The 115,343-nt window shown below is 38.4% G+C and carries 117 protein-coding genes, 6 tRNA genes and 2 pseudogenes (2 of these 125 running past the window's edge); 77 read left to right on the top strand and 48 right to left on the bottom strand.

All coding sequences use genetic code 11. From position 1 onward, the window contains the following. From J2S78_RS14155 to J2S78_RS14130, 6 genes and pseudogenes are all read left to right on the top strand, one after another. Nucleotides 1–402 carry the 3' portion of a GNAT family N-acetyltransferase gene (locus J2S78_RS14155; protein ID WP_306899571.1) on the top strand. It extends 183 nt beyond the left edge of the window, so the window shows 402 of its 585 coding nt (coding positions 184–585); its start codon lies beyond the left edge, outside the window; its stop codon occupies nucleotides 400–402. Nucleotides 403–870: 468 nt separating this feature from the next. Then, nucleotides 871–1,248 (top strand): annotated as a pseudogene (locus J2S78_RS14150) (IS3 family transposase); the annotation flags it as partial. Between the two features lie 97 nt (nucleotides 1,249–1,345). Then, on the top strand, nucleotides 1,346–2,266 hold the full coding sequence (locus tag J2S78_RS14145) for a LysR family transcriptional regulator (protein ID WP_306899570.1): 921 nt from the start codon (nucleotides 1,346–1,348) through the stop codon (nucleotides 2,264–2,266). Nucleotides 2,267–2,360: 94 nt separating this feature from the next. After that, nucleotides 2,361–3,413, top strand: coding sequence for a homocysteine S-methyltransferase family protein (locus J2S78_RS14140; protein ID WP_306899568.1), 1,053 nt, complete (start codon nucleotides 2,361–2,363; stop codon nucleotides 3,411–3,413). Nucleotides 3,414–3,500: 87 nt separating this feature from the next. Next, nucleotides 3,501–3,689, top strand: coding sequence for a hypothetical protein (locus J2S78_RS14135; protein WP_306899567.1), 189 nt, complete (start codon nucleotides 3,501–3,503; stop codon nucleotides 3,687–3,689). A 250-nt stretch (nucleotides 3,690–3,939) separates the two neighbouring features. Then, nucleotides 3,940–4,443 (top strand): DUF5412 family protein, encoded by a 504-nt coding sequence (locus tag J2S78_RS14130; RefSeq protein ID WP_125563682.1) that lies wholly within the window; start codon nucleotides 3,940–3,942, stop codon nucleotides 4,441–4,443. Nucleotides 4,444–4,684: 241 nt separating this feature from the next. On the opposite strand, the gene J2S78_RS14125 is transcribed toward J2S78_RS14130, so the two are convergent. The 4 genes from J2S78_RS14125 to J2S78_RS14110 form a co-directional block, all read right to left on the bottom strand. Then, nucleotides 4,685–5,158 (bottom strand): DMT family transporter, encoded by a 474-nt coding sequence (locus tag J2S78_RS14125; protein WP_306899565.1) that lies wholly within the window; start codon nucleotides 5,156–5,158, stop codon nucleotides 4,685–4,687. 11 nt (nucleotides 5,159–5,169) lie between these two features. Further along, on the bottom strand, nucleotides 5,170–5,598 hold the full coding sequence (locus J2S78_RS14120) for a DMT family transporter (protein ID WP_306899564.1): 429 nt from the start codon (nucleotides 5,596–5,598) through the stop codon (nucleotides 5,170–5,172). Nucleotides 5,599–5,683: 85 nt separating this feature from the next. Further along, a complete protein-coding gene (locus tag J2S78_RS14115) occupies nucleotides 5,684–5,998 on the bottom strand; it encodes an ArsR/SmtB family transcription factor (protein ID WP_125563750.1) in 315 nt (104 codons plus the stop codon). Between the two features lie 158 nt (nucleotides 5,999–6,156). Next, a complete protein-coding gene (locus J2S78_RS14110) occupies nucleotides 6,157–6,522 on the bottom strand; it encodes a winged helix-turn-helix transcriptional regulator (protein WP_306899561.1) in 366 nt (121 codons plus the stop codon). 158 nt (nucleotides 6,523–6,680) lie between these two features. Here J2S78_RS14110 and J2S78_RS14105 point away from each other — a divergent pair, with 158 nt between their 5' ends. The 13 genes from J2S78_RS14105 (at nucleotide 6,681) to J2S78_RS14045 (ending at nucleotide 24,274) form a co-directional block, all read left to right on the top strand. Then, complete coding sequence (locus J2S78_RS14105; protein WP_306899560.1) at nucleotides 6,681–7,784, top strand: Gfo/Idh/MocA family protein; 1,104 nt, start codon at nucleotides 6,681–6,683, stop codon at nucleotides 7,782–7,784. A gap of 107 nt (nucleotides 7,785–7,891) precedes the next feature. Next, nucleotides 7,892–8,632, top strand: a complete 741-nt coding sequence (nfsA, locus tag J2S78_RS14100; RefSeq protein WP_306899558.1) for an oxygen-insensitive NADPH nitroreductase — start codon at nucleotides 7,892–7,894, stop codon at nucleotides 8,630–8,632. 1,693 nt (nucleotides 8,633–10,325) lie between these two features. Further along, on the top strand, nucleotides 10,326–10,517 hold the full coding sequence (locus tag J2S78_RS14095) for a hypothetical protein (RefSeq protein ID WP_306899556.1): 192 nt from the start codon (nucleotides 10,326–10,328) through the stop codon (nucleotides 10,515–10,517). 17 nt (nucleotides 10,518–10,534) lie between these two features. Then, nucleotides 10,535–10,618: a hypothetical protein gene (locus tag J2S78_RS17110; protein WP_370871572.1), complete on the top strand. Its 84-nt coding sequence runs from the start codon at nucleotides 10,535–10,537 to the stop codon at nucleotides 10,616–10,618. A gap of 192 nt (nucleotides 10,619–10,810) precedes the next feature. Further along, complete coding sequence (locus J2S78_RS14090; RefSeq protein ID WP_306899554.1) at nucleotides 10,811–12,373, top strand: BCCT family transporter; 1,563 nt, start codon at nucleotides 10,811–10,813, stop codon at nucleotides 12,371–12,373. Between the two features lie 122 nt (nucleotides 12,374–12,495). Next, a complete protein-coding gene (locus J2S78_RS14085; RefSeq protein WP_370871570.1) occupies nucleotides 12,496–12,669 on the top strand; it encodes an aldehyde dehydrogenase family protein in 174 nt (57 codons plus the stop codon). Nucleotides 12,670–13,595: 926 nt separating this feature from the next. Beyond that, nucleotides 13,596–14,168, top strand: a complete 573-nt coding sequence (locus J2S78_RS14080) for a hypothetical protein (protein ID WP_306899553.1) — start codon at nucleotides 13,596–13,598, stop codon at nucleotides 14,166–14,168. Nucleotides 14,169–14,470: 302 nt separating this feature from the next. Further along, nucleotides 14,471–14,818, top strand: a complete 348-nt coding sequence (locus J2S78_RS14075) for a DUF4260 domain-containing protein (protein WP_306899551.1) — start codon at nucleotides 14,471–14,473, stop codon at nucleotides 14,816–14,818. Nucleotides 14,819–15,392: 574 nt separating this feature from the next. Next, entirely contained in the window at nucleotides 15,393–15,836 is a 444-nt protein-coding gene (locus J2S78_RS14070) for a VOC family protein (RefSeq protein ID WP_306899550.1), read from the top strand. 786 nt (nucleotides 15,837–16,622) lie between these two features. Further along, nucleotides 16,623–16,805 carry a type A2 lanthipeptide gene (locus J2S78_RS14060; protein WP_306899622.1) on the top strand — a complete coding sequence of 61 codons (183 nt, stop codon included), beginning with the start codon at nucleotides 16,623–16,625 and terminating at the stop codon, nucleotides 16,803–16,805. A 96-nt stretch (nucleotides 16,806–16,901) separates the two neighbouring features. Then, the gene (locus J2S78_RS14055; RefSeq protein WP_306899548.1) at nucleotides 16,902–20,153 is read left to right on the top strand and encodes a type 2 lanthipeptide synthetase LanM family protein; all 3,252 of its coding nucleotides are present in this window, start codon (nucleotides 16,902–16,904) and stop codon (nucleotides 20,151–20,153) included. Then, on the top strand, nucleotides 20,146–22,377 hold the full coding sequence (locus tag J2S78_RS14050) for a peptidase domain-containing ABC transporter (protein WP_306899546.1): 2,232 nt from the start codon (nucleotides 20,146–20,148) through the stop codon (nucleotides 22,375–22,377). Before J2S78_RS14055 ends, J2S78_RS14050 begins: the two co-directional genes overlap by 8 nt. 145 nt (nucleotides 22,378–22,522) lie before the next feature. Further along, nucleotides 22,523–24,274: an ABC transporter ATP-binding protein gene (locus J2S78_RS14045; protein WP_306899544.1), complete on the top strand. Its 1,752-nt coding sequence runs from the start codon at nucleotides 22,523–22,525 to the stop codon at nucleotides 24,272–24,274. A 131-nt stretch (nucleotides 24,275–24,405) separates the two neighbouring features. On the opposite strand, the gene J2S78_RS14040 is transcribed toward J2S78_RS14045, so the two are convergent. From J2S78_RS14040 to J2S78_RS14015, 6 genes are all read right to left on the bottom strand, one after another. Continuing rightward, nucleotides 24,406–25,794, bottom strand: coding sequence for a sensor histidine kinase (locus J2S78_RS14040; RefSeq protein ID WP_306899542.1), 1,389 nt, complete (start codon nucleotides 25,792–25,794; stop codon nucleotides 24,406–24,408). Next, nucleotides 25,795–26,508 (bottom strand): response regulator transcription factor, encoded by a 714-nt coding sequence (locus J2S78_RS14035; protein WP_306899540.1) that lies wholly within the window; start codon nucleotides 26,506–26,508, stop codon nucleotides 25,795–25,797. It lies immediately after the preceding gene. A 177-nt stretch (nucleotides 26,509–26,685) separates the two neighbouring features. Further along, on the bottom strand, nucleotides 26,686–27,036 hold the full coding sequence (locus J2S78_RS14030) for a YxeA family protein (protein ID WP_306899620.1): 351 nt from the start codon (nucleotides 27,034–27,036) through the stop codon (nucleotides 26,686–26,688). Nucleotides 27,037–27,058: 22 nt separating this feature from the next. Further along, nucleotides 27,059–27,790, bottom strand: a complete 732-nt coding sequence (locus tag J2S78_RS14025) for an ABC transporter permease (RefSeq protein ID WP_306899538.1) — start codon at nucleotides 27,788–27,790, stop codon at nucleotides 27,059–27,061. Between the two features lie 15 nt (nucleotides 27,791–27,805). Next, nucleotides 27,806–28,558, bottom strand: coding sequence for an ABC transporter permease (locus J2S78_RS14020; RefSeq protein ID WP_306899536.1), 753 nt, complete (start codon nucleotides 28,556–28,558; stop codon nucleotides 27,806–27,808). Continuing rightward, nucleotides 28,555–29,472, bottom strand: coding sequence for an ABC transporter ATP-binding protein (locus J2S78_RS14015; RefSeq protein ID WP_306899534.1), 918 nt, complete (start codon nucleotides 29,470–29,472; stop codon nucleotides 28,555–28,557). Before J2S78_RS14015 ends, J2S78_RS14020 begins: the two co-directional genes overlap by 4 nt. Nucleotides 29,473–29,892: 420 nt before the next feature. Here J2S78_RS14015 and J2S78_RS14010 point away from each other — a divergent pair, with 420 nt between their 5' ends. Continuing rightward, nucleotides 29,893–30,771 (top strand): DMT family transporter, encoded by an 879-nt coding sequence (locus J2S78_RS14010; protein ID WP_306899532.1) that lies wholly within the window; start codon nucleotides 29,893–29,895, stop codon nucleotides 30,769–30,771. A gap of 96 nt (nucleotides 30,772–30,867) precedes the next feature. Here the strand turns inward: J2S78_RS14010 and J2S78_RS14005 are convergent, their stop codons facing one another. The 5 genes from J2S78_RS14005 to J2S78_RS13985 form a co-directional block, all read right to left on the bottom strand. Beyond that, on the bottom strand, nucleotides 30,868–31,317 hold the full coding sequence (locus tag J2S78_RS14005; RefSeq protein WP_306899530.1) for a hypothetical protein: 450 nt from the start codon (nucleotides 31,315–31,317) through the stop codon (nucleotides 30,868–30,870). 722 nt (nucleotides 31,318–32,039) lie between these two features. Beyond that, nucleotides 32,040–32,663 (bottom strand): SOS response-associated peptidase, encoded by a 624-nt coding sequence (locus J2S78_RS14000; protein ID WP_306899529.1) that lies wholly within the window; start codon nucleotides 32,661–32,663, stop codon nucleotides 32,040–32,042. 310 nt (nucleotides 32,664–32,973) lie between these two features. Beyond that, nucleotides 32,974–33,096 (bottom strand): YjcZ family sporulation protein, encoded by a 123-nt coding sequence (locus J2S78_RS13995; protein WP_306899528.1) that lies wholly within the window; start codon nucleotides 33,094–33,096, stop codon nucleotides 32,974–32,976. 220 nt (nucleotides 33,097–33,316) lie between these two features. After that, nucleotides 33,317–33,838 (bottom strand): hypothetical protein, encoded by a 522-nt coding sequence (locus tag J2S78_RS13990; RefSeq protein ID WP_125561260.1) that lies wholly within the window; start codon nucleotides 33,836–33,838, stop codon nucleotides 33,317–33,319. 3 nt (nucleotides 33,839–33,841) lie between these two features. Continuing rightward, nucleotides 33,842–34,186, bottom strand: coding sequence for a PadR family transcriptional regulator (locus J2S78_RS13985; RefSeq protein ID WP_125561262.1), 345 nt, complete (start codon nucleotides 34,184–34,186; stop codon nucleotides 33,842–33,844). Nucleotides 34,187–34,315: 129 nt separating this feature from the next. Here J2S78_RS13985 and J2S78_RS13980 point away from each other — a divergent pair, with 129 nt between their 5' ends. The 4 genes from J2S78_RS13980 (at nucleotide 34,316) to J2S78_RS13965 (ending at nucleotide 39,474) form a co-directional block, all read left to right on the top strand. Then, complete coding sequence (locus J2S78_RS13980; protein ID WP_306899524.1) at nucleotides 34,316–37,315, top strand: efflux RND transporter permease subunit; 3,000 nt, start codon at nucleotides 34,316–34,318, stop codon at nucleotides 37,313–37,315. A 317-nt stretch (nucleotides 37,316–37,632) separates the two neighbouring features. Further along, the gene (locus tag J2S78_RS13975; RefSeq protein ID WP_125561266.1) at nucleotides 37,633–38,004 is read left to right on the top strand and encodes a GntR family transcriptional regulator; all 372 of its coding nucleotides are present in this window, start codon (nucleotides 37,633–37,635) and stop codon (nucleotides 38,002–38,004) included. Between the two features lie 5 nt (nucleotides 38,005–38,009). After that, nucleotides 38,010–38,876 (top strand): ABC transporter ATP-binding protein, encoded by an 867-nt coding sequence (locus tag J2S78_RS13970; protein ID WP_306899521.1) that lies wholly within the window; start codon nucleotides 38,010–38,012, stop codon nucleotides 38,874–38,876. Next, nucleotides 38,869–39,474: an ABC-2 transporter permease gene (locus J2S78_RS13965; RefSeq protein WP_306899519.1), complete on the top strand. Its 606-nt coding sequence runs from the start codon at nucleotides 38,869–38,871 to the stop codon at nucleotides 39,472–39,474. Before J2S78_RS13970 ends, J2S78_RS13965 begins: the two co-directional genes overlap by 8 nt. 188 nt (nucleotides 39,475–39,662) lie before the next feature. Here J2S78_RS13965 and J2S78_RS13960 read toward each other — a convergent pair whose 3' ends face one another. Beyond that, nucleotides 39,663–40,343 (bottom strand): DUF2569 family protein, encoded by a 681-nt coding sequence (locus J2S78_RS13960; RefSeq protein WP_306899518.1) that lies wholly within the window; start codon nucleotides 40,341–40,343, stop codon nucleotides 39,663–39,665. 270 nt (nucleotides 40,344–40,613) lie between these two features. Between J2S78_RS13960 and J2S78_RS13955 the strand changes: the two genes are divergently transcribed. The 15 genes from J2S78_RS13955 (at nucleotide 40,614) to J2S78_RS13885 (ending at nucleotide 57,192) form a co-directional block, all read left to right on the top strand. Further along, nucleotides 40,614–41,555: a DUF6612 family protein gene (locus tag J2S78_RS13955; RefSeq protein ID WP_306899516.1), complete on the top strand. Its 942-nt coding sequence runs from the start codon at nucleotides 40,614–40,616 to the stop codon at nucleotides 41,553–41,555. Between the two features lie 346 nt (nucleotides 41,556–41,901). Further along, complete coding sequence (locus tag J2S78_RS13950) at nucleotides 41,902–43,668, top strand: sigma-54-dependent Fis family transcriptional regulator (protein ID WP_306899515.1); 1,767 nt, start codon at nucleotides 41,902–41,904, stop codon at nucleotides 43,666–43,668. A gap of 215 nt (nucleotides 43,669–43,883) precedes the next feature. Then, on the top strand, nucleotides 43,884–44,759 hold the full coding sequence (dapA, locus tag J2S78_RS13945) for a 4-hydroxy-tetrahydrodipicolinate synthase (protein ID WP_306899513.1): 876 nt from the start codon (nucleotides 43,884–43,886) through the stop codon (nucleotides 44,757–44,759). Nucleotides 44,760–44,786: 27 nt separating this feature from the next. Then, complete coding sequence (locus J2S78_RS13940; RefSeq protein WP_306899511.1) at nucleotides 44,787–45,953, top strand: iron-containing alcohol dehydrogenase; 1,167 nt, start codon at nucleotides 44,787–44,789, stop codon at nucleotides 45,951–45,953. 12 nt (nucleotides 45,954–45,965) lie between these two features. After that, on the top strand, nucleotides 45,966–47,243 hold the full coding sequence (locus tag J2S78_RS13935; protein ID WP_306899510.1) for a four-carbon acid sugar kinase family protein: 1,278 nt from the start codon (nucleotides 45,966–45,968) through the stop codon (nucleotides 47,241–47,243). Between the two features lie 55 nt (nucleotides 47,244–47,298). Beyond that, on the top strand, nucleotides 47,299–48,045 hold the full coding sequence (locus J2S78_RS13930; RefSeq protein ID WP_306899508.1) for an SDR family NAD(P)-dependent oxidoreductase: 747 nt from the start codon (nucleotides 47,299–47,301) through the stop codon (nucleotides 48,043–48,045). 91 nt (nucleotides 48,046–48,136) lie between these two features. Further along, the gene (locus J2S78_RS13925; RefSeq protein WP_306899506.1) at nucleotides 48,137–49,228 is read left to right on the top strand and encodes a sialidase family protein; all 1,092 of its coding nucleotides are present in this window, start codon (nucleotides 48,137–48,139) and stop codon (nucleotides 49,226–49,228) included. 33 nt (nucleotides 49,229–49,261) lie between these two features. Further along, complete coding sequence (locus J2S78_RS13920) at nucleotides 49,262–50,335, top strand: TRAP transporter substrate-binding protein (RefSeq protein ID WP_306899503.1); 1,074 nt, start codon at nucleotides 49,262–49,264, stop codon at nucleotides 50,333–50,335. Nucleotides 50,336–50,396: 61 nt separating this feature from the next. Further along, nucleotides 50,397–50,903 carry a TRAP transporter small permease gene (locus J2S78_RS13915; protein WP_306899502.1) on the top strand — a complete coding sequence of 169 codons (507 nt, stop codon included), beginning with the start codon at nucleotides 50,397–50,399 and terminating at the stop codon, nucleotides 50,901–50,903. Then, the gene (locus J2S78_RS13910) at nucleotides 50,900–52,201 is read left to right on the top strand and encodes a TRAP transporter large permease (protein WP_306899501.1); all 1,302 of its coding nucleotides are present in this window, start codon (nucleotides 50,900–50,902) and stop codon (nucleotides 52,199–52,201) included. Before J2S78_RS13915 ends, J2S78_RS13910 begins: the two co-directional genes overlap by 4 nt. A 28-nt stretch (nucleotides 52,202–52,229) precedes the next feature. Then, complete coding sequence (gene pdxA / locus J2S78_RS13905; RefSeq protein ID WP_306899500.1) at nucleotides 52,230–53,228, top strand: 4-hydroxythreonine-4-phosphate dehydrogenase PdxA; 999 nt, start codon at nucleotides 52,230–52,232, stop codon at nucleotides 53,226–53,228. A 393-nt stretch (nucleotides 53,229–53,621) separates the two neighbouring features. After that, a complete protein-coding gene (locus tag J2S78_RS13900) occupies nucleotides 53,622–54,626 on the top strand; it encodes a permease (protein WP_306899498.1) in 1,005 nt (334 codons plus the stop codon). A gap of 12 nt (nucleotides 54,627–54,638) precedes the next feature. Then, nucleotides 54,639–55,511, top strand: coding sequence for a TIGR03943 family putative permease subunit (locus J2S78_RS13895; protein WP_306899497.1), 873 nt, complete (start codon nucleotides 54,639–54,641; stop codon nucleotides 55,509–55,511). A gap of 254 nt (nucleotides 55,512–55,765) precedes the next feature. Then, entirely contained in the window at nucleotides 55,766–56,791 is a 1,026-nt protein-coding gene (locus tag J2S78_RS13890) for a zinc-dependent alcohol dehydrogenase family protein (RefSeq protein ID WP_306899495.1), read from the top strand. A 143-nt stretch (nucleotides 56,792–56,934) separates the two neighbouring features. Continuing rightward, nucleotides 56,935–57,192, top strand: coding sequence for a ComEA family DNA-binding protein (locus tag J2S78_RS13885; RefSeq protein ID WP_370871569.1), 258 nt, complete (start codon nucleotides 56,935–56,937; stop codon nucleotides 57,190–57,192). A 176-nt stretch (nucleotides 57,193–57,368) separates the two neighbouring features. Here J2S78_RS13885 and mobA read toward each other — a convergent pair whose 3' ends face one another. Then, complete coding sequence (gene mobA, locus J2S78_RS13880) at nucleotides 57,369–57,896, bottom strand: molybdenum cofactor guanylyltransferase (protein WP_306899493.1); 528 nt, start codon at nucleotides 57,894–57,896, stop codon at nucleotides 57,369–57,371. 155 nt (nucleotides 57,897–58,051) lie between these two features. On the opposite strand from mobA, the gene J2S78_RS13875 reads away from it, so the two are divergent. Continuing rightward, nucleotides 58,052–58,777 carry a Crp/Fnr family transcriptional regulator gene (locus tag J2S78_RS13875; RefSeq protein ID WP_306899492.1) on the top strand — a complete coding sequence of 242 codons (726 nt, stop codon included), beginning with the start codon at nucleotides 58,052–58,054 and terminating at the stop codon, nucleotides 58,775–58,777. Here the strand turns inward: J2S78_RS13875 and J2S78_RS13870 are convergent. The 11 genes from J2S78_RS13870 to J2S78_RS13820 form a co-directional block, all read right to left on the bottom strand. Continuing rightward, complete coding sequence (locus J2S78_RS13870; protein ID WP_306899490.1) at nucleotides 58,738–59,916, bottom strand: MFS transporter; 1,179 nt, start codon at nucleotides 59,914–59,916, stop codon at nucleotides 58,738–58,740. The two genes, J2S78_RS13875 and J2S78_RS13870, sit on opposite strands and share 40 nt — an antisense overlap. 112 nt (nucleotides 59,917–60,028) lie before the next feature. Then, nucleotides 60,029–60,484, bottom strand: coding sequence for a hemerythrin domain-containing protein (locus tag J2S78_RS13865; protein ID WP_306899488.1), 456 nt, complete (start codon nucleotides 60,482–60,484; stop codon nucleotides 60,029–60,031). Between the two features lie 5 nt (nucleotides 60,485–60,489). Then, the gene (gene narI, locus J2S78_RS13860; protein ID WP_306899486.1) at nucleotides 60,490–61,182 is read right to left on the bottom strand and encodes a respiratory nitrate reductase subunit gamma; all 693 of its coding nucleotides are present in this window, start codon (nucleotides 61,180–61,182) and stop codon (nucleotides 60,490–60,492) included. Between the two features lie 39 nt (nucleotides 61,183–61,221). Continuing rightward, nucleotides 61,222–61,824, bottom strand: a complete 603-nt coding sequence (gene narJ / locus J2S78_RS13855) for a nitrate reductase molybdenum cofactor assembly chaperone (protein WP_306899484.1) — start codon at nucleotides 61,822–61,824, stop codon at nucleotides 61,222–61,224. A gap of 2 nt (nucleotides 61,825–61,826) precedes the next feature. Further along, on the bottom strand, nucleotides 61,827–63,320 hold the full coding sequence (narH, locus tag J2S78_RS13850; RefSeq protein WP_306899482.1) for a nitrate reductase subunit beta: 1,494 nt from the start codon (nucleotides 63,318–63,320) through the stop codon (nucleotides 61,827–61,829). Continuing rightward, nucleotides 63,310–66,990, bottom strand: coding sequence for a nitrate reductase subunit alpha (locus tag J2S78_RS13845; protein ID WP_306899481.1), 3,681 nt, complete (start codon nucleotides 66,988–66,990; stop codon nucleotides 63,310–63,312). The genes narH and J2S78_RS13845 overlap by 11 nt, the downstream gene beginning before the upstream one ends. Nucleotides 66,991–67,061: 71 nt before the next feature. Continuing rightward, nucleotides 67,062–67,268, bottom strand: a complete 207-nt coding sequence (locus J2S78_RS13840; RefSeq protein ID WP_306899479.1) for a hypothetical protein — start codon at nucleotides 67,266–67,268, stop codon at nucleotides 67,062–67,064. A gap of 21 nt (nucleotides 67,269–67,289) precedes the next feature. Beyond that, complete coding sequence (locus tag J2S78_RS13835) at nucleotides 67,290–67,601, bottom strand: hypothetical protein (protein ID WP_306899477.1); 312 nt, start codon at nucleotides 67,599–67,601, stop codon at nucleotides 67,290–67,292. A gap of 24 nt (nucleotides 67,602–67,625) precedes the next feature. Continuing rightward, nucleotides 67,626–68,042 carry a hemerythrin domain-containing protein gene (locus tag J2S78_RS13830; RefSeq protein ID WP_306899476.1) on the bottom strand — a complete coding sequence of 139 codons (417 nt, stop codon included), beginning with the start codon at nucleotides 68,040–68,042 and terminating at the stop codon, nucleotides 67,626–67,628. A gap of 1 nt (nucleotide 68,043) precedes the next feature. Next, nucleotides 68,044–68,208 (bottom strand): hypothetical protein, encoded by a 165-nt coding sequence (locus tag J2S78_RS13825; RefSeq protein WP_306899474.1) that lies wholly within the window; start codon nucleotides 68,206–68,208, stop codon nucleotides 68,044–68,046. A gap of 318 nt (nucleotides 68,209–68,526) precedes the next feature. After that, nucleotides 68,527–68,685, bottom strand: coding sequence for a hypothetical protein (locus J2S78_RS13820; RefSeq protein WP_306899472.1), 159 nt, complete (start codon nucleotides 68,683–68,685; stop codon nucleotides 68,527–68,529). A 138-nt stretch (nucleotides 68,686–68,823) separates the two neighbouring features. On the opposite strand from J2S78_RS13820, the gene J2S78_RS13815 reads away from it, so the two are divergent. Beyond that, the gene (locus tag J2S78_RS13815) at nucleotides 68,824–69,249 is read left to right on the top strand and encodes a pyridoxamine 5'-phosphate oxidase family protein (protein WP_306899470.1); all 426 of its coding nucleotides are present in this window, start codon (nucleotides 68,824–68,826) and stop codon (nucleotides 69,247–69,249) included. A 47-nt stretch (nucleotides 69,250–69,296) separates the two neighbouring features. Here J2S78_RS13815 and J2S78_RS13810 read toward each other — a convergent pair whose 3' ends face one another. The 4 genes and pseudogenes from J2S78_RS13810 to J2S78_RS17135 form a co-directional block, all read right to left on the bottom strand. After that, nucleotides 69,297–70,763, bottom strand: a complete 1,467-nt coding sequence (locus tag J2S78_RS13810) for an aldehyde dehydrogenase family protein (RefSeq protein WP_306899469.1) — start codon at nucleotides 70,761–70,763, stop codon at nucleotides 69,297–69,299. Nucleotides 70,764–70,765: 2 nt separating this feature from the next. Continuing rightward, a complete protein-coding gene (locus tag J2S78_RS13805) occupies nucleotides 70,766–71,635 on the bottom strand; it encodes a methyl-accepting chemotaxis protein (RefSeq protein ID WP_306899467.1) in 870 nt (289 codons plus the stop codon). A 147-nt stretch (nucleotides 71,636–71,782) separates the two neighbouring features. Beyond that, nucleotides 71,783–72,778 (bottom strand): acyltransferase family protein, encoded by a 996-nt coding sequence (locus J2S78_RS13800; protein ID WP_306899465.1) that lies wholly within the window; start codon nucleotides 72,776–72,778, stop codon nucleotides 71,783–71,785. 82 nt (nucleotides 72,779–72,860) lie between these two features. Continuing rightward, a pseudogene (locus J2S78_RS17135) lies at nucleotides 72,861–73,049 on the bottom strand (sunset domain-containing protein); the annotation flags it as partial. A gap of 124 nt (nucleotides 73,050–73,173) precedes the next feature. On the opposite strand from J2S78_RS17135, the gene J2S78_RS13795 reads away from it, so the two are divergent. From J2S78_RS13795 to J2S78_RS13785, 3 genes are all read left to right on the top strand, one after another. Further along, nucleotides 73,174–73,995 (top strand): MBL fold metallo-hydrolase, encoded by an 822-nt coding sequence (locus J2S78_RS13795; protein WP_306899462.1) that lies wholly within the window; start codon nucleotides 73,174–73,176, stop codon nucleotides 73,993–73,995. Nucleotides 73,996–74,019: 24 nt separating this feature from the next. Continuing rightward, nucleotides 74,020–75,090 carry an ethanolamine utilization protein EutH gene (locus tag J2S78_RS13790; protein ID WP_306899460.1) on the top strand — a complete coding sequence of 357 codons (1,071 nt, stop codon included), beginning with the start codon at nucleotides 74,020–74,022 and terminating at the stop codon, nucleotides 75,088–75,090. An 83-nt stretch (nucleotides 75,091–75,173) separates the two neighbouring features. Further along, a complete protein-coding gene (locus J2S78_RS13785; RefSeq protein ID WP_306899458.1) occupies nucleotides 75,174–76,004 on the top strand; it encodes a M15 family metallopeptidase in 831 nt (276 codons plus the stop codon). A 166-nt stretch (nucleotides 76,005–76,170) separates the two neighbouring features. On the opposite strand, the gene cydS is transcribed toward J2S78_RS13785, so the two are convergent. The 3 genes from cydS to J2S78_RS13775 are packed head-to-tail and all read right to left on the bottom strand — an operon-like array spanning nucleotide 76,171 to nucleotide 78,668. Continuing rightward, nucleotides 76,171–76,287, bottom strand: a complete 117-nt coding sequence (gene cydS, locus J2S78_RS17105) for a cytochrome bd oxidase small subunit CydS family protein (RefSeq protein WP_370871568.1) — start codon at nucleotides 76,285–76,287, stop codon at nucleotides 76,171–76,173. An 18-nt stretch (nucleotides 76,288–76,305) separates the two neighbouring features. Then, nucleotides 76,306–77,319: a cytochrome d ubiquinol oxidase subunit II gene (locus J2S78_RS13780; protein ID WP_306899455.1), complete on the bottom strand. Its 1,014-nt coding sequence runs from the start codon at nucleotides 77,317–77,319 to the stop codon at nucleotides 76,306–76,308. Further along, nucleotides 77,316–78,668, bottom strand: a complete 1,353-nt coding sequence (locus tag J2S78_RS13775) for a cytochrome ubiquinol oxidase subunit I (protein WP_306899453.1) — start codon at nucleotides 78,666–78,668, stop codon at nucleotides 77,316–77,318. Before J2S78_RS13775 ends, J2S78_RS13780 begins: the two co-directional genes overlap by 4 nt. Nucleotides 78,669–78,947: 279 nt before the next feature. Here J2S78_RS13775 and J2S78_RS13770 point away from each other — a divergent pair, with 279 nt between their 5' ends. The 17 genes from J2S78_RS13770 to J2S78_RS13690 all read left to right on the top strand — a co-directional run bounded on the left by J2S78_RS13770 (nucleotide 78,948) and on the right by J2S78_RS13690 (nucleotide 92,512). After that, entirely contained in the window at nucleotides 78,948–79,724 is a 777-nt protein-coding gene (locus tag J2S78_RS13770; RefSeq protein WP_306899451.1) for an alpha/beta fold hydrolase, read from the top strand. Beyond that, nucleotides 79,721–81,307, top strand: coding sequence for a UDP-N-acetylmuramoyl-tripeptide--D-alanyl-D-alanine ligase (locus J2S78_RS13765; protein WP_306899448.1), 1,587 nt, complete (start codon nucleotides 79,721–79,723; stop codon nucleotides 81,305–81,307). The genes J2S78_RS13770 and J2S78_RS13765 overlap by 4 nt, the downstream gene beginning before the upstream one ends. 20 nt (nucleotides 81,308–81,327) lie before the next feature. Then, nucleotides 81,328–82,533, top strand: coding sequence for a D-alanine--D-alanine ligase family protein (locus J2S78_RS13760; RefSeq protein ID WP_306899447.1), 1,206 nt, complete (start codon nucleotides 81,328–81,330; stop codon nucleotides 82,531–82,533). 87 nt (nucleotides 82,534–82,620) lie between these two features. Then, nucleotides 82,621–83,049, top strand: coding sequence for a hypothetical protein (locus J2S78_RS13755; protein WP_306899446.1), 429 nt, complete (start codon nucleotides 82,621–82,623; stop codon nucleotides 83,047–83,049). A 112-nt stretch (nucleotides 83,050–83,161) separates the two neighbouring features. Next, nucleotides 83,162–83,236, top strand: a tRNA-Glu gene (locus J2S78_RS13750). Nucleotides 83,237–83,314: 78 nt separating this feature from the next. Further along, a tRNA-Tyr gene (locus J2S78_RS13745) sits at nucleotides 83,315–83,399 on the top strand. A gap of 107 nt (nucleotides 83,400–83,506) precedes the next feature. After that, nucleotides 83,507–83,582 (top strand) — tRNA-Lys (locus J2S78_RS13740). A gap of 22 nt (nucleotides 83,583–83,604) precedes the next feature. Then, a tRNA-Gly gene (locus J2S78_RS13735) sits at nucleotides 83,605–83,679 on the top strand. Nucleotides 83,680–83,682: 3 nt separating this feature from the next. Further along, nucleotides 83,683–83,756: transfer RNA gene (locus tag J2S78_RS13730), tRNA-Gly, on the top strand. A gap of 13 nt (nucleotides 83,757–83,769) precedes the next feature. Continuing rightward, nucleotides 83,770–83,845, top strand: a tRNA-Ala gene (locus J2S78_RS13725). 384 nt (nucleotides 83,846–84,229) lie between these two features. Further along, nucleotides 84,230–84,796: an RNA polymerase sigma factor SigW gene (gene sigW, locus J2S78_RS13720; protein ID WP_306899445.1), complete on the top strand. Its 567-nt coding sequence runs from the start codon at nucleotides 84,230–84,232 to the stop codon at nucleotides 84,794–84,796. A 16-nt stretch (nucleotides 84,797–84,812) separates the two neighbouring features. Then, on the top strand, nucleotides 84,813–85,457 hold the full coding sequence (locus J2S78_RS13715) for an anti-sigma factor family protein (protein WP_306899444.1): 645 nt from the start codon (nucleotides 84,813–84,815) through the stop codon (nucleotides 85,455–85,457). A 220-nt stretch (nucleotides 85,458–85,677) separates the two neighbouring features. Beyond that, complete coding sequence (gene cdaA, locus J2S78_RS13710) at nucleotides 85,678–86,499, top strand: diadenylate cyclase CdaA (protein WP_306899443.1); 822 nt, start codon at nucleotides 85,678–85,680, stop codon at nucleotides 86,497–86,499. Beyond that, entirely contained in the window at nucleotides 86,492–87,763 is a 1,272-nt protein-coding gene (locus J2S78_RS13705) for a CdaR family protein (RefSeq protein WP_306899442.1), read from the top strand. The genes cdaA and J2S78_RS13705 overlap by 8 nt, the downstream gene beginning before the upstream one ends. An 87-nt stretch (nucleotides 87,764–87,850) precedes the next feature. Beyond that, nucleotides 87,851–89,203, top strand: coding sequence for a phosphoglucosamine mutase (glmM, locus tag J2S78_RS13700; protein ID WP_306899441.1), 1,353 nt, complete (start codon nucleotides 87,851–87,853; stop codon nucleotides 89,201–89,203). 455 nt (nucleotides 89,204–89,658) lie between these two features. Beyond that, the gene (gene glmS / locus J2S78_RS13695) at nucleotides 89,659–91,461 is read left to right on the top strand and encodes a glutamine--fructose-6-phosphate transaminase (isomerizing) (protein ID WP_306899440.1); all 1,803 of its coding nucleotides are present in this window, start codon (nucleotides 89,659–89,661) and stop codon (nucleotides 91,459–91,461) included. Between the two features lie 268 nt (nucleotides 91,462–91,729). Further along, nucleotides 91,730–92,512, top strand: a complete 783-nt coding sequence (locus J2S78_RS13690) for a carbon-nitrogen hydrolase family protein (protein WP_306899439.1) — start codon at nucleotides 91,730–91,732, stop codon at nucleotides 92,510–92,512. 286 nt (nucleotides 92,513–92,798) lie between these two features. Here the strand turns inward: J2S78_RS13690 and J2S78_RS13685 are convergent, their stop codons facing one another. Beyond that, a complete protein-coding gene (locus J2S78_RS13685) occupies nucleotides 92,799–93,140 on the bottom strand; it encodes a hypothetical protein (protein WP_306899438.1) in 342 nt (113 codons plus the stop codon). Nucleotides 93,141–93,541: 401 nt separating this feature from the next. Here J2S78_RS13685 and J2S78_RS13680 point away from each other — a divergent pair, with 401 nt between their 5' ends. After that, complete coding sequence (locus J2S78_RS13680) at nucleotides 93,542–93,748, top strand: hypothetical protein (protein WP_306899436.1); 207 nt, start codon at nucleotides 93,542–93,544, stop codon at nucleotides 93,746–93,748. Between the two features lie 245 nt (nucleotides 93,749–93,993). Here J2S78_RS13680 and J2S78_RS13675 read toward each other — a convergent pair whose 3' ends face one another. From J2S78_RS13675 to J2S78_RS13665, 3 genes are read right to left on the bottom strand one after another with little or no spacing between them, the layout of a single operon-like run. Then, entirely contained in the window at nucleotides 93,994–94,533 is a 540-nt protein-coding gene (locus J2S78_RS13675; protein ID WP_306899434.1) for an N-acetylmuramoyl-L-alanine amidase, read from the bottom strand. Between the two features lie 37 nt (nucleotides 94,534–94,570). After that, nucleotides 94,571–94,801, bottom strand: a complete 231-nt coding sequence (locus J2S78_RS13670) for a hypothetical protein (RefSeq protein WP_306899433.1) — start codon at nucleotides 94,799–94,801, stop codon at nucleotides 94,571–94,573. Then, the gene (locus J2S78_RS13665) at nucleotides 94,791–95,405 is read right to left on the bottom strand and encodes a sigma-70 family RNA polymerase sigma factor (protein ID WP_306899431.1); all 615 of its coding nucleotides are present in this window, start codon (nucleotides 95,403–95,405) and stop codon (nucleotides 94,791–94,793) included. Before J2S78_RS13665 ends, J2S78_RS13670 begins: the two co-directional genes overlap by 11 nt. Before the next feature lie 168 nt (nucleotides 95,406–95,573). On the opposite strand from J2S78_RS13665, the gene J2S78_RS13660 reads away from it, so the two are divergent. From J2S78_RS13660 to J2S78_RS13625, 8 genes are all read left to right on the top strand, one after another. Next, a complete protein-coding gene (locus J2S78_RS13660; protein WP_306899430.1) occupies nucleotides 95,574–95,735 on the top strand; it encodes a YvrJ family protein in 162 nt (53 codons plus the stop codon). Between the two features lie 305 nt (nucleotides 95,736–96,040). After that, entirely contained in the window at nucleotides 96,041–96,619 is a 579-nt protein-coding gene (locus tag J2S78_RS13655; protein ID WP_306899427.1) for a hypothetical protein, read from the top strand. Nucleotides 96,620–96,651: 32 nt separating this feature from the next. After that, nucleotides 96,652–96,849, top strand: a complete 198-nt coding sequence (locus J2S78_RS13650) for a hypothetical protein (protein ID WP_306899424.1) — start codon at nucleotides 96,652–96,654, stop codon at nucleotides 96,847–96,849. A 99-nt stretch (nucleotides 96,850–96,948) separates the two neighbouring features. Next, on the top strand, nucleotides 96,949–97,503 hold the full coding sequence (locus tag J2S78_RS13645) for a hypothetical protein (protein WP_306899422.1): 555 nt from the start codon (nucleotides 96,949–96,951) through the stop codon (nucleotides 97,501–97,503). 433 nt (nucleotides 97,504–97,936) lie between these two features. Continuing rightward, nucleotides 97,937–98,593 (top strand): hypothetical protein, encoded by a 657-nt coding sequence (locus J2S78_RS13640; protein ID WP_306899420.1) that lies wholly within the window; start codon nucleotides 97,937–97,939, stop codon nucleotides 98,591–98,593. Between the two features lie 196 nt (nucleotides 98,594–98,789). Then, entirely contained in the window at nucleotides 98,790–99,143 is a 354-nt protein-coding gene (locus J2S78_RS13635) for an Lrp/AsnC family transcriptional regulator (protein ID WP_306899418.1), read from the top strand. Nucleotides 99,144–99,372: 229 nt separating this feature from the next. Then, nucleotides 99,373–99,795, top strand: coding sequence for a MarR family winged helix-turn-helix transcriptional regulator (locus tag J2S78_RS13630; protein WP_306899417.1), 423 nt, complete (start codon nucleotides 99,373–99,375; stop codon nucleotides 99,793–99,795). A gap of 142 nt (nucleotides 99,796–99,937) precedes the next feature. Next, complete coding sequence (locus J2S78_RS13625) at nucleotides 99,938–101,071, top strand: NADH-dependent flavin oxidoreductase (protein ID WP_306899415.1); 1,134 nt, start codon at nucleotides 99,938–99,940, stop codon at nucleotides 101,069–101,071. A 439-nt stretch (nucleotides 101,072–101,510) separates the two neighbouring features. On the opposite strand, the gene J2S78_RS13620 is transcribed toward J2S78_RS13625, so the two are convergent. The 3 genes from J2S78_RS13620 to J2S78_RS13610 form a co-directional block, all read right to left on the bottom strand. After that, nucleotides 101,511–101,867 (bottom strand): DUF2178 domain-containing protein, encoded by a 357-nt coding sequence (locus J2S78_RS13620; protein WP_370871567.1) that lies wholly within the window; start codon nucleotides 101,865–101,867, stop codon nucleotides 101,511–101,513. Beyond that, nucleotides 101,860–102,087 (bottom strand): helix-turn-helix transcriptional regulator, encoded by a 228-nt coding sequence (locus J2S78_RS13615; RefSeq protein WP_125554882.1) that lies wholly within the window; start codon nucleotides 102,085–102,087, stop codon nucleotides 101,860–101,862. The genes J2S78_RS13620 and J2S78_RS13615 overlap by 8 nt, the downstream gene beginning before the upstream one ends. Nucleotides 102,088–102,483: 396 nt before the next feature. Beyond that, entirely contained in the window at nucleotides 102,484–103,335 is an 852-nt protein-coding gene (locus tag J2S78_RS13610; RefSeq protein ID WP_306899412.1) for a LysR family transcriptional regulator, read from the bottom strand. A 255-nt stretch (nucleotides 103,336–103,590) separates the two neighbouring features. Between J2S78_RS13610 and J2S78_RS13605 the strand changes: the two genes are divergently transcribed. After that, nucleotides 103,591–104,409 carry an alpha/beta fold hydrolase gene (locus J2S78_RS13605; protein WP_306899409.1) on the top strand — a complete coding sequence of 273 codons (819 nt, stop codon included), beginning with the start codon at nucleotides 103,591–103,593 and terminating at the stop codon, nucleotides 104,407–104,409. Between the two features lie 361 nt (nucleotides 104,410–104,770). Here the strand turns inward: J2S78_RS13605 and J2S78_RS13600 are convergent, their stop codons facing one another. Further along, nucleotides 104,771–106,222: an NADP-dependent glyceraldehyde-3-phosphate dehydrogenase gene (locus J2S78_RS13600; protein ID WP_306899408.1), complete on the bottom strand. Its 1,452-nt coding sequence runs from the start codon at nucleotides 106,220–106,222 to the stop codon at nucleotides 104,771–104,773. A gap of 605 nt (nucleotides 106,223–106,827) precedes the next feature. Here J2S78_RS13600 and J2S78_RS13595 point away from each other — a divergent pair. The 3 genes from J2S78_RS13595 (at nucleotide 106,828) to J2S78_RS13585 (ending at nucleotide 108,164) form a co-directional block, all read left to right on the top strand. Next, nucleotides 106,828–107,010 (top strand): hypothetical protein, encoded by a 183-nt coding sequence (locus J2S78_RS13595; protein ID WP_306899406.1) that lies wholly within the window; start codon nucleotides 106,828–106,830, stop codon nucleotides 107,008–107,010. Between the two features lie 112 nt (nucleotides 107,011–107,122). Then, complete coding sequence (locus J2S78_RS13590) at nucleotides 107,123–107,329, top strand: hypothetical protein (RefSeq protein WP_306899405.1); 207 nt, start codon at nucleotides 107,123–107,125, stop codon at nucleotides 107,327–107,329. A gap of 208 nt (nucleotides 107,330–107,537) precedes the next feature. Then, nucleotides 107,538–108,164, top strand: a complete 627-nt coding sequence (locus J2S78_RS13585) for a DJ-1/PfpI family protein (RefSeq protein WP_306899403.1) — start codon at nucleotides 107,538–107,540, stop codon at nucleotides 108,162–108,164. Nucleotides 108,165–108,285: 121 nt separating this feature from the next. Here J2S78_RS13585 and J2S78_RS13580 read toward each other — a convergent pair whose 3' ends face one another. Further along, nucleotides 108,286–109,431 carry an MFS transporter gene (locus tag J2S78_RS13580; protein WP_306899400.1) on the bottom strand — a complete coding sequence of 382 codons (1,146 nt, stop codon included), beginning with the start codon at nucleotides 109,429–109,431 and terminating at the stop codon, nucleotides 108,286–108,288. A gap of 478 nt (nucleotides 109,432–109,909) precedes the next feature. Then, on the bottom strand, nucleotides 109,910–110,386 hold the full coding sequence (locus tag J2S78_RS13575) for a hypothetical protein (RefSeq protein ID WP_306899398.1): 477 nt from the start codon (nucleotides 110,384–110,386) through the stop codon (nucleotides 109,910–109,912). Between the two features lie 87 nt (nucleotides 110,387–110,473). Between J2S78_RS13575 and J2S78_RS13570 the strand changes: the two genes are divergently transcribed. The 3 genes from J2S78_RS13570 (at nucleotide 110,474) to J2S78_RS13560 (ending at nucleotide 113,005) form a co-directional block, all read left to right on the top strand. Then, nucleotides 110,474–111,070: a TetR/AcrR family transcriptional regulator gene (locus J2S78_RS13570; protein WP_306899396.1), complete on the top strand. Its 597-nt coding sequence runs from the start codon at nucleotides 110,474–110,476 to the stop codon at nucleotides 111,068–111,070. A gap of 118 nt (nucleotides 111,071–111,188) precedes the next feature. Beyond that, on the top strand, nucleotides 111,189–111,746 hold the full coding sequence (locus tag J2S78_RS13565; protein WP_306899394.1) for a TetR/AcrR family transcriptional regulator: 558 nt from the start codon (nucleotides 111,189–111,191) through the stop codon (nucleotides 111,744–111,746). Between the two features lie 344 nt (nucleotides 111,747–112,090). After that, nucleotides 112,091–113,005: a VOC family protein gene (locus J2S78_RS13560; protein WP_306899392.1), complete on the top strand. Its 915-nt coding sequence runs from the start codon at nucleotides 112,091–112,093 to the stop codon at nucleotides 113,003–113,005. Nucleotides 113,006–113,118: 113 nt separating this feature from the next. Here J2S78_RS13560 and J2S78_RS13555 read toward each other — a convergent pair whose 3' ends face one another. The 3 genes in view from J2S78_RS13555 to J2S78_RS13545 are tightly spaced (each overlapping or abutting the next) and all read right to left on the bottom strand, a layout consistent with a single transcriptional unit that may run on beyond the window. Further along, nucleotides 113,119–113,922, bottom strand: a complete 804-nt coding sequence (locus J2S78_RS13555; RefSeq protein ID WP_306899390.1) for an ABC transporter ATP-binding protein — start codon at nucleotides 113,920–113,922, stop codon at nucleotides 113,119–113,121. Further along, on the bottom strand, nucleotides 113,922–114,953 hold the full coding sequence (locus J2S78_RS13550) for a FecCD family ABC transporter permease (protein WP_306899389.1): 1,032 nt from the start codon (nucleotides 114,951–114,953) through the stop codon (nucleotides 113,922–113,924). The genes J2S78_RS13555 and J2S78_RS13550 overlap by 1 nt, the downstream gene beginning before the upstream one ends. Next, nucleotides 114,950–115,343, bottom strand: the 3' end of a protein-coding gene (locus tag J2S78_RS13545) for a FecCD family ABC transporter permease (protein WP_306899388.1). It continues 650 nt past the right edge of the window; the window shows 394 of its 1,044 coding nt (coding positions 651–1,044); its start codon lies off the right edge, out of view — the gene reads right to left on this strand; the stop codon is at nucleotides 114,950–114,952. Before J2S78_RS13545 ends, J2S78_RS13550 begins: the two co-directional genes overlap by 4 nt.

Below are 115,343 nucleotides of genomic sequence, written 5' to 3'. Positions count from 1 at the left end.
AAAGGATTAGAATTACTATTTGTTATTTTAGATAAAAATGGTAAAGTTCTAGGCAGTTCAAGGTTTCTAGATATTTCTAGTGAAAATAAGAGTTTAGAAATAGGTTGGACATGGTTAACTCCGAATGTTTGGGGAACTAAAATTAATACTGAATGTAAATACTTATTATTAAAATATTGTTTCGAAAGTCTAGAATTAATTCGTGTTCAATTTAAAACAGATGAGAAAAATATTCGTTCACAAAAAGCTATAGAACGAATTGGTGGAGTAAAAGAAGGGATTCTTAGAAACCATATGATTTGTAAAGATGGTACTTTTAGAAATTCTGTATTTTATAGTATTATAAAAAGTGATTGGGAATCAGTAAAAAGTAAATTGAAAAAGAATATTTATTATTCCTGAAAAAATTAACCAGATTGTCCCATGATTCCAATGATATTTTTATTGATGGTTAGGTATCCATGCGAGAACGTTTTGGTGTGCAACAAGAAAATAATGAGGAAGAGAGCGACGCTTTCTTGTAGAAAACCCATTTTTCAAGATTGATAAAAGGCATCGCAAGAGGTGGTACATTTATCCGCAAACGGTGGTAAAAAAGATGGCATAAGTGGTAAAAGTCGTCCGCCGTACTCACATGAATACTGCACTTAATTTGTCCCAGCCCTGCAATCTTTGTACCACTCCTTGCGGAGCTTTTTACCACCTTATGCAGAGTCGTTTACCAACCTCCTGTATACTGAATGAGCGTGCCCCTTTTTGGCATGACATTTGTTTACAGGAGGTTTTTTATGTTCCCATACCGCTACATGGATGGATTACACTTAGTTGGACAGATTCGTTAAGGTTATATAGACTTAAATCAAATAAACGCATTATGAAGCTCAAATCCGTGATGACCAGGATGAAGAATTGGCAGCACGGATCGTCGAAATCTTTAAAAACAACCGGAACATTTATGGCCAGAGAAAGATAAAAAAAGAGCTAGAAAAGCTGGGATGGACTGTCTCTCGCCGTCGTATTGGACGAATCATGAAAGTGCAAGATCTTGTGTCAAAATATACGGTTGCTCCATACAAACCGACGAGAACGCCCAGTAACGAATCAGAAGTCGGAAATACATTTAATCGAGAGTTTGATCAAGACCAGGAATGGAAAGTGATTGTGAGCGATTTAACCTATGTTCGAGTGCAGCAGAAGTGGCACTACATCTGCGTCTTAGTGGATTTATATAATCGCGAGATCATCGGCTAAAGCGCAGGTCTTCATAAAAGAGTGCTGCATTAGTTCAACGTTGAGAAGAGCGAAATCTACGCACCATCTCAAAACAAAGGTAGGAGGAGTTTAAGTGACATTGCAACAATTGAGATATGTGATTGAAGTGGCGAAACAACGATCGATTAGTAAAGCTGCGCATCAATTGTTTATTAGTCAGCCGAGTCTGTCGAATGCGATTAGAGAATTGGAGAATGAACTGGGGATTGCGATTTTTTCTCGTACGAATAAGGGGATTGTTATTACGTCAGAGGGTTCGGAGTTTTTAGGTTACGCCAGGCAGGTGATTGAACAGACAGACTTGCTTGAAAACCGCTATGCCAATACGGCTCAACCCCCGCAGCAGCATTTCTCTGTATCTGCCCAGCATTATGCCTTTGCGGTCAGTGCGTTTGTGAAGCTGTTGAAAAATTATAATCGGGATGAATATGAGTTTACGTTACGAGAGACGAAGACGTATGAAATCATTGATGATGTAAAAAACCTTCGTAGTGAAATTGGGATTTTGTATGTAAATGATTTTAACCAACAGGTCATTCGGAAGTTTCTGAGAGAAGGAAATTTAACGTTTCATGAGCTATTTCAGGCCAAGCCGCATGTGTTCATCAGTTCAACTAATCCACTCGCGGCTCAGAAGTATGTTACCTTAGCTGATTTGGATCCTTATCCGTATTTGTCATTTGAACAAGGGGACTATAATTCGTTTCATTTCTCCGAGGAGATATTAAGCACCATCTCAAGGCGCAAAAATATTCGTGTCAGTGACCGGGCCACGTTGTTTAACCTGCTGATAGGATTGAATGGATACACGATTTCCACAGGGGTAATCAGTTATGACATCAACGACGATGATATTGTGGCGGTGCCGCTTAAGGTGGATGAGAGCATTACAGTCGGATATATTCAACATAAGAATGTGGCAAACAGCCCGCTGGCAACGATTTATATCGATTTCTTAAAGGAAACGATTGCCGAAGAACTAACTTTGCTATAGGTTAAAGCTATAACAAAGCATAGAATTTACGTGTTATGCTATACCATTTTTCAATGCTACACTGACCCTAGATTACTAAAGGAGAGGGTTAGCAGTGGGGAAAAGAAGTTTAGAACAAAGATTAAACGAAGGCACAGTCGTTGTAGCCGAAGGATATTTATTTGAAATGGAGCGCAGAGGTTATTTACAGGCAGGATCGTTTGTACCAGAAGTAGCGCTGGAGCACCCGGAGGTTTTAAAGCAAGTATATCGAGATTACATGAATGCCGGTTCAGATGTGGTTTTAGCTTTCACCTATAATGCCCACCGTGAAAAAATGAGAATTATAGGTAAAGAACATTTACATGAGCCGTTAAACCGGAGTGCGATTCGTTTGGCGAAGGAAGTAGCGAAAGAACATCCTACAGAAGAAGCGTTAGTTGCAGGCAACATTTCGAATACGAATATTTTTGATCCGGAAGATGCTGATTCTGCGGAAGAAGTAAGAAGTATATTTGCAGAAATGGCCACGTGGTGCAAAGAAGAAGGCGTCGATTTTATAAATGGGGAAACTTTTTATTACCATGAAGAGGCCGTTATTGCGCTAGAGGAAATTCAAAAACAAGGTCTGCCGGCAGTCGTTACATTAGGGCTGATGGGCGAAAATATACTGCGGGATGGTTATACCGTTGAAGAATCCTGTAAAATTCTTTCTGAAAAAGGTGCGTTAGTGGTTGGGATGAACTGTTTCCGCGGACCAAATACGATGCAGCCATACCTGAAGGGAATTAGAAATGAGGTAGAAGGATATGTCGGTGGATTGCCCATTCCATACCGCACGACAGAAGAACACCCGACGTTCTTCAACTTGCCCGATGGAGGATGCAGTTGTTCCTTGCCAACCGAAACCACGTTCCCGACATCCTTAGACCCGCTTTATCACAATCGGTACGAAATAGCGGGATGGGCGAAAGAAGCAAAAGATATTGGTATTAATTATATTGGTCTTTGCTGCGGGGCCTCACCTGCGATGATCAGAGCAGTAGCAGAAGCGATAGAATACGAAACCATTAATTCCAAATATTCACCGGATATGGAGAAACACTTCTTATTCGGGAAAGATAAAACGCTAAAGGGTCATAATCTAAACTACAGTAAAAAAGCATAAGTCATAAGGTGATCATTGAAAGAGGGTAAGCAGGAAAGCGATAATAAATATGGCTTTACTCGGGCGCTTCTTATTTGAACAAGATGGATGCATTCTTCATTAACTGAAGCTGCATCCATTTTTAAGACTGGTAAGGTCTCCGCAAAAGCTGGTACAAAAGAAGAAGTTATTAACTCCGTTAATGAATATATGAAAGAAGGTAAAGATCTTTCAATTGAAACAATATTTGGTGGAAAATCTACACTGAGGGAAAAAAGTTCAAGCTACTATGAATGAATTAATAAAGGGAAGAACAACCATTATAATTGCACATAGATTATCAAGCCTGGTTAAATTTCCTCTTTAACTATATAAGGGATTATAGAATTTTGAGATGACCAAAAAAGAGCTTCCGACAATCCATTTAACAAAGCAATTATTGCAAATCCAGGGGTAACCCAGTATAGGGAACGATTTTAGGATCATCGTTTTTATCTCTTACACAAACTATTCTATGTCATCCTTAAATGGAGGTATATCATTTATAATGTATAATAAACTGTCTTTTTATTTAGCTATAATTTGTTTGTCTATATGTTTATATTCGATTTATTCAATTATGAATAATACTTGGAGGATATCACCACCTGTTTACATTTTACTATGCTTGGCAGTTTTAATAACAATTTTGGGAGCCATCGGATTTAAAGAGAAGAATAAACCGGCAAGATTCAGGAGTTGGTTTACCGTTATTTTATCGTCATCATTAACGATCTTACTTTTTATTTTACTTTCATTCTCCACATTTTTTTCAGTGGAAAAAGAGTTTATTAAGGAAATTCATTCTCCTGATAAAAATTACAAGATTGATTTCTACCAAACAGATGCAGGAGCTGCAGGTTCGTTTGGAATAATAGGAGAATTAAATGGCCCTCTATGGTTTAAAAAGAGAATTTACTTTCAAGATGATACAAAAACCGTCGAAATTGAATGGGAAAACAATCATATAATAATAATTAACGATGACAGACTAAATTTAAAGACGACATAAAATGAATCGAAATGTTATCGGTGCGTTTAATAATTACTTTTACTGTACGACACTGAACCGTAGAATTTTTCTTAAAAACAACGATGAATATTCACAGCCATGTGCTGCGATCCACCGATCAAGAGGTGTTGAAAATTTCACGAATGTTAAAGGTTTATTGAATAATATTGCTGAGAAATTATTAGTTCTACTCATTAAAAAACGCTGCAAGCTTATTTAGGTTTGCAGCGTTTTAGGTTCATTAAAAATGTTGCGAATTGGTTTCCTCATTAGAGCGTTTATTTCCTTTATAGATGAAGTAAAGGGCAATAATCATAAACAGTAGGGCAACAGAACGTTTCCAGTCTAAAGGTATTACTAAACTATTGAACCAGCCGAAATTGTCAATTACAACACCAATTACAAGCTGACCAATGATAACAGTAATATTGGTCGCAATGACCCCAATTCTAGGCACAGCCGTGACAATAAAGAGTAAAAACAACACACCTAAAAATACGGCGCTTAATTGCCATTTAGGTACCTCCAAAATGGCAAGCAAATTACCTTGTCCAAAAAAAAGAATTAAAATAGCTAGAAACATGGACCCTGTTAAAAAGGTTAAAAGTGTCGTTTCAAATGTGCCTGCTTTACGACTAAATGTACCATTAACAGCTGATTGTGCACTTAACGTAATACCACCAAATAAAGTAAATAGAATCATTAATATATCCATTTTCAGACCTCCTAGTTAACTAAGATAAGCGCTATAATCATAGAAATAACGGCAAATATTTTTTCTTTATTGATTCTTGATCTCTTGCTTCCAAGCCAACCATAATGTTCTATAATCATACTCATTACTAATTGTCCAATAATTACGGCAACCATTGTTATTCCGACACCAACAAATGGAACACTAATTACAATAGATGTTAAATAAAGTACTCCTAAGACACCTCCGAGTAGAGTCCATTTAGGCGCTTCTACAGTATATGAAAGTTCACCTTTCCCAAAGAAAAGCCATAATAATCCAATTATTATGGAACCCATAAAGAAGTTATAAAAACTAGTTTCTAACTGTCCTATTGTTTTTCCTAGTTCACCGTAGATTGCTCCTTCCAAGCTAAGCGCTGCCCCTGCTAATAGCGCTAGGATATATGATAAGTAACGCATTAGATAAAAGACCTCCTTTATATTTATATAACTAGATATCTAGAATAATCGATATAATGTGTTAAAAAAAACAGAAATAATTAGCTTAAATTTCTGTTTTAAAATATTCAGCTAACTGAAGAATAAATTCTTCATTCCGCCTGTAATAGGTCCATTGGCCATAACGAACAGATTCGAGCAGACCAGCTTTCTGCATCATATTTAAGTATTGGGATACCGTAGATTGAGAAGCATCAGCTTTTTCTTGAATATCCCCTACACATACTCCCCCTTTAATACTTACCTCCTTTGGTAGATGAGCGCCCTGTTTAGGGAAATGCTTCTCTGGTTCCTTCAACCACTGTAAAATGTTAAGGCGTGTTTCGTTGGATAATGCTTTAAATACATCGATTGGTTCCATATTTAGCATTATATATCGATTTTTTTCGATATGTCAATGTAGAAAATTAAAATTCATGATTATAATTCAGTTTTGTTACTTAAAAGTAACGGAAAGAGTAGCGCATAATCCCTCACAACATCATACATTTCTCTGTTATTGGGATATGTTGGTCTTATTTATTTTGAATCTATTTGCTCCCCAAACTTCTTTCCGAATTCTTCCATTAAATCAATGATTGGAATGAATTCTTCCCCTTTTGAAGTTAATGAATATTCAACACGAGGAGGCACCTCTGGAAAAACTTTACGTTTAATTAAACCATCTGTTTCTAGTTCTCGAAGTTGTTTTGTAAGAGAACCTTGTGAAATATCACCTAAAAAAGCTTTAATTTCACTATAACGCCGCTCTGTGGACTTTAAAAACCAAAGAATAAGATATTTCCAACGACCGGAAAGAATGTTCTGGGTATAGGCAATACCATAAACTTCTCTTTGTTCATTTATACACTCTTGCTCAAACCCATCCTTACATATTCTAGACACTTGTTCACCTGCTTTCTACGGTTAAGTACAAAAAAACGTACTATGTCCATTTTTATTGCCTTCTTCAAGAATAAGAGTAATCACTTTATTCTAGTATAAGTAACAGATATTCAATACACAAATTAATAGTTTAGATTATATGAAGGGAGTTGTCTAACTTGAGCAAAAAAGTACGAGCAGGTATTATAGGTGGATCCATTAATAACGGATGGGCTAGAGGGACACATATACCAGCAATGGAGCACCTGAGTGAGCTTGAACTTACAGCAGTTGGAACCAGCAATATGGAGAGTGCCAAGAAAAGCGCGGATGTCTTTAACGCAACTCATGCTTTTGATAAAGTGGAGGATTTGGCTCAACATTCCGACGTGGATATGACTGTCGTTAGCATCAACGTAAAGGACCATTATGATGCAGTAAAAGCGATTGTTCCTGCTGGAAAACCGATTTATTGTGAATGGCCTCTTGGCTCGAATACAAGTGAAGCGGTCGACATGCAGGAATGGGTGGAGTCTAGACAATTGCAAAATGCGATTGGACTGCAGGCGCGACAGGCCCCAGCTATCAATTATGTGAAAGATTTATTGGCGGAAGGTTATGTTGGAAACGTTTTGTCAGCCAATTTAAAGATCTCTATTGATGCAATGGGAGGCGTGGGTGACAAGGCCACGGCGTACTTATTTGATCGGAAGGTAGGAGGGAACTTGCTCACGATTGTAGGCGGACATAATCTTGATGCATTTACCTACATGCTTGGAGAGTTTAAAGAACTTTCAGCCGTTACAGCGCAACAGTTCCCTAAAGTTGAATTGGTGAATACCGGAGAAGTCATTGAAAAAACGACAGACGATCAATTACTGATTACAGGAAAATTGACCAACGGCGCAGCTGCTAGCGTTCATATACAAGGGGGAGTGAAGCACCAAACAGGACTTACTCTTGAAATTTTCGGAGACAAGGGAACGATCGTCCTCAATGCGCCTGCTTCCATTCAATTTGGATCAAATCAGTTACGGGGAGCAGGTTCTAATGATGAAGAGCTTCAGGAATTAACAATTCCAGATGCGTATTACTGGGTACCAAATTCTCTTAAAAACGATGCAGGGCTTGTTCTGAATGTCGCTCAGGCGCACAGTAAATTTGCTAAGGATATACAAGAAGGAACGTCCGAAACACCAAGTTTTGCAGATGCAGTAAAACTTCATCAGCTTCTTGATACGGTGGAAAGAGCAGCACAAACGGGAGAACGCCAGTATTTATAAAACCTTAGGATCTGTGCGTTGAAACAAACAAAGCGGTCCTACGGAGGTTCTTAACAATACGTAAGTGCTAAATATTGCAATAATTAACAGAGGAGGAAGGGATTCAAATGAATAATACCGTTAAATTGCTTCAAAATCATACATCCGTTCGTTCTTATACAAACAACCCACTGACAGAGGAACAACGAGATGCAATTTTTAAGGCAGCTAATCAAACTTCATCTTTCAGCCTTTTACAGGCTGTTTCTATCATTAGAATTACAGATCAAGAGCTCCGAAAAAAAGTGATGCAACTCTCTGTCAATCAACCTTATATTGAAGAGGCAGCAGAATTTTGGATTTTTTGTGCCGATTTTAACCGGGATCATCAAATTGCTCCCAATGTAGACCTTGAGTATACTGAATACCTTTTAATAGGTTCATTCGATGCTGGGCTAATGGCTCAAAATGCGTTAACCGCAGCAGAATCAATGGGACTCGGTGGTGTATATATCGGTGCAGTAAGAAGTAATATTGAAGAATTAACTGAGGTATTACATTTACCAAAGTATGTGATCCCTTTAGTAGGGTTATGCATCGGCCACCCTGCTGAAGAGAAACCTGGAATAAAGCCACGTTTACCTCAATCGATGGTAATGTTTGATAATCAGTATCAGCCATTAGATGAAGAAAAATTAGCAACTTATGACCAACAGATGCGGGAATATTACCAAGATCGCCCTGTTAAAGCTCCTTTCACTGTAAAGAACGTAAAGGGATGGAAAGATCATATTGAGGATCATCTTGAGAGAAGCAGAATGCCCTTCATGCTCGAGTATTTAAACAAACAAGGATTTGCTAAAAAATAGATAGTTATTTTCCAAGTTGGCACCTATGCGGATTTATGCTGAGTTTCCAAAATCGTTTAGGCACTATATATGCTGATGGCAAAAGCAGCCTTAGTTGATGAACTTATGATTGGCGGATTTTCACCCTAGTCATGAGAGCAGAATAAAAAGGATACCAACTAATTGCGCAAAAGTTGAATAATGGACCGTATAAGTACAGTCTAATAGTTTTTTTGATTGATTCTTTTGTTCCAGGAGTGGCTGTCTAAAACGGAACTACCGGTAATAAACAGATACTTCCTTTCCGGTTTGAAAGCGCTGGTATATCAGGGGGGAACATTAAAACAGGTGAACAGGTAGTGATTGAAAATAAAACATCTAAAAGCAAATAACACTTTAACACATTAACTCAATAACCAAGACTAGAAAGTCAGTAGTGGGATTTATGTTGTTTTAGGTTTTTTCAGCCAAGTTACAGTGGTAATCTAAAAAACATTTACGTTAACCAGGTAAATTGCTTAATACTTTAATAATTAATTATCCCTATCCTTAAGGATAGTTGTAGCTTAAGCAAATGAGTATTGTTAAGGGTAAGAAAACATGTAATTGCTAGTTGAATTTTAAAGTGTACATTTTAGGTAATAGTAACGTGGTGGCGATAAAAGTGCGAATGTTAATTTTTTCGGATATCAAGGGTTAGAATGTAATGTGAACATGTGGAAGTATTGATTTGGGTGGTGAGTTTCAATAATTAAATTGAAATTATGATTTATAGAACTATAAGCTGTTGCGTGAATATTATTTTATGGGGGCGAATTGGGGGAGGATTTGAGCATATGTCACCCAAATAGAAAAAATACAGCAATTGCTTCATATCAAAAACCCTATAAAACAGGGGTTAAACGTATGTGTTCTGTTATAATCCTACGAACATACTTTCTATGGTAAGGATGAGGTCACCAGTTCGAGTCCGGTAGGAAGCTCCATAGTTACACGGAGCCTTATGTGGCAGTAATTCTAGCGTTCGTTTTTTCGGAGCAATAGCGTATGAACAACGTAAAAGAATCCGGTCACGTAAGAAAAATAGACCGATTAAGCCACGCTCTCTTTACCGTTTTAATGAACGGTAGAGAGGGCGTTTTTTGTTATGTCGAAAAAAGGGAGGAGACCGGCTAAACGGTATCGTACGAAATATGATTCGATTAGCCAGGGTGTCCGTTTCTCGTTTTCAAACCTTTGCGGCATTTATTTGAACGCGAAACAAGCCTAGGGGTTATAGTGTGAAGTTTCATTATCATTGTTATCATCAATTCCCAAACTAAATCGAGAAAATGACCTTTTTTCGTAATTTATTGCTGGTTATGTAAAAATGACTCTACATCTTCATCTGGAGGTTTCTTAACATGTACAAAAAATTACCCGATATTAAAGAGGCAAACCATGATGCAAACCATGTTTTTTGCTCAGCTATCTCGTTATAATTTGACAACACTTTCCTTAGAGAGACTAAATCTACTAAGGTGAGAACATTTGTGAATTCGATAATAATACCCTGATAGAAAAGTAATAATATAACCATTGATAAGAAAAAATGTCTTTTAGTCTTAAATAACTTGCATGGTACATGCAACATGTAAGTTTACATCATCGAACGAAACAATGTGCCGGCTCTCTTTTTATTCATCTAATTCAAGGAGAGAAGGGTGGCAGATCAATGAAACTGCTCGGTATTTCAGGAACCATCACCAGCTCAAAAACGGAAATTTCGGTACGACAAACGTTGGATATGGTGAAACGTCATGATCCGAACATCGAGGTGGTATGTATGAACCTGAAAGATGATGATCTTCAGTTCTGCGATGGACGTGATCCCTGGATTTTCAGGGATCGTTTACCGGGGCACTGAAAAATTTGTTTGACCTGGTGCCTATAAGCACACTCCGCCACAAGGTGATAGGATTTATCGCGACAGGGGATCCTCTCACCACTATCTTGTGTTGTCATTGAAAATCAGTTAAAATCAATTCCGGCTATTTTCGGGCGTATGTGGTGCCTGGGTACGTCTTTGTGCATGATTTCCATTTTAATGAAAAAAAGGAGCTAGTAGATGAAGACATTCTAAACCGCTTAAGAGTAGAAAATGTATCTTCGTGTTAAAGGTCGATTCGAAACTAATTTGAAATAAAGGAGGCGGAAACGATGAGCAATAACTTTTGGCAGGATGTCAAAGAACGGATAGACTGGACGGTACTCACGATAAGCGGGGGTCTGTTAACAGTGTTTGTCCTAGTCGCCTTCATTAATGTGGATGCAGTGGCGCAATTTGTATCATCCGGGTTTAATTTTTCTGTTAATTATTTTGGTGCGTACTGGCAGATCTTGTTGTTGGCCACATTTTTCGTTGGAGTGTTTTTGGCAATTTCCAAATACGGCAAAGTGAAACTGGGGAACAGGAATACTCCGGAAATGAGCGGGTTTAAATGGACGTCCATCATTGTCGTATCGGGGTTGGGGGCCGGCGGTGTATTCTGGGCGGCGGCCGAGCCTATGTATTATTTTATGGAAGTTCCGCCGATGTACAGCGGTATTGAGGCGAAGACAGCGGATGCGATTGCGCCGGCGCTTGCCCAGAGTTATATGTCCTGGGGCTTTACGGCATGGGCCTTATACGGTGCGGTCAGTGCATTGATCATTATGTATGCGCATTACAACAAAGGTATGTCCTTGAAACCAAGAACGATGCTGTATCCGATCTTTGGAAGCAAGCTTGAAACGAGCAGGTGGGGATCGGTGATTGATGCGTTCTGTATCATTGCAGCTGCTGCCGGAACCATCGGCCCGATCGGATTTTTGGGACTTCAGGTCAGTTACGGTCTGAATGAGCTCTACGGAATTCCGGATGTTTTTACGACACAGATGGTAGTCATTGGTGCGCTGATTACCATTGTCATTATTTCAGCGGTAACAGGGATTCATAAAGGAATTCAGCGGCTGAGCCGCCTGAATGTATGGACGGCTATAATCGTCGCAGGCTTTCTTCTCGTGTTTGGAGCCGGGGGATTTATCATTAATTCGTTTGTTTCGTCTTACGGCACTTACTTGACCGAATTCATGAATATCCACACTCACCGTCAGGACCAGGGCTGGCTCGGCTTCTGGATGTTGTTTTTCTTTGGTTGGTTTATCGGGTTCGGGCCGCTTGTTGCGATTCTGGTAGCACGAATTTCAAGAGGAAGAACGATCCGTCAGGTGTTTGTAGCCGTATCTATATTGACGGCACTTACATCTAACTTTTGGTTTACAGTTGTCGGCGGATCCGGTATTCATTACGAAATGGAAAGCCCTGGTTCTGTCAGCGGTCCGTTGAATGAAGCCGGACTTCCTGCCGCCATGATTGCTGTTACCCAGCAGATGCCGTTGTCATGGCTGATGCCGACCGTATTTCTGATTATGACGATTCTATTTGTCGTCACCACGGCTGACTCCATGTCTTACTCGATGTCCATAGGGGTAACCGGCGAAGAGAATCCGCCCAAGTCGGTCCGTGTTTTCTGGGCTCTTATTATGGGATTGATAGCGGCCATTCTGATTAATATTGGAGAAGGCGGAATTGATGCTCTGCAGTCCTTTGTGGTGATCGCAGCGATCCCGGTATCCATCATCATGCTGCCCGTGCTGTGGCTTGCTCCCCGCGTGGCGAGACAGATGGCGGTGGAACAGGGAATTGAAGTGCCGGAAGAAAAAAAAGAAAGCGGAACCTGAAGCCGAGGTATCCAAATACCTTAACAGGAGAGGGGAACATGGCTAATCATCATACACTGTGGACAGGCTCCAACTAGTAGTCAATCTGGTAACCGGCTCATCTCCATATAGCTGAAGAATTAATGGGCAACCCCCTTGTTAGAAAAGTAACATTCACCGATTCCACAGAAGTCGGAAAACAACTTATGAAACAAGGGGGAGATCAACTGAAAAAGTTATCCCTCGAACTTGGAGGGGGCATGTCCTCATTCTTGTCATGGATGATGCTGATCTGGATCAGGCGGTCGATGGCGTGATGGCATCGAAGTTCAGGAATGCTGGCCATATAAACTTACGGGGGGTTAGTTTAAATAGAATGGAGCTTATAAATCTTCTGCAATCGGGCGCTTATCCGGAACAAGGAAAGCATCTTTTTCATGAAGTGAAGAATTGAATTAATGGCCCTATTTTGAAATAATTTACTATTGATTGGTTATCAGCAATATTAGTTTATTTCCTGTTTTTCTTGGACCGGTTGCTATTTGTATGGGAATTGTTTGAGGAGAGATTATGAGACTGATAAACAAGGCTTGGTCTTGATTGTGATAGGAATTATTGGTCTTATTGTTGGTGTGGGATTGGGCACTTTTCTACCTATATAATTCTTATACTAGACCAATGCAAACACCATATTGGGTGCGATTGTGGGATCCTTCCCATCATCTTAAACGACTTTATTGTCACGTCTATGGGCTGTTATTCAGCAATTGACCAAAAACATCGTCCATATTTTCGGACGATGTATTTTTCAGCTTCAAAAGTAAACAACTTCATTACCATTACACACCACACGCCCGAAGTCCTACCTTTAGCCCTTGGTAACAGAAGATTACCGTTATATATTTAAAACGGTGAAACGTGTTTTAAATCCATACTTTTTGCTAACATCGGCGTTAAGTCACTCTTAATTCTTCTACAAATTTCGTTTTTTTATTATTTTTTCCTTCCCATTGTTTTGTCGGACGAGAACGCTTATGCTGCCGATATTACTCCCAAACCACAAAGCCTGCAAATAATATAAGAAAGGCTATGGAGAACTTTCAAGAAGCATAAGATCCCTTTTTTTTATCCTTTCTGGGATTGTGAACTAAAGTGGCAGAATTGTTAAATAAGAATAAGTTTCTCTGTTATCCACAAAATATTTAAGATGATTTTAAAAAAGAATCGCTTAGGAGGTCATCTTGTGGAGTACAAAGAGTATTGGATGCAGATATATGAAAAAAGTGAGGAGTTAAATTCCTTAACATCTTCTTACTGGAATGATTATTCAAACATTTGGACTTGGCAGTTCTGGGTAGTTGTTTTCTTACTGGTGTTTCCTCTGATCCTGCTTTACTTTATAGTTGACCGGAAAAGAGTTTTTGAGCTGTTCTTTTTCGGATATACAGTACATGTCCTTTGGACATACACCGATATCATCCTTGAAGGATTTAGGTATTTCGTTCATACATATTTTCTAACTCCTTTATTGCCGTTAGCGTTAAATATGACTGCATCAGCACTTCCAGTAGGTTTCTTGCTTTTATATCAATATTGTACTAATAACGAGAAGAATTTTTATTTGTACACTTTATTGTTAAGTGGTGTATTTGCATTTGGTTTTGCGACTATTGAAGAATATTTAGGGTTATTAGAGTTCGAAAAAGGTATGAATCAATTGTACATTTTTCTCATCGACATAGCGATTGCTTACATTGCTTATTGGGGAACAAAGTTAATCCTAAAATTCAGAGTAAGAGACGAAAAGTATTATTGATAAATTATTGCGTAACAGGTACGTTAGGACAACAAAGGAAACCGACCATTGGCGGCTTCCTTTAACTAAACCAGCTAATAGAAACTTTTCTAATCTTCCATTATAGGGCGCTTTTCTGGAGCAAACCCGTGACCAATTCAGTGTAACTTTAAGCAAGCGGAAATACTGGTGCCGTGCGCAAAACTGGAATAATGATTGCGCCCTTGCTTGGTGTAAAGGGTGATTTTCCTAAGTAAAAAAGATAAAATGAAACTTGCTGGATTCTTTTCCGTATAATGAGTAACCATGAAGGGGGTTAGTTATTGAGCAAACTATTATTACATATTGAAGGGTCTATTGTATTTATGACTTCGCTTTACTTCTATGCTCAAGTGGGAGTTAGCTGGTGGATATTCTTCCTTTTTTTGTTGATACCAGATTTGTCTATGCTTGGCTATATAGTGGATAATAAAATCGGATCAATTATCTATAACATTTTTCACTCATATATCCTACCGTTACTATTAATCATAATAAGTGTGATTATTGGACAAGATGCAATGCTAGCAATAGGCATCATTTGGGTCGCACATATTGGCATGGATCGAACGATTGGTTACGGATTAAAGTACCCAAGTCATTTTAAAGATACTCATCTACAGAAAGTATAGGATTGTATAAGGAGCACTAGAAACAGACCTTGGTGGCAAGGCGATATGAGCTTTCCAAAAATCTCATTTATCGATGGACGAAAGATCTTTTTTATCAGAAATAAATCCAAATATAAAGTATAAAGAGATTAATTTCATATTCTCTATTAGTCACTTTTCTCTTGAAATTCCTTTCAATTAATTTAGAAATAGATTCCAAAAAGAACATACTATATGGAGATGGACCTGGTTTAGAATATAAACCTATAAAACTCAATGTATTTTGGTAATGATTATTTATTTTTACACCACATGAATTATATTCTCTTAATTTAGGACATACATGAAGGCATAATAACTTTTGAGGCTTGATTGGGCGCTGCCTTTATGGGAACAAGCTCAAAAGGAACCATGATAACCAGAACCGATTTTCTACTTCCGGAAAATCAGTTTTTTGCATTTGGTTGCCGTCAACTTACCTATAAAGCTTTTATTCTCATCTTACTGTTGAGTAATACAAAAGAAAGTTAGTATCTTAAAAAAGGGAAGTTTATTAGTTTGCCGAAACCAATACTTTGAAGGAGTTGATGTCTGTATGAACAGAATTAATCTCATTACGTTAGGTGTAAGAGATATTGGAAAATCGCTTAAATTTTATCGCGACATCGGTTTTGAAGCATCCGTCACAGGAGACGAAGAAAACCCTGTCATTGTATTCTTTAAAAATGAAGGATCAAAGTTAGAGTTATTTCCACTTGAAGAATTGGCAAAGGATATCAATGAAGAAAATCCTCCTGAATTGTCAAAAGGAGGGTTCCCGGGTGTCACCCTCGCTTATAATGCAAAGTCTGAAACGGAGGTTGATGATATTCTTCAATCAGTCAAAAATGTCGGTGCCCAAGTAGTTAAAGAGCCACAAATATTATCATGGGGTGGGTATGGAGGTTATTTCATTGACCCTGATGGTTATTACTGGGAAGTTGCGTACGGCTCAAACTGGGAATTTGATGACTCAAACATGTTGATTATTAAAGATTAGATTAAAAAAATACACATTTATTCAACAGCTAATGGAAGGCACCTATCTACAACGGGAATACGAATCTTCAATTATGCCAGCAATATTAGAAAAAACTATTCAGAAACGGTCGCGTTGTTATAACAGGAGTGCCGTCCTAATTATAAGTTCATCTATGTTTACAGAGGCCGACTTGCAAGTAGAGTTGATTGAATATTGTGACGATAAGGGCGATTTTTATTGTAAGGAGGAATGGGATGGAAAAAAAGGTGTGATATTTTGATCAAAGCAATATGATCCCAGAAATCAAGGAGCAGAATTAGTATTTCCTTCCCTTATAGTAGATGCGATCAAATAGGAAAGAGAAATGCTGAGATGAGACGCATAAAGAGGAGAAGAGTTATGATGTGATTTATGAAGGCGGGTATGGGTTTTTAGTTGGTAAGAAAGCCTGTTGAGGGGAGATAACATCTCATGTTTACTATGAAAATAGATAATGAAACATACTTACAATTATTAGAAGAGAGACATGCAGAACAGCTATTTTCATTGATTAACTAATCGAAAGACCTTTAAAGGAATGGTGTGGTACTTTTTATTTTCTCTAACTAAGTGTAAAAATTTGCTGTTATTTGTCGCAAAATTCTTAAAATTTTAAATATACTTTTCTTTTTTACTGTGATAGTATAGAAATAGATTATACTTACAATATTATCTATCACAGTTAGGTTCTGACATAAATTAATTTGATGTACCGCTTTAATAGCTGTGCATAGATAGGTCAAAAATCTAGGAGGTGAATCTGTGATGGAAATTTTTAATAAGGAAGCATTGAAGGCTATTGAGGACATCAGTGATGAGGAACTTATGATGGTTACAGGAGCGGCAGGAAATCAACTAGCTGACGACAGTGGAGGGGTATTTTGTACTGTATCCCATGAATGTCATTATAACTCTGTTTCTCCATCTGGGTGGGCGACTTGCTGCTAATCTTGTAAAAGTTCGGCCAAAATCAGTTGAGCACATAGCTGTTTATCAGTATATGTGCTCAATCTGTAAATATGCCAATATAGGGGTGGAAAAGTAATGAATGTAAATAGTCTCTTGGTTGATAACCGGTGGAGTAATGCGTTATATCTAACAGAGAGGTATGAACAATTTAATCTAAGTAGTAACCAAGAAGGTTTAAATCAAAATGATGATGATATCATTAAGGATTGGTTAAACAATCTGTCTGATGATCGTGACTTACTAAAACGTCGCCTCAACGCCGAAAACATGGAATTTTACAAATTTAAGTCGTTGCTTTTAGAAAAACAATATCAATATAATGTATCTGATTACGAATGGTATCAAGAACTTGTCTCTGTATTTAAAAATAATGGCGGACAGGAAATAGGTGAATATACTCATTTTAATGCGGAAGAGATTCCATTTTTTGAGTTTTACATCCCTTTTTTAAAACGAACAGTTCAAATTATGGAAGAATGGCTGGAGGACACAGGAGCATGGATAGGCAAACGACGAGTTATTGGAGTAGTATTGCAACTAGTAGCAGACAAGATATTTCAGCTTTCCGTAAAAACTTTAATATATGAGTTGAATAAATCTAGAGTAAATGAAGAATTGGAGGGAAATGACCCAAAGCAAAGGTATCAAAGTTTTGTTAATACTAAAATTAAAGATCCAGCAGATATATTAAAGTTATTACTTGATTATCCTGTATTGGCTAGAATGATTGCTGAAAACGTAAAACAGATTAATAAAAACATTTTGGTTGTATTAGATAGACTAATTAACGATAAAAGTAAAATTGAGAAATTTTTTAACGTTAACTTGGAAAACTTGCAAGAAATTGATTTCTTGGGTGACTCTCATAATGATGGTGCCAGCGTACTTCGTTTAAAGTTTAAAGATACGAGCATTATGTATAAACCAAGAGATCTTGAAATTGATATTGCATTTGCAAATCTCTTGAAATGGTTTAATAAAAAAGATATTAATAATCAATTTAAAATTGCAAAAACCTTAAATAAAGGAGAATACGGATGGCAGGAATTTATTCCTTATAAGGAATGTAATCAAATAGGAGGTGTAGAAAAATATTTTGAACGGCAAGGGCAGTATATGGCGATTTTATACGCCATAAATGCAACAGATATGCATATGGAAAATATTATTGCCCATGGGGAGCATCCCTTTTTTGTTGACTTGGAATCCTTGTTTCATAATAGACCATTTACATATTTGGAAGAAAAGGATGGGTATACTGCCCGCGAGAAAGCTTCACTTATTTTGGATGACTCAGTGCTGAAAACAAGTATGTTACCTACTTTAGACCCTAATTCTTTATATCATAGTGATCTTAGCGGATTGGCAGGAGATACTGTACAAGTAATGAACACTTACGAAATATTCCAAAAAAATACAGATGAAATGAAAATTAAACGGAATAAAATTAAAGTAGATAAATATTATCACTTACCTTCATATAAAGAACAGCCCATCACCCCGGAAAATTACCAAGATAAAATTAAAAATGGGTTCTTTCAAAGTTATCAACTAATAATGCAGCATCGTGACGAATTCATTAACTTGTTTTATAAACTGTTTGAGGGTTGTGTTGTTCGTACTATTATCAGGCCTACCATTAGCTATTTTTCATTACTGGAAGCAAGTTCTCACCCGAAGTATTTGAAAGATGGATTAGATAAAATAAAACTAATTGATATTATGTGGTCAATTATTCAGCATGATTCTAGCCGAGAGGAATCAGTGAAATATGAATGCTACGACCTTATCCGTGGAGATGTACCACTGTTCAGAACTGTTATTGGACAAAAGAATTTAATGCATCATAGAGATTCCCCTCCTATAAAAAAAGCCTATTATCAAGATATTATAACTATAACAAAAAGAAAAATATTACAAATGAATGAAGAGGATTTAGAAACACAATGGGAATTCATCGAACGTACAGTTCAAACAAAATATTTATTAGAAAAAACTCATACTATGGAGAAGATTACAGATAGTGTTAATTTAGATATGTTGGAAAAAGAATCGATCAGACCTAACAATAATGACCGTGCTTTAAGGGAAGCTATACGAATTGGTGATTACATTAAAAGTATTGTTGTTCAGGGAGACGACGGTCAGACCGTGTCATGGATTGGTATGGGTATGGATGCGGATGAAAAACTTGTCTATAAGCCTACAGATGTGGGGCTATACAATGGTGTTACAGGGATAGCTTATTTTTTCATGTACCTAGGCAAGGAAACTGGTAATAAGGAATATGTTGAAATTGCCAACCAATGCATCAATACAGCTTGGGAGATGGTAAGAAATAACATTGACCGTAATATTTCTGTATTTACTGGTTATGGTTCATTACTGTATGTGCTACTACATCGATCCAAATTATTTGAACAACATTTGATCAACGATGAGGTTATTGAATTAATGGACATCTTAGAGGAGATGATCGAAGCAGATGATAAGTTAGATATAATTTCCGGTTGTGCCGGAACTCTGATTACATGTTTAGATATATATGACTTATATAAATCCCCTAAAGCACTTGAGATAGCACAAAAGTGCGGAGAACATCTTCTAAAAAAATCACAACCTAGGGATACGGGGATTGCCTGGGTAACATCAACTATTAATAAGGCCCCACTTAGTGGAATTGCACATGGGAATGCTGGTATTTGTCTTAGCCTAGCACGTTTATATGATACAACTGATGATTATCGATATTTAGATGCTTGTTTGGCAGGAATTGAGTATGAGAACAGTTTATATTCTCCAACTGAGAATAACTGGAAGGATCTAAGATTTTCAGATGGTCAAGTACCAGACGATCATTTTGTTATGTACTGGTGTAATGGAGCACCCGGACTCGGCATTGCTCGTATAGGAAAAGCACGTTATATTGAATCAAAGATGTTAGATAGTGATATCGATAAAACATTGGAGAAAACAATGAGGGATGGATTTACAGAGGTTAGTTATTCTCTATGCCATGGCGATATGGGGAATCTTGAATTAATTTTGTTGGGTGCGGATCATCTTAATAGTGACCAATTAAATACCTTTGTTTCACAAATGACTAATCGTATTCTAAATGAGGTAGAAAAAATTGGAAACCATTGGAAGTGCGGCATACCAGGCAGGCAGCAAATTCCTGGATTAATGCTTGGTCTTTCTGGTATTGGTTACCAATTGTTGCGTATATTCAATCGTCATTTACCTTCAGTATTATTATTGGAAGGACCTAATGATATAGCTTCCTTCCAGAAACAGGGTATTAAGGCAGATCGCTATTATGTCTAAATGGGCTGGACTGTTAAATATATTCAAGGTTCGAAAGAAAGTTCCTGTAAAAATTCAGATGAACCAATATGACTGTGGTCCTAGCTGTTTGCATATGTTGCTGGGGTTTTATGGATATGAGGCTGATTTTTCTAATTTAAAAGAACGTTTTGCAACAGTTGGAAACATGCGTGAAGGAATTTCAATGCTAAAGATGAAGGATGTCGCCCAGATTTATCAAATGCAGGCTATCCCCAAGAAAGCCCCATATGATGCTCTTAGTAATGAGATGGTACCATCTATTTTATTTTGGGAAAACAAACATTTTGTTGTGTTAGAAAGCGTCAAACCAAACAAACAGTATGTTGTGATTGATCCAGCGATTGGAAGGCTAGAGTTGGATGAAAATGAATTTGCAAAGAAGTACTCTAATATTTTTTTAATGGCATATCCTGACGAGGGTTTCCAGACTCGCAAAGAGAAAAAGTATAGTAAACTGGCTTTCTTTAAAAATTTAATCTTTAATAATAAAAAGTTTTTCTTTTTAGCTGTATTACTTGCATTTGGTCTACAAATTGTTTCTGTATCGTTTCCGTTGCTAATGCAATTTTCAGTGGACTCTGCGGTACAAGATAGAGGTTATTCATTATTTCCTTTTCTTATCGCAGGTATTATTGTTCTAATCTTGTTACAATTTTGTTTTTCTTATTTTAAGGATATATGTATTGTAAAATTGCAACAACATTTGGATGCTCAACTTACAAATAGTTTTATCTCCCACATGATGTATTTGCCATACCAATATTTTGAGGGTCGTTCACGTGGGGATATGATGTTACGTATTAATAGTAATGTCACTATTCGGGAAATAGTATCCCAAAAATTCATTTCAACCATAATTAATATCTTTTTAGTAATAGTTACTTTTGCCGTTATTTTGATACAGTCAAAAGTCGTTGCTTTCACACTTTTATCATTAGGAACTCTGCAATTCCTTGTATTTTTATATACAAGAAGTAAATTTAAAAAACTAACACAAACTCAAATTGCTGCTCAGAGTTTGGCAGGCTCATTTATGACAGAGATCTTGGAAGGTATATCCACTATCAAGTCTCTGGGAATTGAAGGTGAAGCAGATAAAGGGTGGAAAAGTTTATTTGCTCAGCAATTAAAAGCAATGAAAGATAAAGGCTATTATCAGGCAAAAGTGAACACAGTGAGCAATGGTCTTAACTTCATGACACCGATGATAATTTTATTAGTGGGTCTATTTCAGATGCAACAAGGAAATATCACTATTGGTATGTTAATTTCATTTATGTCATTATCGACACTTTTCCTTAGTCCCTTGAACTCTCTAGCCATGTTAATAGTTGATTTAGTTATGGTAGATTCTCTGTTAGATCGTATATATGATGTTATGAAAGAGGATAAACAATCAGAGAGTGGATCTGATAAGGATAAACTAAATGATAATACCCAAACTTTAAGTTTGAGTGGAAATATATCTATTGATCATGTCAATTTCAAGTATAGTGACTTTGGAGAAAATATATTAAAAGATATCCATATGACGGTTAAGCCAGGTGAAAGGATTGCTTTAGTAGGACGATCAGGGTCGGGAAAGAGTACACTTGCAAATCTACTTGTTGGATTGTACAAGCCTACAGAGGGTTCAATTTATTTCAATGATGTCAGCATGAAAGAGGTTGAGAGGAAAACCTTACGAAGTCAAATAAGTATAGTTCTGCAAGATAATTTTGTGTTTAATCGCACAATATATGAGAATATCACCATTCATACACCTGAAGCGTCCATGGAAGACGTCATTTGGGCGGCACGCCTTGTTGATATTCATTCTGATATTGAAAGTATGCCCATGGGTTATAATACACTGATATCGGAATCTGGTACTAATTTATCGGGAGGTCAGAAACAAAGAATCGCTTTAGCACGGGCGTTGGTCAATCGTCCTAAAATACTGTTGCTAGACGAGGCGACTAGTTCTTTGGACACTGTAACGGAGTCAGTAATAACAGAAAACCTTAAAACATTAAATTGTACTCAGATTGTGATTGCACATCGACTAAGTACAATCATAAGCTCCAATATGATTTATGTATTGGATAAGGGGCAGGTTGTTGATCGTGGAACCCATGAACAATTAATAGAAAACAGTAAATACTATAAGAAACTTGTGTCCGCGCAGATCACAGATCCATGGACTCTGGAGATAAGTAAATAATTGAGCGTATTTTGACATGCTTATTGTATCTATCAAAGTTTCATCCTACTTAACAGTAGGGAAACTAAACAAAACCTCCTATATCCACATGAGTGTTTAAAGTATACTATATCGACTAACGATTTCATGGATGGAAGGTGATAATATGTCAAATACAGAGGGTAATAAATATAAATGGACTGAATTTTTCAGGTTAATTCACTTTACGAATCCGAGATATCTTCTTTTTATAGTTACTTGTATTGTTGGATCTATTGGTGCTGTAATTTCAACATTTATTCCGAACACATTAAGAATTATAGTAGATTCATATACTCAAACGGACAGCCTAGAAACAAGTGCACTAGCAATATTAGCATTATTATTTATTACTGGTGCAATTACTAGAGCCTTTTCCGGTTATTTATTAAGTGTTGTCGGATTAAATATAGTTGCTAATTTAAGGTCATTATTATGGAATAAGGTTGTGACGTTACCAACTGATTTCTTTGATATTAATCAGTCAGGAGACATAGCGAGTAGGATAGTGAATGATACTAATGTTATATATAGTTTAGTGAGTAATTCTTTTTCAAAGTTTATTAACTCCATATTTATCATAATATTTTGTAGTTTCTGGTTATTTTATTACGATTGGCAATTAACATTAGTAATTGCTCTCTCTGTACCAATATTTCTAATTTTTTTTGTACCATTGGGCAAGATTTTATCTAAAATCTCTAAAAGGATGCAAGAATCGACCGCAACTCTTAATGTAAATGCACATGAAATGATTACAGAGAATAAATTAGTTAAATCATTTACGGCTGAAAACTATCAAATAGACAAGGGTAAGAAAAGTATTGCAGCATTAAAAAGTATAGGTATAAAACAATCAAAATGGTCTTCTATTATAGATCCAGTAGTGAATTTAATTATGATGTTTATAATTGTTTCAATCGTTGGATATGGTGGGGTTAAATTATCCACCGGTGATTTGTCAGCGGGAACGTTTATTGCTTTTTTAACATTGTTATTTTATATAATGGGACCTATTTTGAGTTTCGGATCTTTTTTTTCTCAACTACAGAATACTAAAGGAGCTACAGAAAGGATTTCTCAGCTACTCAATGAAGTTAGTGAAGAATTGGATAAAGGGCTGGTCTTAGATATTGGTAATAAGGATATAGAGATAAAAAATTTATCTTTTAAGTACACAACCACAGATAATTCTTCTTTTTGTTTGAATAATATTAACCTAATTATTGAGGGAGGCAAGACATACGCTTTGGTAGGCCCAAGCGGTAGTGGAAAAACTACACTAATATCCTTATTGGAAAGGTATTATAAACCGACTAACGGCTCTATATATTTCGATGGGGTAAATATTGAAAATTACTCTTTATCATCATGGCGTATGCAGATTGGTTATGTGTCACAGGAACATAGCCTAATTACTGGGTCTGTAAAAGATAATATAGTCTTTGGCCTTGATGAAAATACAATTAGTGAGTTAAAAATAATTGAAGCCTGTAAGATGGCTTATGTTTGGGATTTAATAAAAAAATTACCTAACGGAATAAATACACATATTGGAGAGAAAGGATTTAATCTATCTGGGGGGGAAAGACAAAGAATAGCAATTGCCAGAATGTTTTTGAAAGATCCTCAAATAATATTATTGGATGAAGCAACTTCACATTTAGATAGTCAATCGGAAGAAAAAGTTCAAGCTGCTATGAATGAATTAATAAAGGGAAGAACAACCATTATAATTGCACATAGATTATCAAGCATTAAGGATTTAGAAAAAATAATCTTCATTGAAAACGGTAAAATAACTGGGCTGGGTACACATTTAGAATTGCAAAGTAATCACGAATTATATAATCAGTTTTGTGAACATCAATTGATATGAATTAACTAGTGTGAAATGGAAACCTTATTTGATAACGGGCAGGAGCAAGTGTAATCAAATATAGTAAATTTAAAACGCGCCCTCCTAAATCTTTCTATCTCAGGAGGGCGCTTCGAGTTTACAACTTAATTTTATTTTAAAACTGGAAGTTCCATAATGACTATCAAACCTTTTTGATCCACATCGCTTGAAAGAATGAGGCGACCGTGATGCGCCTGTATGATCCTTTCCACCATCGGAAGTCCTAAACCACCGTGCCCTTGTTGAACAGTCTGCTTTCTTTTTGATGAATAAGGCAACTCGGTAATTTTCTTTAATTGCTCCTTAGGAATTCCCCGCCCATTATCTCTTACGATAAAGTAATATTGAGAGGAGTCTTCGGATAGAAAAGTTTCCAAGACGATTTTGCAGCCCTGAGGGTTATGGCGCACACTATTACGGACAAGATTATTGATTGCCCGAAGCAATAATTTTTCGTCCCCATTGATTTTAACTGCTTCGTCAGCTAGGTTCAGCTCAATGTCATACCGGTCATCTAATCCGTTATTTAAAAAATCCGCAACAACCTGTCTTGCCAAAACCGATAATCGGATACTCTTCCATTGCAAAGGCTGCATTTCATATTCTAGCATCGAGACCAGATTCAAGTCGTTTATAAGTGAGCGTAGCTTCTCCCCCTGCCGTCTAATGATACCGGCCTCATACCTCTGTTCCTTCGGCAACTCTGAATTATCCTCCATTTCACTTGCGTAGCCTAGTATCATCGAGAGTGGCGTCCGGATATCATGAGAAATTCCGGCAATCCAGTTGGATCGAGCTTCATCCCTTGACTTTAATGCCGTTGTTTTTTTCTGAAGTATAACCGATGCGGAATTAATGCTGCGGGCCAAATCACCGAATATACCTTTGGAATCCATTTGTACTTCTTCTTCCCTAGCAATACTGTGGATTCCCGCCACAAGAGGTCGTATCCTTTTAATTAGGCGTGAGCCAATTACGACAGAGATTAGTAGTGCAAGTACCACATTAAATAGCAGCAACAATACTAGACGTTGAGGCAGCGATTCTACCCAGTTGGAATGAGAATCAATTTGATACTTCCAGTGACTATTCTTAGGATATCCCAGCACAACAATGCCATTTTTATGCTCCCAAACATAAACCGGGTACTCCTCAAGGTAATAACGGGAAAACTTAGCTACCTCGACTAGATTGTATGATCTCGGAACATCATTAGGCAAATGATAGTCCCATTCCACATGACCATCATCCGTTACAAGCATTGCCCAAGTCTTATTTTGCTGAAGAAGATTGGCGGTATTCTCATCCAAACGATAGTTGTCGCCCTGTTTGTTAAGCCCTTGGGCCACTTGCTTAACTACACCTTCCGGAGACGGGTTCGGGTTATTATTGTTGAACACTAGCACGCCCAGTAGTACGAAATTAAAAATAAGTAAAAATATTGAAATCAAGATAGTTGCGGTGACAAACTGGCGTAATATCCGAGTAATTCCTTCCACTCAGCGTATCTCCTTTACCAGCAGTTTATACCCCAACCCTTTGGCGGTTAGAAGATAGATGGGTTTAGAGGGATTGGGCTCGACTTTTTCGCGCAACCGCCTAATATGGACCATCAACGTATTTTCATACCCGTAGCTGTCATCTCCCCATACAGCCAAGCATAGGGCATCGTTTGTGACAATGCGGTTACGATTCTCGTATAATTTCACAAGGATGGCATGCTCCTTTGCAGTTAATGGCAGTTCTTTATGATTCTTATGCACGACTGCGCTATCTAGATCAATAGTCTGTTCTTCCAGTCGAAAGACATAATGATCGTCCGTCATAGGAGATGAGTAGACACGTTTTAGAATTGCCATAAGTCGTAATGATAGCTCGCGTGGTAGGAAAGGCTTCACAACGTAATCATCTGCCCCCAGACCCAGCCCGAGCAATCGGTCTTCATCTTCGCCGCGGGCAGAGAGAAAAAGAACCGGTGTGTCCGAAAATTGTTTGATGGAAGAAAGAAGCGAGAACCCGTCTCCATCGGGCAACATAATATCAAGAATTGCAATATCTGGTTTGTTTGTGCGGCAGATTGACAAAGCTGAATCACAGTCTGCAGCCGTGTAAATGCGGAAAAAGCCCTCTTTTCTTAAAAACCTTTCTATCATTATTCTGATTTCCGATTCATCGTCTACAACTAATATTTTCTTCTCTTTTAAGTTCTCCATGCTCATCACCTAATTTTATTATACATGAACAAGAGGAATTATTTATCCATAAAAACACCATTTTACTTTTTGGCAGAAAATGTGGTTAGACAACATTTAATAGGGATGGTTATTTTTGTCGATTATATCACGTTCTTAACTTTATATAAGCGGACTTCCTCTTCCTTTGTAAGATCCCTATTGTTGATAATGTTCTTGAACCGCGTCAGGCATTTCCTCAAAGGTAACTTCTTCCCAGTGTGTTATACCCCTAATCAATGCGTGGTACAGCTGGATATAAGCACCTTCTCTCAATTGCTTTCCAGCTGAAAAACTAAGATTTTTTTCTTCCCCTTTCTCATCATAGGCAGTTAATTCATAGTTATAACGTCCGCTCTCACCTTGACTTCCGGCTCCAGTTATCTCTGTATAGTAAATAGTTTTTCCAGCGGGATTTTCAGGTTCAAGCTTATCCGGATTGTAGAAGATCATCGACAAGCATACCCCAGCTACGATGATTAACCCTGGTATCAGTAATATCTTTTTCACCATACATTCCTCCTAAGCATAATCAGGATGAAACAACATCTTTGCTTTTTAATCGACGAATAGATAACGATGCAAAGATAATAACGAAAACCATATTGATTACCCAAAATTGAATGTTCTGTGCGTGTGTTAACTTATCTTGAGACAGCACACCCATCCCAATGGTTAACAGCGAAAACGGGAAAAAGATGCCTAACTTAGCAATATACATGGCAAGACCAACAAACACCCCGCACAGACTAATTCCGATAGGTGTAGCAAAGCTGCGAATCCGAAGCGACAGTCCCAATTGCAAAGCGATAATGGACAGAGATGCATACCATCCCCTTAAAGTCCACCCTATAGTCTCTACAGGGAAAGGACCGGTTAAAGAGAGCAGGGTACCTGCAATCCAGTAGAGTCCCATGAACAATGCTTGAACGAATAAGATTAAAATACTAACAACAATTAATTTGGCCAGATACACACTTGCCACCGAAACAGGAGAGGACATAGTCATATTCCAATTCTGGTTTAGATGTTCTAACCTGCAAATATAGGCACAGCAGATGGCAATCAGTATGGGCAGGAAAAACTCCCCGTAAAATAGGCTGACCTGGCTCCATAGGCTATACCAGCCATTTTGTAGGGCATTTTGATTAAAATAATAATTCGCACATCCAATCAGCAAGCTTAAAATAGGAAGCACGGCGAGTACTAGACCAATTTTGGAATGCCGTAATTTTAGCAATTCTGCGGAAATACTTCGTTTCATTACATTTCCTCCTAGTCAGATTTCCTTTAGGGTAATATGGATTCTTCCAGCAACATAGAATATCACGGTCATAATAAGCGCGGCCACTACGAGACCAGAGCCTACCGTCTGTGTTATATAGGAACTCGAATGCTCGTCGTACAGAAAAGTAACCGGGCTGAGATCCATATAATAAGACCAGATGAAAATATGTCTGACAGCAGCTGGGAATAGCCCAATGGTCATTCCTATGAATCCACCTAACATGCCCAGGCATAGCGCAAAAGCTTGGTTTTTAATGGCTAGAGAAATCCATTGCTGAAGTGCGGTAACAGCGAGAGTAGTCAGAAGGGTGCCTCCAATGAACTGAATCAGTAATTCGAAAGGGGGCGCTCCAGGAAATCCTTTTATCAGCCCGAACACGACCATAAGTAAGGTTTGTGCAAGGATGCTATAAAGCAGCAGGCTATTAGCGCATATATACTTGGCTGAGTAAATTTGACCGCGCCCCACATTGGTGGTAACAAGCATTTTCCAGGTTGACCCCTTATGCTCCATATCGCAAATCCGAGAAACAATGATGGCCGAAAGAATTGGAATAAAAAGTCCATTCATGGAGGCTATAGTGTGAATGACAGATTCCCAGATGGCTTGGTCTGGGTTACTAGCAATAGACCGGTTGATGGATATGAAGGCCCATAGCATCTCGACACCAAGAAATAGCATAATCATGATCCATATTTTTTTGCGGCGAATTTTGAAATATTCCAGGCCTAATGTTTTAATCACAAGCTCCGCTCCTTTCCTGTCAGTTCTAAGAAAATATCCTCCAGACTTTTTTTCTGCTCTTCGATCCGGGTGACAGGAATGTTGTTTTCAACAAGTAATTTATTCATTTCCGCCACATTCGCATCCCCAAGATTGTTGAACCCTAGCCGGCTCTCGCTTTGAGCTGGACTGTAGCCTTGAGTGAGAAGCAATTGTTCCGCTTTGGGATTGTCACCGGTTTTTAGATAGATGGTGGTACTTCCTTTTTCTCGAAGACTTGTCATACTGCCTTGGAATAACAAACTTCCTTCACTGATAATGCCTACTGAGGTAGCTAACTGATCAACTTCAGACAGCAGGTGGCTGGAGAGCAAAACAGTTATTCCATAGCGTGCAGGTAGTGATTTAATGAGCTCCCTGATTTCACCAATACCTGCTGGATCAAGGCCATTTGTCGGCTCATCGAGGATCAACAGTTTGGGGAAGGCGAGAAGTGCCATTGCGATCCCCAACCGTTGCTTCATTCCTAGCGAATATTGGTCAGCTTTTTTGTTTTTCTGGTTTTCTAGCCTTACGATACGAAGCGCCTCATCTACGTTTTTATCTGGCACATTGCGTAGACGCTGCATGATCTTCATATTTTCTAGCCCTGTCAGGTGCCCGTAGTAGGAGGGAGATTCAATGAGTGATCCAGTACGTTGTAGAATAGATAGTCGGTGTTTATTCAGGCTTTCTCCGAATATTTTAACTGTCCCTTCAGAAGGCTTAATGAGTCCGAGCAACATTTTTAGTGTCGTTGTTTTCCCCGCCCCGTTTGGACCCAGAAACCCGTAGATTTCTCCTTCCTGAACACGGAGATCTACTTTATTAACAGGATTAAGACCGCTATATGTTTTGGATAATTTTTGAGTTTGAACTATAGCCGAAGTCGTCATTTGAAACGTCATCTCCATTCATGTCTTTTTTAGAGAATTCTATCTCTATTTCAACTGTAATGAACCCGCCTTTCCCCAGTCTGAAGAGAACCTTACAATAACCTTAAAAAGGTTTGAATCTGTGTTATGAAAATTTGCATATAGGGTCGCGCCAACAAGAAGCACTGATTAAAAAATAAAAAACATGTATGAATAAGAAAATAACTATCCAGAATCTATGTATTTAGCATTTCATTTGTCTACTCATAATGGAAAAGATAAACAGAAACAATGAATGGAACAAGTCTCTTCAAAAAAATATAGAGTATTCAGTCAAACAAATTACTTTCCATTATTGGGATTTTATATTAATATAGTCTGTCGGTGGTTTTAATAGGTCTCCTATATAGAGCTGGTTTAGAGGAATTGGAGGAACGACTGATGTCTGATCGTAATAAAGGAATTTGGTTATTATTGGTTTCTGCATTGGGTTTTTCGCTTATGGGGGCTTTTGTGAAGCTTTCCGGGGATTTGCCGACGATGCAGAAGGCGTTTTTTCGTAATATTATAGCGGCTATTATAACATTAGGCTTTGTACTGCACCATAAAGAGCGGATTTTTGGGAAAAAGGAAAATCAGAAACTACTGTTGTACCGTTCCGCCCTTGGAGCGGTTGGAATCGTCCTGAATTTTTATGCGATTGATCATCTTGTATTGTCAGATGCGGAAATGCTCAACAAACTCAGCCCGTTTATTCTCATTATATTTTCGGCGGTTTTTTTGAAAGAAAGCGCCCGGCGGTATCAGATTTTTGCGGTGCTTATTGCTTTTGCCGGTACTTTATTCATTATTCAGCCGGAATTTTCTGTGGAAGTTTTTCCTTATATAGTCGGGGTGCTTGGGGCTGTGTTCGCAGCAGGGGCCTATACCCTTCTTCGTGTTCTCGGCAGCCGGGAAAAGCATTATACCGTGGTCTTTTATTTTTCGTTCTTTACAACGCTTGTTCTTCTGCCGTTCACGATTATGTTTTATGAACCTATGAGCTGGCAGCAATGGGCATTACTGCTTTTGGCCGGGGTTTGTGCGACGGTCGGTCAATTTGGTATTACGCTTGCTTACAAGTTTGCCCCGGCGAGCGAGATTTCCATTTTCTTTTATTCCACCGTTGTTTACTCGGCGCTGCTGAGCATTATACTGTTCGGCCAGATTCCAACATTACTCAGCGTTGCAGGCTACGTTATCATATTTGGGGCATCCTTCTACATGTTCCTGAAAAATAACGGAATGGATAAGTCAGAAGCAGCAAGAAAGGCGAGTTAAAAAAAAACTATCCTGAATATCATTCATATGATGTTTGGGATAGTTTTTAATTTATGTTGCACCCTGTGCATTTTTTATAGTTCGACGTGGTTAATTTTAAATCATTACAGTATCCTGCCATTTTTGAAATCCATAAATCAAAATTGCGATCACCGTAGTTAATAAATAAACCCCAACAGAATTAATATTTATTAACTTGTAAATACCTAAATGTTCATACCATTTACTTATCCCAAAAGAAAGAAAACCATCGATAATAAGGTTAGTTAACAAATAAAACAGAAAATGGTGATAGGTAAAATACAGGATGATAATGGTACCAACAAAAAACAAGCCATAAACAAAAGGTGTGGTATTTGTAAGCAAGATAATATTTTCTTCTATCTCCCACCAATTAAATTTATCTGCAACTTGGAAAACAAAGGTTAGAATGAGCGCGCCAAACAATGCTGCCGGGATAAACTTTTTAACATCCGTTTTATTTAAGGGGATAAGTGCAAACCAAGGAATAATAAAGGTGGACCATAAAAGCAATTGATTGAACAAAAAAATCTCCGTCCTTTTAACAGTCTTTTCTTTTTTCATTTATTTTTTTATCATGCCCAATAAGTAAACCTACAATCAGCTAAATTGATGAGACATAATGTCTTTAATAACCCAAGATTTGAAGATTCTTATATCGTTTTCGGAGTAGTGGGGGAGAAGAAAACGAGGAACTGCGGAAGTCTTTGACAGGAATCTGTTTGGCTCAAAAAAGGGCGAGTCTGTCCGTTCCAGCGCTGTTTAGATATTACGGGTTGGGGGAGTGTGAAGAAATAAAGTGTGTCTGTAACGAGAATTTGAAATGGAACGAAGAAACCGGGACCAGTACCGAAGGACGCTGGCAATTAGATTTTTATGCGTTTCGTACGCTATATAAATAGATCAAAGAGGCGTGGCAATCGATTTGTAAGGCGTGTTGTCAGGATTTTGAGAAACAAAAAAGGGCAGCAGGTTGCTAAATACCGCTACAGGTTCCTAAAACGCCGGAAAAAACTAACCCAAATCCAATCAAACTTAAAATAGATACATGAAGTATCGACGGAAGTAAACAGTCCACGGAACGATTACAAAGAGCTGGTAAATCCACTTTAATTTTTATAGAACTTGCTTTTTTCGAATTGAACGGTATAGTATTTAAAGAAAACGCAAACATGGGTTAGGAACTCACCCTTATACCACAGGAAAGCTGATGTGATCTGTGTCGGCGAAGAATTAACACGGCAAGCTTATTCTTGCCGTGTTAAAAGAGCGGTCATTGCATTGGAATCAATCGGCTGCAGCAATTGCACTACATCCTCTGGATCTTGGTTAGCCGGATCCATCCATTGTTGATGGTGTTTTTTATGGAGTATGACAGGCATTCGATTATGGATTTCTGACATAAAGTCATTCGCCTGTGTCGTTATGATCGTGCAGCTGAATATATTCTGATCGTTTTCATCTCTCCACTTTTCCCACAGCCCTGCAAATTCAAAAACATCTTGTTCTTTCAAATAAATACGATACGGTTGCTTTTTACCGTCGACCTTTTTCCACTCATAAAAGGAGTCGGCCGGAATAATACAACGGCGTTTTTTCAACGCATGCTTAAAACTTCCTTTTTCAGCAACTGTTTCAGCGCGTGCATTAATCATTTTGTACCCGATGTTTTTGTCATTCGCCCAAAATGGTATTAATCCCCAGCGCAATTTACCCATACGGTTATTTTCTCCATCATTAATTACGGCAAGTATGTTCTGAGAAGGGGCGATGTTGTAGCTTGCTTTATAATCCTCTAAGTTTATCTCCTCCACGTCTAACTGCTCTTGAATTTTCTCCAGATTCACTGTCAAGGTAAAACGGCCGCACATAACGTATCCTCCGATCAAGATTAGTTTCTACCATTATAGTCTATTCTGGATATCAGTAATCTGATCAAATGGGATACAATTCATGTCGTCCTCGCAACTCTTGACGTAAAATTTCTTAGTAGTAAGGAAAAAGATCCGGAACATATTCGCCTGGATCCTTTCTATTGTCCCTTGACAGTCTTTTTAATGATTCCTTGTCACAAGTGTGCCGCGAGGACTCCATTTAAAACAATTTATGTTTGTCTAGATAAAACGAAAAAAGGGCAGACCACTATAACGATCTGCCGTATAAATACTGAGGTTATTATATTTAGTAACCTCCTCCGCCAAAACCACCAAAGCCGCCACTAGTGTAACTAGTGCCAACAATTATTAAAAGGATAAATAGAACAACGAGTAAAGCAAAATTTGATCCATATCCACCTGCGCTCATTAGAAAACCCCCTTTTAGTTAAGTTAAGGTCATTGTATGTAAACAATAAAGTTTTGCGTTAGTCACCGGTCTCGATTACATTGGGAGGAACAAAAGATACGGGTAACGGATTAAGAGAAGCGGGGATTACGGCGATAATCTGGAACGGTTGTGGCAACATGATGAACGTAATTAAAACGCACGTATAAAGGGGAGGAAGGCTTATAAGCTCTTCCTCCTTTTAAAATAGGCGGTAACGCTTGCTTAACAGGTACATAGTCACAGTACTTAACACCAAGGCGATGCCAACGTTAATGGCTGTGACAAGGATATTCCACCAGAGGAAATCTGAGATGACAAACAGATGAAAAGCTGTTCCATAACCTGGTGCAAGAACCGGTGTGAAAATTAAGACTGTTGAGAATTGAAGAACCAAATAGAAGATGCCTGTCAAAACCAAAAAAAACAAAGGTCCCTTTAATGAAAAAACTCGTTTTGATTGATGCTTGGCTTCTTTAATATTCATTTTAGTGACTGCCTGTTCTTCTCGTGTGACAGCTGTATCCATAAAATGTAGTGCAAAGTGTTCTGGTGTACCGAGAATTTCTTTGAAGTCCTCATTGTTCAGTCGTGCTTCATGAATATGTTCAACTAACTGTTCTTTTGCATCTTCCCGGTACGAGGATTTCACTTCACTTGATTTGAGTATGTCCATAATCTCATTAACATATCGTCTTTCGTATGGCAGTAATTCCTCTTTCATTTTTTAATTATCCTCCTTAAGATCCTTAGCATGATAAGTCATTAGGGAGTCTATGTCATGTTGAAGAGCGTACCATTCTTGCATTTCATTTTTTAAAAATGCAATTCCCTTTTCGTTTATCTCATAATAGATACGGGGTCTTTCATCTTCAGCGAACTCTTTTCTTACATTGACAAGTTGTTTTTCTTTAATCCTCGTAAGGATGGGGTAGATGCTGCCTACTCCTTTCAATTTAATATTGAATTTCTCAAGTTCTTTCATAATTTCATAACCGTAACTGCGTTTTTTATAAAGAATACTGAGTACACAAACCTCTAAACTGCCTTTGATTGCTGTCATTCTGTCCATAGCTGTATAGTACCACGAATATATATTTCAATCAAATATATATTTTTTTAAAAAATATAATTGTATTAAGTAATGCCCCTCATGTAAAATGTTTACATTGATTAAAATATTTCTGAAAGAAGGGGAAATATGAATTGGATCAAGGGATTGTTGAGGAGGAAGTTTATTGTCGTCTACGCCACCATTGGAATGATTGTTGTAAGTATGATGTTCATGGACACATTGGAAAATCAGTTTTATCCAGAGGTAACTTATGACACGGTGACGGTCTCAGCTGAAGCTTCCAATGTACCTGCTTCAGATATGGAAGAAAATGTAACATACCCTATTGAAGAGGCGCTTTCAAATGTAGAAGGCATTCAAGGATATGAATCTGTTTCAACTGATGACTTAAGCTCTATTACAGTTACCCTTCAAGAAGAGGTTGGGGATGAAGCTTATGAGCAGCTAAAGAATGCGGTAGGCGAAGTGGAAGGAAGTATCTCGACTGTTCATGATATAGAAATTTCTCGTAATACATCTGCACAGCGCTATGAATTTTATATGGATATACATGATGGAGATATAGGAACCATGACTACTTTTGCAGAAACGACGTTAAAACCGCGATTGGAATCTCTCCAGGAAGTTAAAGAAGTGAGAGTGGTTGGTCAAATGGAAAGGACCGTCATGGTTCAACTAGAGCCTGAACAGATGAATCAGGCGGGTGTAACGTATGATGAAGTAGAGAATGTGTTACAGCAGCAAAATGACAATGTTTCGATTGGTCGGTCCAATGAAGAAGATACCCCTGTATTAACATGGAATTCAAGTTTACAAGATATGGAGGAAATAGAAAATCTTTTTATTCCTGCTGAGAACGGTGTTGTGCTTCTAAGCACCATTGCAGATATTAAGGTGGAAGAAAGCAGAAATAATCAAGAACTATGGCGTGATGGAGATAACAATTATGTGTGGGTGTCTGTAGGTAGAACAAATGAAGCCACGCAAGCGGAGTTGACTCAAGCTGTCAGATCTGAATTAAAAGTAATTGAACAAGAAGGAAATATAGATGGGTTTGTATTGGATGAAACAATCGTTCAATCAGAGTTTGTAGAAAATTCCATTGGCAATTTGCAAACAAATGTCCTGATTGGAGGTTTCCTAGTTGTTCTTGTCCTCTTTTTGTTTCTGAGAAATGTGGCAGCAACGGTCATTATGGCTATCTCTATCCCTGTGACGGTTCTCATGACGTTTTTGCTGATGGCTTTGTTTGATTTTAGTATCAACTTAATCAGCTTGCTTGGTATTGGAATTGGATTAGGTATGGTTGTTGACTCTTCTATCGTCATTATGGAGTCCATCTATAAGAAAAAGGAAAGAGGACTTGATGATAGGGAAGCGACCATACAAGGGACTAAAGAAGTTTTTACTCCAGTCATTGCTTCAACCCTCACAACGATTATGGTTTTTTTACCTATCGGCCTCATCAGCGGACAGGTGGGGGAGTTTGCAAAGGTAATTGCCGCGGTTATTGTCTTTAGTCAGCTCTCTGCACTCATTATGTGCTTTACGTTTATTCCTGTTATGTCTGAAAAATGGTTGAAAGTCAAACAAAAAAAGGAATCTTCTAAGCCATCTGCCTTTTTTGCAAAGATCGATCGCTACATTGACTGGATGGGTCAAAAGACAAGGAGAAAAGTGGGAATCGTGCTGCTGTTTTTTCTGGTATTTCTAGCCTCTCTGTCTTTGACATTTTTTACGCCTGTCACTGTCTTACCTGATTTTTATGACCGTCAAGCCGAATTTTATGTTGGTCTTGAACAACAAACAACCCCTGAAGATCGTGAGAGGGTAGCGGAAAGCATGTCTCAATTCCTTTCGGAAACGGAAGATATTGAAGGGTACAACATCCGTAACTTTGGACAAAACCAAATGTATTTTTATGTCAAGATGACGCCTGAAGAAGAAGCAACGGTTTCACAAAACGAAATAAATTCAGTAATTCATGACGAGTTACAAGAGATGTCTAAAGATCACCCTATTACTGCTTCTGGATCTGTGACATATCCCATTCAAATATCAATTAAGGGTGATGATTTGGATGAACTTCGGGGGTTGGCAGATGGTTTGGATGCTGAATTGGCTGATATTTCTGGGATACAAGGTATTACTAGTACTTTTGAAAACAGTCGTGATGAACAACGGATTGTTGTTGATCGTTCAAATGCCGCTATGGATGGGTTGACTCCTACGGATATTAAAGACGAATTAACCCTTTTGTCCACAATAAGAGAAACGGGCACCATCAAGGCAGAAGGCTTTTCAATACCTGTTATGCTGTCTTATGGAAAAGAAATTCAAGACGCTACTTCCCTTGAAGAAGTCGAAATCAACACAAATAATGGGGAAAAGCCGCTAAGTGATTACATTACATTCGAAGAAGCACTTTCGCCAAATGAGATATCCCATGAAGATGGAGAAAGAGTCATTCAACTACTTGGGGATGTGGATGGTCGAGACCTCAGTGAGGTTAGTGACGATATTTATCAAGTTGTTAACAATTATATGGTTGAACCAGGGTACTCCGTAGAAGTTGGTGGACAAATTGCCGATCAGGAGACAACTTCACACGAAATGTATCTAGTGTTACTATCAGCGATACTCCTTGTCTTTGCGATTATGTCTATCCAGTTTAATAGCTTGATCCACCCGTTCGTTGTCATGAGTGTGATTCCGTTAACACTCACTGGGGTATTAGCTGGTCTATTTATTACTCAAACAGATCTTAACCTGCTCTCAGCAATGGGAATGTTGATCTTGATCGGAATTGTCGTAAATAATGGAATTTTGCTTATCGACCGAATGAAACAGCTTCGCATTGCTGGAATGGAACGATATGATGCGATGAAAAAAGCGTGTAAGGAAAGGTACCGGCCTATCTTTATCACGTTTATTACTACGGTTTCGGCAACGATTCCATTGGCGATTACAACAGGTCACGCTGGACAGTATCAACAGCCGATGGCCATTGCGCTTATTTTTGGTCTTTCATTCTCCATGTTTATTACGTTAATGTTTTTACCTGTTACTTATGTTTTATTTGAAGATATCGCACAAAAAATGAAGGATCGGTTTTACAAAAGATAAAATTAATTTAACTTAAATGCTGTAACGCGCCACCTTGGTTTAAAAAACGAATGTGAATTACATTAATAAATTTATTATCCAAATAAAAATAATACTGAACAAGAAGCCATGTTTATCAATCTTTTGAAAATGGCTTCTTTTTATTTGGAAAAAATATGGTCTTGCAAGTTGTTTTTGATCAAACTTTTTTCAAAGCTATAGGCATAAGCAAAATTTCCTTTCTTTTCAAATAAAATGGTTGCATGATACTTCAGGGGTGTATATAATGTATATAAAGTACATATACATTATACAAAAATGACGAAGAAGGGGTTAGCATGCAAATAATTATCTCCAACAGTTCAAAGGAGCCGATATATGAACAAATTACCAATCAAATTAAATCATCTATCTTAGCAGGTGATCTGCAGGAGGGAACAGCACTACCTTCCATACGTCAGCTGGCAAAGGATTTACAAATTAGTGTTATAACGACGAAACGCGCCTATGAGGAATTGGAGAAGGCGGACTTTATCTATTCCATTGTCGGAAAAGGTTCTTTTGTCGCAGAACAAAATTTGGAGGTCATTAGAGAGAAGAAGCTGAAGGTCATTGAGGAACAGCTGAGTGCGGTTATAACAAATAGCAGAGAAATAGGACTGTCACTTGATGAACTTCAACAATTATTGAAGATTTTATATGAGGAGTGAAATAAATGGAGAATGTGATTGAATTAAAAAATGTAACGAAAAAATTCAAAGGTTTTTCCATTAAAAATATAGATTTACAAGTTAAGCAAGGGTTTATAACAGGATTCATTGGAGCAAATGGTGCCGGCAAGTCGACAATGATAAAAATGATGATGAATCTATTAAAACCAGAGACTGGTGAAGTTAAGATTTTCGGGTTGGACTACAAGACACATGAAAAGGCAATCAAGGAGCGCATTGGTTTTGTATATGATGGCAATGTATTTTTTGAAGGGATGAACTTAAAAGATATAAAGCGCATAGTGGGACCAGCCTATAAACACTGGGATGATGACCTGTTTTATCAATACGTTGAACAATTCGAATTACCACTTAATAAAGCGATGAAAACTTTTTCTAAAGGGATGCAAATGAAGGCTTCCTTAGCTATAGCACTGTCCCATCACGCAGAGCTGATCATTATGGATGAGCCCACAGCAGGTTTAGACCCTATTTTTAGAAGAGAGCTGCTGGATATCTTACAAGAATTAATGATCGATGGTAGTCGCACCATTTTTTTCTCTACCCATGTTACAACCGACTTAAATCGTATCGCAGATTATATTGCTCTTATACAGAGTGGGGAACTAGTATTTAATCAGTCCATTCATGACATAGCTGAAAACTATGCCCTCGTTAAAGGAGGAACGGAACTCCTGGATAGAGACACAGAAAAGGACTTTGTTCATGTTCATCGTGGACCAACAGGTTTTGAGGCATTAACGGATAATGTAAAAGCAGTGAAAGATACTTTCGGAGATACAGTTTTTATTGAACGGGCTTCTCTGGAAGATATTATGTATTATTTGAAAGGAGGCCTCCAGTATGTTTAATTTAATCAGACGTGACGTCATACTACAGAAAAGGTTGTTATTAACCTTTATTCCTTTTATCGCATTCTTTATCATCATGGACGCACATCCAGCTTTGACTTTTCTGGTTGCCAGTATTTTTATGCCCATTAATGCTTTTGCTTACGATGAAAAAGCAGAGACGAATATTTTGTTGAATTCCTTACCTTACACACGTAAGGAAGTTATCGCTTCACGCTATCTTGGTGCCATCGTTTATATGGTCTCAGCCATTGGAGTGACAAGTTTGGCATTTTTTGTTTTCAATAAACCTTTTGCGATTACTGATATTGCAATTGCCAGTGGCTTATTCTTAGTATTTTCCGCGCTTACCTTCCCATTATTTTATATATTTAAACGAGGCTATGTTTCACCAGTTGTTCTCTTTAGCTTTCTCTTTTTAGCATTGATAAGGAAACCTGTGGTATCGTTTATATCTGAACACTTAACAGTAATAAATAATTTTGTTGCCAGTTTATCTATCACGACTTTATATGCGGGAGCGGCAGTTGTTATTATGACATTCTATGCTGTTTCTTGGGGAATAACCACTATCATTTATCAACGAAAAGTATTCTAATTGCTGCTCTTTACAAAAGCTGAAAAATTAAAATGTGGAAAGAAGTCGGTATTAGGTTGACTTTTTTCGACTATATTCCGTGCTATACGTTACGCTTCTGTTAATCTCGGAGAACTGCTTTTTCATTGGCTGAACGTAGAACATGCTATGCATTCGAGTTTCACGCAACTTTGTCTATCTTTTTCATATTATTTGACGAAGGTATTTTTAACTCTTTTAGATACGAAAAAATAAGGTACCCAAATGGCACAACCTATTATTGCTCCTAAAAGGGAAGAATACAAGGCGGTTTTTAGTTCGTTCATTTCATAATAAGGAATAGATGTTAACACGTTATAGGTAGCAAAAGCTAAAATTGTCTCAATAATGAAGTGGCTTAACAGAAATATTATCATTAGTGGGGGAAATATCTTTTTTTTCATAGACAGTAGTATTAATAGAACAATAATGAATACGATCAAAATGATGTTAAAAATCAATTCAAAAATGATAAGAGGTCCATTAAGTGGATGGTATAATAATCCATCAGGCTGTGATATTTCTTGCCACGTTTCAGGAATCAAAATAGTTATCCCATCAGTAATGGCTATAAAGAATGAGTATATTAGACCAATGCCTAAGACTATAATTACTATTATTAACCAACCACCAATTCCTTTCACCTCACTCTTTGTCGCAGCAACTTCTCCATCTTTAGAGGATTCTATTTCATCATCTTTACGTTTCTTTGAAGAATTAATAACCTTAAAAACGATATATCCTATTAATGAAATAAACGGAAAAAGATAAAAAATCTCATGTAACGATGTAAGGTAATCTACTAAGAAATACCCGCCTATAAACGAGACTAGAATGTATACGTAATTCATAATCCCACTCCTTTCAACAAATGTTATAGTACTACACATAAATTATAAAAAAAGAATTTTTTGGATGAAATTATATGTACCTTTTATCATGTAATTTTAAAGTAATAAAGTTTTTGGATAATATAGGTCCATCATCTCGGAACTTTTGTCGGATTTACAAGGTTTGTGTGGAAGGATAGAATCAGTTTTGGATAATTTTTCATGATCGTACCGTTATTTACATAACAAATAAAAACAAAAATGGTACACATATGTTTAGGGGGAATAGTGATGAAAAAGTTAAAGTGGGTTTTAGCAGCATGCGCTTGTACATGGGTATTAGCCGCTTGCGGGGAAGATGAAACAGAAGAGAATGCAGGGGCAGAGCAGGCTGAAGAAACAGAGGAAACAGAGGAATCTGATTCTGAAAATGAAACCAATGAAGAGGAAGAAGAAGCTCCGGAAGAAGAGTTGTCTGTTGATGAGATTATTACGAAGTCGACTGATGCGATGGACGACATGAATAGTTATCACATGGAAGGGAATATGGAACAAACGATCACAGCTGGGGAAGAAGAAATTCCAATGGATTTCGAAGTATCTTCGGATATAAGTGAAGATCCATACAAGATTTATCAAGACGTAAATGCTCCAAATCCAATGGGAGTTGGAAGAATGAGCATGGAACAATATGTAGATGAAGATGGAACATTTTATATGTATATGGCTGAAGAGGATCAATGGTTAAAAGCTGGGGCAGACTATACAGGAATAGACCAATTAACACAAACGACGGAAGTGTCAACGGAAGAACAGTTGGAATTAATGAAACAGAGCGCAGAAAACATTTCAGTGGAAGAGGAAGAAGATCGTTACGTGTTGAGCGTAGACGGTTCTGGAGATGATTTGTTAGAGATAGGAAAAGAGTTTGCAACAATGGGAACAAACACGGAGGCACAAGCAAGCGAAGTCGAGCAAATGATGGATGCCATGAATATTGAAACGTTGGATTATGTATTATCTATAAACAAAGACACTTTCTTTACGGAAGACATGAGCATCGACATTGACATGGATGTGGAAGAAGGAGGAGAGACAATGAGCTTCTCTCAATCTGCTTCCTTTACCCTTTCTCAATTTAATGACATTGATGATATAGAAATTCCTCAAGAGGCGATTGATAATGCTATTGACATGAGTGAATTAGAAGAGGATATGGGAACGCTCGAATAAGCAACTATAATATAGTACTTTGTAAAGATGTGTAGAATGAGTGAGGCGCAATCATGAAGAGATTGCGTCTTTTTTCATGAAATAGGAGGAAGGCCTAGGGAATCTAGATTCATTGTGCGACTATAAAAACGAGAATAGTAAATAGCTATAGGTGGTTTCTGTCGATTGTTTTCACTCATTGTTCTACAAACTCACTTGCGGTGCTTTACTCATAGAAACTTCTTCAAGAGTACTTCTCCCGATCTGTACTTGGAGTGAAACAAAGTGTTGCACTAAACTTTTTACAAATGAAGGTAACGTTTGATATAGTACATATATGTTTAAATTTGCAACGAAGGAGGATGGCATGAAAGTTCTTGCTATAGCTCCATATCCAGGACTAAAAGAGTTGTTATCAGATATAGGTAGCGAACAACCATTTGAATTAAGAGTTGAAACAGGGGATTTGAACGCTGGTTTACAGTATGCCCAAGAGGCTGAAAAGAACGGCACTGATGTGATAGTAAGCCGTGGGGGGACAGCCGAACTTATTCAAGAAAAGGTTTCTATACCTGTCATTGATATAGAAGTATCTGGGTATGATATGCTACGGGTTATAACACTTATTAAAGATTTTCCAGGAAAAGCAGCTATTGTAGGGTTTTCAGCAATAGCGGAAGGAGCTTCTGCTGTATGTTCTTTAGTAGATATTGAGGTAAAGACAATAACGATTACAGAAGCTGATGAGGTCTATTCAAAGTTAGAAAGTTTACAGCGTAGTGGTTATCAGGTAATAGTAGGAGATGTTATTACTGTAAAGATTGCCGAGGAGCTTGGGTTAAACGGCATATTACTTACTTCCGGTAAAGAAAGCGTTATCAAAGCATTTAATGAAGCACGTAAATCTTTTAATATTATAGAAAATATGAGAATACAATACGGAATTAGTGATGCTGTATTGCGCAACATGCAACAATATGTCTTAGTATTGGATCAGGATCAAAAGACAATTTATTGCAATGGCCAACAAGCTAATTACTTAAAAGAAATGATTATGAATTATTTTAAGGATTTTGACAACGCTGTTGAACAAGTGAGCGATACTCCATTATTACACTTTTTTTGTGAAAAAGATGGCTTTATCTGGGGTATACAAGCTGAGGGTATTCTGAATAATCAACTTATTGTTTTCTTTATAAACAAAGAGGATAAGTTAAAAGCTATCAATGGTTTAAATATAAAAATAAATCAGCACAGAGTAACAGGTCCATCCACTGTTTTAAAAGGCAGACTTTCAGAAAACTATAAAATGAATAATATGTATGCAAAGGCTCTTCGTTTTACAAAAACAGATAAAAATATCTTAATTGAAGGAGAACGCGGTACGGGGAAAGAGAGGACCGCTGAGCTTATTCACTTAAGTAGTGAAAGACATCAAGAGCCATTTGTTATGGTAGATTGTGAAATGATTAACGAAGAAGATTTAGAATATATTATGAGTTTGTCTTCTTCAAAACTTTTTCCTTTTGTCAATGGAGGTACTTTTTTTCTAAAAAACATTCATTTGCTACCTATTGCTGCTCAAAAAAATCTAATGACAGGGGTAGAAGCATATTCAAATATGCATATAATATCTTCAGCAAGTAAAGAACTTAGCTCTTTAGTTCAAGATGCATTTTTGAGTTCTTTATATGAAAAAGTAGCTGAATTAAGAATATTTATACCTCCTTTAAGAGAACGCAAAGAAGACATTGAAAGTTTAATAAGCCTATTTATTAATGAGTGTAATATACGGTATGGTAAGCAGATTTCGGGCGTTAGAGAAGAAAGTCTATCAATGTTGCAGCACCCAAATTGGTATGGAAATATATCTGAATTATATAAGGTTATTGAAGAGGCCGTTCTTATTTCCGACAATTCTTATTTGGAAGAAGAAGATATTAACGAGGCTCTATTATATGACTGGGAGAAAAAAGAGATTAATCTATCGGGGACATTGAGTGAAATTGAAACAAGAATTATTGAAGAGGTACTAGAACAAGAAAATTTTAACCACTCGCAAACAGCGAAACGATTAGGAATTAACCGGACTACCTTATGGAGAAAGTTAAAACAAAAAAACAATAATGAATAACCTCCGACTTTTAAGGTCGGGGGTTTTTGTTTGTGTCTTCCCAGAATATATGTTGCAAAATTAAACGTAATTCAAATGTGGTAATAATATTTTTGTTTAATTTTTAGAAAAGGGTTGCAATATAAAACTTTATATCTTATATTGAAGTTACATTGATTTTGAAAGCGGAAACAATGTTTAATTTAGAAACATATTTAAGGGAAGGAGGGAAATAGATGCTTAAAGGAATTGTACCAGCGTTATTAACCCCTATGACTGCTGATGATGAAATCAATGAAAAATCTACTCGTGAACTAGTCAATCATTTAATTGAAGCTGGTGTACATGGGATTTTTGCATTAGGAACCAATGGCGAATTCCATACGTTGACTAAAGAGGAAAAATTAAAGGTTGCGACTATAGTAAAAGAAGAAATTAACGGAAGAGTACCTTTAGCTGTAGGAACAGGTGGTAATAGCACTAGTGAAGTGATTGAATTATCGCAGGAGATGGAAAAGATTGGGGTCGATGTATTATCCATTATTACTCCATATTTTGATCCTATATCTCAAGACGAATTAATAGATCATTATAGAAATATTGCTGGTGCAACGAACTTGCCTATCATTTTATATAATATGCCTTCTCGAACAGGTGTATCTTTGCAACCAGACACAGTTGCTACTCTTTCTAAAATTGACAATATCGTCGGAATAAAAGATAGTAGTGGAAATTTTGACAATATACTTAAATATATTGAAAACACAGATGACAATTTTTCCGTTCTATCTGGCAGCGACTCGTTAATTCTTTGGACTTTGATTGCTGGAGGAAATGGGGCTGTAGCTGCTACTGCTAATGTTTTCCCAGAAATAGGGGTTTCTATTTATAACTCTTGGAAGGAAGGTCACATAAAAAAGGCCCAAACGTTTCAAGAAAAGCTACGAACGATTAGAAATGCATCTCAATTAGCTACCGTGCCAGCTGTATATAAAAAAGCAGTAGAATTAAAAGGGATCGCTATAGGTCCACCTCGTCCGCCGGTCAAAGAAGTATCAGCAGACCTAGCAGAAAAGATTCAGGATATACTTAACCAAGACTCAAATAAATAAATCAGAAAGAAAGGAGTAAAGTCGACTATGCAAAATATTTATCAATTTCAAACGGCAGACCTTATTGTGTCTGGCAAAGACTCAGCGGATAAAATGATGGATTATGTCCCTCGTATTAAAAAAAATGTGAGTTCCGTTCTTGTTTTAACGCAACCCGGGATTAAGGATTTGGGCTTACTAGACGGAATTTATAAGCAATTAGACCATGAAACGATTAGTGTGACGACTATTACAGATGTACTTCCAGAGCCTACAGAAGATAATATAGAGGAAATGTACAGAGATATTAAAGACAAAGCATACGATATCATTATCGGTGTAGGCGGTGGAAGTGTATTAGACGCAGCTAAAGTTTTGTCTGTATTAAAAACGAACGATCAAACGGTTAGAGATATGCTAGGAACTAATTTAATAGAACAGCCGGGAATACCTACCATTTTAGTGCCAACTACCGCTGGAACAGGTTCTGAGGTTACACCGAATGCTATCGTGACTTTCCCGGATGAAGAACTAAAAATTGGTATGGTCAGCCCTTATCTATTGCCTGATTTAGTAATATTAGATCCGATGTTGACATTAGGTCTGCCAAAACCTATCACCGCTTCAACGGGAATGGATGCATTTACTCATTCGCTAGAATCGTTTATCTCAAATAAATCTAATTATTTAAGTGATACATTTGCTTTAGATTCGATACGATTGATAAACGATAGCATTGTAGAATCCTATAAAAATGGTAACAACGTGGACGCTAGAGAAAAAATGATAGTAGGTTCTATGTATGGAGGAATGGCTTTAACAAGTGCAGGTACAGCAGCAGTTCATGCCCTAGCTTATCCATTAGGAGGAAAATTCAAAATAGCTCACGGTGTTGCCAATGCTATGTTGTTACCGCACGTAATGGAATTTAATTTAGATGCTGTAACGGAAAGGTTATCTATCGTCGCAAAAGCAATAAAAATTTCTGACGATAACGAAAAAGAGCAGGACGCATCTGAAAAATTAATTGAAAAAATTAAAGAATGGACAAAAATATTAGATATCCCACAAGATTTAAATGAATACGGAGTCACAGAAGATGACATTGAAGACCTTGCTGTAGCAGCTTCTAAAATCACCAGATTACTAGATAATAATCCGAAAGAATTATCAATTGAGGATATGAAAAATATTTATCGTCGATTACTTGGATAAGGTAGTTAAGCGATGAAAATATCAATCTTAGCAGATGATTTGACAGGAGCGAATGACAGCGGGGTACAAATAGTGAAATATGGGTTGACTCCTATAGTGATTATACAAGATACTTTTCAAAAACAGAAAGAAGATATCTACATTTACAATACAGACAGCCGTACGTTAACGGGTGAGAGGTCATACAATAAAATATTTGAATATTGTAATAAAATTGAAGATTCTGATGATAGGGTGATTTACAAAAAAATAGATTCAACAATGAGAGGGAGTATTGGTCAGGAAGTAAATGCATTATATGATTATTTTTGTCCTGATTTCGTAATTATAGCACCTGGACATCCATCAAATGGACGAAAAATTGTAAATAGAATGCTTTATTTAAATAATACTCTGTTACATGAAACGGAAGTGGCTCAAGATCCTAAAACGCCAGTGTTTTATTCGGATATTAATAAAATAATAATGGAACAATCCCAAAGAAAAGTGGCACATATTTATCTGGAAGATTTAAAAAAAGGCAAAGAGAAAATATGGAACATTCTTAAAGATTGTAAAGAAAAAAATATTAACCATATAACTGTTGATTCCATGGAAGACCATCATTTGAAGGAGATCGTAGAACACATAAAAAGTTCGCCATACTCCGTTATTTGGGCAGGATCTGCAGGATTAATTTATCACATTCCTAAAGCTTATGGCTATAAGGAGAATACAAATACTATATCGCCAATACCAGAAAGTGTGAGATCATCGCTTTTTGTGATTGGAAGTATGAGTAGGAATGGTAGAGAACAGTTACAGCAGCTATTACAAAACCCTAAGGTTATAGGGTTAGAAATGCAGTCTACAAAGATTATTGATACGTCTGACATCCGTGAAAAAGAATTCAACAGATTAATAAGTGAATCAAAGTATGCTGTAGAAAATGGCTATCATCTAGCATTGTTTTCTTCTAGTGACGCAGAAAAAGCAGTCGAGAAAGGAAAAGAAATAGGTCTTTCACGTATTGAGGTTAGCGACTTGATATCTTATTATTTAGGGAAAATTGCTGATGATCTTATTATAAAATTTCAAATAGATCGTTTGTTTCTAACGGGAGGAGACACCGCATTTCAAGTTATGAAGAATCTTGGAGTAGAGACATTTCAATTAATGGATGAAATCGAACCTGGTGTTCCAGTAGGATTACTGCAGACAAACAAAACTATCTATACTGTTACTAAGGCAGGTAATTTCGGAGGGGACACAGTGATGAACAAAGCATTGACTAGTTTGAAAGGAGGATGAAAAAAGAGGTAGATATTGATGAGTTAAAAGATCGAAATCTAAAGGAGTAAATACTATGTTGCTGCAAAATAAGGTAGCGGTAGTAACAGGGGCCACAAGAGGAATTGGCAGGGCTATAGCTATAACATTAGCTAACAATGGAGCGTCCTTAATTATTAATGGAACAAATAAAGATCGTCTACAAAAATTAATGTTGGAAATTGAAGAAACCGGTCAAGAATGTCTCATGATAACAGGAGATGTTGCTGACCCAAAAACGGCCGAAGAAGTTATAGAAACAGCTATTAATTACTTTTATAAAATGGATATCCTTGTAAATAATGCAGGCATTAATATGAGAAGTTCAACATTAGAAATGGACTTAGAGGATTGGCATAAAGTATTGGACATTAATTTAAATGGTAGTTTGTATTTTTGTAAAACCGCTTTGCCCTACATGATAAAAAATCGATATGGAAAAATAGTCAATGTAAGTTCAACAGCTGCAAAGACTGCACATAAGAATGCAGCCCCTTCATATGGGGCGTCTAAAGCAGGTGTGGATTATCTTACAAGGCATTTAGCAATAGAAATGTCAGAGCACAATATTAATGTTAACGGAGTGAATCCCGGGCCCGTGGAGACAGATATGAGTTCTCAATGGACAGATGAATATCGACAACAAGTTTTGTCAAAAATCCCTCTTCAAAAATTGGGAACTCCTCAAAACGTGGCCGATACCGTACTTTTTTTAACGTCAGAAATGTCTGATTTCATTACTGGAGAAACGATTAATGTAAACGGTGGAACGTACATGAATTAATTTAATAATTTAAAATATAAAAGCGCTTACTTTTAGTTGTTTGTAATTTTTATATGTATTAATTTTACGAAAAAGGAGCAGTTGGTAGAAAGTGAGTGTTCAACAAGTAGAAAATAAAATACCCACATTATTTCCTCATAATCATGCATCTAATATTGTCTCTTTACGAAACGGGGATTTGATGTGCGTCTGGTTCGGTGGATCCAGAGAAGGAAAGTCAGATATTTCTATTCTTTGTTCACGCTTAAAAAAAGGAGGAAATACATGGAGTGAACCTGTTATTTTATCCTCTGATTCTACAAGATCGGAACAAAACCCTATACTGTTTGAAAATCCTAACGGGGAGTTGTGGTTAGTATTTACGGCTCAAGATTCTATACACCAGGATTCGGCTGTCGTAAGATATAGAACTTCAAGTGACGGCGGAATGACATGGAGTGACGAAAAAACGTTGTTCGATACACCGGGTTCTTTTGTACGACATCCTCCAATAATCTTGGAAACTGGAGAAATCATTTTACCTGCTTACTATAGTATTAAATCAGATACTGGCTTTTTAGGGAAAGATTACAGTGTTGTAAAAATTTCAAATGATAATGGGGAAAGTTGGAACGAATATCCTGTGAATAATAGTAAATCTCTTGTGCACATGAGCATTGTAGAAGGGTCTAATAACAAGCTCATTGGTTTTTTCAGAAGTAGAAAGGCGGACAATATATACGTAAGTATATCAGAAGATTACGGGAAAAACTGGAGTACACCAGAAAAAACAAGTCTGTTAAACAACAATTCCTCCATTCAATGTAAAAAATTGAATAATGGAAATCTCGCGATGGTGTTTAATAATATTAATGCTGATTTAGCTCCTCCAGAGGTGAATAGTCCGCCGTGGTTTGATGAAAAGGATAGACAATCGATTGAAGTTAATCAGCAGAGCGAACAGGAGTCCATTTGGGGTGTTATTCGCTCTCCTTTAACAATAGCGATATCAGAAGATGAGGGGAAAACTTGGTCTTATGTAAAAAATATTGCTACAGCGGACAAGGATAAAAAATCACCTGAATTTTCCTATCCATCCATTTATCAAACAGAAGAAGGCGCTATTCACATTACGTACACGTATTTGCGTCAATGTATAAAGCACACCGTTATCTCTGAAAATTGCGTGAAGAATGAACAATAGTGATTGATTATTAATAAAAGGGGAGAAAGACACATGAAAAAATATTTCTTGAACAGAAAAAGTATGAAAACCGTAATGTTCACATTGCTGCTGGGTGCAGGGTCCATTTTAGTAGCTGGATGTGGTAATGAGGATGCCAATAGTTCATCAGGTGAAGACGGTGCTGCGGAAACGGAGGAAGATGGTTCGCAGGAAACGACGGAATTAGTAGCAGCAACAATTAATCCAGAAGGTTCTTTACTAGCAGAAACATTACAGGCGCTAGCAGATGAAGTGGAAGAACAAAGCGATGGTGCGATTGAATTTCAAGTCTCGACTGGTGGACAGTTAGGAGACGCATCGAGTCTTTATCAATCAGTTATTTCTGGAGATATAGACATGATTTATTCGGATTCAGGTCGGTTTTCAGAACACCATCCTCAATTTGATGTTTTAGGTACAAACTATTTATTTGAAGGACAAGACCATTTTGAATCTGTGGTTAACTCAGAAGGAGAATTGTCATATTTTGAAGACTTGCTTATGGAAGAGCCTGGATTAAAAACGGTTATGTACGCGGGAGGTTTAGAACGAAACATCATTAGTACGTATCCTATTGAATCTATAGATGACATCGAAGGAAAGACAATGCGAAGCAAAAATGAATCTACCGAGATGGAATGGTGGGAGAATCTAGGTGCTAATCCAACTTCGGTTGCTTTTGATGAAGTATACACAGCATTGCAAACTGGGGTAGTTGAAGGATCCCAAAACAGTATGGATGCTATGATTGAACAGCGTTTTGGAGAGGTTGCCGACTATGTAGCTAGAACGCAACATAACCTTACTCTAGGTTTTGTTGTCATGAACAACGAAGAGTTCGAGGCTTTGGATTCTGAATTACAAGAAGTTATTTTAAACGCAGCAAAAGAGGTACAGCCTGAATATATAGAAAAGGCTTTCTCTGAATCTGAAGAGGACGTTGAAACGCTAAAAGAAGAATTTGGAGTAGAATTTACGGACCCAGAACGTGAAAAAATGATTGAAGCTTCTAGAAAACAAATGGAGGAAATAGCTGAAGAGCACGGCATCGAGGAAGAAATGGACGAAATATTTGAGACAGAGTGAGAAAATCTATCCCCCTATACTGATGTATAGGGGGGATTAAAGAAAGGAGGCTATCATAAAATTGAAGCCAACACTTGATAAGATTCAAAGCTTAATTGAAAGTATAAATGCTTTGTTTTTAATAATGCTTTCCGTCACTTTGTTTACAGGGGTTGTTTCCCGCTATATATTTCAATCGTCGATACCCGAAACAGAAATTTTTCAAAAACTATCGATTTCTTGGCTAGTTTTTATGGGCTCAGCTATAGCCGTTAAAGAAAATGAACATCTTCAAATAGATATTTTCAGTGAATATTTGCCTTCAAAACTGCGTCTCTTAAAAAATATAGTAGTCTATATATTATCCTTATTTGCTATATGCATTTTAATTGCAGTGGGATGGAAAGCGTTAGAAGCAGGTTTAAATAGAACAGAATTGGTTGAGATTAGATTCTTGTCCTCTCCGCCGACGTTGACCTACTATTTTAGTTCTATCTTTGGTGGATCTTTACTTATGTTGATTTTTCATTTGTTAAATGTAAAAAAATTTTTTATTAACAAAGAAGAGCCAGGGGGTGATGAAAAGTGATTTTAATAGGGATTGTCTCTATATTTTTCATATGTCTACTTTTGGGTGTGCCTGTAGTTCTCAGTCTTGTATTAGCGTCTAGCATTCCCATTTTATTAGATCCACTAGTCAGTTTGACACAAATGAGTACCATTATGCTTGAGTCCATTCAAAGTTTCACACTACTTGCTATTCCTCTCTTTATTTTTTGCGGCAGACTCATGAATTTAACAGGGGTCACGGAAGATTTGATTTATATATCAAAAGCTTTAGTAGGCAAGGCTAAAGGAAGTTTGGCACACATTAATATTGTAACAAGTATATTTTTTGCGGCGATTTCTGGTTCTTCTGTAGCGGATGTTGCATCGTTAGGAAGGGTTTTAATACCAGCCATGATTAAAGCAGGTTATAGTAGAGAATTTGCTGCAACCATAACAGCGGCATCTTCCACTATTGGTTCAATCATACCGCCTAGTATATTATTAATTGTCTATGGAGCTTTGGCGCAAACGTCTGTAGCGGCTTTATTTATGGGAGGAATTATACCCGGTATATTAATTGGACTAATGCAAATGGGTTACGCGTACTATTATGCATCCAAAAATGATGTTGGAAATGTTAATTTGGATGACATTAATCTAGGGGAGAATGAAAAACTTTCAAAACTTATTGCTATTAGAAAAAGTATTTTTCCGTTATCTTTATTTCTTATTGTGATCGTAGGAATTATGAGCGGAGTGTTTACGGCAACGGAGGCTGCAAGTATTGCAGTGGTCTACGTAGTTATTGTAGCCGTATTTATCAAAAGAACAGGCAACGCTAAACAATATTTAGAAGCAACAAAACGTGCGGCAATGGAATCCTCCATTATTTACATATTAATAGCGGCAGCTGGATTTCTATCTTGGGTGCTTACCTATTACGAAGTAATGGATCCAATCATACAATTTCTTATTAATAGTAATGTTTCCCCAAGTGTTTTCTTACTATTATTAACATTGCTTTATGTAATTTTGGGGACTTTTATGGAACCTACATCAGCGATGCTCATATTCGTTCCGTTATTAATGCCAATTATGGAGTCATTGCAAATTAATCCTGTGGTGGCTGGTATCGTTACCGTTATGGCAATTCGTCTTGGGACCGTAACACCTCCATACGGTTTATCTACACTTATGGCGTCAAAGATAGCAGAAACGAACGTAATCAAGATGCTCAAGCACATTTTACTCTTTGTTGTTGTGTATCTGCTGTCTATTATTATCATCATTTACTTTCAGGATTTGGTCACATTCTTACCTAATTTATTAATAGATTAGTATTTTCTTAGGAAAGGAGAGAGAAGAAATGAGTATGAAACAGCCTATCATTGCAATAACAATGGGGGATCCTTCAGGCGTTGGACCTGAAATTATAGTGAAGTCTTTAGGTAATAAGGAGATCTATACGTATTGTCAACCTTTTGTGGTAGGCGATGCCAAAATTTTAGAAAAAGCCATCGAAGTAACAAAATCAGACCTTACATTAAATATTATTACGAAACCGTCGGAAGCAAAATTTTCTCCTGGTGTGATAGACATATTGAATATAAATGTAGTTTCTAAAGATTTAGCATGGGGGGAAATATCGGAAGAAGCCGGTCATGCGGCCTATACTTTTTTGGAAAAAGCAATTGCTTTAGCAAATAATGGGGATATAAAGGGTGTTTGCACAGCGCCGTTAAATAAGGAGGCGTTGCATAAAGCAGGCCACATTTATCCTGGGCACACCGAAATTTTAGCAGAATTAACGAATACGAAGAAGTTTGCGATGATGTTGTCTGCTCCGGGATTAAAGGTAATACATGTTACAACTCATATCGGATTAATAGACGCTGTAGATAAAATAAATACTAAACGAGAATATGAAGTGATTAAACTTGCTGATGATACATTAAGAACAGCTGGTTTGTCATCTCCTCGCATAGGCGTTTGCGGCATTAACCCACATGCTGGAGAAAATGGTCTTTTTGGAAACGGGGAAGAAGAAGAGAAAATAACTCCTGCAATAGAAAAAGCTCAAGGAGAAGGAATAGAAGTACAGGGACCACTTCCTGCGGATACCTTGTTTTTTAGAGCAAAACGAGGCGACTTTGATATAGTGGTAGCTCAGTATCACGATCAAGGCCATGGTCCAATTAAAGTTCTTGGTTTAGAAGCAGGGGTTAATATTACTGTAGGTCTTCCAATTATTCGCACGAGTGTAGATCATGGAACAGCTTTTGATATAGCTGGAAAAAATATAGCAGATGAACAATCATTAAAAGAAGCACTTTATATGGCTGGGGAACTAGCCCCAAAAGATTAAGTGTTTTTAACTAACGCAGATGAGATTCGAAACAAAAGGACAAATTTAAAGTGACCAATGGCGCCGGCGGAGTATTCCAAGCCCGACGTCATTTTTAATGTTTAAATCATCAGAAAAGCCGTAGCTGTATTTATACGGATTTCCTTCTATTCCCATTTAAGCTTCTTCAGACTCATTGCTCCGAAATGCACTAAATCGATTTTGTCTTAAAAATATTTACAAGCATTTCGCCTGCCTAATTATGCTCGATTTCTTAAATCTCTTAACACATCTTTTCGCTTTTGCCTCCATACATACTTTATTAAAGCAAAACATAGAGTAAAAAAGAAAGATTACGATTTGAAGATGCTAGCTTCATTGTTTTTTTCTAAAAGGGAGAGGAGATAGGAAAGTATGTATCGAGTATTCCGTACATATTCTATGGACGTTACAAGCATTTTCGTAGTTGGGATTGTTGTCTCTTTTATTTGTATTAATGAATGGATTGGAGAAAAATGGCTCATACAATTACCAAATTCCTTTCAACAGTTAAATACGATTTTTCTAAGTATCTTAATAGAGGCTATTCCTTTTGTACTTATTGGTGTTCTTATTGCGGGCTTTATTCAAATTTTCGTTACAGAAGAACATATACAGCGTTTAATTCCAAAGAATAAAGTGTTGGCGGTAGCCGCGAGTTGTATCGTAGGTGGTTTTTTTCCTGCTTGTGAATGTGGGATTGTCCCTATTGTGCGAAGGTTAGTTGCTAAAGGAGTGCCAATCTATGCAGGAGTAGGATTTCTCTTAACAGGCCCGTTAATAAATCCTATAGTCATAATGTCCACTTACATGGCATTTGGAAATGACATTAAGATGGCTAGCTTACGAATGGGAGTTGGTTTTGTCGCAGCCTTATTGATTGCCTTCATTATTAGTCTGATCTATAAATCAAATCAACTAAAGCATTCGGCTGCAGATAGCGCATCATCGGTAAAACAATTAGAACAGAAGACTTTTTTCCATCGGTTAGAAGAAATGGTAAAGCATTCGATAGATGAATTTTTTGATATGGGGAAGTATCTCTTTATTGGTGCATTTATAGCAGCATTTTTGCAAACTTACGTCGCTACATCATCTCTTTTCCTTTTTGGGGATGGATTTATAGAATCAACTATTGTCATGATGGGACTTGCCTATATATTATCACTCTGTTCTGAGGCCGATGCGTTTATTGGAGCCTCATTTAGAAATTTATTTCCTTCTACTTCGATATTAGCGTTCTTAATATACGGACCAATGATTGACTTAAAAAATACAATTATGTTGTTAAGTGTTTTTAAAGCAAGATTTGTAGTAACGTTATTATTCTTCATCACTATTATTGTCTTTATTTGTATTAACTTAATTACTTTTATATGAGGTGGGGAAACGATGCATTTTTCTTTTCAACATTTTTTGCGGGCCAGTATCCTGGGAGCTTTTGCTGCATTTTTTTTATATCAACATTTAACAGGTGACATAACAAACTATATAAATCCTAAATATGGTTTTATGAGTAAAATGGCCGGAGGGTTTTTGGTTTTTCTGTTCTTAATTCAACTCTCGAGAGTATGGAGGAGTAGCACAGGTGGACACGTACATTGCTCTTCTAGTTGCGACCATAATCATGGATATGATGATTCTTTTCTAAAGAAATTTATAAGTTATAGTATCCTTATATATCCTTTAATTATGGGATTTGCATCGGCACCACAGACTTTGGATTCTTCCTTTGCAGAGAACAAAGGAACGATGTTACCTCAAGCTAAAGATAGTGAGGCAGATTCTATCTCTAGCGACGAGATACATGATCAAGAACCCCTCCCCAATAATAATTTTATTCGGGAAGAGGATTATCAAAAGAGAATGCAATATTTAAAAGAATCAAGTGTTATTAACATGGAAAAAGATATTTTTTCTTCCTATTATAATGCCATTCGTAACAATTCTCGTGATTTTGTGGGAAAGCCGATAAAAGTACAAGGGTTTATTTATAGAGAGGAGGGACTTCATTTTAACCAGGTGGTTATTTCTAGGTTTATTATTACACATTGCATTGCCGATGCAGGGGTTATGGGTTTGTTAACAGAATTTGAGCAAGCAGGCTCTTTTGAAGAAGACACCTGGTTAGAAATAGAGGGGGAACTGGATGTTACAGTTTATAATGGAGTAGAGTTGCCAGTTATAAAAGCTAAACGTGGGAGAATAATAGAAGAACCTTCTAATCCATATATATATCCAGTACTTAGAGAAATGACGAATTAGTAATATCGTTTTGTAAGGATATAGCAGTTGACGTTATTCCTTTAAGAGTCTTAGCAAAATTTTTTGACGGCTTGTGCGTCACGATGGTATTAGCAGCTTGCGGAGAAGATGAAACGGAAGAAATTACAGGAGCAGAACTAGTAGAACAAAAAGATTCCGATTAAAAGCTGGAAAGCAGAAAAATAGACATAGGGTATACAGTTATTTAAGATGGCGATAGAAGTAAATTTTTTACTATAAAAGGAGGACACATAATGGCGGACCATCAAGGAACGATGCGTTCTATCCGATTAGAAAAACAGGGAAGCGTAGAACATTTAAAAATGGTGAAAGAAGATGTTCCATCGGTACAACGAGGGGAAGTGCTCGTGAAAGTGAAGGCTTCTTCTTTAAATTATCGTGATCTTGCAATGCTTAATAATCAGTATCCTGGAGAGGTCCATGATAATCTTATTCCTTTATCTGACGGAGCTGGAGAAATTGTAGCCGTCGGTGAAGGGGTTCGTCGTTTTCGAATTGGAGACCGAGTGGCGGGTAACTTTACCCGGGAATGGTTTGGCGGCAAGCGTCCAACCTATATGGAACCGTATGGGTCTCATAGTGACGGGTGGTTGACCGAGTATAAAGTGCTGAATCCAGAATTGCTTGTGTCCATTCCATCTCATCTTTCTTATGAAGAAGCCGCTACCTTACCATGTGCTGCAGTGACAGCTTGGTCCGCGCTGCATGGTCCAAGCCCATTGTCTGCCGGTGACACGGTACTGACACTTGGGAGCGGCGGTGTATCTGTGTTTGCTCTCCAACTGGCAAAGGTGATGGGAGTGAATGTTATTTCCACAACTTCCAGTGATGAAAAAGCGGAGAAGTTAAAAAAACTTGGAGCCGATGAAGTAATTAATTATAGTAAAACACCAAACTGGGGAGAAGTGGCGAAGGAATTAACAGGCGGACGCGGTGTAAATCGTGTCGTAGAAGTGGTTGGTCCTGCAACCTTTCAGCAGTCTCTTCAAGCGATTGCACCTGGTGATGAAATATCTCTTATAGGGGTGCTCAGTCGAACCGGTGATAAAATTGATTACTTTGATTTATTCGGTAAAGCCTCCACTCGAACCATAGGTGTTGGAAGCCGTAACGATTTTGAATCGATGAACCGTGTTATGGAAGATAAAGGATTAATGCCAATCGTTGACAGTGTATTTCCTTTTGAAAAAGCAGCAGAGGCTTATGAATATCTTGAAAGTCAGAAGTTTTTCGGGAAAATTGCCATTACCCATGAATAACGACATGAAAGGCAGCCCATCTCTATTAGAGAATGGGCTGTTTTTTGTGGCGTGGTACTAGTTAGGTAGAGAAGAGGGCGTTTGGCAAGTAACCGGCGGAAAACCTATCAATTTTTGAAAAAACTTTAAATAAAGAGTGTTATGTGGAGCCTTGGGATGGAAATGGTGAGGAAGATGATGAGGCAGAACAAGAAGAACCGGAATCAATCTACCCTGTAAACATTAATACAGCAGGGGATGAAACCTTGCAAGAAATAACAGGTGTCGGGCCGGCTATCGCCGAAAATATAATTGACTATCGTGAAACAAACGGAAGTTTTCAATCCATCGAAGAAATAATGAATGTGAACGGAATTGCTGAAGGACGTTTCGCTGACATGAACGAAGAAATCACTATTTAAAGCCCTTAATCAAACGTTTGTTTGAAAATAAAAAAGCTAAAAACCGTGAGAATAAAGCACGGTTTTTAGGTATGTTCTGCATGCGCATCTCCTATAGGGTTCAAGTTCCCGAACGTTGAAGGCCGTAAATGAGTGCGTTTACCCGGGAAGATCTAAAATAAATACTATGTCATAATTTATTTAAGAAAATTTTCATCGAATTCCTCATAATTAATCTGATTCAAAAAGTCTTGTATCACTACATCTTTTTTTTGAACAAGGCTATCTAAAATAGGGAAATGACATATTCTGTACACACCGTTGGAGGGGAGTTTTTCTCCGTCATAGACAGGGATAATAGCTTCTAACTTTAGTGTCGTCTGAACGTACACAAAAAATTTGGCTGCTTCCGGGGATACAATGAAGTTATTTCCTTCCACTAGCCATACAAACGAACCTTTAGCTAAGGAGAAAGCGGTGTAAATATTTCCGATAAGACCTTTTCCTTTATAAAATTCCGTTATAATTCGAATGGAGTTTCCGATAAGTGGAAGATATATTTCAGGACGATTTGTTATTAAAATAATCTCCGAGCACACTTGTCTCATCTCTGAAACCCGTCTTTCCAGTTTATCTTTTTCTGCTAATGAAAGAATGCTTCTATAGTTACCACGTTTATCTTCTTCCTCATTCTGTTTATCAATAATTACACCTGATAACCCCAATATACTCACCCCCTTTTTTTCATCTATCATATAACGTGATTCTTCAATTAGCTATAACATTTGTCACAGTTTATATAATAATCTGTGACATAAATCACTTTTTAAAATATGTATTTTAGATACAATGAAAGTAACAATGTTTGGGAGGGATTCGGATGCGGACTTCTTCTGTAAACTATAGCAATATTAATTGCTATCACAACACGGCTGGTTTTTCTGCTTACAACCTAGATGCGATAAAAGACATCATGTATATGTACACGATAAAAAAAGACCATTACCTTTTTTTAGAAGACGATACGGCGGATAAACTATTCTTCATTCGAGAAGGAAATGTTAAATTGACGAAAACGACGGCAGATGGAAAAGAGCATATCCTAAGTTTATTTGGCAAAGGCGATATGTTCGGAGAATTAAGCAGTTTCCAAGACTTAGCCCACAGTTATAGTGCTTATACCCTGGAAAATAGTCAAATTGGGATTATCCAGCAAAGAGATATGGAAATTTTACTATGGCAGCATGGAGATTTGGCAATAGAATTTATGCATTGGAATACGCTTATGGACCGTATTACTAAATCCAAACTACGTGATTTAACGTTTCATGGAAAATCGGGGGCACTTGCTTCCACACTTATACGAATGTGCAATTCTTATGGAAAAACCGATGGAAAAAGTATTTTTATACAGAAAAGAATAAAAAACGGAGAGCTCGGCGATTTTATAGGTGCCACGCGCGAAAGCGTGAATCGCCTGCTATCCGATTTAAAAAAACGAGAAATTATTTCTCAGCAAGACGGGTGTATCGTGGTACATGAAGTATCTGCCTTAAAAGAAATGTGCTATTGTGAAGAATGCTCGGTTGAAGTCTGTCGTATGTGATAATAAATCATATTTATAACAAGACAAACAATAGATAGTAATGATAGAAGGATGAAGCCGAGCATATAGCTGCCTGTTGCGTCTTTTATCGTACCGAGTAGAATAGGAGGGAAAAAACCACCCAAGCCGCCGGAAGCACCAACAATACCAGTTACGGCACCTGTGGAAGCCGGGAATAATTCTGGGACAAGTCGAAACACCGCCCCATTCCCTACACCGGTCATAAGTGCAACAAGCAAACACGGAAATGTTAACAGCCATAACGATGATAAACTGGCGCTAATTCCCAAAGAACCTGCTATTATTCCAAGAAATACCCATGTAAGGACACGGCCAGCTCCCCATTTATCTCCAAGATATCCACCTATAGGACGAACTAACGTTGCTAATACCACGAATCCAGCAGATCTTGCACCCGCATCCACGGGCGATACGTTGTAAAGATCCATTAATAGTGTCGGTAGATACATGGTGAACGCCACAAACGCTCCAAATGTCACAAAATAAAATAAAGATAAAATCCAACTATGCTTAAATTTTAATACGGACAATGATCCAGTTACCGTCTTTTTTTCTCCAGTGCGTGGAGTTTCCGGCGTCCAAAACCATAGGAGGACTGCCATAAGGAGTATCGGAAAAATCAATCCTAAAAACGTTGCTTGAATACCAACCATGGCGACTATGGCTGGAAGACTAAACCCAGCTAAAGCATTTCCTATATTCCCTATCCCGTTTATGCCAAGAGCGGTTCCTTGCTTCTCTTTTGGCGTCCATTGTGATACAAATGTGATTGACACGGCAAAAGAGGCACCAGACATTCCTAAAAAAAACGCCCAAAATAAAAGCATCAGGTACGATGTCGAAAAAGAGACCCCGATAAGCGGAACGACTGTAAATAATAAGAGAAGAGTGAAGACTTTCCGTCCGCCAAAACGATCCGCTAGAATACCTAATGGCACTCTCATTACAGATCCAAGAATAACTGGAACGGCCACTAAAATACTCTTTTCTGTAGCCGATAATCCGTAGATTTCCTCAAATTCAGCGGCTAATGGAGATAATGATGCCCAAACGGTAAACGAGAACATCATAGCAATTGTCGTTAAAATTAAGATTCTTACACTTACTTTTTTGTTCATGCTCATCCCGCCTTTATCCTGTTTATTTACTACTCTCACTGTAAAAGGAACAGGATAATTTGGCTGTTAGATTCATCACATTTCATTCAAAAATAAAAAAAGAAATAAGTTCTTAATCGTTCACGTGTAAAAAGTATGATAATTCCTGAAGCTTCTCTTCGGGAAGGGCACGCTCTATCATTGGAAAAATAATGCGCTCTTCTGTTCGAATGTGGTTTTCTAGTAATGCTCCAAGATGCTGCATCTCTTCTACATCGGGCGCTTTTGCATTTGTAACCTTATCCATCATGGTACGAATACGAACATGGTCTATCAGCATTGTCTTGATTTCTGGAATGTCTACAGAAGCAAATTGCGCAAAAGCGGGTAATAGAATCTCTTCTTCTTCTCGAAAATGCTGAATGCCCCCTGGATTCCAAAAGTTTCTTGTATCCTCTAGAACTTTTTCCGCTGTATAACGGGCCTTCTCTGTGTTTACACGTTTCAAATTTAGAGAAAGAAATAATCCGTGATGGTGGTGATGAGATAACGAATACAACGATTCATGCCTCTTTATACTATTGGTCAAGTGAATCACCCTTTCTTTTGATACTGTGATCTCGAACGGTATTGCTGAGGAGCCCGGATTGGATAGGTAACCGGAGCACTGTAAAAATGAATTAAGTGGGTGAATGGTATTGATGCAAACAGTGCAAAAGCAGCTATAATGTGCGTCTGGAAGATGAAGGGGACTTCGAGCATCATCTGATAGTCTGGCTGAAATGTAAATAAACTCCGAAACCACGGTCCAATCGTCGTTCTATATTCATAAGAAACCACGGTCGTATTATAAATAATCGTCATATATGTTCCCATTCCTGACACAATTAACAATGCAAAAACGGAGAAAAAATCTGAAAAGGTCGCATGCACCCGAATTCGATCAATTGTCATCTTACGTATCAGCAGTATAACAAGTCCGGCAACAACCATCAATCCGGCTAACCCTCCGCCATATATTGCCCCCATGTGGTACAATTCGTCCGTTATACCTATAAATTCGTATACTCCTTTTGGAATTACCATTCCCATTATATGACCGGCAAAAGCGAAAATGATGCCCCAATGAAAAAGAGGAGAACCAATGCGGAGCCACTTTTTTTCAAACATTTCCGTAGAAGGTGCGGACCAACTTTTTTGTCTGTACGCATAGCGGTATAGTAAACCGACAAACATGATTGCCAGTGTCATATATGGGAAAATAACCCACCAAAAAATTCCGGCCATTGCTTATTCGCCCTTTCTATCTTTATTTATAGAAACATATTACTCATACATTATAGGGTAAGGCAGTTCTTCTAAATCAGCTTCTTCTCTTTCAAATTTTATATTTTCTATTTCTTCTTGCGTGGGCTCCGGAAAAACGAGATTATTTAAAAGATGCAGTATTGGAGCGTACGGGTTGTCATCAGCAATATGTTCACACATATATTGAAGAGCAACGGCTAATCGTCGTACAAGCCGCTCGTTATCAAATTTGTCCGGACATACTGCGAGAAATTCAAGTAACATCGGGATATAATCTGCCAACTCTCCTTTCTCTCGTTCAAAACCCGCTTCATTAATATTTTTTTGTAATTTAATTAAGGCGGGTCCCCTTTTTGCACTATCTCCGAATTCATGAGCTGTTAAATACAGCCCCAGCTTTGATTTCAAATCAAACGTAGAAACATAGATTTCTTTTCTACCTTTATCCGATAAGGACCGTAAAGGAGCAAGAATAGACTTTCCTTTTTCACGCCAATCTTGTTTTTCCATATTTTCATCGATACATTCCAGTATTTCTTTTTCCAAATTTGGAAAAGAATCCTCTGGATAGTGCAATAGCCTGGAAGCTATTACAAGCACCGTCCGTTCTTGAATATCCATGGTTATTTCCCCTTTCCAATAGAAAAAGTTAAACCTTCTGGCGGTGCTAAGTCTTCAATACTACAGGCGCCTTGCTGGTAGTATTGATCGTCATCCATCTCGCGGCGGCCCGTTGGAATAACGAAACGTTCATTATATTTTGCTACTCCTAACAGCCGATTCATTTCTTCGAGTTCCTCTGTATCGGTGTTTGCTTCGGCCATAAGCTGACTTTTATTGAACTCCTCAATACCACCAACTGTTTCCGCTCTCCGATGTACCCTCATGGCTGTAAGTTTCATAAGTACGTGGCGAATGACTCTCGTGTCCCCTGCGGACAATAGTGATGCTAAATATTCCATCGGGATTCTCATTTGATCTACAGCCGGAATATAGCCATCTGTCGATAATTCTTCTTCATTTGTAATATGATTCATAATAGGACTGAGAGGCGGCACGTACCACACCATTGGCAGTGTTCGGTACTCAGGGTGTAACGGCAAAGCTATCTTCCATTTAATCGCCATTTTATATACTGGTGATTGCTGTGCTGCTTCAATCCAGGAATCATTGATTCCCGCTTTTTTTGCGGCTTCTATCACTTCAGGGTCGAATGGATCCTGAAAAACAGATAACTGCGATTCATATAATTCTTGCGGATCTTCGACGGAAGCTGCATCTTTTACTTTATCAGCATCATATAACACGACGCCGATATAACGGATACGTCCGACACATGTTTCCGAACAAATAGTAGGGAGTCCCGCTTCAGTCCGTGGATAACAAAAATTACATTTCTCTGCTTTATGAGTGTTCCAATTGTAATACACTTTGTGATAAGGACAGCCATTCATGCAAAAACGCCATCCCCGACAGGCATCCTGGTCAACTAGAACAATACCATCTTCGTCTCGTTTATACAGTGCTCCTGAAGGGCAGGATGCCACACATGATGGGTTCAAGCAGTGTTCACAAATTCTAGGCAAATACATCATAAATGTTTTTTCATATTCCATCGAAATGTGTTCCTGCAGTTTTTGAACGTTGGGATCGAGCGGAACGACCTCGCTACCGCCCGCTAAGTCATCATCCCAGTTCGGCCCCCATTCCGGTTTGTCAATATATTTACCGGTGATCATAGATTGGGGCTGGGCCACCGGTATATTTTCTTTTTTAGGGCTGTGAATCAAATGATCATAATCATACGTCCAGGGTTCATAGTAGTCGTCAAGTTCCGGCATTTCTGGATTATAAAAAATATTTGCAAGCTTTGAAATCGGCCCTCCAGCTTTTAACTGTAGTTTGCCGTTTTTATACACCCACCCGCCTTTAAAACGATCTGTATCTTCCCATGCTTTTGGATACCCGGGACCGGGACGGGTTTCTACATTATTGAACCACATATATTCTGCACCCGGGCGATTGGTCCATGTGTTTTTACACGTCACCGAACACGTATGACAGCCAATACACTTATCCAAGTGCATCACCATCGCTGTTTGTGCCTTAATCCTCAAGCCAATCAACCTCCTTCAATTTTCGGATGACTGCAATGGTATCCCGCTGGTGACCAGTTGGGCCGTAATAATTAAATCCATAGCTTAATTGGGAGTAACCACCAATCATGTGCGTAGGTTTGAGTGATATTCTCGTCACACTGTTATGTGTACCACCACGCTTTTTGTTAATAGCTGTTGCTGGCACGCCCAGCGTACGGTCTTGGGCATGATACATATAGGCAGCCCCTCTTGGCATCCGGTATGTCAACACAACTCGTGCGGATATCACGCCATTGCGGTTATACACTTCAATCCAGTCGTTATCTTTCAAATCAATTGATGCTCCGTCCTCTTCATTCATCCATACCGTCTGCCAACCACGGAATAGTTGCGACATATTGGTCGTATCCGTAAACATCGTATGGATCCCCCATTTTTGGTGAGGGGTTAAATATCTTACTGTGATAGATTTTCCGTTATTTTCTACACCTGTTTCATCACTTAGGAAAGGACCGTGAGATAGCGGCGGGATATATAATGGCAAGGCTTCTCCAAAATCAAGCATCATCTCATGATCAAGATAAAAACTTTGCCGTCCTGTTAATGTTCGCCACGGAATCTTATATTCTGTGTTGACGGTAAATGGAGAATAGCGTCTGTTATCCTTTTCCAAACCGCTCCAAACAGGTGTTGAAATCGCATGTTGGGGTTGAGCTGTTAAATCATCCAGCGTAAAGGACTCTTCTTCACGTCCTTGTGCTATACCACCCAAATCTTGCCCTGTTTTCTCTTCTAAGGACTTCCAACCTGCAACCGCCTGTTTTCCATTAGTAGCACCTGACATCGCTAATATCGATTCAATTACTTGTTTGTCTGAATATAAATCTGGATTCCCTTTTCCAAGGCCTTCTCTTTTAGAGGTTCCTAAGCGCGTCTTTAATTCTTCATATACCGGTTCACCGGGGATATGGACACCCTTGCCGCCATAGCCTTTTTTAATATTCGGGCCAACGGTCGTCATTTGTTGAAAAACGTTCGGGTAATCCCGTGTGACAATTTGAAAGTTAGGCATGGTTTTGCCTGGAATCGCTTCTACTTCCCCTTTACGCCAATCTTTAATTTTTCCATGCACTTGCGCTATTTCTCCCGGAGAATCGTGACCGAGCGGGGTCATAACCAGATCTTCTGATTTTGGCAGATGCTTTTCTGCCAGTTCTGAAAACACTTTACTGATTTCTCGAAACGTATTCCAATCGCTTTTGGCTTCCCAAGGCGGAGAAATCGCTGCATTAAATGGATGGACAAAAGGATGCATATCTGTACTGCTTATATCATATTTCTCATACCATGTTGCTGCCGGCAGAACAATGTCCGAAAACAACCCGGAACTAGTCATTCGAAAATCGACACTAACGAGTAAGTCGACCTTACCGGTTGGAGCCTTTCCATCTGAATTCACATCTTTAGGGCGCCACGAATTTTCAGAGTCTGCTAAGACCTGATCTTCGCCTCCAATTAAATGCTTAGCAAAGTATTCATGCCCTTTGCCGCTGTCACCCAATAAATTCGAACGCCAATTGAAGAAAACTCTTGGGAAGTTTCGCGGATCATCTGGATTTTCAATCGCCCAATCTATTTTTTCCTTCCTTATCTGCTCCACCACATCATCAATTACTTCTTTATCATTTGAAGAACCATTTCTCCTGCTGTCAGCTACAAGATCTAGTGAATTTTGAGAAAACTGAGGAAAAGAGGGGAGCCATCCTAACCTTGCTGCCAGCGCATTTATATCTGCTGGATGCATTTCATTATATTTTCCACTCCACCTGGATTGATCTTTATTAATTTCTGATTCATACCGAAACTGATCGGTTGCAAAGTAGAAAAAAGAGGTACCGTTCTGCTGTCTTGGCGGCTTCACCCAATCGTTTGCAAATCCGATTTGCTGCCAGCCTTCGAGCGGACGTACCTTTTCCTGGCCTACATAGTGAGCCCATCCACCGCCGTTTACACCTTGTGCTCCAGTTAGTAAGACGAGGTTTAAAATAGCTCGATAGATTTGGTCACTGTGGTACCAGTGGTTCGTTCCCCCTCCCATGGCAATCATTGATTTGCCATTTGTTTTCTCAGCGGTATCGGCAAATTCCTTTGCTACTTGAACGACATGCTCTTTATTGACACCGGTTATACTTTCCTGCCAAGCTGGTGTAAAAGGTTTAGGATCATCATAATCAATAGGATAATCGCCCGGGAGGCCACGCGGAACCCCGGTATGCGCCATCATTAAATCGTAAACAGTGGTGACCTTGATTGTATTTCCTGCGTCATCCTTTATTTTTTTAACTGGTACGGCACGTGACACTGTTTTATCTTCTTTTTTAGCGAAATCCGGAAATGTTACAAGAGTATTTTCATCCGCTTGGTGAATGAAGCTTAAAAGCGGGTCAATGGAGGTTCCATCTTCTTTTTCCAAGTGAAGATTCCACTTGTTCCCGCCATCCCACCGATGTCCTTGACTACCATTTGGCACTTCCAATGTATCTGTTGTTGCGTCCCATACCACCAACTTCCATTCACCCATGGAATGATCGTCATTAATATCAGTTGTTCTTAAAAATCGACCGGACCTATAATCTCCTGTTTCATCAGTAAGGATTACAAGAAAAGGTAAATCGGTATAAGTTTTTGTGTAGTGTGTAAAATAAGGAGTGTCTTTTTTTACATAAAATTCTTTTAAAATAACATGAGTCATCGCCATTGCCAGGGCACCATCTGTACCGGCTTTGGCAGGAAGCCAAATATCTGCGAATTTTTCATATTCGGCATAATCTGGACTTACCCCGATTACTTTTGTTCCGTTATATTTGGCTTCAATCATGAAATGTGCATCTGGCGTTCTCGTCTGTGGGAGATTGGTTCCCCAAATGATAAAATATTTGGCATTATACCAATCCGCACTTTCCGGCACATCGGTTTGTTCTCCCCATACTTGCGGGGAAGCTGGCGGCAAATCGGCATACCAATCGTAGAAACTTAATATGTTACCTCCAATAAGCGATAAAAACCGAGAGCCAGCAGAATAGCTGACCATTGACATGGCAGGTATCGGACTGAAACCAGCCACGCGGTCCGGGCCGTATTGTTTGATTGTATGAATGGTTGCACTGGCAATGATTTCACACATATCCTGCCAGCCTGCACGGACAAATCCACCTTTCCCGCGAGCGTTCACGTACTTAGCGCGTTTGTCAGGGTCATGCACGATATTTTCCCAAGCTTCAACTGGATCACACCCTTCGTCTCGTTCCGCTCTCCATAGTTCATATAAATCACCACGAATGTAAGGGTATTTCACTCTGATAGGGCTGTATGTATACCAAGAGAAACTAGCTCCTCTAGGACAGCCGCGCGGTTCATATTCAGGAAAATTTTCCCCTGTACTTGGGTAATCCGTTTGTTGTGTTTCAGAAGTTATAATGCCGTCTTTCACGTATACTTTCCAACTACAAGAACCGGTACAATTTACTCCGTGTGTGGAGCGAACCACTTTATCAAATTGCCAGCGCCTGCGATACACTTCTTCTGCACTTCTTGATTTTGGACTTTCTTCGGTCCATTCTTGATTTATTTTTTCTCCGCGTTTTAAATGTTTCAGAGTATCAAATAATTTATTTTGTTTTTTCTTCATCCCGCTCGCCCCCTTTTTCTACTATCCTTCCATTATTGGATTAAATCGTTCTCCTTCTAACGAAAACTTCTTTATCCCGCTTCAAGCTCTTCTAAGAAAATTTTTAAGGTCGAGGCATTCGAGGCAGCCAATATTAACCGCTCCAATGTATCTAATTCTTGAAGTTCATAAATTTTTTCAATCACACCGGGAGCTACCGTTCCGAATCTCATCTGCAAAACCGCGATTAAATCTTCTCTGTCTTGTACAAGGCCAGCTTCATCTTCAAAACCAAACATTGATCCTCATCCCTCGCTATTTTACATTCTCATCATTTTAAAATAATCAGCTACCATCGTTTGTTTAAGAGTTTGGGCTGTTAATTCAATAAACGTCGATAAATCTGCGGTCCAGTCACTCCATTCCTCAAAGGAAGCGAATTTTTTCTCCAGATGCGGGAACTGTTCCCCGTAATAAAGAATAAGCTGAAGTCCGTCTTTGTATTCGATCGCGTTGGCCTGAATATCATACGGTTGAATGTGATAGGTTTCTAATTCCTGAATCAGTTTATTATATATATCCGGTGCTACAACCCGTAACGACTTTTCCTGACGCGCTCCGTTCTTACTCACTCAAGTTCCCCCTTTATCATCTTCCTAATGATGAGGTAAAATTTTCAATTCCTTTTGATTGTGCAGTTCATCGACTAGAATTAGTGATTGAAAACGTTGCAGTACAGATTCATTCATACCATCGGCACTCAACGTTTCTTTGATTTCTTCTGCAAGCAGCCGAAGCAGTTCATGATCACGAGTTAATGCAATAATGTCTTCTTTTAGATTCGGATCATGTTCTGCTAATTCCTTATATAATCCTTCCTCTTCCTCTTTGGCATGACGTAATGTTCTCGTTTCCCAATGCTCTATCAAGACATAGGCTAGTTCTAGAGCTTGTTCCATCCGCCGATTGCGTAATAAACGTTCAAGCATATCGGTTATTTCTACTGCCTCATGTAAAGCAGCTTCATGTATCGAGGAATGGCTGTCGACATGTTTTAATGCCGGTCCTGACATGTTATCCCTCCCGTTCCTTTCCTTTTAGTAAATTCTTAATTTCCGCTTGATTGTCTTGTATTTTCTGCATATCAGACTCTAGGTTTTTCAACTGTTGAAAAACAGGCAACAATGATTCATCTAACATCTTTTGTAATCGTTCGGATTTTTCATTTTGATCATCCATCGAACATACTCCTTTGCTGTTGCAATTTAAGACTGTTTTTATTGTATCGCCCATACAAAAATAAAGATGTGACTCCTATCACATCTTTTTGCTCAAATCTATTTTTTAATCGATTCCTTGTCGAATGGAGAAACTATTACGCTTACCGATACTTACTGGCTTCAGCTAGGATTACAACTATCACGCTTTACTAACATAATTTTATCGTTTCTCTGTTGGAGCTATTCTTAGTGATTGTTGAACAATGTAGGGAAACCATATCGTTGCTAAAACCCGCATCACCAAAGAAGGGATGCGGGTTTTATAAGGCATCAGGTTTTACGAATCCTCGTTTTCTTTATGGCTGACATACTCGTTTGGTATTTCTCCTCCATGAGCACTATTGTTTTTAAATTGACTTAAACGTCCATTACGATGCTCACCATGATTTGCATTTTCCTTAAATTGATGATCTGGATTCTTTTTTTTGTGGCTCATTTATACACCTCATCATAAAAGGATTACAGATAGTATGTGAACGAGAAAGTGTCTTTATTCCCTTTAGGAGAAAATGTTTACTTTTTATCATGCATGGAACACTATACATACTAAAAATGCATTTCAAGGAGGGATCGCTTGAATCAAGCGGAGATGGAAGACAAACTGTTTCAAATGATAGATGAGAACAAAGTAGGCATATTAGCAACAGTAGAAAATAATAAGCCTTATTCTCGGTATATGACATTTTCTCATGAAGGATTCACTCTTTACACACCGACAAATAAAAACACTCATAAAGCCGAAGAGATTGAAAAAAATCCTAACGTTCACATTTTGCTTGGCTATGAAGGGGAAGGTGTAGGAGATACGTATGTGGAAGTTGACGGAACAGCGTCCATTCAAACTGATAAGCAAGTGAAGGAGGACATGTGGGATGCTGGCATGGAACGGTGGTTCGAGGGTCCGGACGATCCAGAATATGTCGTACTAGAAATCGAACCGGAAAGGATTCGTTTAATGAATAAAAAAGGAGAGCCGCCACAGGAAGTTGATGTTCATTAATAAAATAAAAAAGAAGGTGCATCCATGTCGGAACACCTTCTTTTTATTTAAGAATAAGGAAAAGCTCTCTTTGTATGTTGAACGGAAATCCATTTTTGTGTAGTGAAAGCATCCAGGCTGTTCGAGCCATTTAAACGACCGACACCAGACATTTTTTCCCCGCCGAACGCAACGAGAGGCTCGTCATTGATAGTACCGTCGTTCACGTGAATCATTCCGGTCTCCATTCGTTTGGCAAGCTCTGCTCCACGCTCGACATCTGTCGTGTGGACGGCACCGCTAAGACCATAATCCGACGCGTTTGCAACCTCTACTGCTTCTTCGTCTGTTTTAAATGTAAGCACACTAACAACGGGACCAAACAATTCTTGGTTCGCAACAGTCATTTCTGGCTTAACGTCTGTCAGGATGGTTGGAGAAACTACATTGCCATCGACATCTCCTTTTAAATAAGGGGTAGCCCCTTCTTCAATTCCTTTATTCACGACTTCCATTAAGGTATCCACTTGCTTTTTATTAATAAGCGGCCCGATAATGGTGTCGCCATCGCGAGGATCCCCCGTGGTTAAAGAGGAAACAACTTCTTTGTATTTTGTTAAAAAGGTGTCTTTTATCGATTCATGAACAATAATGCGGTTGGCAGACATGCAGATTTGTCCTTGATGGGTGAAGCGGCTGAATACAGCTGCACTTACCGCGTAATCAATATCAGCGTCATCTAACACAATGAGGGCACTGTTTCCTCCCAGTTCAAGCGATGCCTTTTTTAGATATTTTCCAGCCAATTCACCAATCTTACGCCCTACTGTTGTGGAGCCAGTAAAAGAAACGACCTTATTGAGCGGATGAGAAACGAACCGATCGCCAATTTCACTAATCTCTGTGATGACTGCATTAACAAGCCCTAGTGGGAGACCGGATTCTTCAAACAGGTTAACAATCATAGTTCCACCTGTTACAGGTGTATCTTCGTGTGGTTTTATAACGACGCCATTTCCAGCTCCAATAGCTGTCACAACCGATTTCATTGATAAGTAGAAAGGAAAATTAAAGGGACTAATAACTCCGACGACACCAACTGGCATGCGATATACACGATTTTCTTTGCCATCAACAGGAGATGGGAGGATTTGTCCGTCCATGCGTAGTGGATACGTTGCGGCTTCTTTTATCATATCTTTAACAAGGCCTATTTCAAATGCCGCTTTTAAACGTGTTCCACCTAGCTCATCGATAATTAACTCCGTTATTTCCTCTTCTCGTTTTTCTAATAGCTGAGCGGTATGAAGCAGCATATCCCGGCGTTGGTAAGGGTTGATATGTATCCACTCTTTTTGGGCATTATGCGCACTTTCATATGCTTGATCCAAGTCATCTGCTGAGGCTGATTGAACATCCCCTAAAGCTTGAAGAGAATAGGGATTTGTATTTTTCATTCGATTCTTACCGTTTCCGTCGCGCCATGAACCAGCAATCGCCTGTTTATTCAAATCGTTAAACGTATAACTATTCATGATTAGTCAGCCCCTTTGTTTTCATCTAAACGTGTTGTAGCTAAGCTATTCAGCTTTTGAATATCTTTATAGACGCTTTGTACTGTTTCGGACATTTCCTCAATCGCTTTAGCCTGATCTGTAGACTGCTGATTTACATTACTTACCATTTCTTGGAGGGAGTGAATTTGTTCACTTAAAGCATTGGTAGTTAGTCGAATATCATTTGCAAATTGCTTTGTTTGCGCCCCCATATTTTGCACTTCTTTGGAAACAACAGAAAAACCGCGCCCAAATTCGCCGGCACGTGCTGCTTCTATAGAAGCGTTTAAACCAAGAATATGACTTTTTTCTGAAATGCTGGTCACTTCACCAGAAAATGTTTCTATCTCATGAACTCTCGTACCCATGTCGGTGAAAGCTTCATTCGTGTGGTCCAAGTTGTTAGAAAGCTCATCTATGGATGAGGTGATTTCTTCAATAGTGGCGCCCATATTTTCAAACATGTCTGTCAGGTTGTGACTGACGTCTGCCAGCAATTGGTTCTTTTCGATACTGGTTCCAAGGCCAACCCCGCCGATAACGTTGTTATTTTCATCACGCAATGGAATAGCGTTGGCCACAACAGGGACACCAAATACTTCTTTTGGCACGACCATGCTTTCAAATTGGTTGTCCATAATAGCCTTGGCGATGATATCTCCTTCTTGCAAAGGATCTCCTACTTTTACAGGGAGTTGAAAGGTCTCCCCCGGAATATTCAATACTAATTCCTCTGTATTATATATCCCTACTGTTACGTCCTCTTGGGAAAGTTGATTTAAGTATGGTGCGACTTTTACAAACGCATCTAATAGTGACATTTGGTTAAGTGTTTCATTTGTAGTGCTCAATGTATTTCCTCCTTGTTCTTCAAACTACTTATATTTTTTATATCGGCATTTCCATACGAAATGTAAGGTGAATGCTAAAAAATTCCTTCATTATAAAAAAACACCCAAACGTTGTTGGGTGTTTAAGAGGATTTTTGCCATTTGAATTCAGAAACGGTTTCTAGAAAAAAACGCAAATGGTTCGACGACCGGCTTTGTTATTTTTTTCACTATAGAGGTGGATAAAAAATAAGTAAAGGCTGCGGAACCAATAACCAAGAGTAATACCTCGAAAACGGTGTCCATCCCATCGTAAAAATCGGTTTCGCGCAAATAACGGAATAAAAAACCGTGAAGTAAATAGACGTACATGGTGTTTTTAGCATATTTGGATATAGCTATTTTCTGCTTCGGAATGAGAATTAAAAAGCAAATCGATAATAGGACAGAAATAACATAGGCCAGCAATCTGTAGAAGCTGCCTTCCCACGTTTCAAAACCGATTATCTCATATGCTTCGTCTCCAAAGAAAAGATTCCGTGGAATGTCAAAAGCATAAAGATAAAAAACAGCAAACGTCAGTAAAAAGATGATTGCAGCTGCAACCTTCATTCCACGATAATAAATGAAATCAAGGTGGTGTCGTTGTATGAAATAGCCGGTTAGGAAAAAAGGAAAGAACACAGCCGTTCGCGATAAGCTGATAAATGACCCAGGTTCGGCAAATCCTACCGCTACACCAAGCAGTACGGCAACAATGATTAAATAGGGGCTGAATTTGAACAAGTAAATAATGTAGTAAAAAGAAAAAAGTGTTACTAAAAACCATAAAGACCAATGAGGTTCTAAAAATGAAAATTCTAGATCTCGACCATAGACATCATAATAGAAAAAAGAATAAATAAACTGAAAGAGAAGGTAAGGGACGAGCAGTCGTTGAATCGGCTTCAGCCAATCTTTATACTTCACCGCTTTTTTTGCAAAATAGCCGGAAATAAAAAAGAATAATGGCATGTGAAAGGTAAACATAATTAAATATAAAGCTTTGCTGAACTGGTGGTCATACGTTAAAGGAGTAAGGGCATGCGTTAAAACGACAAGCCCGATTAATATAAACTTAGCATTATCCAAAAAGTAGTCACGTGATGTGGAGGTTGTTCCCATATATTTTCACCTGTCTTTCTCCTTTTCCCCAAGACAGTATAGAAATATAGAGTGGAGAGAACAAGTAAAAAAGTATGTAATTTTATTGTTGAGATGGGCGGTAGCCAGCTTCTTGGGCAGCCTCTTCGGTACAAAACACCTCTTCGGCGTCTGTTTGTTCATAATATTGTCCGTCAGGGGTGTGGTAAATAAGGTCGCCGCTAGAACTGTGATTCCCTTTAATTGCAGGGTCTTCACAATTTGAACGATTTTCGGAATGTTCTACAGCCTCTGGGTTGAAGCCGTTTTCATTGGATAGGAGGAAGGAAACCTTGCTTGTAGCAGGAAAATCGTGAAAGGTTTCCGAATATGTATACTATACAATAATTATTACTGCGACAGAAAGGGTGATACAAGTGTCAATACAATATGAAGATAACCAGATCACTGTGTTTCAAAGTGCGTTGCTTCAAACGACATCAACAGTAGCTGTAACAGAGGATATCATTCTTATTGTCGACCCGACTTGGCTGCCTGCAGAGATCGAAGCTATTCAAAACCATGTAAAAGAAAAGGATAACGGCCAGCGTCAGTATGTCCTGTTTACCCACTCCGACTTTGACCACATTCTAGGAGGGAATGCCTTTCCTGAAGCTGTCACGATTGCTTCTCGTGGTTTTGTGGCAAAGTCAGACAAAAAAGAGACGATTCAAGAGATTCAAGATTTCGATGACTATTATTATATTCAACGTCCTTATATTATTGATTACCCGGATATAGATATTATTATAGATTATGACGAACAGACGATAGAGTGCAACAATACATCCATAATGTTTTATCTAGCTCCCGGTCATCAACCGGATGGTGTTTTTGCGGTAATTCAAGAGACAAACACGTTGATTGCAGGAGATTATTTAAGTGATGTTGAGTTTCCTTTTATCCATCATAACAGTGAAGCTTATGAACGCACGATTGATAAACTAGAAAATGTTATATCGGAGAAAAATATTCATCTTCTGATTCCAGGGCATGGACACAGCACCAATGATGTAAAAGAAATGCAGGATCGGATAGGGGATTCACGTTGGTATATTCAAGCTCTTCGGGATGAAATACGGCAAGGCGTCACCTACGACGTGCTCCAAGTTTTTGTGGACAGTTTTTTGTTTTCGCGATATCTTGGAGAAGAACATGAACATAATAAACAACAAATAGAAGCAGAAGAAAAAGGGTAGAGAGAAAGAGAGAAGGTTGCCCGAATGTTTGAATTGCAAAATGTCATACTCGTTATATTAGCCGTTTTTATGTTGATAGGTGCGTTTGATAAAATTCTTGGAAACCGTTATGGATACGGAGAAGCATTTGAACGAGGATTTTCAGCAATGGGTCCGATTGCCATTGTTATGATAGGTATGATTTCGCTTGCCCCCGTACTGGCTGATGTTCTGCGTCCCATCGTCGTTCCTGTGTATCAATGGTTAGGCGCGGATCCTGCCATGTTTGCAACTTCCTTGTTAGCGTTAGATATGGGCGGTTACGCTCTTGCCGGTGAATTGGCAGAAACAAAAGAATCTGCCAGGTTCGCCGGCATTTTGCTTGGAACGACGTTAGGTCCCACTTTGACCTTCACTATCCCTGTTGCCCTATCAATTTTAAAAAAGGACGACCATCCTATTTTCGCCAAAGGAATTCTTGCTGGTATCACGACAATTCCACTTGGACTGTTAGCCGGGGGGATTGCAGCTGGTTTTTCTATCATACCAATGATAGCGAATCTTATACCAATTCTCTTATTTTCCTGCGTTATCATTCTAGGTTTAGTATGGAAACCAAACGTCATGGTCAAGGGATTTCAACAATTTGGAAAAGGAGTTGTCGTCTTTACTACTATGGCAACGGCTGTCGTCGTTTTTGAAGCGTTAAGTGGATGGACGATAATATCTGGTATGGCTCCATCAGAAGAAGGTATTTTAACTTTAGGCTCGATTGCATTTACACTAGCTGGTGCTTTCCCGCTAGTTCATTTTTTACAAAAGCATTGGACGGGAACTGGTATGGGTAAACGTTTTTTTATGGATAACACCGCTATCTCAGGCTGGCTGGCTTCATTAGCTCATATTATTCCAATGTTTGCTATAAAAGGAATGACAGAAGAAGGGAAATGGATGAATTACGCGTTTGCTGTCAGCGGTGCCTTTATATTAGGAGGACATTTAGCTTTTACCGCTGCAGTGGAGAGGGATATGATTGTTCCCATGCTTATAGGAAAAGGGACAGGTGGTCTTTCGGCAATGGTCATAGCCTATTGGATGATTAAAAAACGTCGTTAGTGCTTTTTTCCTTTTCTAAAAAAGTGATATTATAATAGAAGCGAATGAATGTCAACTTAGAAACGAAAGAGGACAGATATAAGATGAACAAAAATGTACTAGGTATTTCTTTTGCCGTATTCCTTTTGATGACAGGGTGTTCGACATCTACTGAACCAGAGGAGGATTCCGAACAATCGGAAGACGTTGCATCTGATGCTGAACAAACTGACAATGAAGAAGAAACAGAGCCCGTTTTTGAAGAAAATGACTCAGAAGAAGCGGGGTCGGATACATCTGATCAATCAGAAGATGCAGCTGAGCAAGCTCCGCCAAAGACAAATGAAAAAGGGGAACTTGAAAACCCAAGCGCTCTCGACGCACTAGTGAACAGAGACTATCTTTTGCCGGGAGATTATAAACCGGAGGATTTAACTGTCCCGGACGTTCCATTTTCTTTTGAGGAAGAACATCCGAAAAGGCAAATTCGAGAACCGGCTGCGGATGCTTTAGAGACTTTATTTGAAGAAGCTGAAGCAGAGGGCATGCAATTGTATGCGATATCTGGATATCGTTCTTATGATCGACAAGAAGCGATATTTGCAGCGAACGCCGCTGAAGATGGGGAAGAAGAAGCGAATAAATATAGTGCCCAAGCGGGAGAAAGCGAACACCAAAGCGGTCTTGCTATGGATGTGAGTTCTGCATCCAATGATTTTGCTTTAACGAATGATTTCGGTGAAACACCGGAAGGCGAGTGGCTGAAGGAACATGCGCAAGAATATGGGTTTGTGATTCGCTATCCAGACGATAAAACCGATATTACCGGATACCAATATGAACCATGGCACCTTCGTTATGTCGGAGAAGGTCTGGCCGAAACCCTTTATGAAGCAGATGATACACTTGAAGAATATTACGGCGTCCATGAATAAATAAGAACACCGTTATGCTTAGCCATAGCAGTGTTTTTATTATTGAGATAGTGTGGGTGATTTTGTGAAGCAACACAAGCCATTCAGCTACTACTTAGAATCAAAAAAAGACGGGATCTGTGGTTTCCAGGTCCCGCTTTTCTTATATGATAAAGTTTTTACAGATTTATTTGTCTTCAAAGAAATCTTTACGCCGTCCGCACCATAGAAAGACGGCAAGTACAGACGCTCCCAACACGAGATGGGGGGCTATCATAATTAATAGAAAATCAAGATCAAACATTTCTAACACCACCTTTTCTTAACGCTTTCCTCGAACATAATCAGCATCAAATAAAAACAGCCTCATTAAAAACACGAGAGATGGAATTAATAAGAGCAACCCCGCAATAAAAGCAAGAATAAGTGCAATAGCCATCGTCTCATTCACAAAGCCGTCATTCACAGTCAGGTGCGGATATAATAAATACGGCAGGTGGGAAGCGCCATACCCAAACCATGCGCTGAAAAACTGCAGCATGACAAGTACAAACGCAAGACCCAGCTGTTTCTTCGAATAAATCAAATATACAGCGCCTAGAAAAAATAATAACGACAATATGAACATCCAGCTCATATCAACCATATTGCTGAAGTGCTCTGGGTTGTGGCGGCTGATAGAAAAGAAAATCAGTATGCTTGCAAGGATGGTAGGGAATGCCCACCATAACGTATAACGCCTAAACAGGGTGTAAGAAGCGTCATCTCCAGCTTTATAAGCGTAGTAGGTAAGAAACGCGGCTGAGATGAACAATACGCTCACGATAGCAAGTACTACAACACTCCAAGAATACGTGCTTGTTAATAGTTCGCCGAGAAGCAGCGTTACATTACCGTCAGAAACATCCAGATATCCGCCTTCTGAGATAGTTAACACGATGGTAAACGATGCGGGAATAAGCAAACCACTCATCCCATACAGAAATGAATATATTTTGCTATCTTTGGATCCATACGTATTAAAGGCATAATAAGAGCCGCGAATGGCGATTAAAACAATGGAAATGCTACCTGGAATAAGCAAAGCAGTCCCGTAATAATAAGCGGTATCTGGAAAGAAACCGATAATCCCAACGAAAAAGAAGACGAGAAACACATTTGTTACTTCCCAGACCGGTGACAAATAACGTTGAATTAGTTTATTAACCTGATAATCCTGGTGAGAGATTTTGTTATAAAAGTGAAAGAACCCAGCCCCGAAGTCAACGGAGGCGACAATCAAATAGCCGTATAGAAAGAACCAAAGTACGCTGATTCCTAGAATTTCATAGCTCATGACTTATTCCCCCGTTCATCTATTCCGCGCTGCTCCATCTCTTGGGCAGCAGGATTATCTTTAAACATTTTTCTCAATACAATCGAGCTCGAAATACCGAGTAATGCGTATAATCCGATAAACAGATATAACATTGCATCTACATGTTCGGATGTCGTTGCCCCTTCAGGCGTTCTCATAATGTCGTATAGAATCCAAGGCTGGCGTCCGATTTCGGCAAATACCCAGCCGAATTCAATCGCCAGGATGGATAATGGACCACCTGCGACAACCCCCCACAACAACAGCTTATGGTGCATCCAGTTTTTCTTTTTCCAGCTGAATAGTAAATAAAGCATGGACACAAATGCAAGATACATTCCTATGAAGACCATACCGTCAAACAAATAGTGAACAAACAGCGGGGCGGTATCTTCCTCTGCAAATTGATCGAGTCCGATAACTTCTGAGTTCGGATCTCCATGTGCGAGAATACTGAGTGCATAAGGAATCTCTAATGCATAATTCACTTCTTCATCGTCTGATAAAAACCCGCCAACGACAAGTGGTGCCGCGTCTTCTGTTTCAAAATGCCACTCTGCTGCGGCTAGTTTTTCCGGCTGATATTCTGCCAAGTATTTTCCAGAAAAATCACCGATAATAACGGTTCCAATGGAAAAAATAAAGGCCGCTGTCATGGTGAGGCGGAGCGCTTTTTTGTGATAAACGTGGCGGTCCCCCTTCAACATTTTAAAGGCACCAATCATTCCAAGGACAAAAGCCGAGGTTAAGTAACATGTAATAATGACGTGCGCCGTTTTCGTCGGTGTTGCTGGATTAAACATAGCTGCAATTGGATTAATGTCAGTAATAACTCCATCAACCAATTCAAATCCTTGAGGAGCATTCATAAAAGCGTTAACGGTTGTTATGAAAAACGCAGAAAAAGAAGCTCCGATGACAACAGGTATTACCAACAAAAAGTGACGGAGTTTGCTTTTAAAACGATCCCAAGTGTATAAATAAATTCCTAAAAATATCGCTTCGAAGAAAAATGCAAATACTTCCATGAAGAGCGGAAGGGATATCGTTTGTCCTGCTAACTGCATAAAATTCGGCCACAATAAATTCAACTGTAGTCCTATAGCCGTTCCTGTAACTACTCCTACTGCAACTGTTACGACAAAGCCGCGGGCCCAACGACGTGCTAACAGCCGGTAATGTTCATCATTCTTACGTATACCCATCCATTCGGCCAATGCAATCATTAAAGGCACACCAACTCCGATGGTTGCAAATATAATATGAAAGCCTAATGTCAGGCCGGTAAGCATTCGGCTGAACATTGCTGGATCGTATTCCATAAACATGAGGCATTCTCCTCTCCCATTACTCCGTTGTATATATCGTACCCTTTTCTTTCATAAGGTAAAATAAAAGTCCCGTATGTGAAATATATCACAAGGATGTCTGCAACAAAAGCAGTAGAATGTGACAAATCAGAGAAATGGCACAAAAGAGACGATTCTCGTTTTCTTTCAGATATGATAAGATATAGTGGTGTCATTGTGTACCATATAAACATATTCAATAAATGAACGAAATAAAATAAAGAAACGTGAAGTTTAATAGAATAGGAGCGTATTTTTGTGGAGATCGATATAGATGGAATAAAAGTACATTATCACGTCTCCGGTGAAGGAACGGATATTATGCTTCTCCATGGCTGGGGGGTTGACATGCAAGCTTTTGCCCCTGTTCATAAAGCACTGGAAAAGCATTTCAGAGTGTGGTCCATCGATTTTCCAGGATTCGGAAAAAGCGAGGAGCCGCTGGAACCGTGGACAGTGGGGAATTACACAGACTTCTTTGGTTTGTTGTTAGAAAAACTCCAGATTGATCAGCCGATTCTGGTTGGTCATTCTTTTGGAGGTCGTGTATCTATTAAGTATGCTTCCGCTCATCCGGTGCGAAAAGTTATACTCGTTGATAGTGCTGGCATTAAGCCAAAAAGAAAACCAAAATATTACGTGAAAGTATATACGTATAAAGCATTTAAAAACTTGTTAAATATCCCTGTTTTAAACCGGTATAAAGACACCATTTTAACAAAAGTAAAAGGAAAGCTCGGTTCCGCAGATTATAAAAATGTCTCAGGAATTATGCAGCAAACGATGGTGAAAGTAGTGAATGAAGACTTGCGCCACCATCTTCCTCACATTAAAGTACCAACATTGCTTGTGTGGGGAGAAAACGATGAGGCAACCCCAGTGGAAGATGGTCGTTTAATGGAACAAATGATACCTGACGGAGGTCTAGTTGTTCTAAATAATGCTGGACATTATTCCTATCTAGATAAATTGAATCAATTTTTGTTGGTAATCGATTCTTTCCTTCAAAAAGATAAGGAGGAGCAAGGGTCATGATTGGTATACTGATAGTTCTATATTTAGCCGCGTGGGGCTTTTACACTGCCAGACTAATTAAAAAAAGCACCCATATGCTGCAGTTGAATTCTTACCGCACAGAACGTTATTGGAAATGGATAGCTTCTCATAAGGATAAAGTATTCCCCGTTCAAAGCGTTGTATCTTTGCTTGCGCTCCTTCCTTTACTTTTTAATAGTGATTTCTTTGCGCTGCTATTTGGAATTGCCATTTTCGGTCTAAGTGCTTATTTTATGGAAGAAGAGCAGGAAAAGAAGAAGCTTGTATTTACCGCTCGAATCAAACGGTTACTCGTAACAACCAGTGTGTTGTTTGTTTTAACTGCGGTTATTGGATTATGGACGGGGGTAGGAGAAGAACGGACGTTTGTTTGGTTTTTCATATTAACGATTGCTTCAACGATTCTCGTTTATTTCTATACACTAGCTGCAAATGTTATAAATTGGCCGATTGAAATGCAAATCAATCAATATTATTTTCACGACGCTGAAAAGGTTATTAAACAAATGCCGAATCTTGAAGTTATTGGTGTAACAGGCAGTTACGGCAAAACGAGTACCAAACATATACTGGAAACTGTTTTGTCTTCTCAGTTCAATGTGCTGATGACACCAGAGAGTTACAATACAAAAATGGGCGTCACGAAAACGGTTCGGACCATGCTTAAACCGTATCATGATATTTTTATAGCAGAGATGGGTGCGAAGCAAGAAAATGATATTCAAGATATTTGCGAGCTTGTTCATCAGAAATATGGAATCCTGACCGCCATCGGAGAACAACATTTAGAAACGTTTAAAACGTTGGATAATATTAAAAAGACGAAATTTGAATTGATTGAGACGCTCCCTCATGAAGGAACGGCGTTTTTAAATAAAGATGATCAAAACATTATGTCGTATCAGCAGCGTAACCAATGTCGGACGATGTATTACGGAATTGACGCGGTGGATTTACACTACCGTGCGGCTGACATCTCGTATTCATCGAAAGGTTCTCAATTCACGGTATACAAATACGATGGCACCTCTGTTCAGATACAGACGAAACTATTAGGACGGCATAATATCTATAATATTCTTGCTGCCGTTGCTATTGCATCAGAGAAAGGTATTCCTTTTGAAAAAATAGCTCGAGCTGTGAAGCAGGTTGCACCAGTGGAACATCGTCTAGAGCTTAAGAAACCATCTGGTAACATTACAATTGTTGATGACAGTTTTAATTCCAACCCTGTTGGAGCTAATATGGCACTTGAAGTCTTAAACGAGATGCCAGAATACAAAATACTCGTCACACCGGGTATGATTGAACTTGGCGAAAAAGAACACGAGTTAAACAAAGCATTTGCCCAGCATGCTGCGAAAGTCTGTGATTTTGTCATTTTAGTAGGGAGAAAACAAACAGCCCCGCTACAAGAAGGGTTAGCTTCAGAAAATTATGAGCAAGACCGCTATTATGTGGCAGAGGACCTACAAGATGCCTTGGATAAAATGCATCAAGTTGCCACACAAAAATCTGTCGTACTCTTAGAAAATGATTTACCGGATACGTTCAATGAGTAAAAAGTGAAGGAGATTTACAGATGAAAACAAGAGTGGGTGTGTTTTTTGGCGGAGTGTCCGTTGAACATGAAGTATCGGTCATTTCTGCGTTACAGGCAATTCAATCAATGAACAGTGAAAAATATGAAGCGATTCCGATATATATTAGCAAGGACCGTGTATGGTACACCGGTGATGAACTGTTGGATATTGAGGCTTATAAAGACCTTACCGAACTGTTAAATACAGCGCAAAAAGTAACGATGAAAACGTCAGAAGAAGGCAATATCGTATTGCAAAAGGATCCCGTGCCAAGATTCGGTAAAAGAATCGAAGCGGAAATCGATGTCGCTTTTCCTATTGTACACGGCACGTTTGGAGAAGACGGTGTTCTGCAAGGATTCTTTGAGCTTCTCAATCTTCCGTATGTCGGCTGTGATGTTTTATCTTCAGCAAGTGGTATGGATAAAGTGACCATGAAGCAGATACTCAGAGATTCCAGCTTGCCAGTTTTAGATTATGTTTGGTTTTACAGCAGTCATTGGGTGGAAGATAGCGCGAATATCCTCTCCATGGTAGGGGAAAAGTTAGAGTATCCAGTCATTGTGAAACCTGCTAACCTTGGTTCTAGTGTCGGAATCAATAAAGCTGAAAATAAAGAAGAACTGGAAGAAGCTGTGGAAGAAGCGATGGAATTTTCATCGAAAATTTTAGTCGAGCAAATGGTTCAGAACATGAAGGAAGTAAACTGTTCTGTGCTAGGAGATTACGAAGAGGTCGAAGCTTCAGTGATAGAAGAGGTACTTAAATCAGAAGAAATACTAAGTTATGAAGATAAATACCAAGGCGGGGGCGGAAAGAACGGCGATGCAACCAAAGGAATGGAAAGTACGGATCGAGTTATTCCAGCGGAGATTGCAGACCATCAAACGTCTGAAGTGCAGGAACTTGCCAAAGACACATTTCAAATTCTCGGTTGTAGCGGTGTCTCTCGTATTGATTTCCTAATAGACCAGGATACAAATGTTGTATATGTCAATGAAATCAATACAATCCCGGGGTCCTTATCGTTTTATCTTTGGGAACCAGCAGGTAAAGCTTACACAACTCTCACAGATCAGTTGATTCAACTCGCTTTAAAACGTAAACGTGAACGTGACAAACTGGTTTTTTCGATTGATTCCAATTTGTTCTCTATGCAAAGTTCGGAAGGAACAAAAGGTAGCAAAAACGGATCAAAAAGATAGACGTAATATTGTAACCAGAGGTTGTCTCCTTTCAAAACGTTGAGACAATCTCTTCTTTTACATTATTTGTACGTTAGGAGTTTGTTGATGTCTGATTATAGAAAAGCACTTATTTGGATACTAGTCCCACTAGTATATGGCTTTTTGGTTAGTAAATTTATGATCATTACACCGTTGCTTAGTCAAATTGTTTTTGGATTGTTCTGGTTTTGGGTAGGCATGACATTAGCAAATTTAAAAATGTCCAATGTTAAAAGCTTTTTATTCGGGAACAGCATTTGGATAGTGTCTATCCTTTTATTTGTATGGCAGTTTTTGCTATTAGATGATTCAAACAGAAATATGTTAATAGCAGCAATATCACAATATTATATGTCATCATTTATTTGGTTTGGGTCTCAACTAAGTTTAGCTTTTTCTAACGTTTTAAATGGTACGACTATTACACTGTTGGCCTATTTTGGGATGTTTTTAGTGTTTTCTTTTGGCTTTATTACTGGAAAAATAAAGAGTTAACAGAGACAATAATTCAATAAAAATTTTTTATAAAAAACATATTGCGTGGACAGGTTAGATTGAGATATAATGTCATATGTCAGCAAGAGAGGTTACTTTTTTGCCGTCATGTGGCCCGTTGGTCAAGAGGTTAAGACACCGCCCTTTCACGGCGGTAACACGGGTTCGAATCCCGTACGGGTCACCATTTATTATTGTTCCTATGCTAACAAACATTGACAAATGCAATTGTATTTGTTTAAATGGAACGGTAACTCTCAGATATGGAGGGGTAGCGAAGTTGGCCAAACGCGGCAGACTGTAAATCTGCTCCTTCGGGTTCGGCGGTTCGAGTCCGTCCCCCTCCACCATTTGTTTTAAAATTTGTATTCTAGGCTAATATAGAGTATAATGTATTTTAGTGATTTTCAGTTTTACATAGTACCGATATGCTAACGTACACTTTTTTATGAAACAAGAGCCATTAGCTCAGTTGGCAGAGCATCTGACTTTTAATCAGAGGGTCGGAGGTTCGAATCCTCCATGGCTCACCACTTTAAGAAAAAGATGGGTTGTGCGGAAGTAGTTCAGTGGTAGAACACCACCTTGCCAAGGTGGGGGTCGCGGGTTCGAATCCCGTCTTCCGCTCCATTTGCGGGTGTAGTTTAGTGGTAAAACCTCAGCCTTCCAAGCTGATGTCGTGGGTTCGATTCCCATCACCCGCTCCATTATATATATCTAGGGGCCTTAGCTCAGCTGGGAGAGCGCCTGCCTTGCACGCAGGAGGTCAGCGGTTCGATCCCGCTAGGCTCCACCAACTTATATTACTAACTTTTCTTAGCTGATAACAGCTAAGGTTTTTTTATGTGTAAAAAAGCTCTTGTTAAAGCAGAATAGAACCAAAAAGATAAGTTCCAAGTTAAAGCTAGAATAATGCGTGTCCTATCAAATAACGCATTCCCTCCCTAAGGTATTCTTTATGCTAATTCCAGAAGTTTGAGAAAACGATAAGATTACATTCAAAAAATTGTCATTTTATCACCTTGATACGGCATAACATGATACAATAATATTTGCTGAAAATGCTATCAATCAATCGTTTGATTAAATAATATTTTTTAAAGATTTATGTAAAAAAGTGAAACCAATCTGGTATAGGAAACGTATTATAGATACCCGTAAAAGGGTGGAGGTTTAAGATATGGATGCGGTAGTAAAACGGCTGATAAAAGAGATAAAAAAAGCAGGGGACCAGGATGCTTTTGCTGACCTAGTAGATTTGTATAAGGATAAAGTCTACCAAATAGCCTACCGCATGACTGGCAACAGTTATGAAGCACAGGACATGGCTCAAGAGGCGTTTTTGAGGGCTTATGCGAATCTAGACAGTTACGATGAAAATAGAAAATTTTCAACCTGGTTATTTAGAATCACAACAAATTTATGCATTGACCGTTTACGTAAAAGAAAGCCAGATTATTCACTCGATGCCGAAGTACAAGGAACGGAAGGACTAACGGGGTACTCTCAAATTGCTGCTTCTGAAAAGCTTCCCGAAGATCAGGTGGTAACGTTTGAAATGCAGGAATGGGTACAAACAGAAATATCATATTTACCGCCAAAATACCGATCTGCTGTTGTTTTGCGCTACATAGAAGATTTATCGATTAGTGAAATCAGTGACATATTGGATTTGCCTGAAAACACTGTAAAGACTCACATACACAGGGGCCGGGAAGCTTTGCGTAAAAGACTGGGTAACGCGTGAGGAGGGAGGAAATAAGATGGCTTGTGAACAAAAGTACGAAGCACTGTTGAATAGATACTTGGATGGGGAAACTAATGAACAAGAACGGGATGATTTGTTTCTCCACATGGAGACGTGTGAGAATTGTACCAATCACTATAAGGAATTGAATAAAGCCTTATTGCTTGTGCAAAGCTCCTCCCATATTAAAGCTCCCGCCGGTTTCACAGCTAATGTAATGAATCAACTTCCTGCAAAAAAGAAACGAACATCTTGGAAAAAATGGTCCAAACAACATCCAGTTTTGGTCGCCGCTTCTTTGTTCGTTATTTTAATGGCATCCAGTTTGTTCTCGGTCTGGAATGAACAAGCTGGAGAAGAAATATCGGTGAGCGGAAGTCAAAAGGTTGAAGTGGATCAGGATAAAGGGATTGTCATTGTACCAGAAGAAGAGGTCATTGAAGGAGATCTTACTGTACGTAACGGTAAGGTCGAAGTGGAGGGAGAGATTACTGGCAATCTAACTGTGATTAATGGAGAACAATATCTTGCTTCTGCTGGAGAAGTGTCTGGAGAAATTGAAGAAGTAGATCAAGTGCTGGAATGGATTTGGTATCATACTAAACGTATAACAGCAGACGTGTTTTCGCTGGGAGAAAACGCCAAAAAAAGCGAAGGCTAGGGAATTCTCATACTTTTACAAAATGTAAGGTGAAACCAGATTGACACCCGAAACGACTAATGTTGCGGGTGTCTATTTTTGCCTGGATCGGTGCTCGAGCTCTAAAAAAAAGGAAAAGTACCGATATAATGAAGAATCCCACAACGAACAGAAGGAGAAAATATGATATAATAAAGGTGCTGTTTTCTTTTTCTGGCCAGACATAATTGGAGGAAGAAAGATGTTTCTTGGAGATGATTTTCAATTTTTAACTGTATTACGTACTGTTGTTGATATCGCACTTGTAGCGTATGTGGTGTATAAATTAATTACCGTAATACGCGGAACCCGAGCCGTACAGCTTTTAAAAGGGATTACCGTGATTTTGGTTGTATGGTTTTTAAGCAGTTTCTTTGGGTTGAGGACATTGCAGTGGATTATGTCACAAGCCGTTACTTATGGGTTATTAGCTATTATTATTATATTTCAGCCTGAATTGCGCAGAGCATTGGAACAATTGGGTAGGGGGCGTATTTTTGGAAGAACGGCGACTCCCGAAGAAGAGAATGATGCAAAGACGGTAGAAGCTATTATGAAATCTGTGAAATACATGGCAAAACGTCGAATTGGGGCTTTGCTCTCCATTGAGAACGAAACAGGAATGAATGACTATGTAGAAACAGGTATTCCTATGAATGCTACGGTCACGTCAGAATTGCTGATTAATACTTTTATACCAAACACCCCCCTACATGATGGTGCGGTGATTATGAGGAGAAATGAAATATCGGCAGCGGCCTGCTATCTTCCTTTATCGGAAAATCCATTCATTTCTAAAGAATTAGGAACGAGACACCGGGCAGCACTTGGTATTAGTGAAGTGACGGATTGTTTAACGATTGCCGTTTCAGAGGAAACCGGCGGCATATCTGTCACAAAAAATGGTGACTTGCACCGCGATTTGGATGAAGATACATTACGGGCTATGTTAGAAAAAGAGCTGATTGCTGACGTGAAAAACTCCTCTAGTTTATGGCAATGGGGAGGCAAAAAGAATGGATAGACTATTTAATAATCATTGGTTTGTCAGATTGGTGTCGCTTCTCATTGCTATTATGCTTTACACGATGGTGAACATGGATAATGTCAGTAATCAACCAGGGGTTTTACCAGATAATGAAGAAAGTTCTTATATGTTAAATAATGTTGACGTACAAGTGTATTATAATGAAGATGAGTATGAAATTGTTGATATGGATGAAACGGTTAACGTAGAGTTGACAGGTCCGCAAACATCCATTATGCTTTTTCAATTGTCTAGACCCTCTTTTGAAGTGTATGCTGATTTAGAGGATCAGGGAGAAGGGAGTCATAATGTTCGCCTGCAGCATCGTGATTTTCCCGCTGATTTAGACGTATCTATCTCTCCGCGAATTTCGAGTATAGAACTGCAGGAGCAAAAAACAATATCCTACCCTGTTGACGTTCAAGTGTTGAATGAAGAGGATATAGAAGAAGGGTATAACTTGGGCGAAGCTGAAGTGAGCCCTGGAGAAGTTGATATTAAAGCTCCTCAAGCAACACACGAGCAAATTGACACAGTGAGAACGAGTGTCGATGTGGCAGGGGCGGACGAACGAGTGGAAGCAGAAGCGGATGTGATAGCTTACGATTCTGCGGGGAATGAAGTAGACATTTCGACTCAACCGGAGTCAGTAAGTGTGGAGATACCAATAGACAGTCCGAATGTACAAGTCCCGATTAGTTTATCAAGAGAAGGGACATTGTCGGATAATCTGAGCATCGTTTCTCTTAATGTAGAAGAAACGGAAGCTTCCATTTATGGTCCATTGGACGTTATTAATGAAATAAACAGTGTAGAAGCTGTACTAGACTTATCTGAGATAGAAGAAAATGGAACGATGGAAATCCCTGTTAACTCTCCGGAAGGAATTGATAGGGTGGAACCAGAAACAATAGAAGTGGAAGTAGAAGTTGGCGAAAGAGAAGAAACGGTGTTTGAAGATGTACCTATTGAAGTAGAAAATATGCCGGATGAATATTCTTATACGATAACAGAGCCGGAAGAGTCGGTGTCGGATGTGACGGTGTATGGTTCATCTGAGGTGCTTGAAGCATTGGATGCAGAAGATATTTCTCTTACGGTAGATTGGGAAGATGCAGAAGAAGATAACAGTCCAGTGACATTGTCTGTGTATTCTTCTGGACCAACAGAAGTAAGAGCAGAGCCTGATATAGATGAAGTTGAGGTAGAATGGTCAGATGAAACATCCTCGGAAGAAGAAGCCGGGGAATCAAACGAATAATAGAGCAATAGGAATTCTGTTCATGATGTAACATAATCATGCTGCAGAATCCCCACATTTTGTGGCAAACGAAGGAGAGATGGAATAATGGGTAAGTTTTTTGGAACGGATGGTGTTCGCGGAATAGCGAATACAGAGTTAACACCAGAGCTTGCTTTTCGTCTTGGACGCGCTGGAGGTTACTATCTTACGAAAGAAGCTGACCATCCGAAAATTCTTATCGGTCGTGATACAAGGATTTCGGGTGAAATGCTTGAAGGAGCACTTGTGTCCGGTCTTTTATCCATTGGAGTGGAAGTCATGCGTCTTGGTGTCATCTCAACTCCAGGTGTTGCGTATTTGACAAAAGCAGTTAGTGCGCAGGCAGGAGTGATGATTTCAGCTTCCCATAATCCAGTGGAGGATAACGGTATTAAGTTTTTTGGAGCAGACGGCTTTAAACTGTCTGAAGAACAAGAAGAAGAAATAGAAGGACTATTGAATGAAGAAGACAACATGCCAAGACCGACAGCTGAGCAGCTTGGTGTAGTGAACGATTATTTTGAAGGTGGCCAAAAGTACTTACAATTCTTGAAACAAACCGTCAGTGAAGATTTTTCAGGATTACATGTAGCACTTGATTGTGCGAACGGCTCCGCGTCATCTTTGGGACCACATCTGTTTGCTGATTTGGATGCGGATATTTCCACGATTGGTAATAATCCCGACGGTGTAAATATTAATGTCGACGTTGGATCCACTCATCCAGAATCACTAGTTTCTTTTGTGAAAGAAAAGGAAGCCGATGTTGGACTGGCTTTTGACGGAGATGCGGATCGTTTAATCGCAGTTGATGAAAAAGGCCAAATTATCGATGGCGATAAAATCATGTATATTTGTGCCAAATACTTAAAAGAAGAAGCAATGCTTGCTGATAATACAGTTGTTACCACAGTTATGAGCAATCTAGGTCTTTACAAGGCGTTAGAAAAACTGGGCATTGAAACGAAAAAAACAACCGTTGGCGATCGGTATGTTATGGAGGAAATGCGAGAAGGCGGCTACAGCCTTGGCGGCGAACAATCTGGGCATATTATCTTCTTGGATCATGTTACAACCGGTGATGGTATGCTGACGGCACTGCAGCTAGTAGATATTATTAAATCTTCTGGTAAGCCACTTTCTGAATTAGCAGGAGAAATGGAGAAATTCCCACAAACGTTGGTTAATGTGCCGGTCGTTAATAAACATGATATACACACAAACACTCATGTAAATGAAGCGATTAAGCAGGTAGAAGAAAAGATGGCCGGTAATGGCCGTATTCTCGTTCGTCCTTCCGGTACAGAATCGCTCGTTCGCGTGATGGCTGAAGCAGAGACAAAAGAGTTATGTGATAAATATGTCCAAGAAGTCACAAGCGTTGTAAAGAAACATATGGGGCAAACAAAAGAAATCTAAAGAAAAATACTGCGTTTCCCGCACAAGTAATACGGGGAACGCATATTTTATAGTGGTCAAGATATTATGAATGGTAGGCTTATTTTTTGTGTCCACAGCACCAGTTTCTTAAAAATGAATTGCTAAAAAGAAACGGGTATAGTAAGATAAATTTGCATTCTAAGAAAAGATAAGGAGGATTGTAACAACTTCATAATTCAAGCGCCCGGACTGCTCATATACGGACGGCAGATGAGAGCAGTTGACGAGGAGGAGGTTCATCGAATAATCGGCGGATGCCTCCCGGTTGCCTGTCACAACCGAAAAGTCCAGTTACAAACCACAGAGGCGACTTTGTGACCAACGGACTGGATGATGACGACCCATAGATAAAACAACGACAAATAAAAAGAGAAGAGCGGGGCGTGGTATGCCCCGTGCATTCCATGGCCCCGCTTTGAGGAGGTCATGACAGTATGTGTGGAATAGTAGGATATATTGGAGACGATCAAGCAAAGGATATATTGATTAAAGGATTGCAAAAGCTTGAGTATCGCGGCTATGACTCAGCCGGTATCGCGCTCGTTAACGATAATGGCGTAGAATTGCATAAAGAAAAAGGACGAATTGCATCGCTCGAAGAAGCCATTGGTAATAAAGGGACTGGTACAACAGGTATTGGGCATACACGTTGGGCGACACATGGTGCGCCGAGTAAGGAGAATGCCCATCCTCATCAAAGCATTAGCAAACGTTTTACTCTTGTGCATAATGGTGTGATAGAGAATTACCAGCAGTTGAAACGCGACTATTTACAAGATGTTAATCTTGCGAGCGAAACAGATACGGAAATTATCGTTCAACTCGTGGAATCTTTCGCTGAAAAAGGAGAAAACATCGACGAGGCATTTCGTCATACTCTTGGCTTGTTACACGGGTCTTATGCTATTGCCCTTATCGATAACGAAGATGATGAAACCATTTATGTCGGCAAAAACAAAAGCCCTTTGCTTATTGGAACAGGGGACGGTGTGAACGTTGTCGCGTCAGATGCAATGGCGATGCTCCATATTACGAAAGAATTCGTTGAGATTATGGACCAAGAAGTAGTCATCGTTAAAAAGGATAACGTACAAATCAGAAAACTAGACGGTACCGAAGTAACTCGTGATTCCTTTACGACAGACATTGATGAAAGTGATACCGAAAAAGGTACGTACAATCACTTTATGCTGAAAGAAATCGATGAGCAGCCCTTTGTTATCCGTAATATTGTGCAGAAATATCAGAACGATGATGGTGACATTAAGTTAGACGACGATATTCGCTCAGCCATAAATGACGCGGACCGCCTTTATATCATTGCGGCTGGAACAAGTTATCATGCTGGTCTTGTCGGCAAAGAGCTGATGGAAAAAGCGGCAGGCAAACCAACCGAAGTCCATATTGCGAGTGAATTTTTATATAATCAGCCTTTGCTATCGAATAACCCGCTCTTTATCTTTATCTCACAAAGCGGCGAAACAGCTGATTGCCGCGGCGTATTAGTGAACGTGAAAGAAAAAGGTTATAAGTCGTTAACCATTACAAATGTTCCGGGATCCACACTTACCCGTGAATCTGATTTCACGTTGCACACCTATGCTGGACCGGAAATAGCGGTGGCTTCGACGAAAGCCTATACCGCGCAAATGGCAGTGTTTTCCATCCTAGCAATGGACGGGGCACGAGCTCAAGGAATCGACACGGATTTTGATGCTATTCGTGAACTCGGCTTAATTGCCAATGCGATGGAAACGTTATGCGACCAAAAAGACATTATGGAACAGATTGCACATGACTTTATGTTTGAAACCCGTAATTGCTTTTTCATTGGCCGTGCTCGAGATTACCATGTTGTCCAAGAAGGAGCATTGAAGCTTAAAGAAATTTCTTATATTCAAGCAGAAGGGTTTGCAGGCGGAGAATTGAAGCACGGAACCATTGCCTTGATTGAAGACGGGACTCCCGTTGTCGCCGTTACAACACAAGAGCATGTGAACCTTAATATTCGTGGGAATATCCAGGAAGTTGTCGCCCGTGGTGCAAAAGCATGCATTATCAGTACAGAGGCAACAAAGGAAGAAGGCGATCAAATTGTTCTTCCTAACATCAACGAACTCCTAACACCACTTCTATCTGTGGTGCCATTACAGCTCATCGCGTATTACGCAGCATTGCACAGAGGATGCGACGTCGATAAACCAAGAAATCTCGCAAAAAGTGTAACTGTAGAATAGTGTGAAGAATAGTAGTCTGCAATTGTGTGAATTTAAAATAAAGTCACGATGTTTATAAAAAAATTGAGAAGTTTTACCCCCTTTGGATGCAATTTGTCTAAAGGGGGTTCTTATGATAAAAGTAATATAAGGCTATACCGCAAACGGGCCAGATAACGGAATAAAAAAGGATTATTTGTAGATAAATTGAAGGTAGTAAGGTGATGTTATTTTGTGCAGTAATCGAAACGACTACTTAAGGTAGATGGTACAGGAGGGAATAGCAACTATGGAAATAAGCCTTGCTATATCACATTTTACTCCAACCTTTAATGTGAAGGAAAACCTACAAAAGATGCTAGGGCTTTTGGCAAAAGCGGATAAGAATGAAATTGTGGTTATGCCTGAAGGATGTTTATCTGGATATTCGCATGACTTAGATTTTTTAAGTTCCTCAACTGCTTATGAAATAAATGAAGCTTTAATAAAACTTGAGGAAGTCGTTAGTGAGAGGAATATTCATTTAATCTTTGGCTCTTGCATAATGGAGAATAATTATTGGTACAATGCTGGTATTTATATATCTCCAAAAGGTGTTGATTTTACTTACAAAAAAGTTAATCTAGCTACTCACGAACGAGATGTTCTAAAAGAAGGAAATGAATTAACTTGTTTTGAAATGAATATTGACCGTACAAATGTTAAAGCTTCTATTCAGTTATGTCGGGAGATAAGGTTTCCCGAGCAATGGAAGTATCTGTCGTTAAACGGTTCGCAAATGCTTTTTTATCTCACCAACGTTCTCGACTCTAACAATCTTTCAGTGTGGAACGCTCATTTAATGAGTCGGGCTGCAGAAAATCAAAGCTATGTTATTTCTTCAAATATTGCTCATTCGGATCAAGGGTGTTCAACGATGGTAATCTCACCAAAGGGAGATATCGTCCATCGTTTAGAAGATAGCATTGAAACAATAAGGAAAGTCCAAATTGATTTATCAAAAAACTCGAATTGGTATTTAAGCCAAAGCAGAACGGACATCGTAGATATAGTGAATACGCAACATACATAATTTCCAAACGATGGTTTGCTTTCAACAAACGGGCGCGATTGCGGAAGATCATAGGATGAAGATGATTAAACTTTTTTATAAAAGATGTATACTAATTTATTAGAGAAGAACCCATTTTGATCAATCTTTTTTTTAATGGATTCTTTTTATTTGCCCCAGAATGAGTTTTTGCGGAATATTTTTGATTAAACTTTATTCCAAAGCTACAAATTGTGTTGAAAAATTAGCTAAAGTCCTAGGTTGGTAATAATATGAATAGCTCGTAACAGTTCGTCTAGTATGATGTTTACCACTGTAACTTTGATAATACTGTTCTGACACGAATAACAGAACCTCCGTTTTTATGAGCTTCTTCTAGCACGTCTTCTCTTTCTTGTCTATGACTTTCTGCATTAATAAGGTCAATTAACGCATCGATAGATAAAGCAGACCCTGCAATGTGTAGTGCTCTAGCTACAGGGTGAGGGATATATTTTCCAAGATGATAAGAAATCTGTGAAATACCAATTCCACTATACATTTCTGCAAAATCACCAAAACTTCCTCCAGTTTCTTCATTAATGTACTCGGCAAATTCTCCATCCAAAGCAAAGTCTTTTGTTTCTTCTCCTGTAGTTGTCCAAGGCACAATTAATTCCTCCTCAAATAGTTTATTTGGTTACACTTCTAATAGTGAAAAATATAATGGAAGAATCAACTGATTTATACAAAGAATAGTTTTGGACCTTTGAAATAATCCATTTATTTGATCGTTTAGCGCTATTGAGTATTGCCATCAGAAAGAGCTGCTTGTGCCATATTCCAGAAGCTCCTCGGACAGATTTGTGAACCACCACCCTCGCATAGAGTAGGAGGAGGTGATTAACCTCCGTCCTCTCACACCCCGGTTCTGTTTAATGGTTGTACTAACTATCTATTTTTAACGATGTCGTCCTAAATAAAATTAATACCCGTGACGATTAGATGTTGAAATTTTAAACCAATAATATACCATTTAGTTAAATAATTTTTATTGAAAGAGGTGTTATGATGAATGAGAAATTGCGTACCCGGTTGATGGGTGTGTATACATTTATTATGGCTACTAGTGCATTGTCATTCGCTTTTTTTGGAAGTTTGTCTTTTTCATTTGATAATATCTATGAGTGGTTAATTGTGGCAGCGCTAGTTGCGCTATCTCTGTTAGGGTTATTACGATTAATCACAGGGCGGCCGTCCCCTTTGAAAAAGAAATAGTTAATTACCTGGATGTTAATTAGATGAAAAAAATATCCTTAATGTCGTATTGAAATAATCCCCGAATAATGGACATTTAAAATAGTATCCCTATTCGGGCTTTTTTGTGTGTCATTATTTCGAGTTAAATAGGGAATCGGTTGCTGTACAGGTTCCCTCATATTATTGCTGTTCATCATTTTCAGTTTTATCCTAAACGTATGGATGATAAGAAAAAAGAAATCTACAAAACAATCAATAAGTAATTAATTTAACGATAACTCAACACCTTCGTATATCGAGGTAGATAAATTTGTTATAAACTCGTTTTTTGATAGTAAAGCCACATCTTTATCATGGTCTAAAAATAGATTTTCGAGTAAAATAGCTGACATTTTGGTATTTTTTAATACGAAATAATTGTTTTCTTTCATCCCTCGGTCGGGAAGTTCATAAGACTGTAAGAAGCTCATAATGGATCTATGAACTATTTCCTGCTTTTCTTTTGTTTCAGTATTTTTATTTCCGGAATAAACATAACTTTCAAATCCATGCCCGCCTCCGGCGTTATGATGTAAAGAAACAAAATAATCCGCCCCCCAATCATTAGCTATTTTTACTCTTTCTTCTAAAGACAAATAATTATCATTGTTTCTCGTCATTTTCACTGAGTGTTTCTTATCTACTTTAAAATGTTCACTTACTTTTCTTGCAATCAATAAAGTCAATTCTTTTTCCTTAGTATCTTGATAAACAGCTCCAGGGTCAGAACCACCGTGCCCAGGATCTAACACGATATATGCCATTATATGTCCTCCTTAAATATTTAAGATGTTTATTGTTTCATGCATTGCTTTTTAAGTTTATAAATTCCCAAAAACCAGGGACATCCGAAAAATCCATAGTTTCTTTTTTCTCAATAATTTTCAAAGCTAGTTCTTGTTCTAAATCGTCCCTGTCTTGAGGTGTAGTGTTGTTTAACGACTTTTTAATTTTAGGTTTAACCGTTTCTAAAACCCTATTAACATCCTCTTCTTCAAGCGTTTTATCATCTCTTTTTATATTATCGCTCATTATTATGGTCCTCCTCTTGGATAACATATTTTTTATAAATAGTTTTTAAAGCCGACAAATGCTGTTTAGATATGTTTTGAGGTGTTTCTTGGAATAACGAAGCGATTTCTTTATTGCTGAAATTTAGTACATAGAAGAGAGATAAAATTTCTTTTTGTTTATTTGGCAGACCAGAGATTATTTCCCACATTTTTTGACTACTAATGTGATCTTCTATATTCGTTGGCAATACTTCTTCCAAATAATCAAAACTGTCAAAAACTAGGGTGTCTAAAAGAGTACCATTATTTTCTGTTTCTTCATTTGTCATAGGTTGATCTACGATTAATTGGTTTTTCTGATAGTGATGTTTCCTTTTTTTATCAAAATCAACAGCAAAAATATGAATTAATGATGTAATGTACTTCATTAGTCTAGATTTTTTGAAAAATTCTTTAAAACATTTGTCTAATTGTTCTTTACTTTCGTCATTAGGATTTTCGAGATAGTTTTCTAAAAGAACTACGTTTTCCCGGTAGCTGTGAAATTTTTGTAAAATCGGTTCATTGAAAGCATTCTGATGGTTTGCTATAAAATCGTTGAGCCTTTTAGTGTAACCACACAAAATATCCCTCCTTTATTCCCTTTACTACAAAAAGTGAAAAAACTATATAAAATATCAACCAAAAAAGAACATATGTTCTTATTAAATGTATCATTTTTTTACATCGGTTACAATTTGTTGTTAAAAGCATTATTGTTTTCACTTTTTTAAAAAAAGGAGGGAGTTACTATGGATATAATTGAGATTTCAAAAGCTATAAGTGAGGTTGGGTTTCCTGCAGTTATAGCACTATTACTGTTATTTAGATTAGAAAAGAAATTAAACGATCTATCTTTAACCATAGAAAAATTAAACCAAAATGTTGAAAAACAATCTAATGATGAAAGGTAGAACGGTAAATAAGAACACGGATTGCTGCTGAGTACTGTTTTTTCTAAAGTATAAACATTGCTTATCTTGCTGTAGAGCTTTTGAAAATGGCAGTGGGAATATGAAACAACTTTATTATTTCTGGTTTTTGATCTACCGTGTTTAAATTGCGATGTTTCAACGACTTTATTATTCCTAAACAGATGATTCAATTCATCTTTTTTTATTATTTACTGGGTATGGTTGATATTTTCTTCGTTCTATCCACTTTCTACAATAAGAGGTCGCTAAGCGATCCAATGATAGAATAGAAAGGAAGATGATGTATGGCAAGAACAAAAGAAGTAGACTTTAGTTATCCCGCTTTTGGTTACACATTCTCAGGTGAACGAGGGTATGCAGATGGCATTGATACGGGAATCGGTGTTGGACTTGATGGTCCTTATATCAATCTTTATAGCGGAGGAAGTATTTCTAATATCTATCATATAAGAGATGACCTTAACTTTAACGCTTCTCAAACTAGACAGTTGTCACGCCTGGATTCTCTTTTAAATGATTATTTTATGGTGGGCGCTGATTCTCCATCGTTAGACTGGGACGAGGCGAGTCTAGTTAATAAGAGTAACGGATTAGATATTGACGTCACTGGTTCTTTTACACTATTCACTCATATAAAAAGACCAGTGAATAGGACTCGAGATTATATGCAGTTCTCAATAACGCGAGGATGGACTTTGAGCATTCCGACAAGTTGGGATGATTTCGTCGCAGGTGTTAAAGCAATAGTTGTTGCTTTACTATTAGTAGCGTTGGGATATTTAATAGTGACTACTACACCTGCTGCTGTTGCAGGGGCTGCTGCAACTGGATTCATTCTGTCTGCTATTAATGGTTTAGCCTAGTAGTTTTGTCTTTTTTAAAGGAGGGCTTCCAAATGACAGATAACGCTAAACAAAAGCCTAATAGCTCAGAACCTAGCGAAGAACTCACAGGTATGGTGAAGGAATTATCCTCAATTGCTGGATTAATTCAAGAAGGAAATCATACTCAAAAGCAATCCAAACGAGAAGAATTAAAAAATGAAATTTCCGATAAACTTAAGAATCTCGGGAACCAAAAACCTCATGCTTAAAGCATGAGGTTTTTCAAACATTCGCTCTATTTTTTAAATATTATTTTGTGGTAAACTTTAAATGTTATGGTAATTACATGCAAAGGAGGTCTCGAAATAATGGAACAGCTTATAACTGACAATGGATTATATGCGGCTCTTATTTATATGCTTGTATTTACATTTCAACAAGTAACACTGTTATGGATTCATAAACGAGGCAATCATATTGAAGGTATCGAGCAATTACATTATAAATTAATACTAACGAAAGACACAAAGCGATTTCTCATTCATCTAGGTCTCGGATCAGTACTTTTATATGCTTTATTTCTTTTTTATGTTACTGATTCTCACCCCTATTATTATAATGCATACGTATATGGGACGTTTATCTTTATATCAATCTTTCTAATTAGTGGAGTCGCTGGTTTATTCACTGGATTTAGTCTCCCTCATAACGTGAATTCTATATTAGATCTTAAGCTAAGAATCGATTTTTATGTTTTGGGAGTGGGAATAGTTCTTCTTCTTTTATATTTTATTATTGGCGGGACTTTCCTGCTCACCGCATCCGTTCTTGGAATAATGATCGGTATCACTAATTATATAAAGCACAAGGATCATGCAAAAACAATGAATAATTCATCGAGTAAAGAGGATAAAGATACATAGGTGAAACGAAATAACTTTATTATCCATATAGAGATATTTTGAAGTATTGTTTATATAGTAAACAATATAGTACATAATTGAATTAACGGAAGAGAAATAAGTAAGAAACTAAAACCAATATAGTTCATTCGTACAATGCCTGTTTAGTACAGGCGTTTTTTGTAGCTGTGAAGATAGGGAAGAAAAGCATCCCAAAGAGGCAGCATCTTCCTTGCTACTTGGGAAACGTCTCGAATAAGTAAGTCAGGTTCCGGAAAGGTTGTGGGGCAGTTGATTTATGGTGGTGAATAGCATTCGATAGTGACCTGCATGGTCTTGCCTTCTTGAAGAAGGGGTAGAATGTGACCACGACCAATTGCAGCAAAAGTGCGGTTTTATGTGTTATTATTAGGGGCAGATTGGTATTTATTAACTTTTTGTTGAAAGGAGAAATATGCTAACTGATAAGCCGTTTATTTTTCGCGTGGTATTGATTGTCCCGTTTATCCTTCTTTTTTTTATTCTAGGTTATGTTGGCCTACACCTGCTCGGCGCAATGAACTTTGAAGACTACATGATAGGTTTGGGCCTGATTGTGATGTTTATTTCTGTGTGTATTTATATTCCTTACGTGTGGCGTAAAAGTCAACGTGTTAATTTGAACAAAGAAGAGCACAAAGGAATGGTATCCAACCAGTTGATGCCATTAATCACATTTCCGTTTGCCTTCATTGCTTTTTTTCTACCTATAAGTTTTTTAGGCAACCTTATCCTGTTTATTACAATGATGGTGTTTGGAGGATATACCGTGTTGGGGTTAATTACAAATCATCAGAATCAACCTGCTCTGCAGGATCTAAAATTGGCCAATGACAACGAAGTTTTTATAGAGGAGGAGCAGTTAAAACGACTGGATAAACCGAGTCGCCTTCAGTACATCCTGCACTATACGGAAGGTGAGGAAATAAAAACGGTCCGTGTTATACCAAAAATTGTTGTGGAGCCGAAATATGACCCGTTTGTGAAAGTGACATATGATAAGAGCGGTGATGTTGAGAGCGCAAAACTCTTTATAAGTTATACCCGACTGAAACAGTTGCTGGCAGCATAACTATATAAAAGATAGGAGAATCTGCGGAAGTGACTCCGGGCCGGCAGGACAAAGGTCCATTCGATGTTGCCACTTTAACAGCTTCAATGATGAAAGTTTATGCTTGTGGTGAGTCCACTTGAAGAGTTACCGTCACACTGCTCCAATGTGGGTGTAAGTTAATATTTCTACAATCTGCCATGTAAGTCGGATTACGATGAAAGAATTGGGTGAGAAAGTCCATTTAACTGGACCAGCTACTTCAGCTAGAGTAGCGAAATTAGAAGAAAATGGGGTTATTCAGGGGTACACCATTAAAGTTAATCAAGAAAAAATGGGTTATTCTATTCACGCAATTATACAAATTTATATAAAGGATACTAATCATAAACCTTATCTATCGTTTTTAAAGAAACAAAAAGATTTTGTGATAAACAACTATATAGTTAGTGGAGAAAGTTGTTACCTTCTTGAAGGTAAATTTCCCTCTAATGAGAAACTTGAAGAATTTTTGGAAGGTTTAAGTAAATATGTGAGCTATAAATTATCAATTGTTATAAATAATAAATAGTGAACAAAATAACAATAAAGGGTGCACTTTTTCAAATTTTTAAGGGATTTTGATTACGGCTTCAGCACAGATCAGCCGGGGGTTATATTTGCAGTCGAAAACATAGTTGGATTATAATTTTCAGGTATGGGAAATTTCAAGTCTATACATAGAGTTTCATCTAGTCTTTGAAGTATTAGAACGATATAATATAAAGTAGAAAGTTATAATATAGAATAGGTGGAGTATCATGAATATTAATCATGATTTTATGGATCATTGGTTAGCTATAGACGCTATACAAAATAAAATAAAAAAAGAGTTGGAAGATGTCCTACAAGCAGAGTACAACTTATCTTTAAAAGAATTCTACGTGCTCTACTATCTTTCTAAAGCACCTGGCAAAAAGCTCAGATTACAGCAATTGCAAGAGATGATAGGTTTAAGTCAGAGTGCGCTTTCTAGGATAGTAGGTAATATGGAAGCGAGTAGCTGTGGTGCACTAGAAAAGCACGATTGTACAGATGACCGCAGGGGTACCTATACTGGCCTAACGGACTTAGGGGAGAAGAAGCTACGAGGAAGTTTAGTCGCTTTCCATGAAATACTACAATCATCTCTCTCTACGGTTAATGTTGAACGATTAATAAAGCAGTTAACAGAAGGGTTATAAAACCTGATCACAAAGTCTCCTATCTATATAAGAGTACTTTGACTTGACATAGGGAAAATACACCTTTAATTTATATGTATGCAGCATGCATGTAACAGGCGAGGACATGTCATACATGTAAATTATAGGAGGCATTGTAGCAATGGATAAGAAGTTTGAACCATTATTTGAAAAAGTAACATTACCCAATAAAGTAGAATTAAGAAATAGATTTGTCTTAGCACCACTCACCCATATATCTTCTAACGATGATGGTACAATTTCTGATGTGGAAATTAATTATGTGGAACAACGTTCTAAGGATGTAGGATTAGCTATTTCTGCAGCTAGTAATGTGACTGATTTAGGAAAAGCATTTCCTGGCCAACCTTCCGTTGCACATGATTCAGACCTTGATGGTTTAAAACGATTAGCTAAAGCTATGAAGAAAAATGGAGCAAAAGCTATTGTACAAATACATCATGGTGGGGCACAGTCACTACCATATTTAACACCAAACGGAGATGTAGCTGCTCCAAGCCCTATAACTTTACAAAGTTTTGATGAAAAAAAGGAACATCATGCTCGAGAAATGACTCACGATGAAATTGAACAAACAATTACAGCATTTGGTGAGGCAACACGTAGAGTTATCGAAGCAGGGTTTGATGGTGTGGAAATCCATGGCGCAAACCATTATTTAATACAACAATTTGTTTCACCATATTATAATCGTCGTGATGATGAGTGGGGAGAAAATAGATTAAAATTCCCAATTAAAGTTGTAGATGAGGTTGTTCATACTGTTAAAGCTTATGCAGATGAGAAATTCATCGTTGGTTATAGATTTTCACCAGAAGAAGCAGAAACTCCAGGTATAAGTATGGAAATCACGGAGGAATTGGTGAAAAATTTAATGGAAAAACCGTTAGATTATTTACATGTTTCACTAATGGATGTACACTCTAAAACTCGTGAAGGTAAGTATCAAGGGGAAGAAAGAATTAAATTACTTCATCAATGGATTGACGGTCGTATGCCATTAGTTGGTATTGGATCAATATTTACTGCTGAACAAGCACTAGAAGCTGTAGAATCAAAGAATGTTGAACTATTAGCCTTAGGTAGGGAGATTCTATTGGATCATAATTTCATTAATAAAATTCAAAATGGTAAAGAGGACGATATCATTTCAAAATTTGATCCTAATAGAGAAGAAAAACATGATTTACCACCTAATTTATGGAAACAATTTAATGATGGTTTCTATCCATTGCCAAGAACTGATGGCAAGTAATCCTTTAAAGCAAACGCGAAAAACACCAAAATATTGACAAAACCCTTTTAAGGTAGCAATGATCTATACCACAATCGGGCGCAATTATCCTGATCACAGCTATATAATGAAGGAGAGTCCATTTTGATCAAACTTTATTTCAAAGCTACACGTAATTGTTAAAGAATAATAAAGTTGTTTATATACTGCCAGCACGGAATGACTACACTTAAAGTTCCCGTGTTGGCAGTTTTTTATTGGGGAATTAAGGAAGAAATACATGGAAACAGACCTGACAGTTAAGGAAAACTTGGTTGGTCTTAAATTTAGTGCGCAGGAGGATGGATATGGTTGTTTCTACTTCCCAAACTAATATCTTAGTTATTGAAGACGAACATCCGATTATATTTCTTAGTAACTGAATTGATAAACATTTTCCAATCTTCCTGTTTGGTGTCCTTTAGTTAGAAAAATCCTTTTTATATCGAACAGCTAGATATATTCCTGAAGCGATGAATGCAAGAGAATACTTGAATAAGAAGAAAATTTCCCACATATATTCTTTTGGGAAAATTATGTCGGACAAAATTACTCCCCATAATACAATATAGGCACTTCTTAAATGTATTTGATTTGTTCTTTCGTCAGGTTTACCTATTTTTTTGTAATATGCATATATCAGAATCAATCCAACTAAAAGCAATACAAAACCAATGCCAAGAAGCATATTCCAATTACCAGGTGATGCTTCTGCCCAGGTTTTTAAAGGATAAAAGATTGTATTTGATATTTCATCAGGGGTTTTCATTTTAATCATTTCCTTTCTCATAAGTGAAAATATCGTTAACATCAACATTAAAAAAATCAGCAATTCGATAGGCCAACAGCAGAGTCGGAACATAATTTCCTTTTTCCATTACGAAGATGGTTTGTTTGGAAACCCCGACTTTCTCTGCTAATTCTTTCTGAGACATTCTGGCAAGTACACGATATTCATAAACCTTATTGGATATCGAATCACCAGACTTTTTTTTCATGACCATCACCTCTTAAAAAAATAATAAACTTTTTTTATACAAAAGTAAAGTAAACTTATATAAAAGAAATAAATACTTTTACTTTAAATCGAATTACTTTGATTTAACAAGAGCCAGAATGCAGAAAGAACCTGACGAAATTATGAACTTCGTCAGGTTCACATATCGATCTGGTTTAATTTATGGTTTTTGATGGCGCATTTTATGATATTCAGTGGGTCAATTGGGTAATAATATTCAGTCATAGGGTGCTTTTATGAAATAACACTAACAAAAAATAATTAAACTTTATTCCAAAGCAACAAATGGTTCTTATCTTAAATAAAAGGGAACAATGTAAAAGTCGCTCCCTCAAAAAGTAGTAGTTTGTGGGTTTTGGTTTTGATTAGTAATCAATCATCGAACTTCTACGAACTTCAAAAACTCTTTAATCGCCGGAGTTATCGCATTTCCTTTCTTGATACCAATATAAATATTCCTTGAAACTAAGGGTCTAAAAGACATTACTCTCGTCTGTGTGACTATTTCGGCTGTTTCTTTTGGAATAAGGGATATGCCTAGTCCTTCTGAAACAAGCCCCATAATTGAGAGAGAATTTTTTAGCTCATATTCAATGTTTGGGGAAACATTGTATTCCTTAAAAAGAGGCAGAATCACTTTTTCACAGCCGTCCAATGGTAGGATGAATGATTGTTGATCCAGCTCTTCTATGGATAGAATATCTTCTTTATTTGTTTGGAAGTTGGAAGGGAGAATTGCAACATATTCATCTTGATAAAAGAGCTGAGTGTTAAATTTTTTGTTCTCGTACGGTAGAAAGCCAAGGTCGATTGAGTTTGTACTGAGCCATTGTTGTACTTCTTCATAGCCTCCGTCATAGATGGAGAAAGTAATGCCAGGATATTGAATGCGAAATGATCCTAGAAGGGGTGCAAGAACAGTCGATGTGATACTTGGGAATGAACCAATCCGAATCGTTCCTTTTTTGATGTTTTGTACTTCATCTATGACTTGAGTGATGTGCTCCTGTTTGGAAACTATTTCATTAATATGTGGTATGAGCGCTTCCCCAATTTCGGTCAGTTCCACTTTACCGTTTCGTTTTAGAAGTTGTATGCCAAGTTCCTTTTCTAGCGCGCGAACTGAGTGGCTAACAGCAGGTTGGGATAATGCTAGTTTTTGAGCCGCTTTAGTGAAACTACCGGATTCTATAACCGCATGAAATACTGTGTAGTGATGAATGGACATATTTCCCTCCTGTTTATTTATTTTGTTTATATTAGGTATAAATTATATTCATTTTACTTATAAAAAGAGCCTGTGTAAAATAAAAGGAGAAATCAAGTTTTAAAAATGGAGAATGATAAAACTAAGTTAGCCGGCAGATGCGGATTAAGATATGAACATCCCCAAGTGTGCTTTAAGAAATACCAACAAAAACAGAGGAATAGTAACGAGATAGGAAGGAAATTGCAATGAGAATTATTGAAAGGAGACATAAAAGTGAAGGATTGGGAGTTGACAAAACAATTTCACTCATCGTTTGGGAGCATTCAATATGATATAGAAGGGGAAGGGCCGGCTATTGTATTGGTCCATGGAACTCCTTGGTCATCTTATAATTGGCGACATCTTATTCCTGCCTTACGTCAATGGTTCACTGTCTACTACTATGATCTTTTAGGGTATGGCCAATCAGAAAAAATAGACGGGGCAGATATTTCGCTAGGTGTTCAAAACAAAGTTCTAGCTGAATTGCTTGACCATTGGGGGCTACAATCTCCAATGGTCATTGGACATGATTTCGGGGGTACGACCGTTTTGCGCACACACTTATTAGACAAGCGTGATTTTCAAAAAATCATTCTGGTTGACCCTGTAGCAATCGGACCATGGGGCTCCCCTTTTTTCGCTCATGTAAACCAACACGAAGAAGCTTTTAAAGGGATTCCTGCTTATATACACGAATCAATCGTATCCACATACGTCCAAGGCGCACAGTTCAAACCAATGAGTGGAGAAACGCTGAAAGGTATAATAAAGCCATGGCTTGGTGGAACCGGTCAAAATGCGTTTTATCGTCAAATGGCACAGGCAAATCAAAAGTACACTGATGAAATCGAGCCTCTTTATGGAAATATTACAACGCCAACATTAATCATATGGGGGGAAGAAGACGAGTGGATTCCGATGAAGAAGGGGCACATTTTGCACGGAAAAATTAAAGGTTCTCTTTTGGAAACAATCCCTAATACAGGTCACTTAGTACAGGAAGATTCACCGACGGTACTATTGGCCTATTTAGTGAATTTTCTTCGCTAATTTTTATTAACAAAAAAACTAAATGTTTGTCCAACATGCCTAACAACTTGGTGGTGAAAGTTCACTACAGGCTTACAGTAGGAACTGTTAACGAAAGGCAAGGGTTTCTACTGTGAAGTTTGAATCTGAAGGAAGCCGGAAGCGAACTTCTTAGGTGACAAACAACCCTTTTAGTAGGGGTAGTGAAATTAGTTGGAAAAATATAAATATGATGGAAACAAAACAAAGCTGGTCCTTCGCAGTAATGCGTGCAGGACCAGCTTTGTTTTAAATAAAAAAGTTAAATGTTGGGATGCAGTTTCGTTGCTAGAGTCTTGGCCAAGAAATACTTGCGGCGGGTTAAATAGCCTGAGCTTTTTGATTAACCATTCAAGACTTTTACTTTTTCACGGCTTAAACTAAGCAGGCTGTAGCGCACGCCCTGCACGCCGAGACCTGAGTTCTTTACACCGAGAAATGGGAAATGGTCCGGGCCGCGGGAGGTTTTCCCGTTCAACTGAACACTTCCGACATCTAGCTGATCGGCTATGCGATGGGCTGCATCAATGTCTTGAGTGAAAACACTGGCCTGCAGGCCGTATTCCGACTCGTTGGCAATTTGAATAGCTTCTTCTTCACTTTTGACACGAAGGACCGGAAGAACAGGACCAAATGGCTCTTCCCATGCTACACGGGCATCTGTGGATACGTGATCCAGTAAGGTGGGCGAGAGCAGATTCTCTTTCTTTTCATCGCCGGTAACGACTTCAGCCTTCTTTTCGATGGCATCGTCAATCAGGCTCTGCACGTTATCTGCCGTTTTATCATTAATAAGCGGTGTAATATCAGCATCATCTTCCGGCAGTCCGACAGAGAGTGCTTCCACTTTTTCTTTCAGCTTGGCTACGAGTTCATCCGCAGCTTCTTCTTTGACAAGCACCCGTTTGATAGCTGTGCAGCGCTGCCCGGAATAAGAAAAAGCTCCGCCCGTAATTTCTTTTGCTGCTTTGTCCAGATCGGCGTCTTCGAGCACAATCGCCGGGTCTTTTCCACCAAGTTCAAGAACGAGCGGTACCATGCCCACTTTTTTCGACATGGAAATCCCGGTTTCAGAACCGCCGGTAAAAGAAATCTGATCGATGCCTTTGTGTGTCACGAGGGCATCGCCAATTTCGGAACCACGGCCGGTTGTGATGTTGACAAGACCTTCCGGGAGTCCGGCTTGCTCGAGAGCCTCTATCATCATAATGCCGCTTAATGACCCTTGTGTCGCAGGTTTAAAAACGACACCGTTACCTGTCATCAATGCCGGAGCAATTTTGGAAGCGGAAAGATTTATAGGATAATTAAACGGAGAAATAGCAAGCACAACGCCGAGCGGCACACGGCTGACCTGGGCTGTCTTGCTTGCTGGTCCCCCGTTATAGCTGTCTCCACTAAGCAGCTCCCCGTTCAGACGCACCCCTTCTTCCGCCGTATGACGAATGAAATCCGCGGTACGAACGACTTCATCTATCGCCGATGACTTTTTCTTGGCAACTTCCTGCATAATCATCGTACCAATTGCTTCTTTATGTTCCACGAGGTTGTCCGCCCAGCGGTGTAATAATTGTTTTCTTTCGTGCAGCGGCGTTTTCGCCCACTCTTTTTGAGCGGCATTAGATGCCTCCACTGCTTCATTTACTTCCTCTTCGGAAAGAGCTGGTACGCTACCGATTTCTTCTCCGTTCGAGGGGGAAGCCAACGTAATACGGTTCCCGTTTTTATTTTCTCTCCATTCTCCTTGTAAGAGAACGTTTTTCTGACTGAATGTTTCGACATTATGCGTTAACATTATGAAAACCTCCTCTTTTCTATCTCTGTATTAATAAATTATATTAACCTGTATCAATCACAAGGTTCTTTTAACTGTAACAAACCTCACCTCAAATGTTAATTATTCTGCTTGAGGAGGAATCATCCTTGATTTAAAAGCAATGTAAACGATTTCTTTAGTTATCAGTTAAGTTTCTTTTTTCAAAAAATTTAAAAATGATAATTTAGTTCTAGGTAAAAAGTTCTTTTATTATTATGTTCTTAAAAGGGTGATTAATTCTAAATTAGTTCTAAATTAGTGATAAAAGATATTGTTTAAGGGATGGATGATACGGTGGAGAACAGGTTTGGAAATACTGTGAAATCGTGTTTCACAGTATTTCTGTAAAAAGTAACTAACATAATAGCAAATTAAACTGTTTTACTTTGGTGAAAGAAAATAGTATAACAGAATAAAAATAAAGTATAACAATATTGAACATTAAAACGGAATATTTCCTGAAGGGGCTATTCCCTATTGAAAATATCAGCAACAATTAAATAAATAAGAGTCTTTCTTTTGGCATAAAAAAGGAATCAAACTAGCTTGCGACCCCTGACGTCTAAATTTTTAGAGGTGATATAATGAAGATCATAAGAGGTATGACTATAAGACGTGTTTCTCTTATTTACTTGAGTTACGATAATACACGTAGTTTAAATATGGGTAATAAAGTAGAGGTACAAATAAACGGTGGAATTGACCAAACTCATCTGCTCAAGCTGAAGCAAGAAGGCTTTATTTTATTCCAAAAAAGCGTGAAATAACGGAGTTGTGACTGTTTTCGTTAAAGGATCATATTTTTGTTGAATAGAATTTTATTTTGAGAAACTCTTTTGAAAATTAAAAGCAAGTCAATAACACTGGGGAGGTTGAAAAGTGAAAAAAAGATTTTCTCAATGGAAGTTTAGTTATATAGCTATATTAGCATTTATTGGAGGAATTATTGGAAATTTGATAGTGAGTCCTGATTTAACTTATATATTGGGAGCATTAAGTGGTTCACTATTATTGGTTGTCATAAACCTTATTTATGTTATTTACACAAATAGGAAATTAAAATCAAAGAAGAATACGAATACCTAAACAAAAACAAATAAGTGAGTTAAAAAAGGAAACCTCAACTTGAATTGCTGAATACGGATCAGTAAGTACATGAGTTCTTCAATAAGGAAGAAGCGGTTTTTTAACGCAATTAAAAGGGAAATTATGTTAAATTAGTATTAGTGAAGTTTGTTGGTCAAGTGCACATTGGTTTGTGGAATGAGGGTCATTATTTTATTGGAGTGATAATATGATTAATGTCTACAATTATGTACTGGATACATTATCAGATTGGGAGATTGGATATGTGACGGCAGAGCTTAATTCGGGTCAATACTTTAAAAAAAAGAGTGGTAAAGTTTCCGTTAAGACTGTGGGCGCTACAAAGGATTCAATTGTAACAAAAGGAGGTATGAAAGTTATACCGGAAATAACCACCGACGAAATTATTTCTGCTCCTTCAACAGTTTTGTTGCTACCGGGTGCAGATACTTGGGATGATCCAAGACACACGCCGGTTATAGAAAAGGCAACGGAATTATTAGAAAGTGGTGCAACTGTTGCTGCAATTTGTGGTGCTACAACTGTACTTGCTGAGGCTGGGGTATTGGATAAACGCATACATACTAGCAACAGCCTTGAGTATCTTCAGATGTTATGTCCAAACTATAACGGAGAATTGTATTATCGAGATGTAAAAGCAGTTACGGATGATAACCTGATTACAGCTAGTTCGGCAGGTGGGTTGCTTTTTGCTCAAAACATATTTGCAAAATTAGATGTTTTTTCTCAGGATACTCTTAAGGCGTGGTATAACTACTTCCATTCGGGTGACCCAAAATATTTCTACGATTTAATGCAGACACTGGCCCCCTAATTCCTTTTTTGTTAAAGAGAATGATATACTTAATATAGAGAAACGAAAAAAGTATATGGAGAATCAGTCTTCCGTACATAAAAGAGCAGTTTTTAAATGACATTATGATTGGATACAGAGTCTAAACAGAGTTATTTTTGATTCTTTTCGGACCTAGTATCATGGCGATTATTCCTATTAGACCATATATGGCAAAAGTCCAAGTGAAACTTAATGTTCCGATTAGCACCCCCGCAATGGATGAACCGAGTACTTGACCAACCGCTAATAGTAAAAAAGGGGTTCCGATTCCTAGTGAAGCGTTGGTGATAAACACCCTAATCCCCCAAACCATCAATACTCCGGTTATAAAGATATAAGATGCTCCAAACAAAGCGGCGGAAAGATAAGCGAGCGGCCATTGGTCTGGAAACAAGGCAATGACTAAGGAAGCCGTACCAATAACAAAACAAGCCCATTTATAGGCAAACGCCAAACCCATTTTTTCAATAAGTGAACCAGAAAACCCGCCTAGTATTCCAAAAGCACCGATAATGATCCAAAAAATTGATAATTCTCCGCTATTATAAACATTCGTAGACGATATGAAATCGACGGAGAATGTCCAGAAAGCTGCTGTAGATATTCCTAACACAATGGAGCAGATAACTAAAGGGACAGCACCGTCCACTCCGCGGAACGAAAATTTTCCTTTTTCAAATCTGACGGAAGGATTTTTTTCAAGAGGAGGGATGGCTTTAGCATTCCATACAAGAGCAATAAGCGCGATGCAAGCATATATAATATAAGTTAACCGCCACTCTGACGCAAGTACAAGAGCCCCTGCTCCTGATAAGGCAAGACCGAGGCTGGTTCCAGAGTTAATCCATGTATTGGCTTTTCCTTGCTGCTTTTCTTTCAACCAAAGCGAAATTGCTGCTCCGTAGGGTGGTGATACAAACCCTGTACTTGCCCCAGCAAGTAACACTCCTGTACCAAGAAGCCAGACATTAGGGCTTACTCCCATGATAAGTAAACCTAGAAACGCAGAAGCACCGGCTGCAAGAATCATACCACGCGGCCCCTTTTCTGTTGTAAACACGGTAGCAAAAACAATGGCAAAGCAATAAGCGAAATAAAAAAGGGAAGAAATAAATCCTGACGTTGAAGGATTCATTTCTAAATCAGTACTAATATTTGGAAGCAGTAATCCGTAACTAAATCTGGCTAATCCGTATGCAACAGCAATCATCGTGATTCCTGGTGGTACCAATGTTGAAAAGCGCACTATACTCCACCTCCTTTAATATATAGAACGACCTTTATAATATAGAGACAAAAAATAATTCAACAAAATGCCTTTTATATAGAACGTTAATTCTATTTGCACTGTATCATTTCTTGTATATATAAGCAATCCATTTAGCTTTTGTTGGAGTTAAACAACCATTGAAAGAACAATTAATGGCTGCTTTAACGTATTAGGTAATAAAAGGTGCGGCAAGGGAAGAAAGGCGAAAAACCGGAGTATGACAGAGTTGGGTTTTCGTAGGAGTGTCCCAAAACGGTGGGGAAGTCCAATTTTTGGCTTATGCAAAAGCGAGCGGACATATGATTCGTTATTTCCTAAAATCTGTCCTTTATAAAGAGGTAGATGGACATCCATTCCGTTATACCCTGTTTTGAAGGCAAATTTTTTTGAGGTGTTGGCACAGCGGAGTATTAGTCAACTGGAAACTACTAGTTGGTCTTCAACTGAAAAATCATTATAAATTCACTAAGGAGGAAACTAGTTTTTCCGCCACTACTGATAGTGTTGCCAACACTACGGCAAGTGTACTGACTCCTAGATTTGTCCAAATGAATACTTGTCTTTTTGAGGCTCCTAGTGACGTCATTGTACCAGCCCCAACCTGGCTGCTAAACAAAATAGATGATGAAAAACATACCCAGGTTGCTCCAAAACGATCGAAGGCTTTTTTTATTCTAGGATTAATTGTTATGGGCGTTCTATCCCTCTTTCGAAGTTTATTATATAATGTGTTAAAGAATCTGTTCATTTGAACGCCAAAAAACACAAAAAGAAGGACACTCATTACATTCCCGAGAATGGCTACAATTAATACTACAAAAGGAGGAAAGTTGAAAACGATAATTGCCGTTGGAATAGTTAAAAATACTTCAAGAAAAGGCACCATACTTACAAAAAAAATAAACATATACTGAGCAAAAACGTTTTCCATAAAAATCTTTCCTCTCCTTTTCGTTTTAAGTCAATTGACTTAAAACTATGGTAATACAAGTGACTTATAAAATCAAGGAGTTTTCATATGCCTAAAAAAGTCAATCACGCTGAAAGAAAAGATCAAATTATAGATGCCATGTTTCGTATTATTTATTATCATGGTTTCGAAAAGACGACATTACGAGAAATTGCCAAAGAAGCAGGATTGTCTTTAGGTTCTGTGCAACACTTTTTTCCAAAACAAAAAGATATATATGTGTTCGCAATGGACGTTATTTATCAAAGATATGAAGAGAGAATGCAAAAGGTAGTACAGGTAGATCGGGAAGCTTTTGAAAATGCCGTTCGAATGATAAAGCAAATTGTTCAAGTTAATACAGAAGAAGAAAGAATTGAAAATGATATATGGGTGAAATTTTCTATAATGGCAACCATGGACTCTGAATATCAGGAGACAAAGAAAGGATTTCGAGAAGTAAACTTTAATTTTGCAGAGAATATATTAAATATGCTTCATCAGAATGGGTATTGTAAAAATCTCAAAAATATGAAAGACAGTGCAAATTCGTTAACTATATTTATCCACGGCTTAGTATTTGAATCTGTTATTTATACAAATTTATACAACGATAAAGTTGTTGAAAAGGAAATCAGAGAATATTTACAAAAAATCTGTAACTAAAAGGATTGAAGGAAAAGTCAATTTTTATTGTCTTCTATCGGTTTGACTGTGAAACAGTAAATTGGTAATCTGAAACTATAAAGGTTGTTCTTTCTAATTAAAAGGAGAAGCTGAGCATATGAGTCGATCTGCAAAAAAAGATACATTACTTCAAGTAGCTGAGAGATTATTTTATGAGCACGGATTTCGTGGAGTCGGTTTGAAACAAATCATTAGTGAGGCGAATATAGCCACGATGACGTTGTATAATCATTTTTCTTCCAAGGATAATTTAGTCGAAGAAGTACTTAAGCAGCGGGAAGAACGCTATTGGTCTTATTTGGATTCTCATGTAGAAATGGATTCAGATTCCCCTTTTATTCTAGCTGTTGAAGCCCATGGTCTTTGGTTAAAAGAACAATCCTACAAAGGTGACATGTTCTTAAGAGCGATAGAAGATTATGCCGGAACGGATAATGAGATTGAAAACATTGCAAGAGGGCACAAATTCAAGCTGCTCAGATATTTTCGGGAATTAGCTCAAAGAAAAGGTAAAAATAACGAACGAGATTTAGCCAATCAATTTACATTACTGCTTGAAGGGACCACTTCCATGACGACATTGATTGGTGCAGAGAAAGCAACTGAACATTCTACTGCGATGGCGAGAACACTACTCGTCCAACATACAATGTAATAGTGAATAGCATCTATCTTTTTTATGATAAGAGAAACCACTCGTTTGTAAAAGTTGTTTACTTTAGCTGTTGCTATGAGATAATCATGGCAACAGCTTTTTCTATATTTTTCTTCTGAAGGGGTATTATGTAAAAATGCTTAAAGCAATGGCCAGAGGATAACATTGGCTGTTATTTGTTCTCTCCTAAAAACATAAATATCTGTGTGAACCTAGAAACATCTCTTTCCTTTTTTAAATAGAAGAGTAGATAAAATGTCAAAACCTTGGGTTATAACTGAAAAAGGAAACGCATGATGACGTCATTTATTGAAATTAATAACAATTTTAAGGGAGGAACAACGATGACAAAAACAAATCAAAACATCGTTCCGCATTTGTGGTATGACAAGGAGGCGAAGGAAGCGGCAGAGTTTTATACTTCCATTTTCCCGGCGTCCAGAATTACGAATGTAACCCCACTTGACGACACACCATCTGGCGATTCTCACTTAGTCTCTTTTGAGTTGTGGGGGCAAAAGTTCTTGTCCATGAGTGCAGGACCTATTTTCAAATTTAATCCAACGGTATCTTTCATGGTGAATTTTGACTTAAAGAGAGATAAAGAAGCGGGTGAAAAAATAAATAAGGTTTGGAACAAACTGTCTGAAGGTGGGACAGTGTTAATGCCGCTTGACAAGTATTCCTTTAGTGATAAGTATGGCTGGATTCAGGATATGTATGGTTTGTCGTGGCAACTAATTTTAACCAATCCTGAAGTTGAAGAACGGCCTACAATCATGCCTTCGTTTATGTTTGTCGGTGATCAATACAACAAAGCCGAAGAGGCGATCCATTATTATTTATCAGTATTCAATAACGCGAAGAAAGGATCAATTGCCCGTTACCCTCAAGGTATGGAACCTGACAAAGAAGGAACCATTATGTTTTCAGATTTCATGCTTGAGAATCAATGGTTAGCCGCAATGGACAGCGCAAGAAATCATTCATTCAGTTTTAACGAGGCAATCTCATTGACGGTATATTGTGACACACAAGAAGAGATTGATAACTACTGGAACAAGCTGTCCGCAGTTCCTGAATCTGAGCAATGTGGCTGGCTGAAAGATAAGTATGGAATGTCCTGGCAGATTGTGCCGAGAGAAAAGGAAGCAATGATGAGCAATGGCACACCAGAACAAGTTGCGCGTGTTATACAAGCAACTTTGAAAATGAAGAAACTTGATTTTGCGGAGTTACGGAGAGCATACAAGGGTTAATGAATACAGCCCGCTAATTGTTTACGTGGAAGCACCGAGTTGGTCGAACAAATTTATAAAAAAGGTGTTTCCACTTAAATTTGTAAATCTAGCGAGCTTTTAATATTTTTTCATTAATGATGAACATGATATCTTCCTTTGGGAACAATTAAAGGAGCGTGCGAGACGGGGTCTTTTATTACGGTGCAATGAAGCCCGAATAAGTCCTTGACCAATTCTTTTGTAATCACCTTGGATGGATTTCCCTCAGCGATAAGCTGTCCTTGACGAAGCGCGAAAATATGATCTGCATAACGTGCGGCCAGGTTTATATCATGAAGAACCATAACAATGGTCGTCCCGTGTTTTCGGTTAAGGTCTGTGAGCATATCCAGAATTTCGACTTGGTACGTGATATCCAGAAATGTTGTTGGTTCATCCAGAAATAAAATGTCGGTTTGCTGCGTAAGGGCCATAGCAATCCAGACGCGCTGTCTTTGCCCGCCGGAAAGCTGGTCTATATTCTGATTGGCAAGATCCGTAATATCCATAATTTCCATCGCTTCGGCAACGGCTTCATAATCTTTTTTTGTCCATCCTTTGAGCATGGATTGATGCGGAAACCTTCCTCGCCCCACTAGATCCGCCACAGAAATCCCTTCCGGAACGATGGGAGATTGCGGGAGGATTCCTAAAACGCGGGCCAATTGTTTGGGCGGAATGTTGCTGATGGCTTTTCCGTCCAAGGTGATATCCCCTGATTCAGGTTTAATCAGCCTTGCCATGGTTTTAAGAAGGGTAGACTTTCCGCAAGCGTTAGCCCCAATAATGACGTTTATTTGATTGCTAGGAATCATAACGTTTATGTCATGGAGAATGGTTTGATTATCATATCCCGCTGTGATTTTATCGGTTTGGAATCTGTGTGTCGATTTCATTATAAACTTCCCTTTCGATTCATGCGGATGAGTAAGTAGAGCAAAAATGGTGCTCCGAGTATACCAGTGATGATGCCGGCTGGAAACCTGACGTCAAAAGCAAACTGCCCGATAAGATCTGCGCCCAGTACCAAATTAATGCCAACAAGACCTGCTGGAATGATGTTTGAATACCCAACTCCCACTAATCGTTTTGCGATCGGTCCCGAAAGGAATGCCACAAACGATATAGGGCCTGTAACAGAGGTAGCAAGAGCAATCATGCAGACCGAACTCAAAATAAGCAGTATTCTGGTTTTGTCCGTATTCAGTCCGAGAGAAAATGCCGACTGTTCCCCAAGCTCCAATATGCTTAGGTTTTTCCCCAGTACGATGAGAATAGGAGTGCAAATCAGTACCGTGATAATCAGTGGGAGCAGATTATTCATTTGAGAACCGTTCAGGCTGCCACTTATCCACTGCAGCGCGGAAGGGAGATCTTCTTGCCCTCCCTCCATGAGAAGATAGGAAATCACAGCACTCAGCATGGCCTGTATCCCAATCCCTACTAAAATTAATCGTCCCACTGAAAACGAGACACCCCTGGATAATACATAAATGAGTGCGACGGTAACAAGCCCCGCAATCACCGAGGCAATGGAAGCGGTTGTGTTGCTTGTTTGAAGGATGAGAATGCAAAAAAGAGCAGCAACGCTAGACCCTGCGGTAATTCCGAGTATATCCGGATTTGCAAGAGGGTTACGTAACATCGTCTGAAAGGTGTTGCCGGCAATACCGAAGGCAAATCCGGCAAAAAGACCGGCCAACATTCTCGGAAGACGGATAGTATTCACCGCAAAAGATACCCCGTCCTGTGATTCTCCTAAAAGGGCGCGCAAGACCTCTGGAACCGGATAAAAGGCACTCCCCAGAAGCAGCATGGCGCAGCTTAAAGCGAAGGCAATAAGTAAAAGCAAAGCGTTAACCAAGATCCACCGGCGCCGTCTCTGCCGTCTTCCTGTTATAATCATGTCGATGGTTTGATTTGTCATAGTGAACGAACCTTCATTCTTGCAGCTAATAAGATCAAGAGGGGCGCCCCTATAAACGCTGTAACAACCCCTACTTCAAGCTCCCCGGGACTGCCGATGAGTCTGCCGCCCACATCGGATATTGTTAATATAATGGCTCCTGCCACAGCGGACATCGGAATAATATAACGCAGATCAGGCCCCAGGACCAGGCGTATAAGGTGAGCGGATAAAAGCCCGATAAAACCAATAGGTCCGGCCAGGGCAGTCGTCGCTCCGCACAAAACGACCCCGGCAAAGGCAGCTACCAGCCTTAGGACGCCCGTCCGCACGCCCTGCCCGGTGGCCACCTCATCCCCTAGTGCCAGCGCGTTTAGCGCCGAAGCCGATAAGACCGCGAGCACAAGGCCG

Origin of the sequence: Salibacterium salarium, assembly GCF_030813635.1 — a bacterium.
Classification (GTDB): Bacteria; Bacillota; Bacilli; order Bacillales; family Marinococcaceae; genus Salibacterium; species Salibacterium salarium.
The sequence above is the reverse complement of the archived record's forward strand: the minus strand, read 5'-3'. Positions and strand labels throughout refer to the sequence as shown.

Excerpts from the sequence above, each read along its gene's own strand:
- J2S78_RS13950 (WP_306899515.1), top strand. The coding sequence starts at position 41,902 with ATGAAAGTTCTTGCTATAGCTCCATATCCAGGACTAAAAGAGTTGTTA.
- J2S78_RS14025 (WP_306899538.1), bottom strand. The coding sequence starts at position 27,790 with ATGAAACGAAGTATTTCCGCAGAATTGCTAAAATTACGGCATTCCAAA.
- J2S78_RS13810 (WP_306899469.1), bottom strand. The coding sequence starts at position 70,763 with ATGAATAGTTATACGTTTAACGATTTGAATAAACAGGCGATTGCTGGT.
- J2S78_RS13575 (WP_306899398.1), bottom strand. The coding sequence starts at position 110,386 with ATGGAAAACGTTTTTGCTCAGTATATGTTTATTTTTTTTGTAAGTATG.
- J2S78_RS13875 (WP_306899492.1), top strand. The coding sequence starts at position 58,052 with ATGCGGACTTCTTCTGTAAACTATAGCAATATTAATTGCTATCACAAC.
- J2S78_RS13845 (WP_306899481.1), bottom strand. The coding sequence starts at position 66,990 with ATGAAGAAAAAACAAAATAAATTATTTGATACTCTGAAACATTTAAAA.
- J2S78_RS13895 (WP_306899497.1), top strand. The coding sequence starts at position 54,639 with ATGCATTTTTCTTTTCAACATTTTTTGCGGGCCAGTATCCTGGGAGCT.
- J2S78_RS13600 (WP_306899408.1), bottom strand. The coding sequence starts at position 106,222 with ATGTTAACGCATAATGTCGAAACATTCAGTCAGAAAAACGTTCTCTTA.
- J2S78_RS13780 (WP_306899455.1), bottom strand. The coding sequence starts at position 77,319 with ATGAGCTATGAAATTCTAGGAATCAGCGTACTTTGGTTCTTTCTATAC.
- J2S78_RS13615 (WP_125554882.1), bottom strand. The coding sequence starts at position 102,087 with ATGAAAAAAAAGTCTGGTGATTCGATATCCAATAAGGTTTATGAATAT.
- J2S78_RS13840 (WP_306899479.1), bottom strand. The coding sequence starts at position 67,268 with ATGTTTGGTTTTGAAGATGAAGCTGGCCTTGTACAAGACAGAGAAGAT.
- J2S78_RS13940 (WP_306899511.1), top strand. The coding sequence starts at position 44,787 with ATGCAAAATATTTATCAATTTCAAACGGCAGACCTTATTGTGTCTGGC.
- J2S78_RS13670 (WP_306899433.1), bottom strand. The coding sequence starts at position 94,801 with ATGAGCGATAATATAAAAAGAGATGATAAAACGCTTGAAGAAGAGGAT.
- J2S78_RS13570 (WP_306899396.1), top strand. The coding sequence starts at position 110,474 with ATGCCTAAAAAAGTCAATCACGCTGAAAGAAAAGATCAAATTATAGAT.
- J2S78_RS13775 (WP_306899453.1), bottom strand. The coding sequence starts at position 78,668 with ATGTTTATGGAATACGATCCAGCAATGTTCAGCCGAATGCTTACCGGC.
- J2S78_RS13630 (WP_306899417.1), top strand. The coding sequence starts at position 99,373 with ATGAATATTAATCATGATTTTATGGATCATTGGTTAGCTATAGACGCT.
- cydS (WP_370871568.1), bottom strand. The coding sequence starts at position 76,287 with ATGTTTGATCTTGATTTTCTATTAATTATGATAGCCCCCCATCTCGTG.
- J2S78_RS13620 (WP_370871567.1), bottom strand. The coding sequence starts at position 101,867 with ATGATTAAAATGAAAACCCCTGATGAAATATCAAATACAATCTTTTAT.
- J2S78_RS14115 (WP_125563750.1), bottom strand. The coding sequence starts at position 5,998 with ATGGAACCAATCGATGTATTTAAAGCATTATCCAACGAAACACGCCTT.
- narJ (WP_306899484.1), bottom strand. The coding sequence starts at position 61,824 with ATGGATATTCAAGAACGGACGGTGCTTGTAATAGCTTCCAGGCTATTG.
- glmS (WP_306899440.1), top strand. The coding sequence starts at position 89,659 with ATGTGTGGAATAGTAGGATATATTGGAGACGATCAAGCAAAGGATATA.
- J2S78_RS13565 (WP_306899394.1), top strand. The coding sequence starts at position 111,189 with ATGAGTCGATCTGCAAAAAAAGATACATTACTTCAAGTAGCTGAGAGA.
- pdxA (WP_306899500.1), top strand. The coding sequence starts at position 52,230 with ATGAGTATGAAACAGCCTATCATTGCAATAACAATGGGGGATCCTTCA.
- J2S78_RS14035 (WP_306899540.1), bottom strand. The coding sequence starts at position 26,508 with ATGGAGAACTTAAAAGAGAAGAAAATATTAGTTGTAGACGATGAATCG.
- J2S78_RS13640 (WP_306899420.1), top strand. The coding sequence starts at position 97,937 with ATGCTAACTGATAAGCCGTTTATTTTTCGCGTGGTATTGATTGTCCCG.
- J2S78_RS14135 (WP_306899567.1), top strand. The coding sequence starts at position 3,501 with ATGCATTCTTCATTAACTGAAGCTGCATCCATTTTTAAGACTGGTAAG.
- J2S78_RS13820 (WP_306899472.1), bottom strand. The coding sequence starts at position 68,685 with ATGAGCCACAAAAAAAAGAATCCAGATCATCAATTTAAGGAAAATGCA.
- J2S78_RS14050 (WP_306899546.1), top strand. The coding sequence starts at position 20,146 with ATGTCTAAATGGGCTGGACTGTTAAATATATTCAAGGTTCGAAAGAAA.
- J2S78_RS13680 (WP_306899436.1), top strand. The coding sequence starts at position 93,542 with ATGAATGAGAAATTGCGTACCCGGTTGATGGGTGTGTATACATTTATT.
- J2S78_RS13920 (WP_306899503.1), top strand. The coding sequence starts at position 49,262 with ATGAAAAAATATTTCTTGAACAGAAAAAGTATGAAAACCGTAATGTTC.
- J2S78_RS14060 (WP_306899622.1), top strand. The coding sequence starts at position 16,623 with ATGGAAATTTTTAATAAGGAAGCATTGAAGGCTATTGAGGACATCAGT.
- J2S78_RS13715 (WP_306899444.1), top strand. The coding sequence starts at position 84,813 with ATGGCTTGTGAACAAAAGTACGAAGCACTGTTGAATAGATACTTGGAT.
- J2S78_RS13555 (WP_306899390.1), bottom strand. The coding sequence starts at position 113,922 with ATGAAATCGACACACAGATTCCAAACCGATAAAATCACAGCGGGATAT.
- J2S78_RS13705 (WP_306899442.1), top strand. The coding sequence starts at position 86,492 with ATGGATAGACTATTTAATAATCATTGGTTTGTCAGATTGGTGTCGCTT.
- J2S78_RS13755 (WP_306899446.1), top strand. The coding sequence starts at position 82,621 with ATGTCTGATTATAGAAAAGCACTTATTTGGATACTAGTCCCACTAGTA.
- J2S78_RS14095 (WP_306899556.1), top strand. The coding sequence starts at position 10,326 with ATGAAACTGCTCGGTATTTCAGGAACCATCACCAGCTCAAAAACGGAA.
- J2S78_RS13955 (WP_306899516.1), top strand. The coding sequence starts at position 40,614 with ATGAAAAAGTTAAAGTGGGTTTTAGCAGCATGCGCTTGTACATGGGTA.
- J2S78_RS13690 (WP_306899439.1), top strand. The coding sequence starts at position 91,730 with ATGGAAATAAGCCTTGCTATATCACATTTTACTCCAACCTTTAATGTG.
- J2S78_RS13970 (WP_306899521.1), top strand. The coding sequence starts at position 38,010 with ATGGAGAATGTGATTGAATTAAAAAATGTAACGAAAAAATTCAAAGGT.
- J2S78_RS13960 (WP_306899518.1), bottom strand. The coding sequence starts at position 40,343 with ATGAATTACGTATACATTCTAGTCTCGTTTATAGGCGGGTATTTCTTA.
- J2S78_RS13930 (WP_306899508.1), top strand. The coding sequence starts at position 47,299 with ATGTTGCTGCAAAATAAGGTAGCGGTAGTAACAGGGGCCACAAGAGGA.
- J2S78_RS13990 (WP_125561260.1), bottom strand. The coding sequence starts at position 33,838 with ATGAAAGAGGAATTACTGCCATACGAAAGACGATATGTTAATGAGATT.
- J2S78_RS14000 (WP_306899529.1), bottom strand. The coding sequence starts at position 32,663 with ATGTGCGGCCGTTTTACCTTGACAGTGAATCTGGAGAAAATTCAAGAG.
- dapA (WP_306899513.1), top strand. The coding sequence starts at position 43,884 with ATGCTTAAAGGAATTGTACCAGCGTTATTAACCCCTATGACTGCTGAT.
- J2S78_RS13980 (WP_306899524.1), top strand. The coding sequence starts at position 34,316 with ATGAATTGGATCAAGGGATTGTTGAGGAGGAAGTTTATTGTCGTCTAC.
- J2S78_RS14010 (WP_306899532.1), top strand. The coding sequence starts at position 29,893 with ATGTCTGATCGTAATAAAGGAATTTGGTTATTATTGGTTTCTGCATTG.
- J2S78_RS14125 (WP_306899565.1), bottom strand. The coding sequence starts at position 5,158 with ATGGATATATTAATGATTCTATTTACTTTATTTGGTGGTATTACGTTA.
- J2S78_RS13650 (WP_306899424.1), top strand. The coding sequence starts at position 96,652 with ATGACAGATAACGCTAAACAAAAGCCTAATAGCTCAGAACCTAGCGAA.
- J2S78_RS13560 (WP_306899392.1), top strand. The coding sequence starts at position 112,091 with ATGACAAAAACAAATCAAAACATCGTTCCGCATTTGTGGTATGACAAG.
- J2S78_RS14070 (WP_306899550.1), top strand. The coding sequence starts at position 15,393 with ATGAACAGAATTAATCTCATTACGTTAGGTGTAAGAGATATTGGAAAA.
- J2S78_RS13660 (WP_306899430.1), top strand. The coding sequence starts at position 95,574 with ATGGATATAATTGAGATTTCAAAAGCTATAAGTGAGGTTGGGTTTCCT.
- J2S78_RS13655 (WP_306899427.1), top strand. The coding sequence starts at position 96,041 with ATGGCAAGAACAAAAGAAGTAGACTTTAGTTATCCCGCTTTTGGTTAC.
- J2S78_RS13625 (WP_306899415.1), top strand. The coding sequence starts at position 99,938 with ATGGATAAGAAGTTTGAACCATTATTTGAAAAAGTAACATTACCCAAT.
- J2S78_RS14130 (WP_125563682.1), top strand. The coding sequence starts at position 3,940 with ATGTATAATAAACTGTCTTTTTATTTAGCTATAATTTGTTTGTCTATA.
- J2S78_RS13935 (WP_306899510.1), top strand. The coding sequence starts at position 45,966 with ATGAAAATATCAATCTTAGCAGATGATTTGACAGGAGCGAATGACAGC.
- J2S78_RS13900 (WP_306899498.1), top strand. The coding sequence starts at position 53,622 with ATGTATCGAGTATTCCGTACATATTCTATGGACGTTACAAGCATTTTC.
- J2S78_RS13645 (WP_306899422.1), top strand. The coding sequence starts at position 96,949 with ATGGAACAGCTTATAACTGACAATGGATTATATGCGGCTCTTATTTAT.
- J2S78_RS14085 (WP_370871570.1), top strand. The coding sequence starts at position 12,496 with ATGGGCAACCCCCTTGTTAGAAAAGTAACATTCACCGATTCCACAGAA.
- J2S78_RS13585 (WP_306899403.1), top strand. The coding sequence starts at position 107,538 with ATGATTAATGTCTACAATTATGTACTGGATACATTATCAGATTGGGAG.
- nfsA (WP_306899558.1), top strand. The coding sequence starts at position 7,892 with ATGAATAATACCGTTAAATTGCTTCAAAATCATACATCCGTTCGTTCT.
- J2S78_RS13870 (WP_306899490.1), bottom strand. The coding sequence starts at position 59,916 with ATGAACAAAAAAGTAAGTGTAAGAATCTTAATTTTAACGACAATTGCT.
- J2S78_RS14045 (WP_306899544.1), top strand. The coding sequence starts at position 22,523 with ATGTCAAATACAGAGGGTAATAAATATAAATGGACTGAATTTTTCAGG.
- J2S78_RS13765 (WP_306899448.1), top strand. The coding sequence starts at position 79,721 with ATGATTGGTATACTGATAGTTCTATATTTAGCCGCGTGGGGCTTTTAC.
- J2S78_RS13760 (WP_306899447.1), top strand. The coding sequence starts at position 81,328 with ATGAAAACAAGAGTGGGTGTGTTTTTTGGCGGAGTGTCCGTTGAACAT.
- J2S78_RS13975 (WP_125561266.1), top strand. The coding sequence starts at position 37,633 with ATGCAAATAATTATCTCCAACAGTTCAAAGGAGCCGATATATGAACAA.
- J2S78_RS13830 (WP_306899476.1), bottom strand. The coding sequence starts at position 68,042 with ATGTCAGGACCGGCATTAAAACATGTCGACAGCCATTCCTCGATACAT.
- J2S78_RS13800 (WP_306899465.1), bottom strand. The coding sequence starts at position 72,778 with ATGGGAACAACCTCCACATCACGTGACTACTTTTTGGATAATGCTAAG.
- J2S78_RS13825 (WP_306899474.1), bottom strand. The coding sequence starts at position 68,208 with ATGGATGATCAAAATGAAAAATCCGAACGATTACAAAAGATGTTAGAT.
- narI (WP_306899486.1), bottom strand. The coding sequence starts at position 61,182 with ATGGCCGGAATTTTTTGGTGGGTTATTTTCCCATATATGACACTGGCA.
- J2S78_RS13595 (WP_306899406.1), top strand. The coding sequence starts at position 106,828 with ATGAAGATCATAAGAGGTATGACTATAAGACGTGTTTCTCTTATTTAC.
- J2S78_RS13610 (WP_306899412.1), bottom strand. The coding sequence starts at position 103,335 with ATGTCCATTCATCACTACACAGTATTTCATGCGGTTATAGAATCCGGT.
- J2S78_RS14015 (WP_306899534.1), bottom strand. The coding sequence starts at position 29,472 with ATGACGACTTCGGCTATAGTTCAAACTCAAAAATTATCCAAAACATAT.
- J2S78_RS13995 (WP_306899528.1), bottom strand. The coding sequence starts at position 33,096 with ATGAGCGCAGGTGGATATGGATCAAATTTTGCTTTACTCGTTGTTCTA.
- J2S78_RS13890 (WP_306899495.1), top strand. The coding sequence starts at position 55,766 with ATGGCGGACCATCAAGGAACGATGCGTTCTATCCGATTAGAAAAACAG.
- J2S78_RS13790 (WP_306899460.1), top strand. The coding sequence starts at position 74,020 with ATGTTTGAATTGCAAAATGTCATACTCGTTATATTAGCCGTTTTTATG.
- J2S78_RS13785 (WP_306899458.1), top strand. The coding sequence starts at position 75,174 with ATGAACAAAAATGTACTAGGTATTTCTTTTGCCGTATTCCTTTTGATG.
- J2S78_RS13965 (WP_306899519.1), top strand. The coding sequence starts at position 38,869 with ATGTTTAATTTAATCAGACGTGACGTCATACTACAGAAAAGGTTGTTA.
- J2S78_RS14055 (WP_306899548.1), top strand. The coding sequence starts at position 16,902 with ATGAATGTAAATAGTCTCTTGGTTGATAACCGGTGGAGTAATGCGTTA.
- sigW (WP_306899445.1), top strand. The coding sequence starts at position 84,230 with ATGGATGCGGTAGTAAAACGGCTGATAAAAGAGATAAAAAAAGCAGGG.
- glmM (WP_306899441.1), top strand. The coding sequence starts at position 87,851 with ATGGGTAAGTTTTTTGGAACGGATGGTGTTCGCGGAATAGCGAATACA.
- J2S78_RS13550 (WP_306899389.1), bottom strand. The coding sequence starts at position 114,953 with ATGACAAATCAAACCATCGACATGATTATAACAGGAAGACGGCAGAGA.
- cdaA (WP_306899443.1), top strand. The coding sequence starts at position 85,678 with ATGTTTCTTGGAGATGATTTTCAATTTTTAACTGTATTACGTACTGTT.
- J2S78_RS14090 (WP_306899554.1), top strand. The coding sequence starts at position 10,811 with ATGAGCAATAACTTTTGGCAGGATGTCAAAGAACGGATAGACTGGACG.
- J2S78_RS13675 (WP_306899434.1), bottom strand. The coding sequence starts at position 94,533 with ATGGCATATATCGTGTTAGATCCTGGGCACGGTGGTTCTGACCCTGGA.
- J2S78_RS14120 (WP_306899564.1), bottom strand. The coding sequence starts at position 5,598 with ATGCGTTACTTATCATATATCCTAGCGCTATTAGCAGGGGCAGCGCTT.
- J2S78_RS13635 (WP_306899418.1), top strand. The coding sequence starts at position 98,790 with ATGAAAGAATTGGGTGAGAAAGTCCATTTAACTGGACCAGCTACTTCA.
- J2S78_RS13985 (WP_125561262.1), bottom strand. The coding sequence starts at position 34,186 with ATGGACAGAATGACAGCAATCAAAGGCAGTTTAGAGGTTTGTGTACTC.